Annotated in this window: 93 protein-coding genes, 5 tRNA genes and 1 pseudogene (1 of these 99 running past the window's edge); 15 read left to right on the forward strand and 84 right to left on the reverse strand. The window is 58.8% G+C overall.

Annotated elements, in window-relative coordinates; all coding sequences use genetic code 11:
* The 4 genes from AAAX72_RS05085 to AAAX72_RS05100 all read right to left on the reverse strand — a co-directional run.
* Positions 1-1,172: trypsin-like peptidase domain-containing protein (locus AAAX72_RS05085; RefSeq protein WP_349129352.1), on the reverse strand; the 1,172-nt coding region annotated here is incomplete at its 3' end.
* Between the two features lie 208 nt (positions 1,173-1,380).
* Entirely contained in the window at positions 1,381-2,043 is a 663-nt protein-coding gene (locus AAAX72_RS05090) for a response regulator transcription factor (protein ID WP_006234733.1), read from the reverse strand.
* Between the two features lie 50 nt (positions 2,044-2,093).
* Positions 2,094-3,431, reverse strand: a complete 1,338-nt coding sequence (locus AAAX72_RS05095; protein WP_152067386.1) for a glutamine synthetase family protein — start codon at positions 3,429-3,431, stop codon at positions 2,094-2,096.
* Between the two features lie 134 nt (positions 3,432-3,565).
* Positions 3,566-4,588: a LacI family DNA-binding transcriptional regulator gene (locus AAAX72_RS05100; RefSeq protein WP_349129353.1), complete on the reverse strand. Its 1,023-nt coding sequence runs from the start codon at positions 4,586-4,588 to the stop codon at positions 3,566-3,568.
* Between the two features lie 234 nt (positions 4,589-4,822).
* Between AAAX72_RS05100 and AAAX72_RS05105 the strand changes: the two genes are divergently transcribed.
* Positions 4,823-5,857, forward strand: a complete 1,035-nt coding sequence (locus AAAX72_RS05105) for a sugar kinase (RefSeq protein WP_349129354.1) — start codon at positions 4,823-4,825, stop codon at positions 5,855-5,857.
* Between the two features lie 254 nt (positions 5,858-6,111).
* Entirely contained in the window at positions 6,112-6,753 is a 642-nt protein-coding gene (gene eda / locus AAAX72_RS05110) for a bifunctional 4-hydroxy-2-oxoglutarate aldolase/2-dehydro-3-deoxy-phosphogluconate aldolase (RefSeq protein ID WP_347478106.1), read from the forward strand.
* Between the two features lie 392 nt (positions 6,754-7,145).
* On the opposite strand, the gene AAAX72_RS05115 is transcribed toward eda, so the two are convergent.
* On the reverse strand, positions 7,146-7,838 hold the full coding sequence (locus tag AAAX72_RS05115) for a GntR family transcriptional regulator (RefSeq protein ID WP_349129356.1): 693 nt from the start codon (positions 7,836-7,838) through the stop codon (positions 7,146-7,148).
* Between the two features lie 570 nt (positions 7,839-8,408).
* On the opposite strand from AAAX72_RS05115, the gene AAAX72_RS05120 reads away from it, so the two are divergent.
* The gene (locus tag AAAX72_RS05120) at positions 8,409-9,500 is read left to right on the forward strand and encodes an ATP-binding protein (protein ID WP_349099910.1); all 1,092 of its coding nucleotides are present in this window, start codon (positions 8,409-8,411) and stop codon (positions 9,498-9,500) included.
* 229 nt (positions 9,501-9,729) lie between these two features.
* On the opposite strand, the gene AAAX72_RS05125 is transcribed toward AAAX72_RS05120, so the two are convergent.
* From AAAX72_RS05125 to AAAX72_RS05145, 5 genes are all read right to left on the reverse strand, one after another.
* Entirely contained in the window at positions 9,730-10,659 is a 930-nt protein-coding gene (locus tag AAAX72_RS05125) for a hypothetical protein (RefSeq protein ID WP_271737948.1), read from the reverse strand.
* 5 nt (positions 10,660-10,664) lie between these two features.
* Positions 10,665-11,000: a hypothetical protein gene (locus tag AAAX72_RS05130; RefSeq protein WP_349105515.1), complete on the reverse strand. Its 336-nt coding sequence runs from the start codon at positions 10,998-11,000 to the stop codon at positions 10,665-10,667.
* Positions 11,001-11,504: 504 nt separating this feature from the next.
* The gene (locus AAAX72_RS05135; protein WP_349129357.1) at positions 11,505-11,813 is read right to left on the reverse strand and encodes an MGMT family protein; all 309 of its coding nucleotides are present in this window, start codon (positions 11,811-11,813) and stop codon (positions 11,505-11,507) included.
* Positions 11,814-11,987: 174 nt separating this feature from the next.
* Complete coding sequence (locus AAAX72_RS05140) at positions 11,988-12,494, reverse strand: CBS domain-containing protein (RefSeq protein ID WP_349129359.1); 507 nt, start codon at positions 12,492-12,494, stop codon at positions 11,988-11,990.
* Between the two features lie 3 nt (positions 12,495-12,497).
* Positions 12,498-13,937 (reverse strand): MDR family MFS transporter, encoded by a 1,440-nt coding sequence (locus tag AAAX72_RS05145; RefSeq protein ID WP_035136865.1) that lies wholly within the window; start codon positions 13,935-13,937, stop codon positions 12,498-12,500.
* A 520-nt stretch (positions 13,938-14,457) separates the two neighbouring features.
* On the opposite strand from AAAX72_RS05145, the gene AAAX72_RS05150 reads away from it, so the two are divergent.
* Positions 14,458-14,799, forward strand: coding sequence for an ArsC/Spx/MgsR family protein (locus AAAX72_RS05150; protein ID WP_006234747.1), 342 nt, complete (start codon positions 14,458-14,460; stop codon positions 14,797-14,799).
* 187 nt (positions 14,800-14,986) lie between these two features.
* Here AAAX72_RS05150 and ilvD read toward each other — a convergent pair whose 3' ends face one another.
* Together ilvD and AAAX72_RS05160 are read right to left on the reverse strand one after the other, a co-directional pair.
* A complete protein-coding gene (ilvD, locus tag AAAX72_RS05155; RefSeq protein WP_349129360.1) occupies positions 14,987-16,765 on the reverse strand; it encodes a dihydroxy-acid dehydratase in 1,779 nt (592 codons plus the stop codon).
* Positions 16,766-16,873: 108 nt separating this feature from the next.
* Positions 16,874-18,235, reverse strand: a complete 1,362-nt coding sequence (locus AAAX72_RS05160) for a gluconate:H+ symporter (RefSeq protein WP_349129361.1) — start codon at positions 18,233-18,235, stop codon at positions 16,874-16,876.
* A 234-nt stretch (positions 18,236-18,469) separates the two neighbouring features.
* Between AAAX72_RS05160 and AAAX72_RS05165 the strand changes: the two genes are divergently transcribed.
* Positions 18,470-19,162, forward strand: coding sequence for a FadR/GntR family transcriptional regulator (locus tag AAAX72_RS05165; protein WP_349129363.1), 693 nt, complete (start codon positions 18,470-18,472; stop codon positions 19,160-19,162).
* A 33-nt stretch (positions 19,163-19,195) separates the two neighbouring features.
* On the opposite strand, the gene AAAX72_RS05170 is transcribed toward AAAX72_RS05165, so the two are convergent.
* From AAAX72_RS05170 to AAAX72_RS05240, 15 genes and pseudogenes are all read right to left on the reverse strand, one after another.
* Positions 19,196-20,890, reverse strand: coding sequence for a DUF2264 domain-containing protein (locus tag AAAX72_RS05170; protein WP_349129365.1), 1,695 nt, complete (start codon positions 20,888-20,890; stop codon positions 19,196-19,198).
* Positions 20,891-20,978: 88 nt separating this feature from the next.
* Positions 20,979-22,208 carry a right-handed parallel beta-helix repeat-containing protein gene (locus tag AAAX72_RS05175; RefSeq protein ID WP_349129366.1) on the reverse strand — a complete coding sequence of 410 codons (1,230 nt, stop codon included), beginning with the start codon at positions 22,206-22,208 and terminating at the stop codon, positions 20,979-20,981.
* Positions 22,209-22,233: 25 nt separating this feature from the next.
* A complete protein-coding gene (locus AAAX72_RS05180; protein ID WP_349129368.1) occupies positions 22,234-23,025 on the reverse strand; it encodes a glycoside hydrolase family 43 protein in 792 nt (263 codons plus the stop codon).
* Positions 23,026-23,174: 149 nt separating this feature from the next.
* Entirely contained in the window at positions 23,175-23,990 is an 816-nt protein-coding gene (locus tag AAAX72_RS05185) for a hypothetical protein (protein ID WP_349129370.1), read from the reverse strand.
* Between the two features lie 12 nt (positions 23,991-24,002).
* Positions 24,003-25,634, reverse strand: a complete 1,632-nt coding sequence (locus AAAX72_RS05190; RefSeq protein WP_349129372.1) for a family 43 glycosylhydrolase — start codon at positions 25,632-25,634, stop codon at positions 24,003-24,005.
* A gap of 3 nt (positions 25,635-25,637) precedes the next feature.
* Positions 25,638-26,480 (reverse strand): Cof-type HAD-IIB family hydrolase, encoded by an 843-nt coding sequence (locus AAAX72_RS05195; protein ID WP_349129373.1) that lies wholly within the window; start codon positions 26,478-26,480, stop codon positions 25,638-25,640.
* A complete protein-coding gene (locus AAAX72_RS05200; protein WP_349129375.1) occupies positions 26,474-27,625 on the reverse strand; it encodes a glycoside hydrolase family 88 protein in 1,152 nt (383 codons plus the stop codon). The genes AAAX72_RS05195 and AAAX72_RS05200 overlap by 7 nt, the downstream gene beginning before the upstream one ends.
* Positions 27,606-28,250, reverse strand: coding sequence for a hypothetical protein (locus AAAX72_RS05205; RefSeq protein WP_349129377.1), 645 nt, complete (start codon positions 28,248-28,250; stop codon positions 27,606-27,608). The genes AAAX72_RS05200 and AAAX72_RS05205 overlap by 20 nt, the downstream gene beginning before the upstream one ends.
* 74 nt (positions 28,251-28,324) lie before the next feature.
* The gene (locus tag AAAX72_RS05210; protein WP_349129379.1) at positions 28,325-29,206 is read right to left on the reverse strand and encodes a PTS system mannose/fructose/sorbose family transporter subunit IID; all 882 of its coding nucleotides are present in this window, start codon (positions 29,204-29,206) and stop codon (positions 28,325-28,327) included.
* Positions 29,199-30,068 (reverse strand): PTS sugar transporter subunit IIC, encoded by an 870-nt coding sequence (locus AAAX72_RS05215; RefSeq protein WP_349129381.1) that lies wholly within the window; start codon positions 30,066-30,068, stop codon positions 29,199-29,201. Before AAAX72_RS05215 ends, AAAX72_RS05210 begins: the two co-directional genes overlap by 8 nt.
* A gap of 70 nt (positions 30,069-30,138) precedes the next feature.
* Positions 30,139-30,621, reverse strand: coding sequence for a PTS sugar transporter subunit IIB (locus AAAX72_RS05220; protein WP_349129383.1), 483 nt, complete (start codon positions 30,619-30,621; stop codon positions 30,139-30,141).
* Positions 30,622-30,672: 51 nt separating this feature from the next.
* On the reverse strand, positions 30,673-31,104 hold the full coding sequence (locus AAAX72_RS05225) for a hypothetical protein (RefSeq protein ID WP_349129385.1): 432 nt from the start codon (positions 31,102-31,104) through the stop codon (positions 30,673-30,675).
* A gap of 152 nt (positions 31,105-31,256) precedes the next feature.
* Positions 31,257-32,006, reverse strand: a complete 750-nt coding sequence (locus tag AAAX72_RS05230) for a hypothetical protein (RefSeq protein WP_349129497.1) — start codon at positions 32,004-32,006, stop codon at positions 31,257-31,259.
* Positions 32,007-32,117: 111 nt separating this feature from the next.
* Positions 32,118-32,411, reverse strand: a pseudogene (locus AAAX72_RS05235) (DUF2264 domain-containing protein); the annotation flags it as partial.
* Positions 32,324-33,103: a DUF2264 domain-containing protein gene (locus tag AAAX72_RS05240; RefSeq protein WP_349129387.1), complete on the reverse strand. Its 780-nt coding sequence runs from the start codon at positions 33,101-33,103 to the stop codon at positions 32,324-32,326. The pseudogene AAAX72_RS05235 and the gene AAAX72_RS05240, both read right to left, overlap by 88 nt.
* Before the next feature lie 153 nt (positions 33,104-33,256).
* On the opposite strand from AAAX72_RS05240, the gene AAAX72_RS05245 reads away from it, so the two are divergent.
* The 3 genes from AAAX72_RS05245 (at position 33,257) to AAAX72_RS05255 (ending at position 36,105) form a co-directional block, all read left to right on the forward strand.
* On the forward strand, positions 33,257-34,279 hold the full coding sequence (locus AAAX72_RS05245) for a LacI family DNA-binding transcriptional regulator (protein WP_349129389.1): 1,023 nt from the start codon (positions 33,257-33,259) through the stop codon (positions 34,277-34,279).
* Positions 34,280-34,489: 210 nt separating this feature from the next.
* Positions 34,490-35,323 (forward strand): gluconate 5-dehydrogenase, encoded by an 834-nt coding sequence (locus AAAX72_RS05250; protein WP_349129391.1) that lies wholly within the window; start codon positions 34,490-34,492, stop codon positions 35,321-35,323.
* Positions 35,324-35,463: 140 nt separating this feature from the next.
* Complete coding sequence (locus tag AAAX72_RS05255) at positions 35,464-36,105, forward strand: RpiB/LacA/LacB family sugar-phosphate isomerase (RefSeq protein ID WP_055309683.1); 642 nt, start codon at positions 35,464-35,466, stop codon at positions 36,103-36,105.
* A 118-nt stretch (positions 36,106-36,223) separates the two neighbouring features.
* Here the strand turns inward: AAAX72_RS05255 and AAAX72_RS05260 are convergent, their stop codons facing one another.
* From AAAX72_RS05260 to AAAX72_RS05370, 23 genes are all read right to left on the reverse strand, one after another.
* On the reverse strand, positions 36,224-38,173 hold the full coding sequence (locus AAAX72_RS05260) for an NAD(P)/FAD-dependent oxidoreductase (protein ID WP_195568436.1): 1,950 nt from the start codon (positions 38,171-38,173) through the stop codon (positions 36,224-36,226).
* 201 nt (positions 38,174-38,374) lie between these two features.
* Entirely contained in the window at positions 38,375-39,592 is a 1,218-nt protein-coding gene (locus AAAX72_RS05265; RefSeq protein ID WP_349129392.1) for an FAD-dependent oxidoreductase, read from the reverse strand.
* A gap of 104 nt (positions 39,593-39,696) precedes the next feature.
* Entirely contained in the window at positions 39,697-40,602 is a 906-nt protein-coding gene (locus tag AAAX72_RS05270; protein WP_349129394.1) for a sugar phosphate isomerase/epimerase family protein, read from the reverse strand.
* Position 40,603: 1 nt separating this feature from the next.
* Complete coding sequence (locus AAAX72_RS05275) at positions 40,604-41,842, reverse strand: glycoside hydrolase family 88 protein (protein ID WP_115596161.1); 1,239 nt, start codon at positions 41,840-41,842, stop codon at positions 40,604-40,606.
* A 107-nt stretch (positions 41,843-41,949) separates the two neighbouring features.
* A complete protein-coding gene (locus AAAX72_RS05280) occupies positions 41,950-42,618 on the reverse strand; it encodes an SGNH/GDSL hydrolase family protein (protein ID WP_349129396.1) in 669 nt (222 codons plus the stop codon).
* A 69-nt stretch (positions 42,619-42,687) separates the two neighbouring features.
* Positions 42,688-44,853: a pectinesterase family protein gene (locus AAAX72_RS05285; RefSeq protein WP_349129397.1), complete on the reverse strand. Its 2,166-nt coding sequence runs from the start codon at positions 44,851-44,853 to the stop codon at positions 42,688-42,690.
* Between the two features lie 134 nt (positions 44,854-44,987).
* Positions 44,988-46,583: a glycoside hydrolase family 28 protein gene (locus tag AAAX72_RS05290; RefSeq protein WP_349129398.1), complete on the reverse strand. Its 1,596-nt coding sequence runs from the start codon at positions 46,581-46,583 to the stop codon at positions 44,988-44,990.
* 115 nt (positions 46,584-46,698) lie between these two features.
* Entirely contained in the window at positions 46,699-48,258 is a 1,560-nt protein-coding gene (locus tag AAAX72_RS05295) for an MFS transporter (protein WP_349129400.1), read from the reverse strand.
* A 353-nt stretch (positions 48,259-48,611) separates the two neighbouring features.
* Positions 48,612-50,096, reverse strand: coding sequence for an altronate dehydratase family protein (locus tag AAAX72_RS05300; RefSeq protein WP_349129401.1), 1,485 nt, complete (start codon positions 50,094-50,096; stop codon positions 48,612-48,614).
* An 81-nt stretch (positions 50,097-50,177) separates the two neighbouring features.
* Positions 50,178-51,692, reverse strand: a complete 1,515-nt coding sequence (locus tag AAAX72_RS05305) for a tagaturonate reductase (protein WP_349129402.1) — start codon at positions 51,690-51,692, stop codon at positions 50,178-50,180.
* A gap of 94 nt (positions 51,693-51,786) precedes the next feature.
* Complete coding sequence (gene uxaC / locus AAAX72_RS05310) at positions 51,787-53,214, reverse strand: glucuronate isomerase (protein ID WP_349129403.1); 1,428 nt, start codon at positions 53,212-53,214, stop codon at positions 51,787-51,789.
* Between the two features lie 460 nt (positions 53,215-53,674).
* Entirely contained in the window at positions 53,675-54,754 is a 1,080-nt protein-coding gene (locus tag AAAX72_RS05315) for a substrate-binding domain-containing protein (protein ID WP_349129404.1), read from the reverse strand.
* Between the two features lie 144 nt (positions 54,755-54,898).
* On the reverse strand, positions 54,899-55,099 hold the full coding sequence (locus tag AAAX72_RS05320) for a hypothetical protein (RefSeq protein ID WP_349129405.1): 201 nt from the start codon (positions 55,097-55,099) through the stop codon (positions 54,899-54,901).
* 177 nt (positions 55,100-55,276) lie between these two features.
* Positions 55,277-57,142, reverse strand: coding sequence for a hypothetical protein (locus tag AAAX72_RS05325; RefSeq protein ID WP_349129407.1), 1,866 nt, complete (start codon positions 57,140-57,142; stop codon positions 55,277-55,279).
* Positions 57,136-59,385, reverse strand: coding sequence for a glycosyltransferase (locus tag AAAX72_RS05330; protein WP_349129409.1), 2,250 nt, complete (start codon positions 59,383-59,385; stop codon positions 57,136-57,138). The genes AAAX72_RS05325 and AAAX72_RS05330 overlap by 7 nt, the downstream gene beginning before the upstream one ends.
* A gap of 12 nt (positions 59,386-59,397) precedes the next feature.
* Complete coding sequence (locus AAAX72_RS05335; protein ID WP_349129411.1) at positions 59,398-60,465, reverse strand: bifunctional glycosyltransferase family 2/GtrA family protein; 1,068 nt, start codon at positions 60,463-60,465, stop codon at positions 59,398-59,400.
* Positions 60,466-60,601: 136 nt separating this feature from the next.
* Positions 60,602-62,929 carry a ferrous iron transporter B gene (locus AAAX72_RS05340; RefSeq protein ID WP_349129412.1) on the reverse strand — a complete coding sequence of 776 codons (2,328 nt, stop codon included), beginning with the start codon at positions 62,927-62,929 and terminating at the stop codon, positions 60,602-60,604.
* 123 nt (positions 62,930-63,052) lie between these two features.
* Complete coding sequence (locus AAAX72_RS05345) at positions 63,053-63,274, reverse strand: FeoA family protein (RefSeq protein WP_006234774.1); 222 nt, start codon at positions 63,272-63,274, stop codon at positions 63,053-63,055.
* 39 nt (positions 63,275-63,313) lie between these two features.
* Positions 63,314-63,556 carry a FeoA family protein gene (locus tag AAAX72_RS05350; RefSeq protein ID WP_040358815.1) on the reverse strand — a complete coding sequence of 81 codons (243 nt, stop codon included), beginning with the start codon at positions 63,554-63,556 and terminating at the stop codon, positions 63,314-63,316.
* 188 nt (positions 63,557-63,744) lie between these two features.
* Positions 63,745-63,993 (reverse strand): HPr family phosphocarrier protein, encoded by a 249-nt coding sequence (locus AAAX72_RS05355; protein WP_158559602.1) that lies wholly within the window; start codon positions 63,991-63,993, stop codon positions 63,745-63,747.
* Between the two features lie 419 nt (positions 63,994-64,412).
* On the reverse strand, positions 64,413-65,876 hold the full coding sequence (locus AAAX72_RS05360) for an amino acid permease (protein WP_349129414.1): 1,464 nt from the start codon (positions 65,874-65,876) through the stop codon (positions 64,413-64,415).
* Positions 65,877-66,029: 153 nt separating this feature from the next.
* Positions 66,030-66,485, reverse strand: a complete 456-nt coding sequence (locus tag AAAX72_RS05365) for a hypothetical protein (RefSeq protein ID WP_349129415.1) — start codon at positions 66,483-66,485, stop codon at positions 66,030-66,032.
* 3 nt (positions 66,486-66,488) lie between these two features.
* Positions 66,489-69,497: a glycoside hydrolase family 2 TIM barrel-domain containing protein gene (locus AAAX72_RS05370; protein WP_349129417.1), complete on the reverse strand. Its 3,009-nt coding sequence runs from the start codon at positions 69,495-69,497 to the stop codon at positions 66,489-66,491.
* A 376-nt stretch (positions 69,498-69,873) separates the two neighbouring features.
* On the opposite strand from AAAX72_RS05370, the gene AAAX72_RS05375 reads away from it, so the two are divergent.
* Complete coding sequence (locus AAAX72_RS05375; protein WP_349129418.1) at positions 69,874-70,890, forward strand: LacI family DNA-binding transcriptional regulator; 1,017 nt, start codon at positions 69,874-69,876, stop codon at positions 70,888-70,890.
* 246 nt (positions 70,891-71,136) lie between these two features.
* Here the strand turns inward: AAAX72_RS05375 and aspS are convergent, their stop codons facing one another.
* The gene (gene aspS, locus AAAX72_RS05380; protein ID WP_349129420.1) at positions 71,137-72,924 is read right to left on the reverse strand and encodes an aspartate--tRNA ligase; all 1,788 of its coding nucleotides are present in this window, start codon (positions 72,922-72,924) and stop codon (positions 71,137-71,139) included.
* 256 nt (positions 72,925-73,180) lie between these two features.
* Between aspS and serB the strand changes: the two genes are divergently transcribed.
* The 4 genes from serB to AAAX72_RS05400 all read left to right on the forward strand — a co-directional run bounded on the left by serB (position 73,181) and on the right by AAAX72_RS05400 (position 76,179).
* Positions 73,181-73,816: a phosphoserine phosphatase SerB gene (gene serB / locus AAAX72_RS05385; protein WP_055285969.1), complete on the forward strand. Its 636-nt coding sequence runs from the start codon at positions 73,181-73,183 to the stop codon at positions 73,814-73,816.
* A gap of 116 nt (positions 73,817-73,932) precedes the next feature.
* Positions 73,933-74,715, forward strand: a complete 783-nt coding sequence (larB, locus tag AAAX72_RS05390; RefSeq protein ID WP_349129421.1) for a nickel pincer cofactor biosynthesis protein LarB — start codon at positions 73,933-73,935, stop codon at positions 74,713-74,715.
* Positions 74,716-74,725: 10 nt separating this feature from the next.
* Positions 74,726-75,637, forward strand: a complete 912-nt coding sequence (locus AAAX72_RS05395; RefSeq protein WP_349129422.1) for a LarC family nickel insertion protein — start codon at positions 74,726-74,728, stop codon at positions 75,635-75,637.
* A gap of 2 nt (positions 75,638-75,639) precedes the next feature.
* Complete coding sequence (locus AAAX72_RS05400) at positions 75,640-76,179, forward strand: TetR/AcrR family transcriptional regulator (protein ID WP_349129424.1); 540 nt, start codon at positions 75,640-75,642, stop codon at positions 76,177-76,179.
* A gap of 322 nt (positions 76,180-76,501) precedes the next feature.
* Here AAAX72_RS05400 and larD read toward each other — a convergent pair whose 3' ends face one another.
* The 19 genes from larD to AAAX72_RS05495 all read right to left on the reverse strand — a co-directional run bounded on the left by larD (position 76,502) and on the right by AAAX72_RS05495 (position 102,938).
* Entirely contained in the window at positions 76,502-77,233 is a 732-nt protein-coding gene (gene larD, locus AAAX72_RS05405; RefSeq protein ID WP_117640038.1) for a D/L-lactic acid transporter LarD, read from the reverse strand.
* A 49-nt stretch (positions 77,234-77,282) separates the two neighbouring features.
* On the reverse strand, positions 77,283-78,560 hold the full coding sequence (gene larA, locus AAAX72_RS05410) for a nickel-dependent lactate racemase (protein ID WP_118205180.1): 1,278 nt from the start codon (positions 78,558-78,560) through the stop codon (positions 77,283-77,285).
* 752 nt (positions 78,561-79,312) lie between these two features.
* Complete coding sequence (locus AAAX72_RS05415) at positions 79,313-82,045, reverse strand: phosphoenolpyruvate carboxylase (RefSeq protein ID WP_233524920.1); 2,733 nt, start codon at positions 82,043-82,045, stop codon at positions 79,313-79,315.
* A gap of 338 nt (positions 82,046-82,383) precedes the next feature.
* Positions 82,384-83,697 (reverse strand): histidine--tRNA ligase, encoded by a 1,314-nt coding sequence (gene hisS, locus AAAX72_RS05420; protein WP_195362008.1) that lies wholly within the window; start codon positions 83,695-83,697, stop codon positions 82,384-82,386.
* Positions 83,698-84,001: 304 nt separating this feature from the next.
* Positions 84,002-84,451 carry a hypothetical protein gene (locus AAAX72_RS05425; protein WP_349129425.1) on the reverse strand — a complete coding sequence of 150 codons (450 nt, stop codon included), beginning with the start codon at positions 84,449-84,451 and terminating at the stop codon, positions 84,002-84,004.
* Positions 84,452-84,572: 121 nt separating this feature from the next.
* A complete protein-coding gene (locus tag AAAX72_RS05430) occupies positions 84,573-85,868 on the reverse strand; it encodes a M20 family metallopeptidase (RefSeq protein WP_349074532.1) in 1,296 nt (431 codons plus the stop codon).
* Between the two features lie 115 nt (positions 85,869-85,983).
* Positions 85,984-86,967, reverse strand: a complete 984-nt coding sequence (locus AAAX72_RS05435; RefSeq protein WP_349129427.1) for a DMT family transporter — start codon at positions 86,965-86,967, stop codon at positions 85,984-85,986.
* 333 nt (positions 86,968-87,300) lie between these two features.
* A complete protein-coding gene (locus tag AAAX72_RS05440; RefSeq protein WP_349129429.1) occupies positions 87,301-89,490 on the reverse strand; it encodes a YhgE/Pip domain-containing protein in 2,190 nt (729 codons plus the stop codon).
* On the reverse strand, positions 89,491-92,265 hold the full coding sequence (locus AAAX72_RS05445; protein WP_349129430.1) for a YhgE/Pip domain-containing protein: 2,775 nt from the start codon (positions 92,263-92,265) through the stop codon (positions 89,491-89,493).
* A gap of 490 nt (positions 92,266-92,755) precedes the next feature.
* Entirely contained in the window at positions 92,756-94,780 is a 2,025-nt protein-coding gene (htpG, locus tag AAAX72_RS05450; RefSeq protein WP_349129431.1) for a molecular chaperone HtpG, read from the reverse strand.
* Positions 94,781-94,980: 200 nt separating this feature from the next.
* On the reverse strand, positions 94,981-95,481 hold the full coding sequence (locus tag AAAX72_RS05455; protein ID WP_349129432.1) for a GNAT family N-acetyltransferase: 501 nt from the start codon (positions 95,479-95,481) through the stop codon (positions 94,981-94,983).
* Between the two features lie 39 nt (positions 95,482-95,520).
* Entirely contained in the window at positions 95,521-96,168 is a 648-nt protein-coding gene (locus AAAX72_RS05460; protein ID WP_271759178.1) for a CpsB/CapC family capsule biosynthesis tyrosine phosphatase, read from the reverse strand.
* Positions 96,169-96,185: 17 nt separating this feature from the next.
* Complete coding sequence (locus AAAX72_RS05465) at positions 96,186-96,923, reverse strand: CpsD/CapB family tyrosine-protein kinase (protein WP_349129434.1); 738 nt, start codon at positions 96,921-96,923, stop codon at positions 96,186-96,188.
* 2 nt (positions 96,924-96,925) lie between these two features.
* Positions 96,926-97,582 (reverse strand): Wzz/FepE/Etk N-terminal domain-containing protein, encoded by a 657-nt coding sequence (locus tag AAAX72_RS05470; protein ID WP_349091124.1) that lies wholly within the window; start codon positions 97,580-97,582, stop codon positions 96,926-96,928.
* Between the two features lie 195 nt (positions 97,583-97,777).
* Positions 97,778-99,202 (reverse strand): ATP-binding protein, encoded by a 1,425-nt coding sequence (locus AAAX72_RS05475; protein WP_349129435.1) that lies wholly within the window; start codon positions 99,200-99,202, stop codon positions 97,778-97,780.
* Positions 99,203-99,205: 3 nt separating this feature from the next.
* A complete protein-coding gene (locus AAAX72_RS05480) occupies positions 99,206-99,934 on the reverse strand; it encodes a response regulator transcription factor (RefSeq protein ID WP_089572665.1) in 729 nt (242 codons plus the stop codon).
* A 64-nt stretch (positions 99,935-99,998) separates the two neighbouring features.
* The gene (gene pstB / locus AAAX72_RS05485; RefSeq protein ID WP_192919568.1) at positions 99,999-100,874 is read right to left on the reverse strand and encodes a phosphate ABC transporter ATP-binding protein PstB; all 876 of its coding nucleotides are present in this window, start codon (positions 100,872-100,874) and stop codon (positions 99,999-100,001) included.
* A 103-nt stretch (positions 100,875-100,977) separates the two neighbouring features.
* The gene (locus tag AAAX72_RS05490; RefSeq protein ID WP_349129437.1) at positions 100,978-102,216 is read right to left on the reverse strand and encodes an ATP-binding protein; all 1,239 of its coding nucleotides are present in this window, start codon (positions 102,214-102,216) and stop codon (positions 100,978-100,980) included.
* 26 nt (positions 102,217-102,242) lie between these two features.
* On the reverse strand, positions 102,243-102,938 hold the full coding sequence (locus AAAX72_RS05495) for a response regulator transcription factor (protein WP_349129438.1): 696 nt from the start codon (positions 102,936-102,938) through the stop codon (positions 102,243-102,245).
* A 197-nt stretch (positions 102,939-103,135) separates the two neighbouring features.
* Here AAAX72_RS05495 and AAAX72_RS05500 point away from each other — a divergent pair, with 197 nt between their 5' ends.
* The gene (locus tag AAAX72_RS05500) at positions 103,136-104,476 is read left to right on the forward strand and encodes a D-alanyl-D-alanine carboxypeptidase family protein (RefSeq protein ID WP_349129439.1); all 1,341 of its coding nucleotides are present in this window, start codon (positions 103,136-103,138) and stop codon (positions 104,474-104,476) included.
* 132 nt (positions 104,477-104,608) lie between these two features.
* Here the strand turns inward: AAAX72_RS05500 and AAAX72_RS05505 are convergent.
* The 7 genes from AAAX72_RS05505 to serS form a co-directional block, all read right to left on the reverse strand.
* Positions 104,609-104,699: transfer RNA gene (locus tag AAAX72_RS05505), tRNA-Ser, on the reverse strand.
* A 92-nt stretch (positions 104,700-104,791) separates the two neighbouring features.
* Entirely contained in the window at positions 104,792-107,233 is a 2,442-nt protein-coding gene (locus tag AAAX72_RS05510; RefSeq protein WP_349129441.1) for a hypothetical protein, read from the reverse strand.
* 375 nt (positions 107,234-107,608) lie between these two features.
* Positions 107,609-107,685, reverse strand: a tRNA-Arg gene (locus AAAX72_RS05515).
* A 158-nt stretch (positions 107,686-107,843) separates the two neighbouring features.
* A tRNA-Arg gene (locus tag AAAX72_RS05520) sits at positions 107,844-107,920 on the reverse strand.
* Between the two features lie 354 nt (positions 107,921-108,274).
* Positions 108,275-108,351 (reverse strand) — tRNA-Arg (locus AAAX72_RS05525).
* Positions 108,352-108,428: 77 nt separating this feature from the next.
* A complete protein-coding gene (locus AAAX72_RS05530) occupies positions 108,429-108,806 on the reverse strand; it encodes a hypothetical protein (RefSeq protein ID WP_349129443.1) in 378 nt (125 codons plus the stop codon).
* Between the two features lie 173 nt (positions 108,807-108,979).
* On the reverse strand, positions 108,980-110,263 hold the full coding sequence (serS, locus tag AAAX72_RS05535; RefSeq protein ID WP_040359108.1) for a serine--tRNA ligase: 1,284 nt from the start codon (positions 110,261-110,263) through the stop codon (positions 108,980-108,982).
* Positions 110,264-110,374: 111 nt separating this feature from the next.
* Here serS and AAAX72_RS05540 point away from each other — a divergent pair, with 111 nt between their 5' ends.
* On the forward strand, positions 110,375-110,548 hold the full coding sequence (locus tag AAAX72_RS05540) for a DUF6724 family protein (RefSeq protein WP_006235069.1): 174 nt from the start codon (positions 110,375-110,377) through the stop codon (positions 110,546-110,548).
* Positions 110,549-110,706: 158 nt separating this feature from the next.
* On the opposite strand, the gene proC is transcribed toward AAAX72_RS05540, so the two are convergent.
* The 7 genes from proC to metG all read right to left on the reverse strand — a co-directional run.
* Positions 110,707-111,477 (reverse strand): pyrroline-5-carboxylate reductase, encoded by a 771-nt coding sequence (gene proC, locus AAAX72_RS05545; protein WP_349129444.1) that lies wholly within the window; start codon positions 111,475-111,477, stop codon positions 110,707-110,709.
* A 73-nt stretch (positions 111,478-111,550) separates the two neighbouring features.
* Positions 111,551-112,021 (reverse strand): 23S rRNA (pseudouridine(1915)-N(3))-methyltransferase RlmH, encoded by a 471-nt coding sequence (rlmH, locus tag AAAX72_RS05550; RefSeq protein WP_349129446.1) that lies wholly within the window; start codon positions 112,019-112,021, stop codon positions 111,551-111,553.
* Positions 112,022-112,027: 6 nt separating this feature from the next.
* On the reverse strand, positions 112,028-112,966 hold the full coding sequence (locus AAAX72_RS05555) for an SPFH domain-containing protein (protein WP_349129448.1): 939 nt from the start codon (positions 112,964-112,966) through the stop codon (positions 112,028-112,030).
* Between the two features lie 288 nt (positions 112,967-113,254).
* Positions 113,255-113,341 (reverse strand) — tRNA-Leu (locus tag AAAX72_RS05560).
* A 43-nt stretch (positions 113,342-113,384) separates the two neighbouring features.
* Positions 113,385-114,302, reverse strand: a complete 918-nt coding sequence (locus AAAX72_RS05565) for a TatD family hydrolase (RefSeq protein WP_349129449.1) — start codon at positions 114,300-114,302, stop codon at positions 113,385-113,387.
* The gene (gene rsmA / locus AAAX72_RS05570) at positions 114,292-115,152 is read right to left on the reverse strand and encodes a 16S rRNA (adenine(1518)-N(6)/adenine(1519)-N(6))-dimethyltransferase RsmA (RefSeq protein WP_349129450.1); all 861 of its coding nucleotides are present in this window, start codon (positions 115,150-115,152) and stop codon (positions 114,292-114,294) included. Before rsmA ends, AAAX72_RS05565 begins: the two co-directional genes overlap by 11 nt.
* 110 nt (positions 115,153-115,262) lie before the next feature.
* Positions 115,263-115,343: the 3' portion of a methionine--tRNA ligase gene (metG, locus tag AAAX72_RS05575; protein WP_349129498.1), read on the reverse strand. It continues 1,536 nt past the right edge of the window; the window shows 81 of its 1,617 coding nt (coding positions 1,537-1,617); its start codon lies off the right edge, out of view — the gene reads right to left on this strand; it ends in the stop codon at positions 115,263-115,265.

A 115,343-nucleotide genomic window follows, 5' to 3' on the forward strand; every position in this document is an offset into this window, starting at 1 on the left:
GCCCCCGATATCGCCCGCAGTGTGTCCGACATGTTCGAGCAGGCCGGCGGCACCATCTCCAATCTGACCGAGCGCCTGGGCATGCAGGGCGAGACCGCGGCCCAGCGCGTGCTCGACGAGCTCATCCACATGTACGGATGCACCGGCGTCTTGCCGTCGATAATCTGGTCGGCAATGTTCTTGGCGTAGTTAACGGGAATAGCAAAGCCCACGCCCGAGCTGGAGCCCGAGTAGCTCTCGATGAGCGAGTTGATGCCCACGAGCTCGCCGTTGTCATTGACGAGCGCGCCGCCGGAGTTGCCCGGGTTGATGGCGGCATCGGTCTGGATCATGTTGGCATAGATGGTGTTACCGCTGGTAGAGCTCATGGCCGTGGAGCGATACAGCGCCGACACGATTCCCGTGGAGACAGACTGCTCGTTGCCGAAGGGCGAGCCGATCGCCATAACCCACTCGCCCACGTTGAGCTTGGAGGAATCACCAATCTCGATTGGCGTGAGCTTGGAGGCGTCGGCGTCCTTGAGCTTGATGACGGCCAGATCGCTCGAGGCGTCGTTGCCCACGAACTCGGCCTCATAGGTGGTGCCGTCGTCCATGGTCACCACGTACTGGTCGTAACCATCAACCACGTGGTTGTTGGTGAGGATGTGGCCCTCGGTATCGAGCACCACGCCCGAACCGACGCTGCCCGAGCCATCCGACTCGTCAGCAGACTGCGAAAGCGAGCCATTCTGGCTGCCGCTCGAAGTGGCAGTGATGGAAACGACGGAGGGCAGGGCCTTGGCGGAAACGGCCTCGGCCAGCGTAGTATCCTCGGAGTCAATGGTGATCTTTTGCGTCGACGAACCCGCAGCACCCGCCGTCACGGCATTCTTGCCGCCACCGATATCGAGCGTGCCGCTCATAATGAGCGCGATGACCAACAGGGCGCCGCAGGCGCAGCCGGCGAGCGCCGTAATGAAAATCGGCAGCTTTTTGGTCTTGGTCTTGACCACCGTGTGCTTGTTCACGACCTGTTGGCCGCCCAGCGGCTTGCCGGTCTGCGTGTCGTAAGCTTGCACGTAGGGAATGTTGCTACCGGCAGGCGTCGACTCCACCTGCACACGCGGCTGCTGCTGGGTCTCGCCAGCGTTGCCCGCATCCTGGGGACGCTGGGAATCGTTCTCGCTCATGGCTGCGATCCTTTCGTCAAATAACCAAAGGCCCGCCAAACATGTGGCGGGCCATCATTGTTCACGTTGAGTTGTACCCCAATATGCGGGCGAACGTGTATGAGAACGCAATCTTTTAGGAAGGCTTAAGTTCTGCTGCAGGCCCGAAAGGAACCCGCACCTGCGGCAAAACCACCACAAAGGTGCCTGTCCCCTTTGTGGTGGAAATCTAGTCCTTAAACAGATAGCCCACGCCGCGGACGGTGGTGATGTGCGCCGCGATCTGCGGGCCCACCTTGGAGCGGATGCGTCGGATGTGCACGTCGACGGTGCGCGTGCCGCCGCAGTACTCAAAGCCCCACACGCGGTGCAGCAGTACCTCGCGGCTGTAGGCACGGTTGGGATGCGTCGCCAAAAAGCTCAGCAGCGAGTACTCCATCAGCGTCAGGTCAATAGGCTCGTTATCGAGCGTTACCTGGTAGGTAGCCAGGTTGATCTCGAGGTTATCGATGTTGAGCACATCGTCGGCGGTGACGGTCTCCTCCTCGCCCATCAAGCGTTGCGCGCGAGCCTTGAGCTCGTTGGGCGTCGCCGTGGGGCACACAAAGTCGGCATGCGCGTGATTGGGCAGGCGCAGGGTGCCGAGCGCCTCGTCGTCGACAATCACCAACATGGGGACGCCGCCGCGATCGTCAAGCCACTTGGCAATCTGATCGATGCGGTCGCTGCGGATGCCGTCGGAATCGAGGATCAGCAGGTCAAAGTCGTGCGCCGCAGTCGGCGAATCGGGCGTGGCCAGGCTCACCTCGACACCCAGGGTGGTCGTCAAACTGCGGGCAAACTCGTGGAAGCGCGTCGTGCGCGCCATGAACAGGGCACTCTTTTCGGACATATCGGCCTCCAAGGAAATGAGCTCAATCGTACTGGAACAAGTCAGCGCGATTAGGAGTTCGCCAGATAATGCTTGATCTCCCACTCGGTGATCGTGGATTCAAACTTATGCCACTCGTCGCGCTTCTTTTTAAGGAAGAAGCTGTGGATGTGCTCGCCGAGGGCATCCTTCATAAACTGCGAGTCCTCAAACACGTCGAGCGCCTCTTTGAGCGAACGCGGCAGCGGCGTGTAGCCGGCCTCGACCATCTGACGGTCGGTGAGCTTGAGCGTCTCGGCCGTGGCCTCGGGCGGAAGCTCCAGCTTGCGCTCGATGCCGTCCAGACCAGCCGCCAGCGTGACGGCGTTGACCAGGTACGGGTTGGCCATGGGGTCGGGGCTGCGAAGCTCGATGCGCGTGGACAGCTGCTTGCCGGGCTTGTAGACCGGGATGCGGACCATGCTCGCGCGGTTGCGCAGGCCCCACGTGGCGTACTGTGGCACGGAGTCGCCACCCGTGGTGATACGCTTGTACGAGTTGACCGTGGGGTTGGTGATGGCGCTGATCTCGCGTGCGTGCGCCAGGATGCCGGCCATGTAGTGCTTGGCGATATCGGAGAGGTGGTACTTCTCGTCGTCCTCGCCCCAAAAGACGTTGTTGCCGTCGTGGTCGAACAGCGACTGATGCAAAAACATGGCGCTGCCGTCCTCGCCCGCCAACGGCTTGGGCATAAAGGAGGCGTGGCAACCGCTCTCGTAGGCCTGCTGCTTAATGATGAGTTTGGCCGTGGTGATGGCGTCGGACATGCTCAGGGCCTCGGCGTGGCGCAGGCTCATGCCGTGCTGCGAGCGACCGGCGGCGTGGAAGGTGTACTCCACGGGCACGGACATCTTCTCGAGCGTGAGGACCGTGTTGCGACGTAGGTCGCGAGCGGCATCGCTCACCGAAAGATCGAAGTAGCCCACGTTGTCGAGCGGCTCGGGGGTATGCTCGTCGGGGAAGTAGTAATACTCCAGCTCGGCACCCACGTTGAGCAGATAGCCAGCCTTCTCGGCCTTGCGGAACATGCGGCGCAGGGCATCGCGTGGATCGCCGGCAAACGGTTTGCGATCGGGAGTGCACACGTCGCAGAACACGCGGGCGACGCCGTTGTGGCTCGGGCGCCACGGCAAAATCTGGAAGGTCGAAGCATCGGGAAACGCCAGCATGTCGGCTTCCTCGGGCGTGGCAAAGCCCTCGATGGCGGAGCCGTCAAAGCCAATACCCTCCTCAAAAGCGACCTCGAGGTCCTCGGGGCTAATGGCAAAGTTCTTGAGGCGGCCGAGAATGTCGACAAACCACAGACGCACAAAGCGGATGTCACGCTGCTCTACGGAGCGGAGTACGTAATCGATGTTCTGCTGGTTCATGTCGCTCCCCTTTCTTTCGGGCGGGTTTCGACTGGTCTATATCGCAGATACTATCGCAGAAAAATGTTTCCGCAGGGTTAAAGCGTATCAAGCGCTCAAAAAACGTGTGTGAACAGGCGGTCACGAACGAATGATTAGCGCGAGGTCGAGGCGCGGTGTTCGATGTGGCCGGGGATCTCGATGCGCTTGGGGGCGAGCTTTGCGGCATCGCCCACCGTAGTGGTAACGACGTCGATACGCTCGGACAGGCGCTCGACTACGCGCTCGGCAATAGTGAGGGTGTCCTGCGCGGCCGTGGTCACGCCGCCAAAGAGCACGTGGTTCCAGGGGTAATCGTCAAACGTCGAGATCTTAAGACCGGCCGGCAACGAGGGTCCCAACTGTGCCAGTGCCTCGGTCAGGCGTAGGAAGACCAGGCCGTTGACAGCGATAAGGCCGAGTCTTTTGCCCGCATAGCCGCGGATGGTCTCGTCCAAGCGGCCAACGCCAGTGGCACCGCCATCGGCCAAGGTGACAACCTCGCCGGCAAGGCCGCGTCGCGACAGCTCGTCGGTAAAGGCCTCGGCGCGCTCGCGACGCACGGGGCTGTCGTCGCTCGCCTCGGTGAGCAGGCACAGGCGCTCGCTGCCCGCAGCAGCCAAGGCGTCTACCAAACCAGCGACCAGCTCACGGTTGTTAGATGTCACCAAATCGATGCCGCCGTCGGCAACATCGCGGTCGAGCAGCACAACGGGCAGGCGCCCCGCTGCCGCGGCGATTGCCTCGTCGTTGCCTCCACAGGTGTTGACGACCAGGCCGTCCGCGCCGGCATCGATAAGTCTGGTGAGCGACTCTGCTTCCTTAGCGGGATCGTTGCCGCTAATGGCCGTCATAAGCGAGCAGCCGCGCGAGGCGGCGCTAGCGGAAAGGCCCTCGAGCATGGCGCTGGAGAACGGGTTGGCGATGTCGGCCAAGATCACGCCGATGAGGTTGGTGCGTGAGCTGCGCAGATTGCGCGCGGCGGCACGTGGGCGATAGCCGGTGCGCTCGATAACCGCCGCAATGCGAGCACGGGTTTCCTCGGTCATCTGCCCGGGGCGGTTGTTGAGATAGCGCGAGACCGTGGCCGGACTCACGCCCGCCTCGGCGGCAATGTCCTTAATCCTCATCTGCGCCATAGCGCACCCCGTTTCCCAATTGTCAGCAGTCTGAGCCATTTTGGGCATTTTTTAAAAATGCCGGTTGCAAAACGCTGTAGGTGAGTATACTACAACTCGAAACGAAACCGATTTCGTAAACCGATTTCGGCAAGCGTTGGCACGGTGGTGCAAAGATGTACCCTACCGTCTTGGCACCTCCGTGCCAACGCCATATCAAAGGTGTACGCACGAGCAAGAAGGAGCTGCACGACCATGGGTAAAACGGTTCTTACCTTCGGCGAGATCATGATGAGGCTCTCGCCCAAAGATCACCTGCGTATTGAGCAGGCAACCGAGTTTGACGTTCGCTATGGCGGCGCCGAGGCCAACACCGCGCTTTCCCTGGCCTACCAGGGTGACAAGACCGCTTACGTCTCCGTTGTCCCGGCCAACCGTCTGGGCGAGTGCGCGCTGCGCTCGCTGAAGGCCTACGGCGTCGATACCACGCGCGTCGTGCGTCAGGGCGACCGTCTTGGCTCCTATGTGTTTGAGGTCGGCGCCTCGCAGCGCGGCAACGGCTGCGTCTACGACCGCAAGTTCTCTGCCATCAACATGGCCAAGCGCGACGTCTTTGACTGGGACGAGATCCTCAAGGGCATCGATGTCTTCTATTTCTCCGGCGTGACCCCCGCCGTCTCCGATGAGATGGCCGCCGCCTGCAAGGAGGCGCTCGCCGCCTGCCGCGCCAAGGGTATCACCACCGTGTGCGACGTGAACTATCGCGGCAAGATGTGGTCGCCCGAGAAGTCGCAGGCCACCATGAAGGAGCTTCTGCCGCTCGTCGACATCTGCATCGCCAACGACGAGGACGCTCCCGCCGGCCTCGGTATGACCTGCGTCTCCGGCTCCCTTGCCCACGGCATCGAGGAGCGCGACACCTACGTCGAGATGGCCCGCCAAATCTGCGCCGAGTACGGCTGCAAGAAGGTCGCTTCGGTCGTCCGCAACATCTCCTGCGTCGAGCGTTCCATCTGGATGGGCATGCTCTATGACGCCGAGAGCGACGCGCACTGGTTCTCCCCTGCCCACGACGTGCACGTGCTCGAGGGCGTTGCCGCCGGCGATGCTTTTAACGCCGGCCTGGTCCATGCCCTCATCAACGACTTTGGCCCGCAGGACGCCGTCAACTACGCGATTGCGGCCTCGATCCTCAAGCTCACCATCAAGGGCGATTCCAACCTGGTGACCGCCGACGAGATCGCCGCTGTGGCCAACGCCGCCGACGGTGGCACCCGCGTCGCCCGTTAATTCGTTCCCCATTCCGCGGGCCGCAGCTTTCCAATCCCATACCCCTGCGGCCCGCTCCCCGATTCCTCCGGTCGGGCAAAACCACCAGTCCCATTCCGGTTTTGCCTGGCATTCCCTACATGACTGGTCGAGCAGCCGGTTTTGGAATTGCTTGAACCCCAAGCAGTGCCTCCGATAACCAATCCAAAATCGGCTCCTGACCAGCATATTTGGCAATTACGCGCACCCGCGCGCCTCACATCGAAAGGAACATCATGTTCGATCAGTTCTACACCACGCTTGAGTCCCTGGGCATCGTGCCGGTCGTCGTGCTCGATGAGGTCGAGGACGCCGCACCGCTCGCCCACGCCCTTATGGCAGCCGGCATGAAGTCCGCCGAGGTCACCTTCCGCACCGCCTGCGCCGCCGAGTGCATCGCCGCCATGGCCGAGGCCGAGCCCGAGATGTGCGTTGGCGCCGGCACTGTCCTGACCGTCGAGCAGGTTGAGCAGGCCCGCGCCGCCGGTGCCAAGTTCATCGTCTCCCCGGGTTACAACGAGAACGTCGTGAAGCACTGCATCGACATCGACCTGCCCGTCCTTCCCGGCACCGTGACTCCCTCCGAGGTCACCGCAGCCGAGAACCTGGGCCTCAAGGTCACCAAGTTCTTCCCCGCGTCCCAGTATGGCGGCCTAAACACCATCAAGGCCCTCGCCGCTCCGTTTGTCGGTCACCGCTTTATGCCTACCGGCGGCGTGAGCACCGCCAACGTCGAGGAGTACCTGAGCTCCTCTGCCATCATCGCCTGCGGTGGCACCTGGATGGTCAAGCCGGCCCTGTTTGCCGACGGCGACTTCTCCAAGGTCGAGCAGATTGCCCGCGAGGCCATGGACGTCGTCAAGAAAGTCCGCGGCTAGGTTTAGCTCTCTATCGTGAAAGGGGGCGTGCCCTAGACCTCGCCCCCTTTCTTTTAAAGCGGCTCGGAAGCGCGCCGTTTCCGTCACGAACAAGAACCGAAACCGTCTTGTATGCTGATAGAACGTGACGGAAGCGACACGCCCCCGAACCGCTTTTCCTGCTCGGTTGGCGACCACGCCCAGCTGAGCCACTTCGACAAAAGCCAAGCCACCAAAACAGCTACGGCGCCGTCTGGAGGAATGGACCCTTGCTTCCGGTCTTTTCCTCCAAGCGACGCCGCAGCCTTTTCGTGCCCCAATAGCGCCTCGCACTTGCGGTGAAATAGGGACTATTTACGCCATCAGGGCCGCAAAACAATCCCCATTTCACCGCAACTAATGTAGGGGGCGAGTTAGATGGCCGAGTCTTTGGACAGCTCAAAGTAGTCGGGATGCAAGGCGATAACCGGGCCCTGCTCCTCGGGCATCAGATGCAAGTGCGTCTCGGCCAGATAGCTTGCCGTGTCGGTATCGCCCCTCTTAATGGCCTCGAGAATCCGGCGATGCTGCCGACGAATCGGCTCCCAATCCAGATCCTGCGACACCATGCGCAACCAGTTGTATCGCTCAAAATGCGTGTTGATGCTCTTCATCCAATCCCACAACATGTGACGACCAGCAATCTCAAAACATGTCTCATGGAACAGGTTATCCAGGTCAAAGAAGCGGCGCGTTTCGCCATGGTCGAGCGACTCGGACTCGGTAAGAATCTGCTCAAGCCGCTGCTTTTGCTCGGGCGTGGCGGCCGAACAGCATTTAATAAGCACGCTTCTCTCGAGCTTCTCGCGCAAAAAGCAGGCGTTCTCGGCGCGCTCCATGCTGATTTTCGAGACATAGGTGCCGCTTTTGGGACGCGTTTCCACCAGCTCCTGCTCACGCAGGCGCACAAAGGATTCGCGAATGGGCGTGCGCCCGATTCCCGTCTCCTTTTCCAGACCAATCGCCGAAAGACGCGTGCCGGGCCTGAGCTCGGCATAGATGATCTTGGAGCGCAATGCGGTGTATGCCTGATCTTGCAGGCTCTGATTATGCTGGTGTTGTTCCATAAAGCCCTCGGATGAAGCCTCGGTTAATCGAATACCACCATGCAATACTATCGCATCCCCCGCCCCCCTCATAAGTTGCGGTGGAATAGTTCCTGCTCAAAGCCTTCAGCAGCAAAAACAGGAACTATTCCACCGCAACTTCCAACAGTCTTTTTGGGACGTGGCTTTTTTGGCTACCCTGAGCCGCAGGTCGGCCCCTTGCCACAAAAGGGGCCCATCTACTACGTTAACGCGGAGAGCCCAGACCATGCTGAAAAGTGCAAAAACAAAACCGCAGGTAGACAGCTTGTCGATTTTCGAAAAAGCCGACTATGGTTGACCCCTGCGGCTTAAACGTAGTAGATAGGCCCTTTTCGTGGCGCAGCACTACTGCACCCCAAATTGGCACCCCGAGCCCTCGTGAGTTGCCAACAAGCTGTTCGCCCAGCGCTTTATCCGCGCGGCATTCGGAAAATAGCACCACCGTAAGAACCCGCGAACAGCGCTATACGTTGCTATATCTCACTATACTTTGCTATATCTTGCTATACTTTGCTATATCTTGCTATATTTTGAGCAAAGGTGGCTCACATGCAAACAAACCCTTTTAAGCCCACAGCAGGTAAAACACCTCCCACGATTATCGGCCGCGAAGATGTGCTCGAAGAATTCAATGAGGGCCTCGTCAACGGGCCTGGTGCCCCGGGGCGCCTAATGCGCATAGCCGGCGTCCGTGGAACGGGCAAGACGGTCCTCCTTGACGAGTGCTCACGTTTGGCGCAAAGCCGTGGCTGGACGGTCATAAAAGAGGTCGCAACCGAGGGACTTTGCCAACGCATTCTCGAACAGCTGCAGCCCAAATTCCAGGCCAAACACGCCAGATTTGAGCCCACCGTAGCTGGCATATCCATCGGCAGCATAGATATTGAGCGAATCGGCCCATCGCTACGCGACGCCATGAGACAGACAATATCCAAGAATGGAAATGGCCTGCTCATCACTCTCGACGAGGTTCAAGACGCAGAGCTCGATGAGGTCCGAACGCTCTCCATTGCGATTCAGCAGGTTATCGGCGAAGACCTTGATATCGCCTTTGTTTTTGCTGGGCTGCCTTCGATGATTGAAAGCATCATCAACGGAAAGACACTTGCGTTTTTGCGCCGCGCCCTCCCCTTTGATCTGAAGGCTGTGGCAGTAACCGAAGTGTCGTACTCCCTCGAGGAAACCATTGAAGCGTCTGGCATGGAGTTGCAGCCAGGTATTGCCGGCCAACTTGCCGAGGCAACGCAGGGCTATCCTTTCATGATCCAACTCGTTGGATACTACGCATGGCAGTTGGCAAGACGCGCACATACAACGATTATTGGAGAAGAAGAAGCCGAGCGTGGCATTGCAACGGCACGCGAACGCTTCTGCGCCATGGTGATTGAGCCCGCGCTGCAGCGCATTCCGCCCACGTGCATCGCTTATCTGCTGAGCATGGCGTCTTTGGGGCAGACGAGCTCGACCAGCATGGTTGCCGATGCCCTAAACAAAACGCCTCAACAGGTGAGTTCCGTCCGCAGCCGCCTGTTAAGAGAATCGATTATCGAGGCTCCCTCGTACGGCAAGGTCTCATTTGCCATCCCCTACATGCGCGACTACCTCTACGAGCACAAAGCCGAACTGGAAGTTGAACTGTAGAAACGGCAACTGCCCTGCAAGACGAAAACCGTTTTCGTACGGATTAAAGCAGACGTAAACGATTTTCGTCTTGATTTGCGTACGGAATTAAGACGTAAATTGCGCTTTCGTACGCTTATTACCAGACGCAAATTGTTTTCGTCCGGCCATGCGTCCCCAATCTAGACGAAAAGAGCCCCGAGCTCAAAAATCGGGGCTCGATGTAAGTTCTAGGGTGTCAGAAGTTACATCAGCCGCTTACGACCGCTCTGTCTATCTCTCCGAGCGGGACGGGCGCCGATGCCCTGATCTCTGCCATGTCGAGGTGCGAGATCAAATCCTTGGCGCGCTCGCCGGAGTGGTATGCCTTGTTCGGCGCCACCTTCCTGTAGAGCTTCTTGAGCTTCGTCTTCCCCTTGTTGCCCGGCGGCATCTCCGTCTCAGGTGGCAGCCCTAGGAAGGACAGGACGCCGGGCAGGTCGCACAGCATCACGTCCTCGATGTCGGCCTTGGCCGCCAGGTCGACGACTCTCTGCGCTGTCGGCGAGATGTTCGGGGTGCTGCTACCGCCCGCTGGTTCGGAAGCTGGCGGGCAGTAGCGGGCAGTAGCGGCAGTAGCGGTGTGGCTCGATAGGCCCGAATATCCGTAAGGAAGGTGCTCGCTCTCATATGTGCTGATATGCCTCGCCTCGCGAACCTTGGGATGCTTCCTGAGGTAATCCCTCAATTCGAGCCACTCTTTATGCTCATAACGCTTCGAAATCGTTTCCCCGTCGACAGTTTCCTTCACATAATGGTATGTTCGAACGCCTTCGAACTTGCCGAACCCGTTCTCGACGCTGAAGTTTCTGAACCAGCGCGAAAACCCATTCAGGTCCATGAAGTTGACTTGGGGATGCCTGTCTTTCGTTCGTTCGAATGAGTGGACGAGCGGAGTGCCTTTGACTTGTTCCAGGCCGAAGGCTTCCATTTCGCGGGCCTGCTCCTTTTTCCAGAATTCGAGATACGACGTCAGCGTCTCGCTTATCGAGATCCTCCGCACGCTTTTCTTGCTTTTGGGCGAGCGAACGCTTCGATCGGCCGCGAACTGCTGCTCAATGAGGATGCTTCTGTTCTCGACGGAGACATCGGACCACGTCATCCCGAGGGCTTCCGCCCTTCTCATGTCGGTGTCGAGCATGAGCATCACGCATGTGATGTGCGCGTCCGGTTCTCGATTGAGTAGGATGTCGAGTAGGCGAGCGGCGTGATGGTTCCTTCGCGGTTGTCGTGGAACTTTTTTGCGTACGAGCCGACGGTGCCCCTCGATTTTTGGACGTAGGTGCCGCTGTTGAGTTCTGCCTTGTAGGCTTCGAGTGCGGCGTCGACCTCTCGGCTTTTGGTGGTATGTATGGTCTGCCACGGCGAATAGCGGTATTTGCCCGTGACCGGATCCTTGCCGAGGCTGTGACGGTAGCGCCACGTGTATTTGTCGCGGCGTTGCTTCGTTCCTTTGCCTATGACGAGAGGTCGGTCGTTCATCGTGTTCCTTGCCTGAAGTGCCTGAGAATCGCGCTCGGTTGCGCGGAATGGCGCAAAGGGCTGGGGCAGGTGGGCATTACCCTTGGTGGTGGGCCCTGCGTGGGGTCACACCCCAAGGGTAATGCTCCGCCTGACCGCTTTCAAGCTCGTTGTGGGTCGAATTTGGGTCGAAATGTCTGAATGAAACAACGTCGTAGCGACCTCATAACCCGAAGGTCGGTGGTTCAAATCCGCCCCCGCGACCATGAAACTTCAGGTCGGAAGCATAAAAGCTCCCGACCTTTTTCTTTGTCTAGGGGTTTCGGCATCTCTCGTTCTTTGGGTACCTCGAGGCGGGCAATCAGATAGATGCTTACGAGTATCATAGGGTCTTTTTACGTCGCGGTCGTGTCTCGTACTGGTGCGCCGCTCTTTGTGGGACGTGTCACTTTGCCATAGGTTGTCCGGCGGCGGGGCGCAGGTCGTTCCCCGTGGCGTCGCTCCTTTCGACGCTATGCTGCCTGGCTACTCGTTCCACTGGTGCTTTTTCATGTCGACGCAGCCGTTGTCTCGGAAGGCGATTCCTTCCTCCGTCAGTAGTGCTCGCTGGTCGGGGAAGTTTGGCGCGAGGCGTCCCGCGTGGTTGACGACGCGGTGGCAGGGATAATCGCCGTAGCGATCCGCCTCGCTCAGCACCGCTCCGACCAGGCGAGAGTTTTTCTCCCTGCCGATGAGGCGCGCTATCTGACCGTACGAGGCGACGCATCCCGCCGGAATCTCTGCCACGACGGAGAGAATCTCATAAACCAAATCTTCGTCCAGGACTTTTCCCATCGTATCGCTCCCGTGTTCGCTTTTGCCTTCGGGGGCGCGGCGCCGATCACCCGTGCTGCGATTTTCGCAGCTCCCCTTACCGAAGCATCGAGGGAAAGCGCGTGCGTGTCAAGGTTGTCTGGTCCAGTTGCTGGCTCGATGCCTCGAGATGTTCGCCTCAAGTGCGACCTGCCCCTATTGGAAAAGGATGCCGAAGATGTATTTGGTGATGGCGGAGCGGCGGATGACCCCCACGAGTTTGCCCTCGTCATCAACCACAGGAAGCTTCTTGAACTTCTTCTTCGCCAGCAGCGCGGCGACGCGGGCGATGCTCTGCTCGGGACGGGCACACACTACCTGGCGCGTCGCGAAATCCATGACGCAGCGATCCTTCAGGTCTTCGATGCGCTGCTCAAGGCTCTGATCGTCGAAGTACAGCATGGACGCGTCGCCGCCCGTGAAGATGGTGTGAGCGCGATGCTGCGCGATGGCTCCCATGACATCGCCGTCGGAGATGAACCCGACCACCTGGTTGCGCTCATCGATTACGGGCATGCTGCTCACCTCGTTTTCGGCGAGCATGCGCACCACGTCGGAAATCGCGCAATCCTGCGTGCAGGTGAACGGCTCTTCAATCATGATGCTCGAAACGGGCGTCCCCTCGAGCTCGAGCGGGATGCGCTCGGACAGAATCTCGGACATCGCTTATGCCTCCTTCGTTTTCGGTGCGGTTTTCTTGGTGCGCACGCTGAATATGGCGCAGATAAGGGAAACGAGGCCGATTGCCGCGCACACCTTGTAAGCGACGCCCGCGCCCACGGCGGTGGCTACTTGGATGCTCGCATCGACGCCGGCCGACGCGGTGACGCTTGTCATGACCGTGATGATGAGCGCCGTGCACAAACCGCCGGCGACCTGGCGGCCGGTGTTCGCGATGGCGTTGCCGTGGGCGATCATGTCATTTTTCAAGGCATTGACACCCCATGTGTTCACCGGCATGTTCGCGAGCGACTGGCCGGCGGACTGCAGCATGCAGAACAGCGCAACCACCAAGATGGGCGTGTTTACCGTCGAAAGCGAGAGCAGGAACAGGGCGCCGGTCATGAGGGCCAGGCCGACGATCGAGATGGCACGCGGACCGAACTTGTCGAACACCACGCCGGAGATAGGGCTGATGATGATGCCCACCGCCGCGGCGGGAAGCATGGCCATGCCGGTTTCGAAGGCCGAAGCGCCAAGCGAGGTTTGCAGCAGCAACGGCAACAGCGTGTTGGTGACCAGGCATGCGGCGTTGATGAGCGTGACGATGATGGCGGCCACGCGGAACTCGCGCGTCTTGAGCGTGCCCAGTTGAAGCAGCGGGTCCTCGATTTTGCCCTGGCGTACGACGAACAGCACCAAGCACACGACACCCGCGACGATCGAGCCGAGCACCACGGGGTTGCCCCAACCCATCGACGAGGCGCTCGAGAACCCGTAGAGAAGTCCGCCGAAGGCGATGGTGGAGAGGACGACCGAGGGCAGGTCGAGCTTGGGGTTCTTCAGCTCGCCCACGTTTTTCAGCATGAACACGCCCAGCACCAGCACGAGAATTGCGAGGGGGACGATGGCGCCGATCATGGTGCGCCAGCCGTACGTGTCGATCACCGCACCGCCTACGACGGGGCCGACCGCGGGACCCGCCGACATGACGATGCCCGCCATGCCCATAGCCGTTCCTCGTTTCTCGACGGGGAACACCAGCATGGGAACCACCGAGACAAGCGGCATGAGCACGCCTGAGCCCGCCGCTTGCAACACGCGACCGATGATGAGGAACAGGAAATCAGGGGCTGCGGCGCACAGCAGCGTGCCCAGCGCGAACACCAGCGTCGCCCCGAAGAATAGCGCGCGGGTGCTGAACTTGTCGATAAGGAACGCCGAAACGGGGACCATGATGCCGCTCACCAGCGGGTATATGGACATGATCCACTGGGCAGTCGAGGCATCGATGGCGAAATCGGACATGATGACCGGCAGCGCAGGCGACATCACCGTTTGGTTCAGTAGCGCCAAGAAGGCACCCAGGACGACGACCGCGACGATGCGGATCTGGGTACCGGTAATGCGCCCATTGGCGGGCGCGACCGTACAATTATCAGACATAAGCTTCCTTCGTATCTATTCGATTCTTCGCCGAAGGCGCGCCGGCCCACGGGCGAAATAACATGCACGTGCTATGCGTGCATCAGATACGACAGGAAGAAAGCGGCCGCTCAGAGCGCACTTGGGGAACAACAGGAGAGGCCCCGTATACCAGGGGCCGCCGAATTGCGATGTATGCTTTGGTCAAATCCTTCATAGCGGGGAGGTATTCTAGCAGCCGTCTTCGCCCCTTTCAAGGGATGTAACCCAGACGTTGATTTTCTTCACCGAGGCGCCATCGTTGACGGGTGGCGTGCTTCTCTATCGCCACACCGCGGGGCGAGGGAACGCCGCGGCGAGCTTGTACATCGGCTATGTGTGCAGCTGCGAGCGTGTCGCCGGCGCGCGCTGGGCGCCAGTCCGATCCGGCCGACTCTTGCCGACGGTCGGTCGCCGTCCTCCTCCATCTCCGCCTGCTCTGTTTTTGCTCGGCTCCCTTGTCATATCATGGACGGACGAGAATTGAGCGAAGGCGGTACGTATGAACATCCAGATATTCGGCACGAAGAAAAGCTTCGATACTAAGAAGGCGCAGCGCTATTTCAAGGAACGTCGTGTGAAGTTCCAGTTCATCGACTTGAAGGAAAAGGGGATGAGCAAAGGCGAGCTCGAAAGCGTGGCGCGCGCCGTCGGCGGGATCGACGCTGTGATCGATCCAAAGGCGAAAGATGCCGACACGGTTGCGCTCGTACAGTATCTTGCTGCCGACCAGAAGTTCGAAAAGGTGCTCGATAACCAGCAGATTCTTCGTGAGCCCATCGTTCGCAACGGCCGCCAGGCAACCGTTGGCTACGAGCCTGACGTGTGGAAGGGCTGGGAATAAAGCGGCTGGGAATAAAGTGAAGCGCCCACGCCCGTGGTTTTATCCACGGACGCGGGCGCTTGCGTAAGACGTCTCTTGTCGTTTGAGTGGAGCGCCCCGGCGGCGCTGAACAACGCGCCCCGGTGACGTGGCTCGGGGCTCTTTGTGCCGCACATCTATGAGAGGAGATATTTGATGCGCATGGGCGCTACTCCATGTAGCCACCCTGAATGGCGGAAACTGCATGCTCGGTAAAGAACTTGAGCGTGCCGGAGGTATAGCGATTAGCCTTGGGCTTCCAAGCGGCTCGGCGCTCGGCCAGGACGGCATCGATCTCGGCCGGCTCCATCTCCTTGCCGGCGATGCCCACAATAGACAGCGAGCGCTCGGGGATGTTGATCTGGATAAGGTCGCCCTCCTCGATCAGGGCAATCGGGCCGCCCACGGCAGCCTCGGGCGAAACGTGACCGATAGCCGGGCCCTTGGAGGCGCCGGAGAAGCGGCCATCGGTGATAAGGGCAATGCTCGCACCCAGCTCGGGATCGCTGGCGATAGCCTCGGTGGTGTAGAACATCTCGGGCATACCGGAACCCTTGGGGCCCTCATAGCGAATGATGACGGCGTCGCCGGGCTTGACCTCGTGCGTCAGGACGGCGTGAATGGCGTCCTCCTCGCAGTCGAACGGACGTGCCTTAAGCGTGGCCTGGAACATCTCGCGCGGAACAACCGTGTGCTTGACGACGGCGCCCTCGGGGGCAAGGTTGCCGTGGAGGATGGCGATGGAGCCGTCGGTACCAAAAGCCTGGTCAAATGGGCGAATGATGTCCTCGCGCTTGAGGTTCCACTTCTCCAAGTAGCGGCCGCACTTCTCGTAGTAGCCGTTGTTCTTGAGGTCCTCGAGGTTCTCGCCGAGGGTCTTGCCGGTGACGGTCATGACATCGAGGTGGAGCATCGACTTGATCTCCTCCATGATACGCGGCACGCCGCCCGCATAGTAGAAGAACTGCGCCGGCCACTCACCTGCGGGACGGACGTTGAGCAGGTAGTGGGCGCCACGATGCAGGCGATCGAAGTCGTCGGCGGACATCTCGATTCCGAACTCGCGGGCGATCGCGGGGATGTGCAGCAGCGAGTTGGTGGAGCCCGAAATTGCGCCGTGGACCATGATGAGGTTCTCGAAGGATTCCTTGGTTACGATGTCGCGAGGGCACAGGTTGTGCTCGGAGAGCCACACGGACTGACGGCCGGCCTCGCGCGCAAACTCACGCAGGTCGGAGCTGGTGGCGGGCAGCAGGGCCGTGCCGGGGAGCATAAGGCCCAGGGCCTCGGCGGTAACCTGCATGGTCGAGGCGGTACCCATAAAGGAGCAGGCGCCGCAGCTGGGGCATGCGTTGTGCTTGGCAAACTCAAGCTCCTCGCGGGAGATCTCGCCGCGCTCGTAGCGGGCAGAAATCGCGCCGAGCTGCTCCAAGGTCAGCAGATCGGGACCGGCATCCATGACACCGCCGGTAACGACGATGGAGGGGATGTTGATGCGGCCCATGGCCATGAGGTTCGCAGGCAGACCCTTATCGCAGCTGGCGACAAAGACACCGGCGTCGAACGGGGTGGCCTTGACATGGATCTCGATCATGTTGGCGATCATGTCGCGGCTGGGCAGCGAGTAGTTAATGCCGTCGTGGCCCTGGGCCTCGCCGTCGCAGATATCGGTGCAGAAGTAACGGGCACCGTGACCGCCAGCCTCGGCAACGCCAGCACGGACCTCCTCGACCAGATCAAACAGGCCGGCAGAACCCGGGTGCGAGTCGCCAAACGTCGACTCGATAATGACCTGCGGCTTGTCCAGATCCTCGATGGTCCAGCCAGACCCCAGACGCAGCGGGTCCATCTCGGGGCTGATGGTGCGAAACTTGCCGGAACGCGGCTGCAGCTTGGCAACCAGGTCGGCTGCCTCCTGCTGAATCTGTGCCTTGGTCTTCTCGTCCATGATGTTCTCCTCTTTTGGTTTAAACGGTTGTACCAATCGTTGGTTAATGGAACAGGTGTAAATGGGTACCGAGCGATGCACTCGGCGAAAGATGTTTAGCTACGCGAACTAGGCGAAGAACGAAATCACCAGGGCGCAGGCAAGACCCGAAAGGCCGATGAGCGTCTCCATAACGGTCCAGGACTTGAGGGTGGTCTTCTCGTCAATCTCCAGGAACGAGGAGCACATCCAAAAACCGGCATCGTTGACGTGCGAGAGGGCCGTGGCACCGCCGCAGATGGCAAGACAGATAGCGGCACGCATGAGCACCGAAGCACCAGCAACCGCGGGCATGGCGGCCATAATGCCCGATGCCATAGTCATAGCGACGATGGAGCTGCCGACAGAGGCACGCACCATGACGGCAATCAAAAAGGCAACAACCACCAAAGGCAGCGGTGAAGCCTCGAGCATAGGGCCAATAACCTGGCCCAAGCCGCAGTCCTGCAGCATCCAGCGAATGACGCCGCCGCAAGCGATAACCAGCAAGATCATGCCGACGGGCTTAAGAGAGCGGTCGAGCAAGGCCTTGAGCTCGGCGCCGGAGTAGCCGCGGCGCGCGCCCAGCAGATACATCGCGACGAGCGTGGCGAGCGTCAAAGCGACGAACGGCTTGCCCAGGAAGGCGAGAATCGAGGCGCGCTCGGCGGGCATGGGGATATAAGAAGACAGCGTGCCCAGCAAAATCAGACAAAGCGGCGTGAGCACGATGGCAAGCACCATGCCAAAGGAGGGAAGCTCCTTTTCGTCGCTCGCGCCCTCGGCAGAGGTAAAGTGCTCCGGAACATCGGTAAAGATGCGACCGCCCACGTTGCGGCCCCAGATGACGCCGGCGATCGCCATGGCGATGAAGGCGGTAGGGATACCGACGAGAATCATGGTGCCCAGGTCGACACCGAGCGTGCCGGCGACCAAAACCGAACCGGCCGAAGGCGGCACAAACGCATAGCCAGCGGCCAGTCCCGCGAGCAGCGCGATGCCGTAGTAGAGCGTCGACTTTTTGGTCTGCGATGCCACGCTAAACGCAAGTGGGATCAAAACGACCACGCCGGCCTCAAAGAACACCGTAGTGCCGATAACCAGACCGGTAATGCCCAGCGCCCAGCTGGAATGACCCTGCCCAAAGGTATCGATGAAGGTCTGGGCGATCTTCTTGGCGCCGCCGCTCTCCTCAAGAATCTGGCCAAACATCGAGCCGAGGCCAATGAGCAGGGCGATGTTTTGCAGCGTGGTTCCCACGCCCTTGGTGACAGTGTCCGCCACCAGGTCGAGCGGCATACCGGCGCCGATGCCGATCGCGAGCGCCGAGACCATCATCGAAAGCACAGGATGCAGCTTGAACTTAATGATGAGCGCAAGCAGCAGCGCGATGCCCACGATAGCGGCGATGACCAGCCTGGTGGGGTCGGCCATAAACGTTGGGTCTGACATCTTTCCTCCAATTCATCAGACCTTTTGAATTCGCCTTAGACTATAGCGTGTTTTCAATAGGTCTGATGTTTAAAAGGGAAACTTTTTTCAAAATACATCTGATGTATTTCCTGAACGATCTGTTTTTGACGGTAAACGGCTACTTACAGCTCTCCATTGTCGGAGCGAACCACCGCGGCTTCTGTTAAATGAGCTAGAATAGCTCTGATGAATTCTTTTGATATGAGGTGAAGCGTGGCACGAGCCGATTCGGGACTCCCCGAGCAGATTTCGGAGAAAATTATTCAACTGATCCTGGATGAGCATCTTGAGCAAGGCGACCGCCTGCCCAAGGAGGCTGTGCTCGTCGAGCGCCTGGGTGCTGGCAGGAGCACCGTACGCGAGGCTATGAAGCTGCTGCAGTCGCGCAACATCGTGCGCATTAAGCAGGGCTCGGGCACCTATGTGGCATCAAACCCCGGCGTTGCCGACGATCCGCTGGGCTTTACCTTTATCGATGACAAGAGGCGCCTGGCACGCGACCTGCTCGAAGTGCGCTTTATGATCGAGCCGCAGATGGCCAGCATGGCCGCAGAGCACGCGACCGACGATCAAATCATCTGCATTAAAGAGCTTTGCGATGAGTCCGAGCACTTGGCCGCGCGGGACGAAGACTATTCTGCCGCCGACACCGCGTTTCACATCGCAATTGCCGAAAGCTGCGGCAACCTCGTCGTTCCCCGCCTAATGGGCGTGCTCAAGGCGTCTGTCCCCCTGTTTATTGACGTGACCGGCAAAAAGCTGGTTGAGGAAACCATCCGCACGCACCGTGGCGTGGCCGACGCCATCGCCGCGCGCAATCCCACCGCAGCGCACGATGCGATGTATTTGCATCTGGTGTACAACCGCAACATGATCGCAGAGGGCACGCAGGAACAGAGCGAATAGACATCCGCGCGGCAAGAGCGACATGTCAACCAACTAAACGACGACAACGCACGTAGCGAGCTTGCTGACGCCCGCGCCTATAACGTATTTCACGGCCGGAATCACCGTCTTGCCGCAATCGATATTTGTATTTGCCTCGGGTCGAAGCAAGACGCGCTCGCCTTCCGTTTGGCCCACGGCATCGACGCGACAGGCTGCATCGATATCCTCCAACGTCACCCAATGGTAATCACCCGGTACCGCAAAGCCCGCGTCAAAGGCGACGCACTCCACAGCGCTTTTTACAACATGATTACGAAGTTGCCCGTTCGCAAGAGAAATCACCTCGGTCACCACATCGATACCGGGGCACGGACTCCAACTTGTCCGCACGGCGCGACGGCCGTCATCGAGTGTTACGACCTCGCTTTTATCCACACCGTCACGAACAAATACGCGCCCGCCAACCACAAATGCCAGCATGCTGTCGGGCGCCGCTTCCCCGAGCGAACGCTGCGAGCGCGCAACGCTAAAGCCAAACCGCGTCGAATAGGCAAACTTGCTGTACTTGTTATCGGACTGGGCAAATGGGTGTCCCGGGACGCAGCCGCTCGGATACAGCACGACCTCCCCCGCATCATCGCGCGCAACCAGGGCCGTCTTTCCCAGCGCATCGTCGGCAGCACGCGGAGGAAGCGCAAGTTCAGTTTCGGATACGCTCCAAAACCGGTCATCCTCGGGAAGCGCCAGGCACGCAAACGCCATCAGGCACCAGTACGGCGAACCGGCGGCGTTATATCCTTCGCACATGTGCTGGTTGGGATACTTGTAACCCAGCGAAAGCACGTGACCATTGTCACAGATGCTGCTTGGGTCCCAGGCCTTTATATTTCTAACAATGAGGCCCTTGAGCGTTCCGATGTCAAAATTTCGCCCCAAACAGACGCCCGCCGCCGCGACAATCGACCAAAAGCCCGACTGCGCAAAGCGATAGACCATCGAGCGCCCATACGGCACCGCCTCGCCACGCGCCGAGAATAGCTTGACGTAATCGGCCGCAAACAGCTTGAGCCTATTAAGGTAAGCGGCAGCCCTCACGGCATCGTGGCTTCCGAACTTCCAGATGTACAGGATTGAGAAAAACTGAAACGTCATGGCATTGTAGTAATCGGGCAAGCCCGTCGGCCCATCCTTGTACCAGCCGTCGCCGTCATAAAAATCGTCGAGTGCCCGAAGGTCCTCGTCTAGAATTTGTTGGCTATAAGACATACCGAGCTCGCGCAGAGCAAGGTTAACGAGCGCCTGAAACCATAGCCAGTTACCGGCAGGGCAGCTGTGATCATTAATTTTTCCGAGCCATGCCGCAGCGCGCTCACGCTGCCCATCGCTCAACGGCTCCCAAAGCACATTGGGGGCTAGCAAGAGCGCGTATGCGATGGCAGCCATCTCAACGAACTTCTGGTCGTGGTCGCGACAATCGCCCCAATAGGCACCCGACTGAGGATCGGTACCCGCAATGAGCCCATCGCAATAAATGCGCTCGAAAGTCCCGCCGGCACTTTGGGAGCCGCCTGCCCAATACGGGGCCAAGCCCCACAACGGCCGCGCCCATGCCTCCATGGGAATGACCTCGTCCTCGTACTGCGCTCCACCACCAGCAAGATAGAGCAACGCCTCGCTGTCGCCATAGTTCGGCAGCAGCGGATTCAAATAGTCGAAAAGTATCTGCGAAAGCGCTTTTCTATCCATCCTTCAATCCTCCTAGAGCAAGCTCGGCCGTAAAGAGCGACTCCTATCTACGCACACGAGCGAAGAGCCTCAGTTTGCCATACATATGCTATTTCTGCTTTTTGTACAGCACCTCGGCAACGACCTCGGACCGCTCTGCGCATCGAGCGCCGCGGAACAACTCACTGGTAGCACACTCATATACGACATCTTTTTCCAAAAGAGAGCTGTTGTTGCTCATTTGGACAAACGGCTTCCCGGCGTTCATCACATCGGGCTCGTACGAAATCTGGCAATCGTTAAACTCGAGCAGACCGGGCACCGCTTCGTTTCCGTTAAAGAACGAGCTCATGGTCACGCCCTGCGCTTTGCAGCCCTCAAAGTGCATATCTACCAGCGGACGCTCGGTTTGATAGCCCTTCTCGGATCCAAAGTCGTAGTTGATCAAACGCCCCGGATTGACAAACGAACAGTTGTGCAAGCGCCAACTGCACGAATCGCCACGATACACATCACCGGCGGGCGAATAGTATTTGACCGCCGCATGCATATGGTGAGTACCTTCGAGGATATGCTCATACTCGCCCGGACCGACAAAGCGGCAAGAATCGACCAGCAGGTTTATGCAACCCAGGCGAATGGCATTGCATGCGGTATTGAGCAGGCAGTCCTCGACGACGACATTGCGCGCGTCGAAACCGGCGACACAATCGTCTCCCGTCTTGAGCGTGCACGAACGGATCGTGACGTTGTTGCAGTGGTGGATGTTCAGCCCGTCGTGACCGCCCAGAATGCTCACGCGCTCAATAAACACGTTGTCGCACGAGTCGATCTGATGGCTCCAATTTGCACTGCGCACAAAGGTGTAGCCCTTAAGCGTCACATTGCGGCACCGGCAGATGCGGATACCCATGGCGCCGCGAAAGCCCTCCTCCCCTGCCGGGTCGGTGCAATCGACGCCGTCAAAGAAGCTGCCGGGCTCGCCCACGATCGTAACGTTTTGGGCATCGGCCACCGTCAGCAGCGCACGCGTATAGTGCGGGGGAAGACGCTGAATACGCACGATCTCGGGGTCGGTCGCATAACGCAGCGTAGTTGGGATATCCCAATCGGTATAGTCGGCAATCTCGTCAGAGCCCCGGATGGTCGCCCCGGCCTCAAGATACAGCTCGGTATCGCCGTACATGCGAATCGATCCGACACGATACGTACCGGCCGGAACAACGACGCGAGCACCCTGCGCGTCACGCGCACGGTCTAAAATCTCCTGAAACTCAGCCGTCACGCAACGGCTGCGGTCTGCGAGCTCGGCAGGAACACGAAGGATAGTGAGAGACATATCAGTCCTTTCGTATCTCAATGGCTCAATGGCCATCGATCGACAAATCGGGGCCAAAATCGCTCCATGCGATTTCAATCGGGTCATGCTTGATAGGTAAAAACGTAACGGGAAGTATCGAATAGCCCGATGCCCCCAGATCGTCAGGATCCCAATGATCGAGGAGCACATAATGACGCCCACCAGCCTTAAACAGACAAGTTGCCTGGCCATCGTAGGTGCTTCTGGCGCGATCGCCCACGCAGGGGTTATCGATGAGCTTCCACGGCCCAATCATCTGCGGCGCCGTGCCAAATAGAGCCGGATTCGCCCGCCAGCCGGTGCATCCGCTTGTAAGCAGATAGAGCTGGCCACATGCACTCAACACGCAGGGAGACTCTCGTTCTTGCTCGGAAAAAACGCGAACGAAACCGCCCAGGACGCCTTCGTAGTCGTCGGTAAGCGGTGCGACGTGCAGCGTTTTATTACCCTCGGAGCTACAGATAAGGTATGCAGAACCTCCGTGCTGCTCATACAGCGTGAAATCCCTGCTGTCCTGGCCGCAGGGTCTAAACACATTCACAAGCTCAAAGGGGCCCGTCGGAGCATCGGACGTGGCAACACCCACGCCGGCGAAACGATAGCGCGCATCGTCCGCATGAAACCAAAGGACACAGCGACCCGTCTTGGCATTAAACAGCACGCGTGGTCGCTCCATCACGCCCGAGGGCCTTAAGACATCGTATTCACTCGCGCGCTGCGAGCAAAACACTAGACCGCAGTCGTCCCAGTCGACAAGGTTGGTCGAGCGATAGCAGCGAATACCAATCGCATCCATACGGCGGTTGACGGTTTTACCCGATTTATCCTCCCCATACCAATAAAAAACGGTTTTTCCCGCTGCTTCGATAGGAAGAATCCATCCGCCATGAGCCTGTATGGGTCTACCGGTCGAATCTTGCCAAAGCGTCCCGTTCTTTTGGGCACTCATCGAAGGACCTCACCGTTGGCGGAAGTAAGCACTCGACCCCAAATCTCAATCTGGCTTAACCCGGGAAACCCGTCCTCATCGATTTTGACAAGATTTTGCAGCTTGACCCACGAAACGATACGCCCTCCCAGATCAAACGTTTGCCGCGCTCCCGTCTTCTTGAGCGCCAGATCGGTAACAGAACCGTCCGAGAGCTCCAGTTGCACCTGGCGCCAGCATGTATCGTGCGGAAAATCGGCGCGAAGGTACAGCCGCAGTTCATCTGCGTTAACCGGCTCTCCAAAATCAATCTTGAGCCATGCATCCGCACGTCCGGCGACACTCCACGACTCGTGCGGCCAACTTCCGTGATTTGACGTCTCCATCACGCCGTCAATCACGTTGCGGGCAACAAACTGGGGGTTATCCATGGGAACATTTGAGGTCACGTGTGGATAAACGCCTGTCATGTCCTCGCAGTCGCACGCGTTGAGCGAAAGGTTGCGCCAAGCAGCGGCTTCGCGAGGGTCTTCCCGTCGAACGTATGCAAAATGCCGATCGCCCTCAAACGCCCATCCCTTGCCGTAGGCTTTCTGACGGCATCCAAGTGGAATCGGAAATTCAAACGAATCCTCGGTCATGAGGACATGGCTTTCTGCAAGCGAGGCATCGAGCCTCAACACAAGGCGAACCGGATGGGTATCGCAGCGAACGACGAGTTTGTCGCCGGGTAGATACTCCCCTCGCCATGCCAATGTCACCTCGTCCTCTTGCTCAGCGGCATACACGACTTCGCCCGTAGCCCGAACGACACTCAAGCTGAGCACAGACATATATCCTCTTCTCTATCGATCGCGATATGAAAACGAACCGAATGTCGCCGTTGAGCTCTTGTCCCACATATCGATGCATGAAAGACCGACGACCATGCCGGTATAGGCAGGAAAGCCGACGTGCTCGTCGGACAGCACCGAAGCATCGAGCACTAGCGGAGCCCCCGCCCCGTCGGCCACAAAGCTGCGACTGTCCCCGTCAAGCGAATAGAAGAAGCGCATGTCATAGCCATCGACTTCGACGCCAAGCTCAAGCGCCTCGACATCGTCGGGAACCACAATACCAGCATCGCCCAGAGGCATGCCGTAGGTCCCCCTGTCACACGTCATAACCTGGAGCACGCGACAGGACCGCTTATCATCCCACGTAAGATGCAGATAATAGAATGCACGCGAGTCGTATTCGCAGATCAAACCCGCCATTTGGTTGTAATGACGCGGGGCAAACCTCACCGTGCATCGCGCGGTCCATGCATGGCTGCAAACGCGACGGACGAGTTTTGACTGCTGATGTGCCGAGCTCGGCGACTCGCCGCCCTTGAGCGTAAGACCTTCGGGACCGACGCTCCACCAACCACCATCGCGATAACGGCAGCAAAGCCACTCTTCCTGCCAGAGTCTATCCGCATCATCGAAAGTTGTGTCGTAGGACATAGATTCGCTTGGTGCGGAAACCTCTCCCTGCACATCAAACATGACCGGGGCCGTGCAGGCACCCTCTGCCAGACGCGGCCACCCATCTTGCCATACAATCCGCGCCATACCGGTCTCGCGGCCAAGCACAGAGTAGCCCGATTCATGTTCATCGAATGCATGCTTGGAGCCATCGCGCTGAGGCAGATAGCGACTGCATAAAAACGAGACGTACCACGAACCGTCGGGCGCCTGTGCAAAGTTGCCATGTCCCGTACGGCGCAAGGGGCTGTCGCTCAACCAAGCGCACACAAGCGGTTCGGGACACATCTCATACGGGCCCCAAAGTTCGTGCGAGCGAGCCATACGGATTCTATGGCGACGACCCGTACCGCCTTCGGCACAGGCAATGTAATACCATTGGTCATGCTTGAGCACATGCGGACCCTCGCGCAGCCAGTTGACCGCATCACCGTTATCCAAAACAACCTGAGCTTCACCGATTAGGCCGTCCTCAAGCGAAAACTCCTGCATTACCAGGCCGTTGAATTTGTGATGGCCATCAATGGGACGAGGATCCCATTGGGGGTTGATAACGTAATGCCGACCGTTCTCGTGGAAGAACCCGGGGTCGAAACCAGATGCATTGACAAAGACCGGCTTAGACCAAGGGCCGTGTGGATCGCGCGCAGTTACCACATAGTTGCATACGTCCTTGAATACGCCATCAATCTGATAGGCAATGGTATATGTGAGCCAAAAAAGATTGTTTGTCTCATCATAGGAAAGATCGGGGGCCCAGACGCCAGCCGAATCGCGAACACCGCGAAGGTCCAAATCGGGCAGCGCGCCGCCGATAGAGTGCCAGGTAATCAAATCGTCAGATTCGTAGAGCGAAACCGCCGGCACCCATTGAAACGTCGACGTGGCGAGATAGTACTTTCCGTGCGCTTGACACAGGCACGGATCTGGATGAAAACCTCGAAGCACGGGATTGGCGATCGTTGTCATCGGCTACACCCTTTCCCTCAAAATCCTATCTATCGCATACGCGACGCCATCGTGGTCATTGTCGAGCGTTTGCGCGTTTGCCACGGCTTTTACCTGTGGCAGCGCATTACCCATGGCAATACCGAGGCCCGCTATCGATATCAATTTGACATCGTTCTCGTCGTCTCCGAGCGCGGCAACCTCATCGATTCCCATGCCCATTTCCTTTGCCAGGGCGGCAACGCCCTCGGCCTTGGAGCAGCCCTTGGCGATCGCATCGCACCAACAGACATCGGACTGAACCGCCTCGATGTCATCAATGGACAACAGCTCGCGCTTAACCAATCCATAGACCTTAGGGTCGACATGATGAACGGCACCCTTGAGGACTCGCCCGGTATGCTCTTGAGCAGCTTGGCGCAGCTCGTCATAAGAACCCAATCGGGTATACCGCCGCGTTGCAGGAGACTCTCCACCCCTGCGCTCGATATATCCCGCACACAGGTTAAAATCGCCGCCCGCAAGCGATATATAGCAATTATGCTCAGCTGCGATATCGATGGTCTTCTGCACATCCACATCGCTCAATCCATGACGGAACACCTCATGGTCGTCAAGCATGACATAGGCACCCGAAAGGCAGACGGCGGTATGAGGCAACCCCAGTCCATCGGCGGTCTCGGCAATATTGAACGGATGGCGACCGCTCGCGATGGCGACGTCTATGCCGGCATCGCGAGCACGGTCGATTGCGCGCCGGTTAGCCGCTGTTATCTGCTTCGACGAGTTGAGTACCGTACCGTCCAAATCGATACAGATCAGCTTAATCGCGGGGATGGCCACCTTGTCAATGGTCGTGTCTACCACAGCAGCGTATCCTTTCCAGCAAGCCGTAAAACCGCCTCGAGGAAATAGTAGTCTCCGTACACCATGGGAACATGGCGATCCTTTTCGGAGAAATAGGCACCAGAGCACATGGTGACCACGCCGTCATGCTCGACATTCCAATCACAGAAACGCGCATCGGTCGCGCGCAGGATTCTAAGCGCCCACGTCACCCACTCATCGCGCTCCGCACCCTCGCAGGAACGTGCGATTTCGAGCATTCCGCATGCGGCGATGCAGCCGGCAAGCGCATCCCACCAGTCGACATCGACGGGCTGACGAAAGTCGAGCTTGGCAACGTTGCCCGTCAGCGAAACCTGGCTGGTAAAGTAGTTCGCCACGCGCTTTGCCGTTTCGAGGTAACGGGCTTCACCCGTATGACGGTACGAAAGCGCAAAACCGTACACCGCCCACGCCTGACCACGGCTCCAACTCGAACCCGAAGCATACCCCTGTCCCGCGGGCGTATCGAGCAGCTCGCCATTGTGCGGGTCGAGCACAATAATATGGTTGCACGACCCATCGCCGCGGACCGTATTACTCATCACGGTGTCGGCGTGGTCTTCGGCGACATAGGTAAACCGCGGGTCGCCGATAACATCGCTCGCCCAGTAGAGCAGCGGGATGTTCATCATCGAATCGACGATGACCCAACCGGCGCGATCACGATTCCACGAACGAATGAACTTGCCACGCGGATTATAGCGACCGGCCAAAAGATGGGCGGCATGAAGACCGCGCGCCTGGCTGCGCTCGTTACCCGTCAGGCGATAATCGGCAACGGCCGAAAGCAGCCACATAAAGCCGACATCGTGATGAAGGCCGGTATAGCGCTCGAAGGCGCCGTCGAGCTTGTCCTCCACCTCGCGTGCGGCCGTCAAGTATTTATCGTCCCCGGTCGCGCCGTAGCACTGCCACAAGATGCCCGGCCAAAAACCGTTCGTCCACCAAATAAGATCTTCGGGCGTAGCCGACATATCCTTTTTGTAGATACCGTCCTCGGCGATATAGGGGATCTTACCGCCAATTCGATCGCACTCGGCGCTAAAGCGCTCGACGAGCTTTGTATAGGTCGAGTCCAGCCATGCGGCGTCATCGGAACACAAGTTAAACGGTTGTGTTGACATGGATCCTCCTTGTGAGTTGGTCTGCGGGAATCCCCAGAAGTCGCGAAGCCTCTTCGCGATAATCCCGCGAGCGTTTACGATTTGTTTCGCTATAAATCTGCGAGAGCAAATATGCGGCGTATCCGCGTCGACGCCCCGATAGCGTCGCGTATTTGTTCTCCAGCTCGGTTCTATACATCTGCCCGTTATGGCACACGGCGATATCAAAATGACGTCGATACGCCTTGACCTGCTGCTCGGTCATGCCGGCCTGCGGCATTTCGATCAAGATGCGGTGACAATGCTTGCGGTCCCCGTTGGCGGCAAAGCCGTCAAAACCGTCGGCAAGCACCATCGATCGCTGCGCATCGTTTAGCTTGAGGCCCATAAGGCCATTGAAAGCCTCGACCATTTGGTCTTTATCGCCCCGACGTGTCAGCGCTATAAAACGCAAGCGCTCGCGGGCAAACACCGACAAGGCAAACCTTGCCCCAAAGCCATCGATCTTAGCGAAAAACCGGTCCAGATCGCCCTCGCGTGCAGCGACATTCAAGTCGCGATAGATGCGGTAGCGAAGGTAAAAGCCACCCGCCGTAAAGACAATTGTGAGCACGGCAATAAGCGCGATTGCATATCCCAGACCCATAGTGGCCTACCTCCCGATGAAAAGGGCGAAAGCGGATGGGACCACCGCTTTCGCCCAAACACAAACTTTGATCGTTAGGCGACCGTACCGCCGGTGACACCAAGCAGGGTGAAAACGACACACAGTACCAAGATGATCGCAAGCAGAACCATGGCGCTGTTCTTGGACTTGGACTTACGCAGGTAAGCAAAGGAGCCAAGCGTGATTGACAGCGGGACAATGCCCGGAAGAATCGAATCGAGCATGGCCTGCAGGTTGAAGGTGGCACCGCCCGTGGGGATAACGAGCGTAGTGGTGACCGTAACGAACTGTGCGGTCATGGCGCCGACCATGATCATGCCCAGGACCGTAAAGCCCTTGGTGAAGGCCTGCATCTTACCCGATGCCATAGCCTCGGTAATAAAGCCAGTGCCCAGCTTCATGCCCAGGCTGCCACAGAACCAGTGGATAATCTGGTTGGGCACGTTGTAGACAAGGGCGAACAGGATGGGGCCGAGCCAAGAACCCTGCTGCGAGAAACCAATGGCAACGCCGGTTGCGATAACACGCAGGCAGGAAAGCTGGATGGAGTCGCCGATACCGGCGATCGGGCCCATGAGGGCAACCTTGATGGCCTCAATGGAGTTGTCATCAAACTCCTCGCCGGCATCGAGGGCGGCCTTGCGCTCGTACTCCATCGAAATGACGATGGCGTAGATGAATGAGGCGAACATAGGGGTGGTGTTAAAGAAGTTCTGGTGGCGCTGAAGTGCGTCATAGTACTCGTCGGTGTCCTTGCCGTAGATATCGGCAATGAACGGCTCGAGCTGCCAGACGGTGGAAGTGCCCTGCTGCTTGGTGTAAGACGTGCAGAACATCAGCCACCAGACACGGGTGAAGAGTCGACGGACGATACTCTTCTTCTTTTGCTCGGTCAGCCCGTTTTTGGGCTCCGTGGCGACGGCGGTGTTAGTCATTGAAGAAATCCTCCTCATCATCGGCAGAAGATGCGGAAATCTGCTTTGCGGCAGCCTTGTCGTCAATGCGACGCAGCTCGTTGAAGATCGTCACCGCGGCGATAACGCCACCGATAACTGCAATTTCGACCAGGGACAGCAACGGGGTATTGGCGCTCGCAACCGTAATGGCTTTATCGGCGAGCGTGGCACCCGTCACCTTGCTGTAACCAAAGAAGGCAACCAGGCCAAAGCCCAGGAAGAAGTACGGGAAGGCCTCCTTGGTGTAGAGCTGCTTGAGCAGCAGGGCAAGGCCGAGGGCGGGAAGCGCCGCGGCGGCAACCTTGAGGGAGGCATTGAGCCAAGCGGGGATGGCGTCGACAAAGGCGGACACGACGGGCTGGCCAGCAAGCGTACACACAAAGCCGAGGATGAAGTAGCAGAGCTCGAAGCAGACAAACTGGGTGATCCACAGACGGTTGTAGCCAGCGTAGTTATGGTTGGCAAGCAGCTGCTCAAACTTAGGAACAAGCGAGGTCACGACAACCTTCATGCAGGAGTAGAGCAGCGTACCCAGGGCGGACAGAGGAATAGCGAGCGTCATGGCGACCTCGATATCCTGACCCAGCAGGATGGCGAACGCACCGCCAAAGATCGAGCCCATGGTAATGTCGGACGGCATAACGCCGCCAAGGCTCACGTTGCCGATAAAGACAAGCTCGAGCTGGGCTGCGAGGATAATGCCCTCGGTGGGGTGGCCGAGCAACGCACCCAGAATTGCCACACAGAAGATCGGGCGTGCAAGCTGGGTAGATGCCCACCAATCAAAGAACTTTGCCCCCATCAGCGTAAGGCCGACGATAAGGGCGGCAGTAACGTCCATTACGTTCTCCCTTCACATTCATACGTATTGCAATCGTTCGCGGCAAGGCCTCTACCGCAAACGCAGTTGCCTAAATAAGACTCATGAGATCCTTGCGGTCGTTCTCGGGGACCGGCTGATGGATAATCTCGACGTCCATGTCCGAAATCTCGTGCAGAACAGCCCTGTCGCCATCGGTCAGATAAACCGAGTCGGAGACTTTCTGCTTGCCGGCGATGGGTCCGTTGATACGACCATAGTTGGCGACGTTAAGCACCGGACGCTCCTCGATGCCTTTAAACACGGCGAGGATGTCGCGCGGGTCATTGGAGACGAGCAGGATCTTCATATCCTTGGAGCGCGGGTCGTTAAGAATGCCCTGCGCCTTCTCGATCGGCAGGATGGCTGCCTTGACGCCAGCGGGCGCAGCGCCCTTAAGGGCGGCGACCTGGACAGCGTTCTTAGCGATGCTGTCGGAAGCCACGATGATTCGGCTGATACCGAGCTCCTTGCTCCACTTGACGGCGACCTGTCCGTGAATCAGGCGGTCATCGATGCGTGCCATACTAATCATGTTTGATACTCCTTAACCTCAACCGTTCGGTCTTGCGCTGTGCGTTATCGCTTAGAAAAAATCGTCCTCGCCGTTATCGACCGGAGCGTCTGCTTTGATAAGCTCGACGACCTTGGTGCCTGCCTGCGCGTCGGCGACCGCCTGATCAATCTGAGCCTGCGAAAGCTCGCCGGGCATTGCTAAGATCGACAGCACGAGACCCATTGACAGACCCGAAAGAAGCACGACGTTGTCGAACTCAGAGAGCTGCTGCAGGCTCTGGTTGCAAACGCTTCCGCCAAAGATATCGGCAATCACGATGAACTGATCGTTCGGGCTTGCCGCCACACGATCGCGCAAGCCCCCGATAAGCTCGACGACATTTCCGTCGGGCGCGAGTCCCAAATACGAGAGCTCCTCGTTTTTGCCAAACACCATGGCGACGGCATCGGCAACACCGGCGGACAACTTTCCGTGTGAAATCAATACGACCTGTTTGCTCATCTGGCTCCCCTTGGTTTCTTGTTTAGCAAACTGGTTTACTAACCGGTTTGCATTGTTCAGAAGATGTTGAAGAAAATGCAGCCATTTTCAAAAACTATTTGGCGTTTGACCGTTGGCGGTCATTTTCCTACCGTTTACCGGATGCGTGTGCGTCAATTTTGACTTCCAGGATCTCCGTAAACCATGCATCCCAGATGAAATGCGGTCGCAGGCATTCTGGTCTTCAATGCCGGAACGGCATTCTGCTCACAGCTGTAGATGTTCGTTGCAGGGTTTTGGCGCACGGCAACCGCCTCACGCCCATCCCACTCGCCGGCAAACGATTCGACCAGCGCTCCAAGACCGACCTGCCTAAGCTTGCGCCCTATCTCGTCGCGACATGCCAAAATATCCTCGATGCCCGCCACTTGCCCGTAATTATCGTCATCGCCGCCCGGCGCCGACATGTTACGTGCAAGCCTGATAGACCCCTGATTTCGCTCGGCGCAGTCAAACTTTGAACTCCAGCCAAATACTGGAAAACCACCTTCGTAGGTCTCCAAGGGAACCGAAGACTCGACATGGTGGATGCGTATATGCCTAAACTCGTCGACCAGAACTAACCAGGTCTCGACACGTGCAACCGCTCCATAGCCCCACAGGCTATAGGCATAACCGTCATGGATTTCGTAGCCCTCGATACGGCCGCGACTTGCAAACTGATCGGTCCCGGCGACCGAAAGTGTCAGGGAGCTATCGACCGCAAAATTGCCGATTCCAGTTCCATCGACCGACGCGTTCCATCCAAACGCCGTCGAATAGCACAACTTGCCGTACTTTGAGTAGCGCCCCATGAGGCCCGAGGCGCAGTACTGTTTTGCCGAAAGCATATAGGTATGGCGCTCGCCGGACTCAATCAACACGCCAGGCTCGTTTTCGACATGCAGCTGCTTGAGTTTGAAAGCATGCGGCTCAATGCCCCAAAACGGATCGTCCTGAGGCAGCGCCAAAACGACAAACGCCCTAAATGCCCAAAAGGAGGCTCCGGGGCTGGAGTAATCCTCGCGTATGGGCGCACCAGGGTAGCCATATCCAATGGATGAAAGGCAGTCACGCCCAGTAGAGTCGTACCACCACGAAAGATGACGACATAGCAGGTCTTTTATCTCGGCAGCAGGGGCGATCCTTTCACCCATGAGTGCCGCAGCGCTCCAAAATGCCGCCTGGGCAAAGCGGTAGGTCAAGCTGCGCCCAAACGGCAACGCCCTGCCACACGAATCAAACCAGTAGCGGTAGTCTGCCGCAAAAGCCTTTGCGCGCTCGATGCAGTCAACAAGCGGATTTGAACGGGCATAGCGCTCAAGCAGCAACGCAATGAGGTGAAATGCCGAGCGATATATGTATCAAGCTGAAAAGGGGTACCATCCTCATACCATCCATTGCCGACATACATGTTCTCGACGGCTGCGACATCCGCCGCCAGGCGATCGGCATCATAGGCAAGGCCGCATTGGCGCAAGCCGCAGTTGATAAGCACGCGCGCGAGATACCAGCTTCCCCACGGAAGTTCAATCTTATTTGCAACGTTGAGCCACGAGACAAGACGCTCTTGTTGCACGGAACTTAAACGGTCAAGCAGCTCGTCACCAAGACACAGCAGGCCATATCCATACACGACCTGCTCAAAGACGATTTGTCGTGTTTCGAGCGTAGGATCGGTAAACGCGTTTGGGTCACCCGGCGTTAAACCTTTTGCAATGTAGTCAAAATAAGGTTTAATACGGGGTTCCTCCGGTGACACGCCACCTTTTACCAATGAAAAAACTGCCCAGAGAGGGCGAGAACCCCATTCAAAGCGACGAATGGGCACTCGAAACGAAGCGCCAATATTATCGGGGCACATAAACGGATCAGGAAGCAGATCGAGCACCCAGGACAAAAGATCGTCCCTCGTCGAAAGCGAATAGCGCTGGCGTGCTGTCTCCATAATCCTCCCCCTTTTTACGGTTTTTCCCATCATATCTTTTGCATAGGCAAACGGTTACGTAAACCGATTATTCCCCCGTTGTTGATTAGCGCATTGCGAAGGCCTTACCCCTATCTGCTATCGGCACGCGATGGTAAACTGATTTACAATTTATCAAAGTAATCCCCCGTAGAAAGAAGCCCTCCCATGGCTAGCCAAACCAATGCGAAAAAGCGTGTGACGATCAAAGAAATCGCTGCCATGGCTGGCACATCTAAGACCACGGTTTCCTTTTACCTAAATGGCAAGACCGACCGCATGAGCGACGACACGCAGGCGCGCATCCGCAAGGCCATCCACGATACCGGGTATGAGCCAAGTCCCCTCGCCCGCGGCATGAATGCCAAGAATAGCCAGATGATCGGCGTGATCATCGGCGACATCACCAACACGTTTGCAAACCAGCTGGTCAAAGGCATCGATACTGTCGCCAGTAAGGAGGGCTACCGCATGCTAGTCTGCGCCTCCAACTTTGACAAGCAAGATGAGCTCGCCTACATCGATCGCCTTATCGCGTTAGGCGTCGACGGCTTTATCGTACAGCCGACCGCCCGCTTTAAAGAAATTAGCAAATCTATCAGTGACAGCGGCAAACCCCTCGTTTTTATTGATTCCAAGCTGTACGACTTTAGCTCCAACTGGGTCAAGACGGATAATTACGAAGCTTCATACCGCGCCGTTGAGGCATGCATCGAAAAAGGCTACCGAAGGTTTTTGGTCGTTACCGCCACGCCGGGGTTGATTTCCAGTCGTATTGAACGCTTCAGCGGCTTTGTCGACGCACTCGAAGCGCACGATCTTGGTTTTACGCAATTCTTGATTGAAAACGACCAGGTAGACAGCGAGAAGCTCGAAAACTTTTTGGCATCGAGCATTGACGGGACAACGCCAACGCTCATCTTTGCCCCCAACTGCTGGGCTTTGCCCGAGGTCTACAAATGCTGCAAGGCCTATTACCACCTTATACCCGAAACCGTGGGCTTGCTGGGCTTCGACAACACCGAATGGGTCGGCGTCGCCTCCCCCTCAGTTTCGGTCGTCGAACAACCAGCTCGCGAAGAAGGACAGACCGCGGCACGCATCCTGCTTGACCTAATTGCCGAAAAAGAGCAGGTCGAAACGCATCAGGTGCTCGATTGCCATATTCGCTGGAACGAGAGCACCCTCTAGCCCCATGCAAGCAATAGCGGCTCGTTTCTTGCCGCAATGAGTTGCCTTCTCATGCTGGCGCGGAAAGCTGAAAAACCAATTTACCTATATTGCACACCGAGCAATATATCAGTTTGGCACGTAAAGTGATGAATTCAAGACCATCATTGACAAAACCGGTTTACTAGCTGACACTTGCACTGTCAGTCATTCCACAAAGATTGGAGCAAGATGGCCGATAAGAATTCTGACAACTTTACGTTTAGCATGGACAGCTTCCGTCTAGACGGCAAGGTCGCACTGGTAACCGGCGCCACCTATGGCATTGGCATGGCTATCGCCGAGGCGCTCGGAGAGGCTGGCGCCAAGATCGCCTTTAACGCACGTCACGCCGACAAGGTAGCCGAGGCCGAGAAGCACTACCGCGAGCTGGGCTTTGAGGCTCATGGTTACGTGGCAGACGTCACCGACGAAACTGTCGTCGCCGAGCTCATCGCCAAGATCGAGGCCGACTTTGGCACCACACCCGACATCCTGGTCAACAACGCCGGCGTCATCCAGCGTACCCCGATGCTCGACATGAGCGCCGAGGACTTCCGCCGCGTCGTCGATATTGACCTCAACGCACCGTTTATCGTGTCCAAGGCCTGCCTGCCCGGCATGATCGCCAAGGGCCACGGCAAGATCATCAACATCTGCTCGATGATGAGCGAGCTGGGCCGCGAGACCATCGCCGGCTATGCCGCCGCCAAGGGCGGACTCAAGATGCTCACCAAGAACATCTGCTCCGAATTTGGCGAGGCCAACATCCAGTGCAACGGCATTGGGCCCGGCTACATCGCCACGCCGCAGACCGCGCCGCTGCGCGAGACGCAGCCCGACGGCAGCCGTCACCCGTTTGACCAGTTCATCATTGCCAAGACGCCGGCCGCCCGCTGGGGCACGCCCGAGGATCTGAAGGGCCCCGCCGTGTTCTTGGCTTCCGACGCGTCGAACTTCGTCAACGGCCACATCCTCTATGTCGACGGCGGAATCCTCGCATACATTGGAAAGCAGCCTCAATAAGCGTCGCCGCAACTGGCCACATCAGGTTTCATCCACTCGTTTTTCATTTGAGTTGCGGTGAGATAAGGATTGGTTTTGGCTTCTATCAGGCAAAACAGTCCGTATTTCACCGCAAGTTAGAAATAGAAAGGTAATTCGCAATGAAAATCGCTCTGATCAATGAGAACTCTCAGAACTCCAAGAACCCCATGATCGAGGCTGCCCTTAAGAAAGTTGTCGAGCCCATGGGGCACACCGTCTTTAACTATGGTATGTATGCCGACGCCGACTCCAAGCCCCTCACCTACGTGCAGAACGGTATCCTTGCCGCCGTGCTGCTGAACTCCGGCGCTGCCGACTACGTCGTGACCGGCTGCGGCACCGGCGAGGGCGCCATGCTCGCCTGCAACTCCTTCCCCGGCGTGCTGTGCGGCCACGTTGCCGACCCGCTCGATGCCTACACCTTTGCCCAGGTCAACGACGGTAACGCTGTCGCCATGCCCTTCGCCCTCAAGAACGGCTGGGGCCAGGAGCTCAACCTTGAGTACACCTTCGAGAAGCTCTTTGGCTTTGGTTCGGGCAACGGCTATCCTGCCGAGCGTGTTGAGCCCGAGCAGCGCAACAAGAAGATCCTCGACGGCGTCCGCGCTGTGACTATGCGTCCGCTCGTCGACGTTCTGGGCGAGATCGATCAGGACCTGGTGAAGGGCGCACTTGCCGGCGAACACTTCCAGGAGTACTTCTTTGCCAACGCAACCGACGAGGCCATCATCGCCAAGGTCAAGGAGATCCTGGGCCTCTAATCGCACGACTCATTGCAGCTAACGCAAGCGGCGGTCGTCCCACGTACGGGACGACCGCCGCTTTTTGCTATCTACCGACTGACGCCGCGGGGACAGGCCCCATGCACCAAGGGATTAACTAGAGCTCGCAGGCAATCTTGTAGCCGTCGCCGATGGCGTCGCGGATGTTGCCGCACTTGTTGGCATCGCCCAACACGTGGGTGGTAACGCCGGCTGCAGCAAGGTCGTCGGCCAACTTGGTATTGGGACGATAGCCCATGGCAAGTACCAGCGTATCGGCATCGGCGATGGTGTGGATCTCGCCGTCCTTTTCGTAGCTGATGGCATCCTCGGTAATCTCGGTCACCTTGGCCTCGGTCAGCACGTGAACGCCCTTGGAGAGCATGCGCGTGATGAGCACCGCGCGACCGGCGCCGCCCTCGTTGGCGGCGAGCGTCTTGGTCATCTCGATGACGGTGACGTCGCGATTGGCCGGCGACAGATCGTTGACCAACGGGGCCAGGTAGTCGGCCGTCTCGCAACCGACGGTGCCGCCGCCCACGATGACAATCTTCTTGCCCGGGAAAGCCTTGCCGCCCAACAGGTCGTCAGCCGTCATGACCTGCTTAAATCCCTGCATGAAGGCCGGGGCGATGGGCTCGGCGCCATAGGCCAGGACGACCTCGTAGCCGGCGTAGTCACGCTGAATGTCCTCGGCAGTAAGCTCGGTGCCAAATACGCACTTCACGCCGACCTCGGCCAGGCGACGGTACTGATACTTGATCACGCGGGTGAGTTCCTGCTTTGCCGGCGGAACGGCCGCGATGCGCATCTCGCCACCCGGCTCGTCCTGCTTATCCACGAGCACTACGTTGTGGCCGCGCTTGGCAGCAATGTAGGCTGCCTCCATGCCCGCAGGACCAGCGCCCACAACCAGCACGTTCTTAGCCTCGGCGGCAGGCTCGTAGCCGGCCTCGTCGCGCTCAACATCGGGATTGACGGTGCAGGAGATGCGCTTGCCAAACATAATGCCGTTCAGGCAGCGCAGGCAGCCGATGCAGGGGCGGATGTCGTCGGCGTTGCCGGCAGCGGCCTTATTGCAGAACTCGGCATCGCACAGATTGGCGCGGCCCATCATGCAGATGTCGGCAGCGCCGTCCTCGATCAGCTCCTCGGCGATCCAGGCCTCGTTGATACGTCCGACGGTGGCGACGGGAATGTTGACGTGCTTCTTGATCTCGCGCGAACAGGCGGCGTGCGAGGCCTGCTGGGTACCGGCGGCAGGAATCGCGGAACCGCGCTTGATGGTGGTACCGCCCGACACGTGAATCATGTCGACGCCGGCCTTCTCCAAGCGACGCGAGACATAGATCATGTCGTTGAGGGTCAGGCCGCCATCGGTGTACTCATCGCCCGAGATGCGGACGTCGATGATAAAGTCCTTGCCGCAGCGCTCGCGAATCTCGGCGATGACCTCGAGCAAAAAGCGCATGCGGGCGTCGAGCGAGCCGCCGTACTCATCGGTACGCTTGTTATAGAGCGGGGTCAAGAAACCGCCGAGCATGCCGTGGGCGTGCGCCGCATGGACCTCGACGCCATCGACACCGGCCTTCTGCATACGCACGGCAGCGTCGCCAAACTGATGCGTGAGCTCGTGAATCTCATCGACCGTAATGGGGCGCGGCGCCTCGCGGGCATAGGACGGGCCCACAAAGGACGGAGCGATCAGGCGCGGCGTACCCGGAATGTTAAAGGCCATATAGGCGGGGTGGAAGAGCTGCGGCATGATCTTGCAGCCATACTCGTGGACGGCCGCGGCGAGCTTTTCCCAGCCAGGGATAAACGTGTCGTCGTAGCAGCACATGTCACCCGGCAGATAGGTATAGGTAGGCTCGACCGTCACGACCTCGGTGATGATGAGGCCCACGCCGCCCTTGGCGCGGGCACGGTAATGATCGACCAAGTCGTCGGTCACATAGCCATGATCGGCCAGGTTGGTGGACACCGGCGGCATAAAGACGCGGTTCTTGACCTCGGTCGTACCGACCTTGATCGGACTAAAGAGCATCGGGTAGGCGGAGGACTCCATCCAGGGTTCCTTTCATTTGAGCCGCTCGGCGGCAGTTGCTGACGTACCTATCGTATCAGTATCCGCCGCATTCGTACTCGCTCGCACTCCCCACTTTCAATCCCAACCCTCACAAAAAAGTTGCGGCGGAATACGGAGTAGGTGAGGCTTTTGACAGGCAAAACAGTCCGTATTTCACCGCAACTGATGGGCGGGATGGAGTTAGAGGCCCAGGTAGCTGGTCATGCCTTCGACGGCGAGCTTGGCGCCGGCTACGGCGTGAACAACCGTCAGCGGGCCGTTAACCACGTCGCCGGCGGCAAAGACGCCAGGCACGGTGGTCATACCGTTCTCATCGACCGAAAGCAGGCCACGATGGTCGGTCTCTAGGCCGCCCGTTGTAAGCACAAGCTTGTCTTTGGGCACCTGCGAAGCTGCAATCACAACTGTGTCGGCAGACGCATGGTCGAGCTCCTCCTCGTAGCCCACCACGTTGTTGTCCTCGTCAAAGATAGCCGTCTCGAACACCGGACCGTTATCGTCGATGGCGCAGATCGCCTTGCCGCACACAATCTCGGCACCGTCAAGCTCGGTCAGCTCGACCTCGTCGTCGATGGCCGAGATATGGCGCGAGCGTGCATACACAGTGACCTTGCGAGCACCCGAACGCAGCGCCGTGCGGGCCACATCCATGGCCACATTACCGGCACCGATGACCGCCACGTTCTGCCCGATCGCCACGCTCGAGGGATCGACCAGGTAATCGATACCAAACAGCACGTTGCCGCGCGACTCGCCGGGAATGCCCAGTTTGCGGGCACGCCAGGTACCGGTACCAACAAAGACCGCATCGTAGCCGTCGCGCAGCAGGTCGTCGATATGCAGCGCGCCACCGATGGTGGTCGAGGGGCGCACGCGCACGCCAAGCGAGCACATCACATGACGGTACTTTTGCACGAGCGCACGGGGCAGGCGGAACTCGGGGATACCGTATTCCAGCACACCGCCGATCTCGGGGCGCTGTTCAAATACCGTGACGGCACAGCCTAGCTGGGCCATCTTAATGGCCACGGTAATACCGGCGGGACCGGAACCGACCACAGCAACCTGTTTGCCGCACGACGGCGCAGACGTCCACTCCTTACGATCCAAATACGCTGTCGAGATATAGTTCTCGATGCTCGAGAAATGTACGGGTGTGCCCTTGCGGCCCTGGATGCACGCGCCCTCGCACTGGCCCGAATGGTTGCAAACCATGGAGCAGACCGCGCTCATGGGATTGTTCTGGAACAGCAGCTCGCCCGCCTCTTCTAGACGACGCTGTTTGAACAGGTCGATGACCTGCGGAATAGGCGTCTGAACCGGGCAGCCCTTAATCTGACAGAACGCCCTTTTACAACCTAGGCAACGATTCGCCTCTTCGACAATGTGGATAGCCACGCAACTCCCCTTTTTAATGCAATCCAATGGGGGCGACGATAAAGACCCTTCACCGCCGCCCCCATACAGGTAATCTCAATCTGCCGACACAGCAAAAGCCAATGCTATAACTCGCGATGCGAAGCCCCGCAGCGAGCGGACATGTGCTCGAGTGTCGCCAGGCAGTCAGCCGCCGTCGCCGGCACACTGTTCTCGACCACGCAGGGAATCCCAGGGCAGGCGGCAGCCGCCCAGGCCACTACGGGCTCAAAGTCATAGCGGCCCGTCTCGCCCACGCCATGACACACCAGACGTGAACCCGTACCGTCGCACCAACCGGCTTCGTCCTCGTTATCAACGACCTCAAAATCCTTGGCGTGCAGCACGCGAATCTTGCTGCCGCATAAATAGAGCATGCGCGCGGTGATTTCCTGCGCTTCGTCAACGACGCTGGGGTGCAGCAGCGACACTGGGTCATAGATCACGCCGAGCGACGGGCTCGAGACGCGCTCCAGCACCTCACGGCAGCGATCTGGCGTGTTGACTGTCTCGTTCCAACCGGGCTCAATTAGAACCTGACCGCCCACGGCCTCGGCCCGATCGCAGACGTGTGCGAGTCCGTCCATAAAAGCCTCGAGTGCCCCATCGGTCATGCGGTCGTCAGCAACGCGGTTCTGCGCATTGGGGCGACCGGTCTCGGTACCCACCGGGCATCCGCCGAGCATCTGGGCAAAGTTCAGGCATGCCTCGTACTCGGCAATGTTATCCATGAGCTGTTGGCGATCGGGCGTCGCCAAATTCTTATAGCAGCCGAGCACGGCGACCGAAACGCCCGCCTCGTCGAGCACCGCACGCAAATGGTCGGCAAGCTCGCGGGTCAGGCCGCCTCGATCGATCCCCATCGATGCGTAGAGCACCTTGCTCGGCAGCTGAATGCACGAAAAGCCCAGCTCTCCCGCCATGCGGATGCGTTCCTCGACGGTCCCCTGCGGAAGGTCGTGCAAACGCACACCCGGAGTAATAGCCCCCACGTTATTCACATCCCTTATGAGCGTTGATGCCCGGGGTGTATCCGCCAAACGGGTCCTCGATAGAGCACACACCCGAGGGAGCAAGCGGGTCATGCCTGCCAGCCAGTTTGTCGTGATGCATGGTCTCGATATAGGCAAGCACCAGCGGCGCCACGCCCTTCGCATCGTTTTTGACGATAGGCTCGCTCATGTAGTAACCAAACGTGCCCTCGCGGTGCGCGGTGTTTCCCAAGCCCGCGACCAGGCAGATGTTGTCGAGCGCCAGCTGGCCATCATGCTCGGACAGGCAGGTCTCGCAGATGCCGTCGAAGGCGCGACGGCCGTACTGGTAGTAACGCTCGCCCAGCACGCCTAGACGCACGCCCTTCATGATGGCATTGGCAAAAATCGCGCTACCAGACTCCTCCAGGTAGTTGGGGGCGATATTGGGCAGGTTGATGACCTGATGCCACATGCCGGTCTTCTCGTCCTGATACGGCAGCATGGCATCGATCAGGTCGTGGAACATCTTGCGAATCTCGTCCTTCTCGGCTGACATCGAAGGCGGCATGAGCTCCCAGGTATCGATGAGTGCCATGGCAAACCAGCCCTCGGCGCGCAGCCAGAAGTTAGCCGAAAGGCCGGTGACCGGGTCGCACCAGAACTGTTTGCGGCTCGCGTCGTAAGCGTGATAGTACAGACCGTTGAGGGGGTTGCGCATCAGGTCATGCACGACCTGGAACATATGGAAGCTGTCCGAGCAGGCACGACGGTTGTGGAAGCTCAGCTCGTACTGCATGTAGAACGGCTGGGCCATATACATGCCATCGAGCCAGATCTGGTTGGGATAGACGGCCTTGTGCCAAAACACGCCTTCTTTGGTGCGCGGCTGGGTCTCGAGCTGGCGGTAGATGGTGTCCATGGCGGCACGGTACTTGGGCTTGCCCACCAGGTCATAGAGCTTGTAGAGGGTCTTGCCCGCATTGACGTTATCGAGGTTGTACTCCTGCGGGTTGTAATGCTTGATGGTACCGTCGTCCTGGACAAAGAAATCGATGTAGTCATCGGCAAAGGTCAGGTAGCGCTGCTCACCCGTGATCTCGTACAGCTCGATGAGCGCCTTGATCATGCAGCCGTCGATATAGTTCCAGGTGTTCTCCTTGCCGGCGCGAATCTTTTCGATATTCCAAGCCGGCGCCTGCGGCGTAGAGGTTTCGATCAACTGCTCGATATAACGGTCCAGGATTTGATTGCAACCCATTGCTGTCCCCTCTGACATAAACGATAGGTGAACGTTACCCCTAGTGTAACGCGAACGGGGAATATAGGGTGAACGTTAACCCTATATTCCCCGCAAACGGCAGACTTTTAGCGGCAAACGGTGGTGAGACCCGCGGCGATGCGATGCGCCAGGCGCTCATAGCCGGCAGGACTGTAATGCAGACCGTCCGGCATATAGAGCTCGCGGTGCTCTGGCAAAAACGGGCTGATGCCACTTTGCGCATACAGGTCAATCACCGGAACGGAGTAGCGGTCACAGACCTCGAGCATCGCCTTTACGTAGGCGACCTGCGTCAACCCCAGGTGATTGAGCTCATCGCTTGCCGGGATATCCTTCTCGTGCTTACCGCTCGTCTTGCACGGCGTCATAAACACAAGCTTTGCCTGGGGCGAACGCGCCGTGATGGTGCGGATCAGGTAATCGAGTGCACCATAGAACTCGTGCACATCGGTACTGCCCAACTCGCCAAGCGGCACGTTGCGGCTAAAGTCGTTGACGCCGCCAAAGACGATGTAGATATCAGCCGCATTGCCGATGCCGTCCAGGCGCTCGACAAACGAATCGGTACGGTCGGCCTTGATGGCGATACGCGAACCCTTGATGCCAAAGTTCTCGACGACCGCGCCCCCCAGCAACGCGCCCAGATGCGAAGTCCAAGAGATGTCATTGCCGCCTGCGCCGCATCCGTTATCGCCCCATGTGGTCGAATCGCCAAAGCAGCAAATGGTCGATTCACTCAAACTCTTCGTTTCCATAATCTTCTCCTCATCCGCCCATCGGCGGTCATACAGGAACGTACCGTTTATTCGCAGCATGCCGAGGGGCTATGCACGGGCGCATTCCGCAACGTGCGAATCGAGCCATTCGATATCCTCGGCAAGATGTGTCACGCCCAGATGGTGTTCACCCGGACATACCTCGTGCCGCAGGCCATCTCTGCGACCCAGCAACTTGTAGGCATCGCGCACGATCTTGAGCTGCTCGTCAACATTTTTCAGCCCGCGCGAACCGTTCAGATGATCCTCTTCGCAGCTCTGCACTAACAACGGGCGCGGTGCAATAAGCGAGGCAATATCGCCCATGTCGAGTAAGCGCCAAAGTCCGGGTGTGTAGTTGCAGCTGCAATTGCCATTGAGATGCAGCAGCGAATCGTCGACACCGTACAGATAGCCCGAGACAAACGCCTTGCGCACACGCGGGTCGAGTGCGGCCAGGTACAACGTCATGTAGCCGCCACCCGAAAAACCAAAGCAACCCAGGTCATCCATGGCAATGTCGCCGCGCGCCTCTAGGTAATCGATCAGACGCATGTTATCCCAGGCGTTGAGGCCCGCAACCGTAAGACCCAGCGGCTCGGCCATACGTGCTTGATTCAGACACGTACCGCGCAGGTAGCTGTTCTCGTCATCGCCCTGACCCTTCCAGTCACGACGGTATCCCCAACCGCGCGCATCAGGGCAGACGGTCACGTAACCCATGCGTGCCAAACGCAGACCGTAGTCGTAATTGAACTTACGCACGGCATCATCGACAGCCGGCACGCCCGCAACACCGGCTACGCTTGCAGCACCCGCTCCCTGATGACCATGCGGGCAGATATAACAGCGTTTGAGTCCCCGCTCATCAAGCTTAGGATGAGACGGCTCCAACAGGTAGAACGGCATCCAAACATCACGCTCGACCTGCAACATCGCATGGGTGCGCACGATGCCGCCGGCAACCCGCACGCGGCTGAGCTCACGAATCTCAATCGGGACGCGGTCCATAAGCGAAAGGCCCAAAACATCGTACAGACGAGTCCTGGTCGCAATCTTCCATGCCTCAAAATCTGCAGGAGTCTTGCCCGTAAAAGCAGCCGAACGCCCCTCGCGCTTCAGCCGGGCACGCAGCGCAGGTTCGTCTTCGCAGTACGTCTCGATGTGCACGGTGCGGCCGTTGGCAGACAGTTCAGCCGTCTCAACCGCATCACCGTCGCCGCCCTCGGGATCCCAGCCATCCCCACCGGCAAGCACCTGCTCGCGAGCGTACCCGGCGGCAGCCATCACATCGAGTTCATTCGCCCACGGCACCCAGCCGGTAGTATCACCCGCCGGCCCATGCAGAATCGCGCCAGCATACTGCACGCAGTTGTGTGCCGCCGGCTTATCCCAATCCCACCAGCCTTCGCGCTTGATATGTCGCCCCAGCCAGCAATCGATCAGCACAGTTTGCGCCCATTCGCGCCAAGGACGGCCCAGGTAGACCGAATCCGGCGCCACGCCATCCGGAGCTGTAAACGAACAACCGTGGAACACAAATCCGTACGGCTCGCCTTTAGGCGTGGAGGCTGCCGTTACATACCCGTTGACACCAATATCGCGGTTGAGCGAGCGGATCTCGCACCCCTCAAAGTAGGCACGCGCGCCGCCAAAGATAAAGTCGACATCGCCCTCGATCCGGCAACGTCGAAAATACTGGCGCCCCACCCGGCGCGGCGCATACTGTTTGGGCCCTATGAACCCACCCGGTTTAGCCTCATGCGGCGGCAGCGGGCCCAAAAACAGTGTGTCCTGGTGCCCCTTAATGCAGCAGGCATCGACAACCAGACGGTCGCCATCGGCATACAGGGCAATCGCCTGACCGACCTCGCGCCCATCGCCCGCATCGTTTTCGATCGTGAGGTTCTCGAGCCATACGTCGTCGGCATCGACCAAAACGGTATAGGTCCTAAACGTGCCGAGCGTGCCGTCCACGCCCGAGCCGTCCTCTGAAGGCATCTTGGCACCCAGGCCGCCCATGATACGCACGCTATCGGCCGTCTCTCCCTCAATCGTCACATGCGGGCGACGAATCTCGACCCGCTCGCGATACTCGCCCGGATCGATATGGATTGTCACCGGCCGTCCGTCATTCGGACAGGATTCGTCAATTGCCTCCAAGGCCTTAGAGATACTGTGATATGCCCCCGCACGCTCGGGCGAAACCTCAAAAAATCGTCTCTCACTCATCATCAGTCACCGCGTCCTTTCGTCGTAGACCGTCTACGTTGCAGTTTCGGCATATAAAAAGTTCGCGCAATGGGTCGGGAAGGCCCTGCCCATCGCGCGCCGCGACATACCGAATTTAATTGTTTAGGAGCAAACGCCTACGCACGGACAACCTTGTCGACGTTCTGGAGCTGCAGCTCCTCGCCGTCCTGGCCCTCGATCACCACATTTTGCAGGTCGAGTACCTTGACGTTTTGCGCGATGATGCCCTGGCGCACCATGGGCTCAACGCCGCAGGCCATGGCCGGGACAAAGGGCTCGGCATCCGGCGCGAAGGTCACGTGGACATCCTGGAACGTCAGGCGCGTCACTTTGCTCTCGGGCAGGCCCGTGATGTAAGCAGCAGCCGCGTGGCAGTTAGTAGCCTCGATATCACAAAACGTCGTGGCACCAAAGCCGGGTGTGCGGTCGTCGACGGGCAGCGCCTCGCGAGACTGCACGTAATCGGTCTTGCCGTCCTTGTCGCAGAAGTAGAACGAGTTGACCACGAAGGGCGTGAGCACCTCGTCCATGCGAATGTGCTCAAAGGTAATGCCCTCGTTGACGGCGTCCTTGCCGCGCCCGCGGCGGGTCTTGACGCGCAGGCCGCGGTCGGTGCGTTCAAAGAGGCACTTGCTCACGGTAAGGTCCTTGATGCCGCCGGCAGCCTCGGATCCCAGCACCACGGCACCATGGCCGTCGTGCATGTAGCAGTGAGAAATCAGCACGTCGTGCGTGGCGGGACGAAGCTCAGGCTCAATGCCCAGCTTGCCGCTCTTGATGGCGATGCAGTCGTCGCCCACCGAGAACTGACAACCAAGGATGCGAACAAAACCGCAGCTCTCGGGATCGAAGCCATCGGTGTTGTGGGAGTTCTTGGGGCCCTCGATGGACAGGCAGAGCGCATCGATGTGCTCGCACAGGATGGGGTGGATGTTCCACGCCGGGCTGTTGCGGACGGTGAAGCCAGCCAAGCTCACGTTTTGGCTCTCGGACAGGAAAATCATGCGCGGGCGGGCGACCTCGCGGCCCTCCTCAGGGCGGAAGATGTTCTTAAAGTCCTTGTTCCACCAGTTGTCCTCGGCAAAATCAGTCTGACCGTCGATCGCGCCGCGACCATAGATGCACACGTCGTGCACGCCCAGACCCGTAAAGGTAGAACAGTAGGTCGAGAAGCTCTCCCCCTCCCAGCGGCCCAGGGGCAGCATATCGGTACCGGCATAACCGGCGCCCTCGTTGCCCGTGATCGTTCCCGGAATGTAGGCAAGCGCCGCGCGATCGTGACGGGCCAGCAGCACCGCTCCCTCGGCGAGCTCGATGTTGATATTGCTCTTAAGGAAGAGAGACTTGATGCGATAACTACCGGCGGGGATCAGCACGCGGCCACCCTTGGGGCAGGCCATGATGGCAGCCTGGATGTTGGTGGTGTCATCATGCTCGGCATCGCCCTTGGCGCCACAGTCGCGAACGTTGATGGTAAAGGGCTCAGCCGGCGTGGTGACACCTACGCTCAGCTCACGCTCGCCACAAACAAAACGAACCAGGTTGCGCTTGCCGGGGGTCAGGCCGTCGACATAGGTCTCGACCGTATTCGTGGTACCGGCGGGCTCGTCGTTGACAAAGATCTCCCACGTATCGGCGCAGGTAAAGTAACCGCCGTCGTCAAGCTCGATAACCGCCGCGCGCGCGTTGCGCCAGATAACGTTCGTCTCCATGGGTTTCTCCCTCAAAAAGATGCTCTAAAGGCAAATTGTACGCTGTTGAAAAAGGGCCGTGCCTGCCGGCGGAATTCCGGTGGCACGGCCCTGTGATTTGGACGATATGTCGGCCTTACTCGGCGGGAGTTACGCTACCGTCCTGGAAGCCAACGTTGTTGTGGGCAAAGCAGTCCTCGTACTTAAAGCCGGAGAGCTCCTCGCAAAGCGCCTTGACCTCGGGCTTGACGTCGGCCATCTTGCCACCCTCCTTGACTCGGTGAATCTCGTCGCAAAGGACGTCGCACTGCTCCTTGTCGATCTTGATGCCGCGGGCAAGGACGGCCGCAAGCAGGAAGAAGCCGGCGCAGCCGATGATCATGTAGCCGCAGATATACAGAGGCACAGTAGCGGGCTGGGTCACGGCGTCGCTATTGCCGGCGGTCTGAATGAAGCCGGAGGCAGCAAGGACGATAGCCCACACGTTGACGGCGATAGCCTGGGCGATCTGCTGGCAGAGCTGCTGCGCGGAGCTGTAGATGCCCTCGCGACGGCGCAGAGTGATGAGCTCATCGACATCGGGGATGTAGTTGAGCAGAACATCGGGCAGGTACTGGAAGCCGACGTAGAAGAACTTCCAGATGGCGAAGATGATGGGGTAGGCGATCATGGCGATGGCGACCGTGGAGGTGCCGTTGATCTGACCAAAGGCGAAGTAGTTGTAGGCAATGATGCACGCAGCGCAACCGACATTTGCGAGGTACCAAGACTTGTGGAAGCCCTTCTTGGCCATGAGGGCGACCCAGATGGCGGTGCAGACGATAGCGACGACCTTGCCAGGCATCTCCATCACGGACTCGTAGGACTTAGGAATCTGCAGGCAGTAGACGATGAAGAAGGACAGGCAGGCAGACCAGCAGGCAGCAGCGAGCTTCGTGGAGACCTGTGCGTACAGGACCTTGCGGAAGGACTTGTTGCGGAAGGTGGAGATAACGTCGATGAAGAACTTCTTGATACCCTCGCCGACGCTCTCGATCTTCTCCTGAGCGACCTCCTCGGGGGTGTGCTCCCACGTGGACAGGTACACACAAAGCAGCGAGATTGCCATGACCGAAGCGTTGACCGTAGCGATGATGAAGTAGCTGAACGGGTTGGTCTCGCCGAAGGTGCCAAAGCCGAAGCCCACAAGTGCAGCCATCAGGAAGCCGGCGGCGTTACCAAAGAGATGCTTGTAGCCGGTGAGGTACGTACGCTCCTTAAAGTCGTCGGTCATCTCGATGGTAAGCGGCGACAGGTTGGCGGTGCAGAACGTGTACGCGACGTTGTAGATCAGGTACAGCACAAAGTAGTACGGGAAGCCAAACGGCGTAGCCACGAAGATGAGCGGCTCGGCGATCATCATCGGGATGGCCAGCAAGATCCAGAAACGACGACGACCAAAGATGCGGCCAATCTTGGTGGCATAGAAGTTATCGGCCACAAAGCCCATCAGCGGGCAAAGAATGGCGTTGACATAGATGGCAAACGAGCTGATCAGTGCAGCCTCGCCTGCGGACAGGCCACACTCCGTGGACAGGAACAGCACCATGTAGCTGTGCGTAAAGGTCAGGGCACCGGAATTGAGCATACCGCCCATACCAAAGCCCAAGCGCGTCCAGAATGTGATCTTACGCTTTTTTCCGATCTTATTAGTCATCGAGCTCCCTCTCTTTTCTCGATTGTCTTGCAGCAAGACATTGGAGTCCACACTGACATCTGTCTGCCCAGCGTTCAGGGTGAACGTTTAGTTAGATTATGCGCGATTGCTTACGACAGGTGAACGTTCACTTGAATAATATCCTTGAACGGTCGATTTTTACCGCTGAACGGACACAATTGAGATCCTCACACCTATTTTCTGCTGGTAAGGGTGCCATGCTGGACAGCCATGAGATAGGTGAACGTTTATCAGATTTTCCAACATATTCACTTAACCACAAAACGAAAACCCCGCCGGGAACACTCCCGACGGGGCCGACGACATAGCGCTACGCTTGGGTGCATTTGCCACTACAGGCAGACGCCGTCCTTCCAGATGCTGATCTCGTGACAGCCACGGCGCTCGGCACTCGTGAGTTTACCGCTCGCCGTCTCCAGCACCAGCTGGTATAGATCGTGAGCAGCCTCGTCGAGCGTGCGCTCACCCGTGGCAATCACGCCGGCGTTAAAGTCCATCCAGTTGGCCTTGTGGTCGCACAGACGCTGATTGGTGAACACCTTGAGGGTAGGCGCCGGCGCGCCAAACGGTGTGCCGCGGCCGGTCGAGAACAGGATCACGTGGCAGCCGGCAGCCGTCAACGCCGTGGTGGATACCATGTCGTTGCCCGGACCGCACAGCATGTTCAGGCCGTGTTTATTTGCCTGGCCGGCATACGGCAGCACGTCGACGATGGGGGCAGATCCGCCCTTTTGCACGCAGCCGCAGCTCTTGTCCTCGAGCGTGGTAATACCGCCGTCCTTGTTGCCGGGGCTCGGGTTCTCGTAGACGACCTCGCCGTGGCTAATAAAGTAGTCCTTAAAGCCATTGAGCATGTCGGAAGCGGCGTTAAAGACCTGCTCGTTCTCACAGCGATCGAGCAGGATACTCTCGGCGCCAAACATCTCGGGCACCTCGGTAAGCACCGACGTGCCGCCGCGGGCGACAACCATATCACTCACGCGACCGATCGTGGGATTGGCGGTAATGCCCGAAAGACCGTCGGAGCCGCCGCACTTAAGTCCAATAACCAGCTCGGAGGCCGGAATGGGCTCGCGCTTGGCTTGCTTGGCGAGGTCTGCCAGCTCGGCCAGAATCTTGTGGCCCTCGATCTGCTCGTCGGCTACATCCTGGCAGGTGAGGAAGCGGACGCGCTCGTGATCGAAGTCACCGAGCTCGTCGAGCACCTGCTGGTGTGTGCAGTTCTCGCAACCAAGCGACAGGAACAGCACGCCCGCCGCATTAGGGTGACGCGACAGTGCCACCAGCAGACGACGGGTCTGGGCATGGTCGGCGCCGGTCTGCGAGCAACCGAACGGATGCGGGAAGTAGTAGACGCCCTCCAGCGAGCCATCGACCAGATCCTGGGCCTGCTCGCACATGGCACGGGCGACTTCGTTGACACAGCCGACCGTGGGGATGATCCACAGCTCGTTGCGCGTCGCGGCACGACCGTCGGCGCGGCGGAACCCCATAAAGGTCTCGGGCTCAACCGACTCAACGACCGGATGCGTGGGGTTGTAGGCGTACTCGACCTCGCCCGAAAGGTTGGTCTTCACATTGTGCGTGTGGAGCCACTGACCGGGCTGGACATCGCCCGTCACATGGCCGATAGGAAGGCCGTACTTGATGACGTCCTCCCCTGCGGCAATCGCGCGCACCGCCATCTTATGGCCCTGCGGAATATCCTCCACGGCCACGACCTCGCCCACCCCGGGAACCGCGACGGCAGTGCCCTTGGCAAGCGGCGACAGCGCAACGATCACGTTATCGGCCGGATTGATCTGGATAGTATTCATTACAAATGGTCCTAACCCTACAGGTTGAGCAGAAGTCGAGACGCGGGCACGCCGTCCCGCGCCCGCGTCTGCGCCGGAAATTTACGCCTGAGCGTTGGCGAAGGCCTGCTTGGCGCCCTCGGCACGCACGACGGCGAGCGCGCTGACGACAAACTCCTCAAGACCTGCGATCTGCGTAAGGTCCTCGCCCCACATCTGCTCGTTGGTGAGCACGTCGTGCACCAGCTGGGCATCGTCGGCGCCGGCATGGGCGGCGTAGAAGTCGAGCACGAAGGCGTCGTCCTGAGCGGTGTACTCGGTGCCGTCGGAGCGACGCAGGTGCAGGCCGTCGCCCTCGCGGGACACGAGCTCCTGCGTGTAGAAGGAGATGAGCGTAGCGAGGCTCGTCGCCAGGCACTTGGGCAGGTTACCGGTCTCGGCAACGTAGTCCTTGAGCGTGGGCAGGTCGCGAGCGCGCCACTTAGCCGTGGAGTTGAGGCAGATGGAGAGCAGCGCATGATCAATAAACGGGTTGTCGAAGCGGTTTTCGACGGCGGCGGCAAAGGCCTTGCAGTCCTCGACATCCAAGTCGGCGGCAAGCGTCGGAATGACCTCGTCGTAGAGCATGGTGTTCATGAAGCCGCGAATGGTCTCGTCATGCATGCAGTCGCGCACGATATCAAAGCCGGCAACCCAGGAACCCGGAACGAAGGCGGTATGGGCACCGTTGAGGATGCGGACCTTGCGCTTTTTGTACGGGGTGACGTCGGGAGTCACAAAGACACCCGGAAGACCAGCCTTCACAAAGGGAAGCTTCTCGACAAGCGACTCGTCGCCCTGGATGCCCCACATCTGGAAGGGCTCGCGCACGGCCAGGAAGGGATCCTCGTAGCCCAGACGCTCAGCCACCGCGGCGGCCTCGGATGCGTCGCGGATACGACCCGGTACGATGGTGTCGACGAGCGTGGTGCAGACGGTGCAGTCGTTAGCCATCCACTGCGCAAACTCGTCCTCCCAGCCCCAGTCGCTCACGTACTGGTTCATGATGCGCAGCAGCTCCTCGCCGTTGTGATCGATGAGCTCGCAGGCGAGCACGATAACGCCCGACTTACCGGCAGCCCAGCGGGTGTGGAGCACCTGGGCAAGCTTGGCGGGGAAGCTCGCGGGTGGCATGTCGTCGGCCTTGCAGGACGGGTCATAGGCGATACCGGCCTCGGTGGTGTTGGAGACGATAATCTCCAGGTCGTCAGAGACGGCGACCTCCATCATGGCGCGGTAGTCGTCCTCACGATACGGGTTCAGGCAGCGGCTGCAGGCGCTAATCACGCGGGACTCGTCAACCGTGTTCCCGTTCTCCTTGCCGCGCACCAGCACGGTGTACAGGTCGTCCTGGGCATTGATACCGTCGGCAAAGCCAAAGGCGCCACTGATGGGCTGCACCATGACGACCTTGCCGTTCCAGCCGGTGGCCTCGTTGCCCATGTCAAAGAAGCGGTCGACGAAGGCGCGCAGGAAATTGCCCTCGCCAAACTGCAGGACCTTCTCGGGAGCATCCTTGGGCAGCAGATAGCCCTTGTAGCCGATCTTCTCGAGCGCATCGTAGCTGATGTTCTCCATCTATGTGTCTCCTTAGATGTTTGTTAGCGTGCAAGCAAAACGGGGCTCCGCGTGTGGCAACGGCGCCCAGGGTTCGATGTGATTCGATGCGGGCTTAGGCCTCGTCGGTGTCCAGGTCAAAGCCAAAGTAGCGGACCGCATTGTTGTAGCTGATGTCACGCACAACCTCGCCCAGCAGCTCCATGTCGGCCGGGTACTTGCCCTGCTCGACCCACTCGCCGATCACGCTGCACAGCACGCGACGGAAGTACTCGTGGCGCGGATAGGACAGGAAAGAGCGGGAGTCGGTAAGCATGCCCACAAAGTTGCCCAGCACGCCCTCGTTAGCCAGAGCCGTGAGTTGCTCGCGCATGCCGACCTCGTTGTCGTTGAACCACCAGGCGGAGCCGTTCTGGATCTTACCGGCGGTCGGAGCCTCCTGGAAGCAGCCCATGACGGTATCGATCATGGTGTTATCGATGGGGTTCAGGCTGTACAGGATGGTCTTGGGCAGGCCGCAGGTCTCCTGGATGGAGTTGAGGAAATCGGCGAGCTGGTCGGACGGCGTGTAGTTGGAGATGCAGTCGTAGCCGGTGTCGGGACCGAGCTTGGCGAACATGGCACGGTTGTTGTCGCGCTTGCAGCCAAAGTGCAGCTGCATGGCCCAGCCCAGGCGGACATACTCGCCGGCGACAAACTGCATAAAGGCAGTCTTGTACTTGAGGATCTCTTCCTCGGTAAGCGGCTCGGCAGCCAGACCCTTGGCAAAGATGGCCTCGATCTCGTCGGCGGTAGCCGGGGCGTACATAACGTAGTCGAGTGCATGGTCGGATGCGCGACATCCCAGCTCGTGAGCAACGTCGTAGCGCTTGGAGATGGCAGACTTCATGCCCTCAAAGTCGCTTACCTCAACGCCGGCAACCTCGGAGAGGTGCTTGCAGTAGTCGGCAAACTCCTGGCCGCGCTCGATGCGCAGAGCGGCATCGGGGCGCATGGCGGGAACGACCTGAACGTCAAAGCTGTCATCGGCGGCAATCTTCTTGTGCCACTCAAAGCTGTCGGCGGGGTCGTCGGTAGTGCAGATCATGCGGACGTTGGACTGCTTGATCAGGTTGCGGCAGGTAAAGCTAGCCTCAGCGAGCTTGGCGTTGGCAAGGTCCCAGACCTCCTGGGCAGTCTTGCCGTTGAGGACGCCCTCGTAGCCAAAGTAGCGCTTAAGCTCCAGGTGGCTCCACTCAAAGACGGGGTTGCCAACGCAGCGACCCAGGGTCTCGGCCCACTTTTGGAACTTCTCGCGAGCAGGGGCGTCGCCAGTGATAAAACGCTCGTCGACGCCGTTGGCACGCATCAGGCGCCACTTGTAGTGGTCGCCGCCCAGCCAAACCTCGGTGATGTTCTCGAAACGCTTGTCCTCCCAAATCTCCTTAGGAGAAATGTGGCAGTGATAGTCGACGATGGGCATGCCCTCGGCAAAGTTGTGGAACAGCTCCTCGCCGGTCTTGGTGCTCAGCAGGAAATCCTGATCGTCCATAAAGTTTTTCATCAAACAGCCCCTTTGCTGGCAAGGCGGGCGCACGGCGCGCTCGTTATCCTTTAGGTGAACGTTCACTATACTAATCCATTGCACCTCAAAAGGTGAACGTTCACCTAACCACCACGGGGTGAACGGTAGATTTTGCCCGTTCAACGGTTGCCGGGGATGTGACTTGCATGTATTGCGGACTGGTTGGCGTCCCCGAACACCGAACTTGAGCGCTTTTGCTCAGGTGGGTCATGTCCCGACGTACATTTTTGGGAGTATTCAGCATTGGAGCGCGCCGTGCGCCATCCTCAGCGTCCTATTTGGAACGCAGATAGCGCCCGATCGGCATAAAAAGTGCCCCCGATGGCAAATTACGCCATCGGGGGCACTTAAAACAGTCGTTCTGCACCTCATTCAGGGCATGCCAATGCTGAATACTCCCAAAAATGCACGTCGCAAGAGGGGGTACCTGCTCAATCGGCTAAATACCCGCAAGTTCGCAGTAGCGGTCGGCATTGCTGGCAAATACCATCTCGACGGCACCCTTCTGGACGGGCACCGTCGGGGTCCTTCCCCACAGCAGATAATCGCCCAGCGTCTTAGCGCCGCGATACGCCAGACTCGTCGGGTCCTTATAGACAATATTGGTAAAGATACCGCGGCGCAAGGCCAGAACACTTTCGGGAAACAGGTCGTTGCCGATCACCATGACCTGACCGGCCTTGCCGGTCGAGACGAGCGCGTCGGCAACCACTTCGGAACCAACGGCAAAAACGCTACAGATAAGTTCAGGGGCGTCCGGCGCACTCAAGCGCTTTTCGAGCTCATGCTCGAGTTGTTTGACTTGCGCATGGGCACCTGCAAGATCCTCAACCTGCCATGGAATATCACGTTCGCGCAGGTAATTGTGGAAGGCGCGGGCGGTTAGATAGTGCGAATCGGTATATGGGTCGCCTGTCAAAAGGAGCACGCGGGCGTCGGCCCCAGAAGCATGGACCAGGTTTGCCGCCTGCTCGGCCATAAGGCTGCCTGCCGTCGAATAATCGGCCAAGCTCGCACCCAAACGATTCAAATGCGGACGGTCGCCGTCGACAAGCTCAATCGTCACGCCCGCCTCGGCGATCTGCCCCAAAAGCTCAGTCGCACGATCGTCGCCCGGCGCATAGGCGAGCAAGCCATCAATCTTCTCGCCCACCTGCAGACGCTCGTCGATTTGCTCGAGTGCATCAGCGTAGCCGCCCACGCCAAATTCAACGCGCTCAACCGTAATGCCCCGGTCGATGACCTCCTGTTCAAAGCGATTGCAGCCTTCCCACAGGTAACGGAAAAAGTACGCTCCCTCGCGCGATGCGCGGGGCAGGCAAAACACCAGATTGATATCCTTGCGGCGCAGGCTTGAGGCACTTGTGTTGCGGTGATAGCCCATGGCCTCGGCCTTAGCGTTCACCTTGGCGCGCACGGATTCGCTCACGCCGGCCTTTCCCGTCAGAGCCTTGTGCACGGTATTGATGGAAACGCCAAGCTCGGCGGCTATGTCCTTCATGGTTACGCGAGCGCTCATGCGGTTACTCCGTTATAGATAAGTTGCCAATTAATAGTCCAGTTAACGATACCCCAAAAATACTCTTCGACTCGCCGTGCTCTCCCTCAAATGCACAAAGCGCCCCGCGAACGGATGCCCGCGGAGCGCTTGGATGTCCGGACCTTATTTGATACCGCGACCCAAGTCTTCGGCGATTTTGTCTACGCCCTTAAGCGCGGCACAAGTCTTTTTGTTAGAACAATGCCCCGTGCAAGCGCCACCCTGAGCGCAGTCGGCGCAGGTGCCCTTGCGGTAGATGCGCACGCACACGGCGACAAACGCAATACCGATAATAGCCAGTACAACAATATCGATAGGTGCCATAGCAAGCCTCCTCTAGTTAACCACCACTTACTTTACCCTATTCTCCACCTACCAAAAGGGGAAAGGTTTATTTTGGTCGGTTTTATCTGCGGAAACGCCACATCTCCCCACCACATTGGTACAAGGCAACCTATCCGGAATGGGTGAAATCATGATCATAGAGCTCATCTCGCTGCCTCACTCAGCAATAAGGTTTACCCTGGTGCTATTTTTCTCGATACGATAGACGCCGACCTTGCCTGTAACGCCATAATGCTTTTTAAGTAGACCCATCTCCGCAGAATTGGACTCGATTACGATGAGCTTGTCATAACCCGACAGAAGGTTATCCATATTGGGCTCATAGAACGCGCATATGGCATCGGAATGCGGGGCAAACAAATAATATCGAGCCACATACGTGAAGTAGTACGAAGTCATAAGCCCATCGCGATCGGAACCGAACAGCAAATAACGAGTACCGTCTTCTTTACCCGATGCCGGCCAGCGATCACCGACGACATCTCGGACCGTCGCCGGAAGCGAAGTGTCGTATGTCTTTGCATTGAATAGCATGCCGTTGTATTCACTCGTCAAAAGGCCAAGCGACAAGGCGATGCAGCCCATTACAACCTGTTGGTATCGCCGCTTATGTAACGGCGTTGCATGGCAGGGGGAACCATCGGACCGGAATTTCATCTGCCCCTCAAGCTCAACGGTAACTGCCATCGCCAGGCCACCGACAAACAATGCAATGATGCTGCAAGCATAACGATCGAATCCAGCAAGCCTCAAGGCCTCGTCCATTGGCATCGAGAATATGTACATGGCGAGAATACCCACATAGTAAACAATTGTCATGAAATCAAGCGCAACCAGTGCGCGGCGCACATGTGTCAACTGATGCCCAAAGCACCACCGAGCAGCCGCTAGCAATGCGACAACAGCCAAGTTGCCGAGCAGGAAACCGAGCGCAGGCCTGGTAGTTAAATCGATGGAGGTCGCAAAAAACGTCGAGACGACCTGCGCGATCTGGGCAGTATTCTTACCGCCGACCACCGCCGCGTGAGCAGCATCGCCCACATCGAACTTATTCTTGACGCCCGCGAGCGCCGTGGCCATGTGCCAACTCCACATCAGATAAGTGGAAAAACCCAAAACACCTGCGACGGCAGTTGCACCAAACCAGCGCAGGCGAGCGTTCCAGCCGCGATTCCTGAGAGCAACGTGTCCGCGCGCTAAATGGTAAGCGAGCACAAATGCAACGAATACGACGCCCGTCGACTTCACCACTATGAGCTCCGCCATCAACGGCACGAGCAACTTGAGCTCGCGGCGAACATCACCGTTATAACGATCCACGACTGCCCAGCACGCCATCGTGAGGACCGGGAGCACGAAATCAACCAAAAGGTTATTAATGCGAATCGTTACATTGAAAAACGTAAGGAGCGAGCAGCCAGCCCCTAACACCGCATATGGCAGAAACGAACGGCGATTGCGCACAATACCAAGAACAGCATAAAAACATGAGAAGATAAAGGCTGCCTGAACAACGAGCATTGTTCCCTCGGCATGGCCTAAAAACGTGCATGCGCAGTACAGCAGTGAAGTTGTGCCGAGCGGATAGTTGAAAAACTCAACGAGACCACTTGACGCCGTGGGGAAAGCCCCCGTCTCCAGCATGACCTTGAGCGCTATAGCCCAATGCGTAAAGTTATCGTAATGCTCGAGACGCGCCGACAGCAGGGGCCACAGAAAGATCAACATACCTAGGAGAAAACACGCGTCAGGGAGACCAAAGGGCAATCTAGCAAGACCACGACCATGGAGACAGGGCATTGCCGCTGCACCGGCGATGGCGCCCACCACAACCACCCCCCAGGTGGCAGGGGCAAGCGCGCCCACGATTCCACCGGCATACGTGACGACCCCCATGACACACAAGGCACACACGGGAGCGAAATGCACATCCGTCTCGGTCAAACGATGGATCCAATAGCACAGACCGAAGAGCGCTAGCAGGAACAGCGCCGCACGGCCGAAGGCAGCAATAATCAGCATGCAGCGTCTCCTTCGACATGAGCAGAATCGTGACTGGTCCGCTCCGCATCCCGTGAATCGCCGCATCGATCGCTATCACGCCTGGAGCGGCGGCGGGATCTCCATACGCGGTAACGCGAAAGAAGCGCCCTTATCCTCATGCGGACAATACGCACGATATCGTCATAGGTGGTGTTCCAGCTATCAAGCTCCTCGGCGATGCCCGTTTCGCGATCGTACAGCAGCTGATCATAGATGCGACGCTCCTCGAGCGAGCGGTGCTCGATTCGAAGCGCCGCGTACCACGACTCATCATCGCCACATTTGGATTGAAAGAGGCGCACAAGCCTACCAGAAACGCATGTGCAATAGCGACCATCTCCCAAGCGCACCGCAAAGCTGCGCAGCTCCTCGGGAAAGGGATCATCGATGCGCACGAGTACACTACCGTCTGACATGTTGATGGCACGCCCCGCGAAAACGCCCACAGGGCCTTCGTCATCCGTCTCGTCCGAACTGCAATCGGGGAAAACGCCACCTTCGGCCACGGCTTCGCCGGTGCCCTCGGTTAGCTTCGACCACTCATCCTCAACCGGCAGCGCCGTCAGCACCGCAGGTTCGTCTACGGAGATGCGAGTACTCTTGCGCGGCATGGACCGACCACCCGAAAAGGCAATAGCATACAAAAGGGCAATCAAGTTGTAGCACAACCAATAGATGATCACGGAACTGTACACGAGCGCCATGCCATACTTTCCCCATGTAAATCTGATAATAGCTGCAACCGAGAGCACCACGAGCAACAGGTGTGGGAGCATGTTCCACAGGCTACCGCTGCGATTGGTCGTCTTGTCTTTACGCGTAACTTTGAACTTTGTCTCGCGGATACCGAGCGTCTCAAGAAATACGGGAATAATAAGTGATGGCGCCAGCGTGGTGTCGATGATTTGACTCCATTTCTGACTGCGAACATTGCTCGAAAGCAATTTCATAGACCTGCTATAAAAGAAATAGCTCGGCAGCCAAAAAATTAGTAACTGCCAGAGTGTGCAGTTAACCACTTGGAAGTCAAACAAGGCAAACATAATGGGCGCAAGAATGAAGATGATGCGGTTGAAGAATGACCACCAGTACAGAAAACTGCACAGATAGGTAATGCGCGCGGGAAAAGAAATCTTGCGGGAAAAGATGACACCCGTGTTTTGGATGCTCTGAATCACACCGCGCGCCCAGCGGATGCGTTGGTGCACCATCGAGCGCACATCCGTCGTCGAGAGGCCGTGAGCTTCGACCTTATCAGTGGCATAGGTAATATAACCCGCCATCTGCAGACGACAGCTCGTCTCAAAATCTTCGGTGATCGTATGATACGGAAACCCGCCAATCTCCTCCATACCGGCGCGCGAAATCACGGCATTGCTACCGGTGTATGCGCAGGCGTTGGACGAGTTGCGCATCTGGTTTACCTCGCGTGAGAAGAAATCTTGCTCATTAGGAATCTTGTCCTCGGCGTACAGATTGAACTGAAAAAGATCAAGATTATAGAAGCTTTGCGGCGTCTGAATCAGACCGACTTTAAGGTCCTCATTGAGTTCGTCCTCGGAACGATAACGCCATGCGCCGGTCGCGCCATCCTGAATATAGCGAGGCAGCAAGAAATAGGGCACGGTATCTACGAGAAAGCTGCTGCGCGGAATCATGTCGGCATCGAACGTCGCAATCAGCGGTGAAGTCGTGTGCCTTAGCGCGTTGTTGAGGTTACCCGATTTGGCATACTTGTTATCCTCACAGGGGATATAACCAATCCCAAGTTCAGCCGCAAGGGAAGCGACCTCTTTGCGGCAGCCATCGTCAGCAAAATAGACGTGCACCCGAGAACGATCGGGATAGTCCATGTAGGTACAGGCGTTCGCCGTCTTGAACAACACGTCAGTCGGCTCGTTGTGCGTAGCGATTACCACGTCAACGTCGGGATAGTCTTCGGGCAAGATTTTCGGCATAACGAGATGTCCGCTGTCGGCCTTGACCTTGCGGTAGTAAAGTTCGAAGGTCGTAAACGCGGTTACTGCCTCAGCGATGAGCAGCAAGATCGCAAAAATCATCTGGGGAATCCCCTGATCAAACGGCAGGGTGAACAGAAGACGCCATAGCAGATAGATGACCATAAGGACTGCAGTGACGATAAAGGTCGTCACATCGCGCTTCCGTGCCCCCTGTTTTTCCACCACGCTTTTCTTGGCTTTCTTAAGCTCATGAACGCTCACGGAATCATCCCCCTATTCAAAGACCCATGACTGCTGGATACGGTAGTTAGCAAAGAACAATGCCGTATCAACAAACGGTTTGATGATAAAGACCGGTATGGGCAGTGCAACGGAAATCAAGAGGACGAGAGCTGCGCTCGCCAACATACAAGCTGCGCACAGGGCGATATAGCGGCAAAGGCTCCGAGAACAGCTGGAATTATCCGCTTTGAAGACGATATTTCGATTCAGCATATAGTTGACAAATGCCGAGACGACCCGCGCAACGACGGTTGCCCACACGATGGCTGCGCTGGTCGCGACACCATGCGACCATAGGAGTACGAGCGCAGAGAACAGTGCCCAATCCAACAACGATGTGCAGAGCGAAGAGAGCGTGTAGCGCGCAAACGCAGAGAATAAGACACCGAGCACGCGAAGCGAATCAACAACGGGACGGAAATGTGATGCCCCGTTGTCACCCTCGTAGACCGTGGTAATGGGAACCTCGAAGATGCCACCCGCACGCCGCGCCAGCACAAGCATCTCTGTCTCGAACTCATATCCGTCTCGCACCACAGCGAGCATACGGCGCATAAGCGACGCCGGAAGGCCACGTAAGCCCGTCTGCGTATCACTCACATCGACACCGCAGAGCACGCGCATGGCCCCAAGCATAAAATTGTTACCGAGCTTACTGCGCGCAGGAACGCCATTACCGTCGAATCGGCGACAGCCAAGCACCAACGAGTCCTGGTGCAGACCGAGTTCGCGCGCAACGGCGCGGATATCGGCAGGCAAATGCTGACCATCGGCATCTGCCGTGACGGCCCCCGCAACAGTCGGGACCTGTTCCAAGAGATAAGAAAAGGCAGTCTTGAGAGCCGCACCTTTGCCGCGGTTGAGCCCGTGGACAAGAACCGTAGCACCAAGCGCGCGGGCGCGGTCAAACACCATAGAACAGGACGCGCTGCTCCCGTCATCCACCACAACGATCGGTCCCGGCCATCCGAGCACGAGCTCCTCAAGTAGTGCGGCCAGCCGACCACTCGGCTCATACGCGGGAATCACCAAAGCTATCCTATTGTCGATATCTGCCATGATCAAATGGATTCTCCAACATAATGAATCGATTTGCGGACGTCGATTATAACGAAATTGCCTAGCGGTTAAAACAAAAGCCCGAGTGTCGCTGGGACACCCGGGCTCGTGGAAAGGGGTTAATCCTTATTCGGACTTAAGCGGAAACCGCGGCGGAAGCAGTGTTGGTCTCGTCCTCGTCGGTCCATGCATGCTTGGGCATGGGACGGAAGATCTGGAAGAGCATCGCGACCAGCAGCACGATGGCCACAACCGTCCAGATACCAAACTGTCCCAACACAAGCAGGTTATAGAACTGGTTGATGAACAGGCCGATCACCCAAGCAAAGGCGCACTCGTAACCGATGGCAATCGCGAACCACTTGCCGGAATCCATCTGGTTGCGGATGGCACCCATGGCAGCAAAGCACGGAGCGCACAGCAGGTTGAACGCGCCAAAGGCGACGCAAGCGCCCATGGTGGGGAACATGCCGGCAAACGCGGTCCACAGGCTCGGGTCGGTCTCGGCGGCATCAGCCACGGACAGCAGCGAGCCGGCGGTGGCGACGACGTTCTCCTTGGCGACAAGGCCCGAGACGGACAGCGCTGTTGCCTGCCAGGTGCTAAAGCCAAGCGGGGCGAAGATCCAGGAGACCAGGTTGCCGAGCATGGCAAGCACGGAGTAGTCCATGAACTCCTCGGAGATGCCGTCCATCGCGGGCAGGTAGCCAAAGGAACCGTTGTAGCTACCAAAGTTGGACAGGAACCAAACCACGACAGTGGACGCGAAGATGACCGTGCTGGCCTTCTTGATAAAGGCCCAGCAGCGCTCCCACACGTGCAGCGCCCAAGAACGGATCGCCGGGAAGTGGTAGGCAGGAAGCTCCATAACAAACGGCGTCGGGCGACCGGCGAAGAGCTTGGTCTTTTTGAGCATGAGGCCCGAGGCGATGACGGCAAAGACGCCCAGGAAGTAGAAGAGCGGACTGATCCACGCGGCGGTGGTGGAAGAATCGCCGATGATGGAACCCATGAGCAGGGCGATGATCGGCAGCTTGGCGCCACAGGGGATGAACGTGGTGGTCATGACCGTCATGCGACGGTCCTTCTCGTTCTCGATGGTCTTGGTAGCCATGACGCCGGGGACGCCGCAGCCTGAGGACACGAGCATGGGGATGAAAGACTTACCGGACAGGCCAAAGCGGCGGAACACGCGGTCCATAATGAAGGCGACACGGGCCATGTAGCCGCAGTCCTCCAAGAAGGACAGCATCACAAAGAGCAGGAACATCTGCGGCACAAAGCCGAAGATGGCACCCAGGCCGGCGACGATGCCGTCGCAGACCAGCGAATCGACCAGGCCACCGTCCTCGGTGCCGCCCGCCACAAGGGCGTCGTGCACCACGGTGGTGATACCCGGGACATAGGGGCCGTACTGCGCCGGGTCGACCGAGTCGGCATCGTCGCCCGCAGCCTCGACGGCTGCATCGTAGGCGTCGCGGCCCTGACCGAGCACGTACCAACCGTCGGTACCGAAGAGCTGGTCGTTGGTGAAGTCGGTCACCGTGCCGCCCAGAGTAGAAACGGCGATGTAGTACACACAGAACATGATGACCACAAAGATCGGCAGGCCCAGAATACGGTTGGTAACCACGCGGTCGATCTTCTCGGAGGTGCTCATCTTGGCCGGGGCCTTGGTGAGGCACTCATCGATAATGTGCGCGATGACGCCATAGCGTTCACCGGTGATGATAGACTCGGCGTCATCGTCGCAGTCCTGCTCGCACTGAGCGACCAGCTGCTCCACGCGAGCGGCCTTCTCCTTAGTGAGGTTGATGAGCTTGCAGGCGTCCGCGTCGCGCTCAAACAGCTTAACGGCGTAGTAGCGACGCTTGTTGGCGGGAACGCTCGCCGGCAGGTTGTTCTCGATGTGGTCCAGAACGTCCTCGATGGAGGAATCGAACTTGTGCTCCGGCACCTGGCCCTTGGAAGCAGCGGACTTCTTGACCTGCTCGAAGAGCTCCTTGATGCCCTTGTTCTTAAGAGCCGAGATCATCATGACCGGGCAACCGAGCTTCTTGGAAAGCTTGTCCGTGTCGATCTTATCGCCGTTCTTCTCGACCAGGTCGGCCATGTTGAGGGCAACGACCACGGGCAGGCCGGTCTCGATAACCTGAAGCGTCAGGTACAGGTTACGCTCGAGGTTGGTTGCATCGACAACCTGGACGACAACATCGGGCTCGCCGCTCATGAGGTAATCGCGCGAGCACTGCTCCTCGGGGCTGTAGGGGGAAAGCGAGTAGATGCCAGGGAGGTCCGTGATGGTAACGTTCTTGTCGCTTAGGAGCTTGGCCTCCTTTTTCTCAACCGTGACGCCGGGCCAGTTGCCAACGTAGCCGTTGGCGCCGGTGATCAGGTTGAAAAGCGTGGTCTTGCCGCAGTTGGGGTTACCCGCCAGCGCGACATGGATCTGAGAATCCGCCATTCAATCCTTCTTCCTTGTTTGCCCGCGCTGCTTTCTCCGCGCAGGCTGGATAATGTGCTTCAAAGATGCTGCATTAAGTTAGAAAAACCTAACTTTATCTGCAGAAATATGCGCCACGAGTCCTTACTGGACCTCGACGACGGCGGCCTCCTCCTTGCGGATGGAAAGCTCGTAGCCGCGCACGTTGATCTCGACCGGATCACCGAGCGGTGCAACCTTCACGACCTTGAACGAAGTGCCCTTGATGAGCCCCAGGTCCATAAGGTGGCGGCGAAGCGCACCCTCACCGTGAAGCTTGACGATGGTGGAGCTCTCGCCCACCTTAACGTCACCCAACGTCTTCATCCTCTTGTCCCCCTTTCGGTTTTTATGAAATGCTGCAGACTAGCCGACGGTCATGATGTGCATGGCAACCTTGGAATCGATACCAAAGCGTGCGCCCAGCACAGTGACGATGATATTGGCGCCACTCGAGCTCACCACGTGGATTTCGCTGCCCTCGACAAAGCCGAGGTCCTTGAGGTGGTGTTTCATGTCCTCATTGCCCTTTACACGGGACACGCGTACGGTTTCGCCCGCTTTTACCATCGAAAGCGGCATTGCCGGCATCTGCGGTCCGCAAGACATGAGTGGCTCCTAACGTCAGTTCGTCCTCAACATCGACGCGGCAAAAGTTAACCACGTCTATGTTCGCTTTAGTAAACTAACACGTGGTTAACTTTTTGGAAAGGGTCCCCATTCAGATTTCGAAAAAGTTTCCTATACGAAACAAAAGGGCGCGGCAAAGGACCATCCTTTACCACGCCCTGTCATGCTTAAAGCGAGAGATTTCTGATCGACGTGACGCAGGAAGCCTCGTCTACGCCCGAAACGCGGAAGATGATGTCCTCGCCGCACTCGCCGTAGAGAGCCATGAGTCCCATGACATCGCGGCCATCCGTGTGGCGATCGCCGATGCTGACTGACACGTTGCTACGATGCTTGGCAATGATGTCATAGAGCAATGCAACCGGGCGGGCATGTAGTCCCAACGGATCTTTAATCGTCTTTGTAAACTCGACCATGTCCCCTCCCGCGACATCGCACATCGGCCGGCAAAACCCAGCCACGTGGTAGTTATTGTAGCGTTAGATGCTTCTCGAGAGCTCCTCTGAACACCTCGTGGTCAAAAAGTGGCAAATATGAGTACTGTCACCAATTTAGTAGCAGCAAAATCGAAAGCAAATTGCCAACTTTGAGCGATTTGAAGAGGTTGAAAGCCGTCAAACGCCCTTTAAAGGGGGCTAGATAAATTGATTATGAGCCCATTTTCGCTCAGAGCAGGCCGAAAAATATGACACCTCTTTTGCAACAGTACTCATATTTGGCATTTTTTGACCACAGGGTCCAAAACATGTCTCAAAACACAAAAGGAGGGGCCCGAAGGGCCCCTCCTTAGGAAAGGGAATCAAGTTGTTCCTCAGCTGTGAATAAATCCCAGCTTCTACTCCATCATGTCGAGAACAGACGGACGCAGCTCGCTCTCGGCGGCCTCGGGATCGGTCTCGCGCAGGCGGTTGATGTAGCGGTTGTACCACATCACGGCAAGGCCCAGGAAGACAACCACGCCGCCGACGTTGTAGACCAGCGTCAGCCACAGAGGCTGATCGAGCGGAATGGTGCCGCAGATAAGCACGAAGCAGAAGACCACAAGCAGGAATGCAGCAATGACCAGGCCAAAGGTGCGCGAACCCATGCGAAAGCCACGGGGAGCAGCGTCGAAGTTCTTGCGCAACATAAAGTAGGCAAGCAGGATCAGCAGCGGCGGGAGCAGAGCGGTGGCAGCCGTCATGTTGGTGACGATCATGAGCAGGTCGTCGAGGTTACCGGAGCCCAGGGCCGGAATGATCAGGATGGGGACGACGATGGCGAACTGCAGCCAAGCAGCGCGGGCAGGAATGCCATGCTCGTTGAGCTCGACGATCTTGCTACCAAAGACGCCCTTGGGGATCTCGGTGAAGAACACCTTGATGGGAGCGGAGGTCCACATCATGAGGGAGCCCAGCGTAGCGGCGAGTAGGATCAGGCCGATGACGCGCGTAGACACTTCCATGGGAATGCCAAAGTGGGCAAAGACAGCGCCGAACACGTCGAAGATGCCGGTGGAGATGGCAACGCCGCCCTCGGGGATGAACAGGTTGACCAGCAGCGAAGCGCCTGCATACAGAAGGCCGATGGTCAGGCCGGCGATAACGACGGTGCGCACGAAGGCCTTGACGCCGCCCTTGAGATCGTTAAGGAACACGCCGACGGACTCAGCGCCGCCAACGCCCTGGATGATCCAGGCAAGCGTACCGAAGAAGCCCCACGCAGTTGCGAAGTTGCTCATGTCGGGAGCCATGTTAGCGGGAGTAGGAGCCGTAGCGAACTCAACGCCGCCAAAGGCAGCAGCCAGGGACAGCAGGATGAACACGGCGGTCAGGCCGAGAGCCGCGGTCGAACCGAAGGAGGAAATGGAGCCGATCCACTTAGCGCCCTTGGTCGAAACCCACGTGGCGATAGCAAAGACGACGATCTCGATAATGGTGATCCACAGCTGCGAAAGCTCGGCGTTGGCACCAAAGAACACGTAGCTCGCGTAGATGATGACGTTGGGCAGGACGGACGCAAAGAAGAACAGGTTAACGAACCAGTAGCTAAATGCCGTCAGGAACGCCCAGCGACCACCCATCGAGGTCTTAACCCATGCGTACACGCCAGACTCGGAGTCCTTGTTGAGGCCGACGAACTCGGCGGTAACCAGGGTATAGGGGACAAAGTACAAAAGCGTGGCGAAGAAGAACGACGGCGCAGCTGCCAAGCCGATGGCCGCGTTGTTGTTGATGATGTTCTTGATACCGAACACGGCGGCGACCGTCATGCCCAGCAGAGCGAACGAACCAATCGTTCCTCGTTTTTCAGAGCTCATAAGCCCTCCCAATCATCTGTTAAATGTCATCTAAAACCGTCCGAGCTGCAAGTGCAAACACGGACGGCGCACCTGCTAAGGGGAATGGGGAAAAGGGAGTCAACAAAGCCATCCCCCTTAACGGCGCGAAGCAAACGTCCAGGCGGACGAATACTACTTGTTGGGGAAGGAATAACCTTCGACCGTCACGCGCAGTACCACGACGCGGGGATCCGCGGCATCGGCCACGACACGGTAGGCCTCGTCAATTTCGACGACGGCAACGCCGCCGGCGGGAATCGTCACGGTCTCCCCCGCCCCCTCAAAGCGCTCGCGATCATCGATATCGCTGTAAGCGCGGGTGCAGGTGAGGCCTGCCTTGGGGGCAACCTCGACGGTCAGGTCGCCGTCGAGCGGAGCGAGCACGGCATGGTAGCGACGGTGACCGACCAGATCGGCGGTAGCCGCCTCGTGAGCGTTCACCCACCAATACACCAGCGAGTCGCCGATGGAGTACGCCACATCGTGCTGCAGTTCAGAAACGCCGTCGAGCGCCTGTCCGGTACGCATCCACTTCTTGACGGACTTCATCTGAGCGTCGAAATCGGCGCGCGAGTTAAAGACATGCATGACTTATGCCTCCTTAATGGGTGCCAGTGCCTGAGCCAGATCGGCAGACGTCAGCGGTCGCAGGGACACCTCAAAGCTGAAGCTCTCAAAACGGGTGCGATAGGAATCGAGCACCTCGGAACCCCAAGAGTTCGAACCAAGGCCGAGCAGCTGGTCGTTGATGTTGACCGTAACCGTGTCGCCCTTGACAAGGTCGTAGACGTGCTTGGCGTTATCGATGGCCTCGCAGCTATAGGGCCATGCCGAGAACGAGAACGGATTGGAGGCAGCGTCAGCCGGACGCGTCACCAGCACGCCGTCACCGTGGCTAGAGCGCAGGGCAACCCAGCGGGTACCCTCGCGGTTGGCACAATCCTGGGGCATGACATACGGCGTGAACATGTCGTCGACCGTAGTGCGGTAATGACCGACCGGGTTGGCGCGCAGCGAGTCCGGATAGTTCTCGCCCGGGCCGTGGCCATACCACTCGACGGCACGATCGCAACCGGGGACCTCAAAGGAGATGCCGATGCGCGGGATGATATCCGAGTAATCGCCGTAGGGCTCGCCGGAAACCTTGAGGTCGACGCGACCGCTCGGAAGCACGGTGTAGACAAGCTCGACGCGCATGCCGAACGCACGGACGGGAGGAGCAATGCGTTGGCTCACGGTAACGGCGACCGCATTGCCGTCCTGCTTCCAAGAAACCTTGCGGGTGGACGTCTGCATTACATCGATGAAGTTGTCCTTCCACAGGGAGTCGTACTCCTGGGCGTGGTTGTCGACGAGCGGATGCCAAAAACCAACCTGGGGGCCAGAGGCCATGACGTCGCGGCCGGATGCCTTCCACTCGCTCACGGTGCCGTTTACCTTGCTGAAGGTCAGCTCGCCGTTGAGGGAGTGAATGCGAATCTCCTGCTCAGTCTCCTCGACCGTAAGCTCAGGACGAGTGGGAGCCGCGATGGCCGGCGCCGGATGGTTTGCGATGGCAAACTGGCTTGCGCCCAGTTGGAACATCGGCTCGCACCAGACGTGAGCGGCCATGGTGTAGGCGCGCACGGTCAGCAGGGTCTCGCCTACCGCGGCCTCGCGAATCACCAGCGGAAGCTTGACGGACGCGCCGGGGGCAACCGCGCCGGGCATGAGCGTCTTGCGGCAGACCACGTCGCCGTCCACCAGGGTCTCGGCCGACAGGCAGACATCCTCGAGAGTGGTGAACCAACGCTTGTTGGTGACGGTCAGCTCGCCCGCCTCGGCATCGTAGGCCATGCGAACCGGGCAGATGACCTGACCATACTCAGTGAGGCCCGGGCTCGGCTGCTGCCAGGGGAACACCATGCCGTCGATGCAGAAGTTGCTGTTGTTGGGGTAGTCGCCGTTGTCGCCGCCATACATGTCGTAGGCAACGCCGTCCTCGGTCACAGCAGCCAAGCCGTGGTCGCACCATTCCCAAATGAACTGGCCCTGGATGCAATCCCAGCGATCGAAGACCTCCTGGTACTCGGACAGGCCTCCGGGGCCATTGCCCATGGAGTGACCGTACTCGCAGTTGATGCGCGGCTTGGGGAACGGATGTTCACCAAAGTCGTTCATCTGCGACACACGGGAGTACATGGTGGAGATAACGTCGACGGTATCAGCGTTGCGGTCCTCCTCGTAGTGGACCGGACGACCATCGAGCTCGTGAGCCTTGGCATACATTGCACGGATGTTGCAGCCATAGCCGCTCTCGTTGCCCATCGACCACATAATGATGCAGGCGTGGTTGCGCTCCTGCATCACCAGGCGCTCAATGCGGTCGACGTAGGCCGGCTCCCATGCCGGGTCGTCGGTGACCAGGGCGATATTGCCGATATTCTCGAAGCCGTGGCTCTCCATATCGGTCTCGGCGACCAGCATGATGCCGTACTCGTCGCACAGCTCGTAGAAGCGCGGGTCGTTGGCGTAGTGGGACGTGCGCACCGCGTTGATGTTGTGCTGCTTCATGAGCTCCAGGTCGCGGCGCATGCGATCGAGGCCCACGGCGCGGCCCTTGTGATCGTCGTGATCGTGGCGGTTGACGCCATGCATCTTAAAGTAAGTGCCGTTGAGGTAGATATGATTGCCCTCGACCGTCACCTCGGCAAGACCCTGGCGATGCGGGACGTACTCGCTCACCTTGTCGCCGTCGTAGACCTCAAACGTAAGGTCGTAGAGGAAGGGGTCCTCGGGATTCCAGAAGTGGGCATCGGTCACGCTGCACTCGGCATGGCCGTCGACGCACTCGCCCGCAGCCACCACGTTCTCGCCATCGCTGAGCGTATACACAACGCGGGTAGCGCCCTCGGCCACCGTATCGAGCGTAATCAGAGCGGTATCGCCCTCGCGGTGCGTGCGGAACCTAAAGTCGACCAGGTGCGCGGCGGGACGCTGCACAAGGTACACATCGCGGAAAATGCCCGAGGCCCACCACATATCCTGGTCCTCGATATAGCTGCCATCGCTGTACTGCAGGACCTTGACCGCAAACAGGTTGTCGCCCTCGACGAGCGCGTCGGTCACGTCGAACTCGGCAGACAGGCGCGAGCCCTTGGTCATGCCGATAAACTGGCCGTTGACGTACAGCTCGCCATAGCTCTCGATGCCGTCGAAGCGAATGATCTCGCGAGCGCCGGCGGGAACAGCGGGAAGATTGACGATGCGCTGGTAGACGCCCGTGGGGTCGTCGGAGGGAACGAACGGCTGGTCCACCGGGAACGGGAAACCCTCGTCGGTATAGGCAAGATTGCCATAGCCGTCCACCTGCCACAGGTGCGGAACCTCCACGTGATCCCACTCGGGCTTGTACGTGGAGAGTTCCTCGTTGGAGACGGCAGCGGGGCCCTCAAAGAGGCGGAACTGCCACGAGCCGGACAGCTGGACAAACCCGCGCGACAGCTCGCGGCTGTACGTTGCAGCGAGATCGGCGGTCTCGTAACCCATAAAGTACGCATGGGGTGCCAGGCGGTTCCTGTGGGTGAGCGCTTGGTTTTCCCAATCGTTAATGGCGTCCATGGTGATGCTCCTTCGTCATCGTAGTGATTCTTGTGCAACCGGTTGTCCTTATCTTACGGGCGATGTAAAAAACTGTGCAACCGGTTGTCCGCTGAACGGTCGATTTGGCCGGGTTAACGGTGCAACCGGTTGTACAATCGCAACACTTATGTCACCCTGAGTATCGAAACTCAGCGCAAGACATCGTTCTTAAGCTCGTAGGCAACCTCCACGCCCGCTGATATCTCACCCACACGAGACGTATTCGATTCCGGCTTGGTTGCAAAACGACACCGGTCACCGGATATCATGAACGCTGTTCAGGCGCACTATAGTAAGCTGTATTCGCACTAGCCCGTATCAGTGACAACATCGACCGCATTTTCCAGGAGACGCCATGACCCAACCAGTTCGCACCGCACCTACGCTTGCCGAGGTTGCCGCAGCTGCCGGCGTGTCGCGCTCCACGGCATCGCGCGCCCTCAACGATTCGCCCCGCATTAGCGAGGAAACCAAAAAGCGCGTCCGCGCGGCGGCCAAGGAAGTCAATTTTGTCCCCAACGCTCGTGGCCGAGCGCTCGCTGTCGGGCGCACGGAAATCATCGCCGTGCTCGTGACCGAGCCTCTGAGTGAACTCTTCAGCGACCCCACCTATAGCGAGTTTTTGAGCGGCATTACCGAGGAACTGTCGGAGTCGTCCTATCTGCCCGTTATCTTGCAGGCGTCTTCTACGCATGAGCGCAACCGCGCACGCGAGCACTTTGAGCGCCGCTCGTTCGACGCCGTGATCGACGTCTCTCCCTACAAAGGCAGCGAGCTGCTCGAGGTGCTGCGCGAGCTGGGCGTACCCACCGTGTTGTGCGGCCAGCTCGAGGGCCACCCCTATCGCGATGTGTTCTCGACGGTCTACTCTGACGACGAAGAGGGCGGACATTTTGCGGCACTCGCCATGAAGGATCGCGGGCGCAAAGATATCGTCGCCGTGTTGGGACCGCAAGACAACCCCGCTGTTGCCGACCGCCTGCGCGGCTACCGCGCCGTCTTGGGCGAAGACCTCCCAGACGCAAACGTTATCTATACCGGCTGGAACAGCGGAGACGGCTATCAGGCCATGCACCAGATCCTCGCGCGCGAGATTGCTTTCGATGGCGTGCTCTGCGGATCGGACCGTATCGCGGCTGGCGTCATCACCGCACTCAACGAGGCAGGCCTATCCGTTCCTGCGGACGTTTCTGTCGTCGGCTTCGACGATCACGAGATTGCGGCGCGCTGCGTCCCCGCGCTCACGACCGTCCGCCAGCCCCTGCGCGAAGAAGGACACATGGCCGCCAACATTGCGCTCGACATGATCAAGGGTGCCGAGCCCACCACCTCCGTGATGCACATGCAGCTGATCCAGAGAGACTCGCTATAAGAAACTGGGGGCAGGCTTTCCGCCAGACAGTTGTTGCGGAAAGCCTGCCCCATTATTTTGCCGAATTCTGGGTCGCGCTTTCCCAGAGGACCCCCTTTGGGAAAGCGCGACCCCTTCTGGACGCAAATTCCGGGTCGTAGTTTCCGCGACGCACGACGGCAAGCCTCCAAACCATGACGTTACGACATAAAAAACGAGGGAAGGCACGTGTCCTTCCCTCGTTGCGGGCAATATGTAGCCGCTCGCCTACATCAGGCGCAGGCTGACGTCCTTGAGCTGGGCGCCACTAACGGCACTCGGGGCGCCCGACATGAGGTCGGAGCCGCTGGCCGTCTTGGGGAACGCCATGACGTCGCGGATGGAGTCGGAGCCGGTGAGCAGCATGCACACGCGGTCCAGGCCCAGAGCGAAACCGCCCATCGGGGGCGCACCAAACTTGAGAGCCTCCATGAGGAAGCCGAACTGCGACTCGGCGCGCTCCTCGGTAAAGCCCAGGAGCTTGAGCATGGACATCTGCATCTCGGCGTTGTGGATACGCATACCACCGCCGCCGGCCTCAAAGCCGTCCATGACAAAGTCGTAGGTGCAGGAACCGGCTGCCAGCGGATCGGCCTCAATCTTGGCGATGTCGGTCTCGGTCGGCAGGGTAAAGGGCTGATGCTCGGCAGCGTAAGCCTTGCGGTCCTCATCCCAGTGGAACAGCGGGAAGTTGACGACCCACAGGAAGTCGTGGCCCTCGCGCTTGATCTCGAGCGCGTTGGCCATGTGGGAGCGCATGCCGCCCAGGATCTCGTCAGAGAGCAGGCGCGGGCCGGCGGCGAACATCACAAGGTCGCCGGGCTCGACGTCCATGCGCTCGCGCAGAGCCGCCATCTCCTCGTCCGAGAAGAACTTGACGATGGGGCTGTTGATGGAGCCGTCCTCGCGGAAGGCGATCCAAGCCAGGCCCTTGGCGCCAAACGTGGAGGCCACGCCGGCGAGCTTATCGATCTTGGCACGTGCCCAGGCACCGGCGCCCTTGGCGTTGATGGCCTTGACGACAGAGCCCTCCTCGTTTGCGGCGGTCGCAAAGACCTTGAACTTGGAGTTGGCGAAGATGTCGGTCAGGTCGACCAGATGCATGCCATAGCGGGTATCGGGCTTGTCGGAGCCATAGGTGTCCATGGCCTCCCAGTAGTCCATGCGACGCAACGGCGTGGGCATCTCGACGCCCATGCGGCCGAAGGCATCGGCCAAGACCTCTTCGAGCGCGCTCATAACGTCGTTCTGGTCCACGAAGGACATCTCGATATCGACCTGGGTGAACTCGGGCTGACGGTCGGCACGCAGGTCCTCGTCGCGGAAGCACTTGGCGACCTGGTAGTAGCGCTCAACGCCACCGACCATAAGCAGCTGCTTCAGGAGCTGCGGGGACTGCGGCAGGGCGTAGAAGTTACCCGGCTGAATACGGCTGGGAACGATGAAGTCGCGGGCGCCCTCGGGCGTGGACTTAAACAGGGAGGGCGTCTCGACCTCCATGAACTCACGGTTGTGCAGCGCCTCGCGAATGGCAAAGGTAAAGTCGGAGCGCAGCTTGAGGTTGGCCATCATCTTGGGACGGCGGAGGTCCAGATAGCGATAACGCAGACGGGTGTCCTCGCTGGTCTCGATGCCGTCCTCGATCTGGAACGGCGGGGTGACAGACGTGTTGAGCACCTCGGCGTGGTCGGTCAGGACCTCGATCTCGCCGGTCGCGAGCTTGGCGTTGGTGGTCTCCTCGCCACGGGAGCGCACGACGCCGTGGATCTTGATGGGCCACTCGGGACGCATGGTCTCGGCGATCTTAAAGGCATCGCCGTCGGAGTGCTCGGGGTCGAAGGTGAGCTGCGTGATGCCCTCGCGGTCGCGAAGGTCGCAGAAAATAAGGCCACCGTGGTCGCGGCGACGGCTCACCCAACCGGTGAGGGTGACCTCTTCGCCCACGTTCTCGAAGCGAAGCTCGCCGCAGGTACGGGTGTGCATGGAATGCTCGTCAATGGGACGGGTCTGGCTCATACCAGTGATCCTCCTTTATGGATCTGTGCCGCCCCGTGTCGTTCCGGGCGGCGTCGTACAGATTTGCCCAGCCTGCGTAAACCGCGCAGCCGGACATGGCGTTCTATCTTATCGCACCCGCGTCGATGTGCCGCGAAAAAGTGGCTCCTGCCCAAAGACTTGACGGAGACGAAACAATTGACGCGGCCTGGCCGTCGCCAAGGCGCGCCGCGTGCGACAATGTGCCCCAATACAACTGCACTCGGAAAGGCCCGCCATGACTGCACGCCTCATCGTTATGGATATCGACTCCACGCTCATCAACCAGGAGGTCATCGACCTGTTGGGCGAGGAGGCCGGCGTAGGCGAGCAAGTGGCGAAGATCACTGAGCGCGCCATGCGCGGCGAACTGGACTTTAAGCAGGCACTCGAGGAGCGCGTGGGGCTGCTTGCCGGCTTGGATGAGAGCGTGTTCGAGCGCACCTTTGAGCGCGTGACGTTTACCCCCGGCGCGCTGGAGCTTGTGCGCTCGGCGCACAGCAAGGGCTGGAAGGTCGGCGTGGTAAGCGGCGGCTTCCACGAGGTCGCCGATAAGATCGTGGCCGCCGCGGGTATCGACTTTTGCCTGGCTAACCGCCTGGAGGTCGTGGACGGCAAGCTCACCGGTAAGCTGGCGGCAGACATTGTGACCAAGGAGTCCAAGCTCATCCAGCTGCTGGACTGGGCGGTTGAGTGCGGTGTCGATATGGCCCACACGGTCGCTATTGGCGACGGGGCAAACGACATCCCCATGATTCAGGCCGCGGGCACGGGCATCGCGTTTTGCGCCAAGCCCAAGACGCGCGAAGCCGCCCCATTTGCCATCGACGAGCGCAACCTGATGCTCGCCATGGACATCATCCTGCGTGACTAGCAAGTTCGCCCAACAATCAAATCAACTCCGCTATATCTAGTTTCCGAACGATTTTGTTCTAATGTTCGGAAACTATCTTTCTCGTGCTAGACTTTGCACCGTCGAAAGGAACATATATGGATAAGCGAGATCTTGAGCAATTGCTGAGCGATGTTGCCGGCGGAGCAGTCACCCCGGCTGTCGCCCTTACGCGCATCCAGACGGCGCCGACCGCCGATCTGGGTTTTGCGCAGCTCGATCTTTCGCGCGGGGTGCGCCAGGGAGCCGGCGAGGTTGTCTACGGTGCGGGTAAAACCGCCGAGCAGATTGCCGCCATTATCGAAGCGCTGCGCGATGCTGGCCAGGAGCGCATCCTGGTCACGCGCCTGGACAGCGAAAAAGCAGCCCGCACCTCGGAGCTCCTCGACAACGGCATCGACCTGGGATATGTCCCGGACGCACAGCTCGCCCTCGTGGGCGGCAAGCCCTCCCCCACCGGTAACGGACGCATCGTCGTCGCCTGCGCCGGCACGAGCGACTTGCCCGTCGCCGAGGAAGCCGCGTTGACGGCCGAGTTCTATGGCAACGAGGTCGACCGCCTCTACGACGTAGGCGTCGCCGGCCTGCACCGCTTGCTCGCGCATGCCGAGGAACTTGCCCAGGCGCAGGTGGTCATCGCCATCGCCGGCATGGAAGGCGCGCTGGCGAGCGTTATCGGCGGCCTGGTGAGCTGTCCGGTCATTGCCGTTCCCACCAGCGTGGGCTACGGCGTGAGCTTTGGTGGCGTAGCCGCACTGCTCGCCATGCTCAACTCCTGCGCCAGCGGCGTTTCGGTCGTCAATATCGACAACGGCTTTGGTGCCGCATACCAGGCAAGTCTTATCAATCATCTGAGCGCCGGCACACCCCGCGCCCGCTAAGGAGCATTCCATGTCCAACCATCAGCATACGCTTATCATCGACGGCACCTCGGGCATCAGCGGCGATATGACCGTCGCGGCCCTGCTCGACCTGGGCGCCAGCGAGGAGCATCTGCACGAGCAGCTCGCCACGCTGCCGGTCGACGGCTTTTCGATTGCCGTGACGCGCGTAAACAAGCACGGCATCGACGCCTGCGATTTCGATGTCCAGCTTGCAGAGGAGCTCGAGAACCACGATCACGATATGGCCTGGCTCTACGGCAACGAAGCAGCTGTCGAGCATATGCACGAACACGAACACCACCATCATGACCATGGCGAGCACGAGCACTGCCACGACCATGACCATGAGGCCCACGGTCATGGCCACGAGGGCCATCATCACGCCCACCACCATCACCACCGTTCTTTGGCGGACGTCACCGCCATCATCGAAGGCTCGCAGCTAAGCGATGGCGCCAAGCGTCGTGCGCTCGCCATCTTTACCGCGCTCGCCGCCGCCGAGGCCAAGGCCCACGGCAAAACGCCCGAGACCGTCATGTTCCACGAGGTAGGCGCCGTCGATTCCATCGTCGACGTCTGCTCTGTCGCCATCTGCCTCGATGACCTGGGTATTGAGGACATCGTGGTCGAATCGCTCTCTGAGGGCCACGGCACCATTCGCTGCGCCCACGGCCTCATGCCCATTCCCGTCCCCGCTGTCGTCAACCTGTGCCAGGCGGGCAATATCGCCCTCACGCCTGCACCGGTCGCCGGCGAGCTCGTGACGCCCACGGGCGCCGCCATCGTCACCGCGCTGCGCACGTCCGACCAACTGCCCTCACGCTACCGCATCGAAGCCGTCGGCTACGGCGCCGGCAAGCGCCCCTACGAGGGTTGTTCCGGTACGCTCCGCTGCCTGCTCGTTCACGCGGACGCCTAGCCATGGATGCCCGCAAGGCAAAAAGCCGCGCCGCCATCGTTACGACGTTCTCCGAGCTGCTGCGCGAAGAGGACTACGGCAAGATCACCGTCGGTGACATCATCGCTCGCGCCCATGTGGGTCGGGCCACGTTCTACGGCCTCTTCAAGAGCAAAGATGACCTACTCGCTGAGCTCGTGTGCGATATCTGCACCCATGCCCTCGACGATGACGGTACGCCCCTCGACGACCCACTCGTGCAGGTCGAGCATATCCTCAACAACCTCTGGGAGCGCCGCCAGGGCGTACGCGCCCTCGTAGCCGGCGCCGGCTCACGCGTCTTTGCCGACTGCTTACGCAAGACCATCATGTCACGAGCAGCCGAAACCGTCCCCGTCGACCCCACAGGCCCCGCCGGCACCATGGACCGCAGCTTCCTACTACACCACATAGCCTCAAGCTTCGTAGCCACCGTCCAATGGTGGGCCTGGCACAACTTTCAAGCAGACAAAGCCGACGTAGCCAAAGACTACCTCTCAGCCATAAAACCCCTCTTCAACTAAGTAAACTCCTCATCCCAAAGTTCCGCCCTCATCTCAAAGCCCCGCCCCAACCCAAAGCACAATCCATCCCAAAGTGTCAACAGCAGCCCAACGCCCCTACCAGCAACAAGCCCCTCCCATCCAAATTCAGATATATATGTTGGGTTGCTTGCACGAACGCAACGAAGACCCCGCAGCCGTCCGCATGGGGTAACTTCCCAGCGCACTCCGCAGGACGCAAAAAGGCTCGCCGCACAAAGTGCGCAGCGAGCCTTTTTGCATGTCCGAGGACGCGCTGGGAAGTTACCCCATGCGGACGGCGAACAACCTATGTAGCCTTGGACTAGAACATGCCCAAGAAACCGTGCACAAACAGTGCGGCCAGAGCGGCACCGATAAACGGAGCGATGCCAGGAACAAGCAGGCCGTACTTCCAGTTGTTGTCGGCCTTGTTCTTAATCGGCAGAACCTGATAGGCCATGCGAGGACCAAGGTCACGAGCCTGGTTCATGGCGAAGCCGGTGATGCCGCCCATGCCCATGCCAACGGCCCAAACGATCAGGCCGACGCAGATGGCGAGCATCAGAACGTTCTCGCCGGCGCGGCTAGCGGCAGCAAGGATGGCGCTGATGAACACGAAGGTGCAGATAGCCTCGCAGAAGAAGTTGCGGGCATAGTTGGTGCCCTCGGTGGTGGGGTTGGTCGAGAAGATGTTGCGCTGGGCAATGGGGTCGACGACGCCCTCGGAAGCCTTGAACTCATCGGCATACATAAGCCAAGCGATTACGGCGCCCACAAAGCCGCCGAGCATATCGGCAATCATGAAGGGGATGCAGCTGCTCCACGGCACCAGGCCTACGATGCACTGGGCAAGCACCATAGCCGGGTTCATGCACACGGCGCCGCCAAAGACAAACAGGCAGACCGAGATGCCAAAAGACCAGGTGGTGATGGCAAACATATGGCCGGAGCCCTGATACTTAGTGCCCTTGAGCACGGTATCGCAGTGCACGCCCACGCCAAAGATGATCATGAGGGCCGTTGCGCCGAATTCGCAGAGGAGTTTGGTAAGCATAAAACCTTATCTTTCTTGTCGGTTATAAACGATTCGTTTAGGCCGCGTACTAGTGCTGCGCGACGACAACGCCCAGGCCATCGGGAATGACGGCAACCTTGGCATCGGCACCCTTCATCTCAAAGGCGAGCTTGAGCGCCTCCTCGAGGGTGTTGACCGGCGTCATGTGCATATCCTTGATCATCTGGTGATCGCACAGGTCGGTGACCATGATCACGGGGTGATGCGCCAGGATGCGGGCAAAGATCTGACTCGTCCACTGGTCGGGCAGGGTCTCGTCCTTAGGACGGTCGATGCAGGCGCGCTCAAACTCTGCCGGATCGTTGTCGGCGATGTTGTGATAGAAGCCCTCGCCACCGTGACCGTCGGCGCAACCGGCGACATCGATGATCACGCCGCCCTCGGGAAGCGTGGCCTCGGCAGCGCACATGCCCTTCACGGCCTGATAGATGTTCTGGTCGAGCGGGTAGCCGCCGTTGGTGGTGATGGCAATCTCGCACTCGACGGGCTCAACGCCGGCAAGGCTCTTCACGAACTCGCAGCCGGCCTCGTGCGCCTTGTGGATGTCGCCGGCAAAGGAGCCGATGACCTCGTGCTTGCCGTTGAGCACCACGTTAAGCACAAAGGCAAGGTGAGCCATCTCGGCAGCGGCAAACATATCCTCGTTCACGTGGTTGTGGCACAGGTTGCCGGCACGCGAATGGGAATCGTTCACAAACTGACCGTTGTGGTTGTACATGATGGTCTTGTAGCTGGCAATGCCGGGCAGCACGGACTTGCGGCTGCCAGAGAAACCGGCAAAGAAGTGCGGCTCAATAAAGCCCTCGGCAAGCAGCAGATCGCAATCGGCGGCAATCTTGTTGATGATGCACTCGCCGCCAGAAGGCAGGGTGCCGATCTTTTTCATCATGCTGTCGTCAGTCGCGACGTGCATAACGATTTCCTCGTTGGCAACGATCTCCTCGCCGTACTTGTTGACGAGCTCCTCGTGCGTCGACGGACGATGCATACCCGTAGCAACCAGAATGCGAACGCGTGCCTCAGGCGCAGCGGAGTGGATGTGATGCAGCAGAATAGGCATCGTCACACGCGAGGGAACGGGGCGCGTATGGTCGGAGCTAATGATGACGATATCCTTCTTGCCAGCACAAAGCTCCTCGAGCGAAGGTGAGCCATAAGGGTTGGCAAGCGACTCCTCTACCAGCTCTTCCTGCGATTTTGTAGTCTTAAACTCGTTTTGATGACCTTCCATCACACCCGCGAAGTTCTTATCCTCGAGCTCTAGATGCAACGTCTTATGGTCAAACGGTAGTTCACATTCAAACAATGACGAGCGCCCTCTTCCTTTCAACTGACACACTAGATAAACCGTTGGAAGGATACGCCGCTCACCGAAAAACACCACCGTCCACCGAGTCGTTAACACAACGTTCATATTTGACCCACAACAAAACGGCCGCGATCCCAAACGGGACCGCAACCGCCTGTAAAAGACACAATAGACAGGATGACTTACGCAGCGCCGAGGCAAACATCTACCCCGAGATGTACGCACGTAAGCCATTTTGCATAAATGCGTTAATTAATTGCATAAAATGGTGCATGGATTTCAAACCGTACCAGGGTAGTACCCTCCGGAGCGTGCATTTTTGCGAGTATTCAGTATCGCGGGATAAGATTTTGGTGTCAAAAGTCTTTCAAAAGGTAGATAGTCCTCATGACTCGTCCCATCTGGATAGCATGCGGCGAGAAACCAGCCATATACGGGCATCGCCAAGGCCCAATTGTCGTGCAAAAGCATCAACAAAGGTAGCGAAAGCCGGCTATGGCCTTATGCATCAATCTTTGGCTGCTGAAAACTCCGTTTTTTGCACGTCGCCCCAAGCACCACCCTCAGCCAACGGCCAATCCGCCGAAAACCGGACATCGTAGGGCCCGCCATTAGTTTACTTTTAGGCACACTCCACAGGACGCAAGAAGCCCTCGCCGCACGAAGTGCGCAGCGAGGGCTTCTTGCATGTCCGAGGACGTGCCTAAAAGTAAACTAATGGCGGACCCGGACGACTACAGGGCTATCGATTACCCCGTGTTCTGCAGTCCTGCCGAGACGCCGGTCACAGTCGAAAGAATCAGGCTCATGTACTCGGCCTTCTTCTCCTCGGCCATCTCGTCCTGGTTCATACGCACCTCACGAAGGGCGCGGACCTGGGCGATGGACAGGGCGTCGACGTAGGGGTTGCGCACGCGAACAGCGCAGCCGAGCACGCGACGACGCTGCAGCGGCCATTCATCACCGACGATGGCAAGGACCCACTTACGCGTGAGCTGCATCTCGGTAAAGACCTTCTCGGACAGATCCTGGCGATCGCCCAGGTGCAGATACATCTTGGCGATGCGCTGATCGGTCTTGGCGATCGACATCTCGATGTTGTCGATGAACGTGCGGAAGAACGGCCACTCCTGGTAGGCAGCCTTGAGCTGGTCAAGGTCACCAAGCTGCTCGCAGGCGGTGCCCAGGCCGTACCAAGCGGCCAGGTTAATGCGTGCCTGGCTCCAGCTGAAGATCCACGGAATGGTACGCAGGTCGTCGAGCGACTTGGCGCCCAGGCCGCGCTTAGCGGGACGCGAGCCGATCGGCAGCAGACCGACTTCGGTCAGCGGCGTCACGGTCGAGAACCACGGTGTAAAGTCCTCGGTGTTCAGCAGGTCCAGATAGCGCTCGTGGCTTGCAGCGTTAAGCTTCTCGGCCATATCCCAGAACTTCTGCGTGGTCTCTGTGTTGGTCTTCTCGACACTCGGGGCCGACTGCAAAAGCGTTGCGGCGGCAACGGACTCAACATGGCGCTGAGCCAGCGTGCGGTTGCCGTAACGGGCAAAGATGACCTCGCCCTGCTCGGTGAGCTTAAAGAAGCAGTTGACCGAACCCTTGGGCTGCGCCAGCACGGCCTTGTTGGCCGGGCCGCCGCCACGGCCAACGGCACCGCCGCGACCGTGCATGAGCACCAGGTCGATATCGTTCTTCTCGGCCCACTTGGCAATGCGCTCCTGCGCGGAATGCAGCGCGAGCATGGCCGTGGTAGGACCGGCGTCCTTGGAGGAGTCGGAATAGCCCAGCATAACCTCCATGCGGCGGTTGGTCTGGGCAAGACGCTTCTGCACCACGGGCAGCGTAAGCATCTGGTCGAGCACGTCGACGCAGCCCTCGAGGTCCTCGAGCTGCTCGAATAGCGGGATCACGTCGAGCTCGGGGACATCTTCCTCGTGTGCGAAGGACAGGTGGGCCAGCTCGAAGACGTCAGCCACATGCTGGGCGCTCTTGGTAAACGAGATGATGTAGCGGTGCGCCATCTTCTTGCCGTAGCGCTTTTGGATGGAGCCGATGGCACGGAAGGTATCGATGACTTCGCGCGTCATGGGCTGCAGGTCGCCATGGATACCGTTCTCGTGGATATCCTTGAGGGCGCGGGCATGCACCACGGAGTGCTGACGGAACTCCATCTCGACCATATGGAAGCCGAAGGACTCGACTTGCCAGATGATGGTCTGGACCGGGCCGTAGGCGGCACGGACGGCACCGCAGGCGGCCAGCGAACGCTGGACGACGCGCAGGTCATCCAGGAACTCGTCGGCGCTGTGGTACATGGTGTCGGTGATACGGCGCACGGTGGCGTTCAGACGGTCGGCCATGACGAGCATGACGGCGCGATGCGGCTCGTGCTCGGAGATCAGCTCGGCGCGGGCCGTGTACCGAGGGCTCATCTCGACCTGATGGTTCCACAGGTTAATGAGCTCGGCCGACGGCTTGCTGTAGGTAGCCTCGAGCGTGAGGTTGCGGCCGATGTGGCGGCACTTGTCCTCGAGCTTGAGCACCATGTGCGTAAAGTACTTGGCGGCGACCTCACGGCTCACCTTGGCGGTGACGTTGGGGTTACCGTCGCGGTCGGAACCGATCCAGCTGCCGGGATGGAAGAACGCCGGGCACAGCGGCGGCACAGTACCGGCCTTGTCGCCCAGCACCCAATCGTCAAAACGACGATAGATAACGGGGATAACGTCGAACAGCGTGTTATCGAAGATGTCGATGATGGTATCGGCTTCCTCGACCGGCGTGGGCTTCTTGAGCGCGATGGGGCTCGTACGCACCAGGGCGTCGATCTCCTGCAGCATATGGCGCTCGTTCTCCACCAGGTCGGAGCCGCCCAGACGCGGACGCTCCTCCAGCAGGTTGGAGATACGGCGGATCTTGCCCTCGACGGCCTTACGACGGGCCTCGGTGGGATGTGCGGTAAAGACAGGGTGGAACTCGAGCTTGTCGAGCAGCTCGTTGGCACCCTCGACACCCAGCTCATTCACCAGCTGGTGATAGGCAACGGTAAGCTCGTTGGCAGGATCGACCTCGGTATCGGTCGACGCACCGGCCTCGCGCTCGCGCAGCTGCGCCACACGGTAGTTCTCCTCCGACAGGTTTGCCAGATGGAAAAAGCTCGTAAAGGCGCGGACAATGACCTGCTGCTTATCGAGCGGCAGGCTGTCGATCAAATCGACGACCTCACGAAATGCCACGGCAGTGGGCTCGTCGGCGGTGGGCACGCCCTGCTCGTCGACGGCTTCGTCGGCAGCGCAGGTACCGGGGTTGCCGGCATTGACCACAATCTCGGCTGTCAAAATCTTGTCGAACAGGTCCGCGATCTCGGGATCATACTCGCTAAGCACACGGCGCTCCAGGCGCAAGAACAGCGCCAGATTGTCGCGCAGCTCCTCGGGGATCTCGATCTCGGCGAGACGCTCCCTGGACTCGGCATTCGAGCCGATTCGGTTAACGAGGCGGTTGACCACGGCAGCGACGCGCGCCGCGGCTTCGGGTACAGACTGGTTGCTTAGGTTCTCAGCCACGTTTCCTCCCATTCCTCCTTCTATGCACGTAACATGCGGTATTCATTATAGGCGCTTGAGAAATACTTTCGACACTGATTGCGCTTTACCACACAAAAGTATTTTCTGCATTGCAAAGGTTTTTGCCCTAAATGGTCGTATTTCTCGGTGGGCGGCATACGTAAACGGGGGCATTCCGCATAAATGCGAAACACCCCCGTAACAATCGCTCGCCGCAAGCGGGACGTGTCAGCGGACCCGCAGCTCAAAAAGATGCGCTACAGGCGCTCGCGAACCGCCTCGACGACGTTGGCCAGATCGGCAAGGACCTCTTCGTGGCTCTCCATGTCGCGCACCTTGACCTTGCCGGCGGCAAGCTCGTCGCCACCCAGGACCAAGATGAGCTTGGCGCCTACCTTATCGGCCTGCTTAAACTGGGCCTTAAGCGAACGGCCCTGATAGTCGGCCTCGGTCACGATGCCTGCGGCGCGAAGCTCCTGCGTAATGGCAAAGACGTTCTGGCGCAGTTCCTTGCCGGCGTTGGCGACATAGACGCACGGGGCCTCCTCGGCACCCAGATCGCTGCCAAAGGCCTGCAGGGCCAGCAGGGCGCGCTCAAAACCGACGGCAAAGCCGACGCCCGCCGTGGGCTTGCCACCCTCGAGCTCGACCAGACCGTCGTAGCGGCCGCCGCCGCCGATGGAGCCGACGCCGGCGCCGGGGGCCTCGACCTCAAAGACAGTACGGGTGTAGTAGTCCAGGCCGCGCACCAAGGTGGGATCCTCGACATACTCGATACCGGCGGCATCCAGATAGCGCTTGACCTGCTCGTAGTGCTCGCGGCACTCATCGCACAGGTTGTCACCCATCAGCGGAGCCTCGGCCATGATCTCGCGGCAGTGGTCGTTCTTGCAGTCGAAGGCACGCAGCGGGTTGAGCTCGGCGCGCTCGCGGCACTCATCGCACATCTCGTCGGCGTGATCGAGGATGAACTGCTTAACCTGCTCGCGATAGGCCGGACGGCACTGGGCGTCACCCATCGAGTTGATGAGCAGACGAAGCTTGGAAAGATCGAAGCCCAGGCGCTTGTAGAACTCCATGAGCATGATGATGCACTCGGCGTCTGCCGCCGGATCGGGAGCGCCGAGCCACTCGATGCCTACCTGGTGGAACTGGCGCAGGCGGCCCTTCTGGGGACGCTCGCCGCGGAACATGGCCTCGGCGTAGTACGCCTTAAACGGCGTGGAGCCCTGGGGCACCAGATTGTTCTCGACGACGGCGCGCACCACGCCGGCCGTGCCCTCGGGGCGAAGTGCCAGGCGCTGCTTGGGCTTGAGTTTGGTGTCGGTGCCCTCGGTAAAGACGCGCTCCAGGTTGGCACCGCTGAACACGCGGAACATCTCCTTGCGCACGACGTCGGTCGACTGGCCGATACCGTGGACAAACACGTCCACCTGCTCGATCGCGGGCGTCTCGATAGGCTTAAAGCCAAACGGCTCGAACACGCCGGCCGCAATCTGTTGCATCTTTTGCCAGGCGCGCATCTCGGCGCCGATAAGGTCGCGGGTTCCCTCCGCCTTCTGTGCCTGCATGGGCAAACACCTTTCTTTTGTATCGCGTCATAGGTAACGGTCATTATACGGCACAAACACAAACCGCGGCGGCGCGTCTGACCGAACGAGGGTATGGGGACTCGTTCGGCCAGACGCGCCGCCGCGGCAGCCGATCCCTTTTCCTCCGTCCCCTTCGGATCACGTGATCTGTTGGGGACGGAGGAAAAGGGATCATTTCGTAGGCCCGTGGCCGCCTTGGAAACCGAATGATGGTACGAGCATCCATTCGGCTTCCAAGGCGGCCACGGACAGAACGGGGCGAACAGAAAAGAGCAACGGACGTCTACTCCCCCACCACGCTTGCGCGCAGCTTGGCGGCGATGGGCTCCGATGCCAGCAGGAACACGAGCATGACAACAGAACACACCAGGCACACGATCCAGGCGCTCGCAAAGGAGCCCGAGACGGCAAAGAGCACATAGACCTGCCAAAGCTCACCCACAAAGCTCATGCCCGCGAGCACCGCCGAGGTGGCGATAACGGTGAGCGAGCCCAATACGCGGCCACTCACCTTATCGGCAACATGGCCGATAACGAGCGAACCCACGACGCTCACCACGGTGGAGATAGCGTTGGAGATGTTGTACTGCGCAAGGGAAATGCCCAGGTCGCTGACGATCAGCGGCTGGAACAGGCTCATGCAGTTGACGAAAATCGTGTAGCACGTGGCCATGATCACAAAGCCGGAGGTCACCACGAGCCAGCCGGGGAAGAATTTGCGTTGCTGGGACATACCGCTCCTTTTAAAAAACGAATAGCCTGCGCCGGGCGCCGGTAGTGCCCAAGATTGCCTTGAAAGACAAGGGCATAGGCCTTACGGCCATGCCCGCAGGCTTGAAAGGCAAGGTTGGATGCTACCGGTGGTCGGCGATATAGCCCAAAGAGACGGCGGTATAAGCCGCAGCACCGAGCGGCAGCTCGGCATCGTTAAAACGTGCCTTGGGATGGTGCTGGGCAAAGTGTTCGTCCGTGTCGGTTACGGCCGCGCCCACGGTAAAGTACGCACTCGGAATCTCGCTCGAGATAAGCGCGAAGTCCTCACTCGCCATGGCATGGAAAAGCGGCAAGAAAGCCGACTTGGGCAGCACTGCGCCCACGTAGCCAAGCGACGCCTGAGTCATATCGCTGTCGAGTACAAGCGGCGGAACATCCGAAAGCGTCTCGATGGTCGCCGGCGTACGATATGTTGTGGCAACGCCGTTAACGACCTCCGCGATGCGGGTCTTGAGGTGCTCCATGAGCTCAACATCGAAGCCGCGCAGCGTTCCCTCGAGCACGCAGGTGTCGGGGATGACGTTGGCCGCCAAGCCGCCAGCAAACTTACCAACGGTAAGTGCGACTTCCTTGGCCGCCGGCACCTCGCGGGCGATAAGCTCCTGGAGCGCCAGGTGCACATGGACGCCGGCCGCGATGGGGTCGATGCAGATTTCGGGGCTCGAGCCATGGCCGCCCTTGCCCTGAAGCGTGATGCGAAAACCGTACACGCCCGAAAGCGCCGGGCTGCCGTAGAGCACCAGACCAAGCGGCGACTGGCTGTTGACATGCATGGCAAAGGCCGCCTGAGGGCGCGGGTTCTCGAGCAAACCGTCGGCGATGGCAGCGCGTGCTCCCTCAAAGGTCTCCTCGCCCGGCTGGAACAGCAACTTAACCGTAGCGTTGGCATCAACAAGCTCTGCCTCGCGCGCTTTGAGCATACGAGCCGCACCAAGCAGCGCCGTCGCGTGCATATCGTGACCGCAAGCGTGCATGCAGCCGTTGGTGGATGCAAAGGGCTCGCCGGATTCCTCGGCAACGGGCAGGGCGTCCATGTCGCCACGAAGCATAACGACCGTACCGGCCTGTTCGTCCGTGCAGACGCCATTGCCCTGGGCCGCGGTGGCACCGGCACCGACAAGGCCCACAACACAGGAACCATCGACGAGCGTGGCAAACGGGATGTCCATCTCGGCCAGGCGCGCTTGGATATACGCAGAGGTCTGCGGGAGGTCGTTACCAAGTTCGGGCGTCCGATGCAGATCGTGACGCCATGCGGCAAGCTCATCGGCAAAAGTTTGAGCCTCTTTGACCAGACTGTCGCCAATGGCGGCTTGCGCCGCCGCGGTGGCCTTGGGCGCTGGTTGCGGTTGAAGATCGGACAGTGCTGGTGCCATAGATGCCCTCCAGTAACGTTTTTGCAGCAAGCACTTTGATAGCGTAAAGTGCAAGGTACTACTTTAAGGGCGACGCATAAAAAATGCCGCCCCGGGAGGCGGCGCAACAAATTGTTTACAATTGCGGGCGCGGTTTTCGACGCAAAAAATCGAAATGCGTCTCGCTCAAGATAATCGAAAGAAAGATGAGCGCGAAGCCGGCGAGCAGGCGCGAGGTGAGCGCCTCCCCCATCAGCAGCACCGAGAACAGCACACCCGAAGGCGACTCCATCGAAAGGAGCAGCGAGCCCGTCGAGGCCGGGACATGCGCCAGGCCGACGTTTTGGATGAGCAGAGCCACACATGTGCAGCCCACCGAGAGAAACGCCATCACACTGATAAAGCTCGGCGTCCAAACGGACAGCGGCGCTTGGGTCTCGAATAGCAGCGACGAGATAAGGCTCAAGACACCATTGCCCACAAACATCCAAAACGTGATGACGTTGATGTCCATTTTGCGACCGTACTTGGCGGTCACCGCCATCTGGATGGCGAAAAAGACCGCACCCGCCAGCGTAATGACGTCACCGATGTTGAATTCAACGCTATCGAGCGCCACCAAACCAATGCCCGCCAAGCACAGCAGTGCCGCGCCCAGGTTATAGCGGGTGAGTTTTTCGCCGCTCAGAAAATAGCTCGCGAACGGCACAAGGATGCAGTACGTGCCCGTCAAAAAAGCATTTTTGCCCGCCGTAGTATGTGCCAGACCGACCGTCTGCAACGCATAGGCCGCCCACATGAGCACGCCCATACTCAGGCCGACGATCAGGTTACGAGCATTGAAATGTGCAATGATGCGTTTGTGGAAGACGGCAAACATGACCAACGCCGCAGGCAGAAAGCGCACGTAGAGCAGTTCAAACACCGGGATGGTGTCGAGCGCGTCCTTCATAGTGGTAAAGGAGTAGCCCCAGATAATCGCTACCGAAAGCAGTAGAACTTTCCAGAACAGCGGCGAACGAGCACCGGCACCGCGGGAGGTGCCGCCCGCACCCAGGTCCTCGCGAGCAACAGGGCTATCGGGCAAGTTTTCGATTTCGTTGGCAGCGTATTGGGCCATGGAACATCCTCGCACTCAATCTGGGCGTGGTGTCCGCACGCGTATGGCTGCGTGCCGCCTCATGGTCAAATAAAAACGGGGCGCGCCGGACCCCCGGCACGCCCCGCTACTGTAACAACAACCAGCGTTGCACCGCAATCCAGCCCACTAAAGTACCGACTTGAATAACCTCGATGTTCCGTCAACGTCAGCGAAAACGGCCCCAAGCGAGCAAGGTGACGTGAAATGAAAGGGCGCTGACCTTCTGGTCGCGCCCTTGAAATTGAACGTCAGATTGCCGCTTGGGGCCGTTTGCAGCGTCGAGCCGTTACGCGGTTTGGTAAAACCGCGTAACTAGATAAGTTTCGTGCTTTCCAGCTTTTCGATAATCCAGTCGTTGGCTTTGATGACCGGACGGCGGAAGACCACGCCCAGCGCCAGCGACGGAATCAGATAGCTCGCCAGAATGCCCAGCTCAATCCAGTACTCCATATGGTAGGCACCGGCCATGGCGGCATGCATGGCGTTGATGCCGTGGGTAAACGGCAGGAACGGATATATCGCCTGGAACACGGGACCGGTCATCTCGATGGGGAACGTACCGCCCGAACCGCCGACCTGCATAACCAACAGCACGACAGCGAGTGCCTTACCGATATCGCCAAACGACACCGTAAGCGTGTAGACGATATTGGAGAACACGAGGCTCGCGATCCAGCCCGCCAGCACAAATTGCAGCGGGTTGTCGCACTGGATGCCAAAGAACAGGATGTCGCCCGCGCACACGAGCGTTGCCTGCAGCAGCGCCAGACCGCCAAAGAACAGGTAACGGCCCAGGTAGATCTCGTGCAGGCGCACGGGGATGAGCTCGTTGATGAGCTCATCGTCAACCGACACCTTCATCATGGCCGCCAGCACGATCGAACCGACCCAGAGCGACAGAATCGTGTAGAACGGTGCCATGGCAGAGCCGTAATTGCGAATCGGATAGACCGGCTTGCGGTCGAGCGCGACGGGGCCGGAAAGCGACGCGGCCAAACCCTCGGGGTCGTTGCCGATCATTGTCTTGATCGTGGCCAGATCGTCCGACATAAGGGCGCCGTCAAGCTCGTCCTTAAACGCGCTGATCTTGTCCGATGCCTCACCCAACTGATCGGAAGCCTTGTTGACCAGCTTTGCGGCTTTGGACAGACCCTTTGCCAGCGAGCCGGACGCATCGGTCAGTCCTGCAACGGCGCTATCCAGATCGCTTGAAATACCATTCAGTGAATCCAGAACCCCCGAGACGGTCTTCTTGAGCTCCTTGGCCTTAACCGAGAACGTGGAATCGTAATCGGATTTGGCACCCGCGATGCCGGCCTTGGCATCGGCGATGGCCTGATCGACCTCGGCACGCGAGCTGTTGACCTCGGCCATGCTGTCGGAGAGAGACTTCGCGGTCGCCTTCAGGTCCTTCTCATTATTGCGGTACTCAACGGCGATTCTGCCCAGCGACGTCGCAGCGGACTTGAGGCCGTCCTTCAAATTCTCATCCCTCACCTGGTCGGCAAAGCTGCGGAGCTGATCGGCCATCGCATCGATATCCTTGGCGCGCGCATTGAGGGCCGCAGCGGCATCCTTGAGTTGGGACACCGTAAGGTCGACATGCTGGTTCGCGGCATCGAACGCCTTCGCGAGCTCGGCAGACACATTGTCGAACGAACCCGCACTTCCATCGATCGCGGCATCGATGGCATCGTTTGCCGCCTTAAGCGCTTCTTTGGAATCATCGATACCGCTCTTGGCATGCTCCATCAGCTGCTTAGTCGACTCATCGACCGTGCCCGTCTGCTTGAGCATACCGCCCGCCGACGTCAGCGAATCGGACGTGAAACTCAAAATGCCCGCCAGCGACGTTGCGCTGGCCTGAACGTCTTGCAGGTCCTGGACCGAATCGCCCAGCGTCGAGGACAGGTTGGCGATAAAGTTGCTCACTTGGTCGGTGCTCATGTAATCGAGCAGGCTGGACACGGTTTTAAGACCGATGGTCGTGATGGTCTCGGTAAAGGTTTCGTTAACCTGGCTCTGGACGGCGCTCGACCCTTTCTCGGTCACGATCTGTGCGATAGCGTTGGCCTTCTGGTTCTCGTAGAACTCGATATCGGCATGCTTCACATCGGTCGAGAAGAGCGTCATCATATCGGCACTAAACGTCTTGGGGATAACGACAGCCGCATAGTATGCGCCCGATTTGACGCCCTCGATGGCCTTTTCTCGATTGTTGAGCACAACCCAATCGAAGCTCTCGTTGCCGCGCAGGGTGGCGGTCACGTTTTCGCCCACGTTGACCTCGACAGGGATCAGATCGCTCTCGTAACCCTCATCGGTGTTGACCACGGCGATCTTAAGATTGCCGGTGTTGCCGTACGGATCCCAGCTGCCGGCGATATTAAACCACGCGTACAGGCACGGTACGATAACGAGGCCCATCACGACAACCAAGCCGATTACGGAGCGAGACACGTTTTGGACATCGCGCTTAAACAGATGCAGGATGTTCTTCATTTATGCCTCACCTCCTTTGGAGTGCTTGCCGAGCGGGGCGGTTTCCCCGTCGTTTCCGTTTACGTTGTCAACGCCGTCGGCATCTTGAGCCTTACGATGCGCACCGATATGCGGCAAGCGGCCCGTGGACTGATCGCCGCCCTTGGCACCACGCTCGCTGGCGTTGAGGCCAAACATGTGGCGGGCGGCAGGAATGGCGGCCGTGTGTTCGCGCATCTCGCGACGCAGGTCCTCATCCGAAAGCGCCGAGATGCGCATCTGGGTATTGAGGCTCGCTCGGATATATTCGATATTGATCAGCCAGCCGCAGATGGCAATAACCGAGATGATCCAAATGACAAGCAGGATGATCTTGCCGTTATTGTCGATATCGAGAACCGTCGACAGGACAAAGAGCAGGACCTGAACGCCCACCACGGCGGCAAAACCGCCCTTGATGTAGTACGGGTAGCGATGTTCAAAGGCGACCGCATGATCGAGCAGTTCGCGACGGTACGAATCGGAATCGAGCATGACGCGCATGGCCGTGCGCAGCGAGTAGCGCTGGCGCGGCAGGTCGTTGGACTCGCAAATCATCATACCGGTCGTGGAGAGCTGTTTATCAAAGAGCAGGTTAAGGTTGAGCAGCAGCGGACGCAGCTGCAGGCCGATAAAGAGCGCCACGATCAAGAACACGCCCAGAATGCACAGGTTAAACAGGTAGTTAAACGAGTACATGCCGCCGACCGTCTCGCGCAGCAGATTGATGCCGTAGGTAAAGGGCAGCAGCGGGTGCAGCCACTGGAAGAAGCCAGGCATCATCTCGATGGGGTACATGCCCGACGAACCCGGGATCTGCACGATAACCAGAATGACGCCGATTGCCTTGCCGATGTGCTTAAACGTAGTGGACAGCGCGTAAATGATGTTGACGTACGTAAACGAGATGGCGATGCCGCCCAGCACGAACAGCAGCGGGTTGACGCACTGTACGCCAATGACCAGATCACCCACCGTAACGATGATGGCCTGCAACGCGCCCAGGATCACCATGAGCAACCAGCGGCCAAAGTAGCCTTGGCGCGCCGTAAAGCTGCCAACACCTTCACGGTCGACCTCGAGCTTGTAGATGGCGATGAGCACATAGCCGCCCACCCAAAGCGCCAGATTGGTGTAGAAGGGAGCGATGCCCGAGCCAAAGCTCTTGACCGGATAGATCGACTTGGACGTCAGCTCGACCGGAGAGGCCATGAAATCTGCCACGTCATTGACATCGACGCCCATCAGGTCGGCCAGCTCGCCCATGGACTCGGAGGTCTGTAGCGCCGCGATGTCGTTGGCGGCGGTTGCGAGCTTGTCCTGGACCTTGGCAAGCGAGGAATCGGTCTGGGACAGCGCGGTCTTGGCCTGGCCGAGCGTAGCGTTAAGCTGCGAAAGCGTACCGCGCGCACTTGCAATCGTGGGCGTGAGGCCAGATACGATTCCCGTCAGATCACCCGAGACGGCGGCAAAGGAATCAAGCGCGCTCGAGGCCTTCGGCAGCGCGTTTTGACCCAGGTCCGTCTGGGCCTGGCCAAGGTTGGTCGCACCGGCCTGAATTGCGTTATTGATAGCGTCGCTGGCACCCGAAACAGCCGCGGCGTCATTCGCCATGGCGCTCGACTGCGCAGACAGACCGTCCTTGATGCTCTGAAGCTTTTCATTCTGCTCGCGGAGCAAATCGATGGTCGATACAATGCGCGCGTCAATTTCCTTGGAACCCGTCGACGTGTCATTGACGAGAATTTCCAAGTGCCCGATAACGGCCTTATTGTGGTCGATCGTCGCTTGGAGAGACTCGAGCGAGTTGTCGATGCGGGTGGTCGTAGATGTGACCGTGCCCGTCAGCTTGCCGATGGCAGCGTTCGCGGAGGCCGACGTCTTGGTGAGCGCAAGGCTGCCTTCCGAGAGCGCCTTGGAGAGCGAGGCGATAGAGTTGCCCGCCGTGGTGCGAGCTTCACCCAGCAGGTCGTTGCCCTGGGAGATCGCCTGCGTCAGCGACGGCGCCTGACCCTGCAGACCGGTAAGCGCTGCATCTGCCGAGGCAATGGAACCACTCGTCTTATCGATGGCGGCATTCATGTCGCCAATCGAATCGCGCACCTCGCCCAAGGTATCGGATGCCTCGGAGACAGAACTTGCCAACGAATCCCGAGTCTGGGTTGCCTTGTCCTTTAAATCGACTCCGGCATCCTTGGCAATGCTGGCAACGGTCTCGCCCACCGTGGAGACAAATTCCGAGTTGATCTGCTCCTCGATGGTGCTTGCGCCGGTGTCGGTAACCTTGGGCGCAATAGCGCTCTTCTTCTCATTGACGTAGTACGTAAGCTTGGGCTGATGGTAGTTGCCGTCGAGCATCGAAACCAGGTTATCCGAGAAGTTCTTGGGAATTACGATGGCCGCATAGTACTCACCGCTCTCGACGCCCTCCTTGGCATCAGCCGCCGAATCGACGAAGGTCCAGCCCAGCTGATCGTTCTCCTTGAGCTGATCGACGACCTTATCGCCCGCGTTGAGCTCGCCCACCAAGTCGTTTTGGGTGCCCCGATCGTTGTTGGCGATGGCAATCTTGATACCCTGGGTATTTCCGTACGGATCCCAGTTGGCCACGATGTTGTACCAGGCATACAGCGAGGGAATAACGCACACGCCAAGGGTAACCACCAAGGCGACGGGGTTCACAAGCAGTCGCTTAATGTCGCGCTTAAATATCGCAAAGGACACCTTTGCATTGGATAGTTTGCTGCCGAGACTCACGCTTGGACCATCCATCCTGTCGTTAAATCGAATCGTACTATCGACAACCATTGTAGTAGGCGCTTTAACGTCGCAAAGCACAATGGTGTTGAGTTTTGCGGGTAGCAATATACTACGAAGACGAATTAACGTACAGTTGTACAGTATCTTTAATTTCAGCAGGTCACAAAACCACAACCCGCACAAATTAGCAATTCAAATAGCATCGGGGACGTTCTTAAACGACTAGTCAAACAAAAACGCCCCCAATGACTACTTAGGACCACGGTAACATCGATGTTTTAGCAATGCCAGCGAGCGGGCGCCAGAGCGAACAAATTGGCATGAAAAGAGGACGGCATAGACCTTCTGGTCATGCCGTCCTCTTTGAATGACAAGTTGTCGCTCTGGCGCACGCGCAGCGTCGACTGGTCCGCCGTTCGTTAGAACGGCGGAACTGAGGGCAGCGTCGAGCCGTTACGCGGTTTGGTAAAACCGCGTAACTACCTAACTACATCAAGTTACAAACAGCCGCCGCGAAGGCAACGGGGTCCTCGGGCAAAATGCCCTCGACCAGCAAGGCCTGATCATAGAGCAGACCAGAGTACTGCTTGATCTTGTCGGCGTCGCCCGCCTTCTGAGCAGCGACGAGCTTGGCAAAGACCGGGTGCTTGGCGTTGAGCTCGAGCACGCGCTGACTCTTGGGCATGCCGTCGGGCGTGCCCTCGGGACCCTTCTGAAGCACCTTCTCCATCTCGAGCGAAAGCGGACCCTCGGTGGTGATGCACGCGGGAGCATCGGTCAGGCGCGCAGAGACGGCAACCTTCTCGACCTTGTCGCCGAGCGCCTCCTTCATGGCATTAAAGAGGTCCTCGTTCTCCTTGGTGGCGTCCTCGGCCTCTTTCTTCTCGTCATCGGTCGCCAAGTCAAGATCGCCGGTCGCGACGTTCTTAAGCTCCAGGTGACGATCCTCGACCTCAGGCTCGGCACCATCGGCAACTGCCTTCTCGGCAGCCTCGCGAGCAGCGTCATCCTCGTAGACCTTGGGCATATCGGCAGCCACGTACTCACGCATGGCCTGGAAGGTGAACTCATCCACGTCCTGCGTCAGCAGCAGTACATCGTAGCCGCGGTCGAGCACGCCCTTCACGACGGGCATCTTGGCCAGACGCTCGCGCGAATCGCCGGCGGCATAGTAGATTGCCTTCTGGCCCTCGGGCATGCCCTTGGCATACTCGGCAAGGGTAATCATCTTCTGCTCCTTGGCAGACCAGAACAGTAGCAGGTCGGCGAGCTCGTCGGCCTTCATGCCGTAGCTCGAATAGATGCCGTACTTAAGACCGCGACCAAAGTTCTCAAAGAACTTCTCGTAGGCCTCGCGGTCGTTGTCGCGCATGTCCTCGAGATCGGCGGTGATCTTCTTCTCCACGCGCTTGGCAATGGCCTTGAGCTGACGGTTCTGCTGCAGCGTCTCACGCGAAATATTGAGCGTCACGTCGGCAGAGTCCACAACACCGCGCACAAAGTTGTAGTAGTCGGGCAGCAGGTCGTCGCACTTCTCCATAATCAGCACGTTGGAGCTGTAGAGCGCCAGGCCCTTCTCGTAGTCCTTGCTGTACAGATCAAACGGGGCGCGACCCGGCACAAACAGCAGCGCATCGTACTCAAGCGTACCCTCGGCATGGAAGCTGATAGTGCGCGCAGGATCGTCAAAGTCGTGGAACGTGGACTTGTAGAACTCGTTGTAATCCTTCTGCTCAACGTCGGAGCTGCGCTTTTTCCAGATCGGCGTCATGGAGTTGATGGTCTCGAGCTCCTGGTAGTCCTCGTACTCGGGCCTGTAATCATCCGGCGCGTCCTCGGGCTTGGGTTTCTGGCGACTCTTGGACACCATCATCTGAATCGGGTAGCGCACATAGTTGCTGTACTGCTGAATCAGGCTCTTGAGGCCCCACTCGGTCAGGAAGCGATCGTAGGTCTCGGCCTCGCCGTCGGCGTCGAGTTTCTCGTTCTCACGCAGCGTCAGGATGACATCGGTACCGTGCTCAGCACGCTCGCCATCCTCGATGGTGTAGCCCTCAAGACCGTCGGACTCCCAAACATGGGCGGTATCCTCGCCATAAGCGCGGCTGACGACCTTCACGTGGCTGGCGACCATAAAGGCGGAGTAGAAACCCACGCCAAACTGACCGATGATGTCGACATCGGAACCCTGCTGCTCGGCGTTCTCGGTCTTAAACTCCTCGGAGCCGGAATGGGCAATGGTGCCCAGGTTGCGCTCGAGCTCCTCGGCGGTCATGCCGATACCGTTATCCGAAATCGTGATGGTACGGGCGTCCTTATCAAAGGAAACACGGATGGCCAAGTCGCCCTGGTCGAGCTTGACACTCGGATCCTGAAGGCTCTTAAAGTTGAGCTTGTCGACGGCATCGCTCGCGTTGGAGATAAGCTCGCGCAGGAAGATTTCCTTATTGGTGTAGATGGAGTTGATCATGAGGTCGAGCAGTTTTTTGCTCTCGGTCTTAAATTGACGCATGTGCAGTCCTTTCGCGCTACCCCTGCCCGCAAAAACGGCCCGGTTGCCCGAGCCGCATCGCAGACCTGCTATGTTCAGACTTAGATTTTATAACCTATTAGCGCGCATATATACATACGGAATCGAAAAACTGTATGTTGGAACACCCATGCGTCGATTGCCGAGGAGTGTCCCCAACTGCCGGCAGAAAAGGAACGTCCCTATCTGTCGCCCATGCGCTTGGCCATCCAGGCGTGGGGCTGACCTTCGTCTTCGTAGTCCACCGGCGCGATCTGCGTGTAGCCGGCCTTGGCATAGAGCGGCAGCACGTACTCCTGCGCATGCAGCTTTATGAGCTTGGCGCCAGCATCGCGTGCAGCAGCATTGCTGGCCTCGACAATCTTGCTCGCCAGACCGCGGCGACGCATTGAGGATAGCACCGCAACGCGGCCCATAATGTATGTCTCCCCCGCCGCGACACCTTCGTCCATATCGCACGCCGGCGACACCGGGGCCTCCGCGTCGGCCACACGCTCGAGTTCCTCGGGAAACACGCGCGAACAGCCCGCGAGCTCGCCGTCAACATAAAGCGTCACGTGGATGCAACTTGGGGCCTCGTCGATAGCGTCAAACTCGTTTTCGTAGCCCTGTTCGTCCATAAAAACGACGCGGCGCACCAGCGCCGCGTCCTCAAAGCAACCCGTCTTAAGTTGGATATCCATAGCAGCCCCTTCATTCGATGCGAACGTTGGGGAAAAATTTTAGCGGAAATGAGCTCCCACGCTAAACTTCGCGCGTGCTTTTGCTAGGCAATCGTAGTGGCCCACGTTGTGGGCATCGCTCGCGATATAGCTGTACAGGCCTTGCTTAAACAGGCGCTGCGCCGGCTTCTTTTCGTGACCGAATCGTCCACCTGCGATAAAGTCCGCCGAAGCCTGCAGCTTGCAACCCAGGTCGACCAGACGTTCAGCCACGCTCACATCCTTTTGAATCGCACGATAGCGCTCAGGATGAGCGATGATCACCTGGTAGCCACGGCACTGCAAATCGTAAATCGTGTTCTCGTACTCTCTAAACGCATACGCATCGGCATGTGTCGAAAGCTCGAGCAGAAACTCGTTGGTTCCATCGAAATGCAAGTGCTCCGCGGCATCGATACCAAGTTCAACGAGCTTTCGATGGTTGACCTCGAAGCCCATCTGGAGCGGAAAACCGTCAGCGTTATCACGCAGCAGCTCAAAGGCATCCCACATCTTGTCGTAATCAAAATAGGGATCACGGCAGTGAGGAGTGCAAACGATTCTGGTTACACCGGCCCGCTTGGCAGCCTCAAGCATCGCCAAGCTCTCATCGAGATCGGCGGCGCCGTCGTCTACACCCGGCAAGATATGGCAATGAATGTCACGCATAGGTCAGCCTTAATCAACTAAACGTTTGCTCGGTTGGTGAAGATGCCCTTTTTGGAAGTCCCCTGATCGTCGGAGCCCTTCTTAACCTTCTTACCGTCCTTGGTGTAGTAGGAGTAGTAGTACTCGCTGGTCTCGGTCTCGCAGTAGTTCATGACGGTACCGATGAGCTTGACCTTCTCGGACTTCTTAAGCTGGCCGATAGCGTTGAGTGCCTCCTCGCGCTTGGTGAAGTCCTCGCGCACCACGAACAGCGTACCGTCGGTCAGGCTGGCAATCTCGGCAGCATCGATGAAGGTGCCGACCGGGGGAGCATCAAAGATGACGTACTGGAACTTGGCGGACAGTGCCTTTACCAACTTGGCAAAGCGGTGAGAGACGATGATATCGGCAGGATTGGGAATATGTGGCTCGGCATCGAGGAAGTAGAAGTTCTTCTGACCCGTCTCGACAATTGCCTGGTCAATGGAGATCTGCTCGGAAAGGACCGCATAGAGTCCGCCGCGCGAACGAACGCCGAGCATATCGGAAAGGGACCTGCGGCGCATATCGGCCTCGACCAGGAGCACGGACTTGCCGCTCGTGGCGATTGCCTGAGCAAGGTTAATGGAAACCGTAGACTTGCCCTCGTTGGGAATCGAGGAGGTAACGGTGATGGTGCGAATGGGGTCGTCCACGCTCGCAAAGCGGATGTTGGCCAGAAGGGTCTTGGCGGCATTCTGTACAACGAGCTTATCGGTGTTCTTTGCCTTAGTCATGCCTATTTACCACCTTTCATAGCCGGAATTCGGCCAACAACGGGAATGCCCAGGAGCTCTTCTGCCTCTTCGGCACCGCGGATGCGGGTATTGAGCATGTCTGCCAAAACGACATAGGCAACTGCGATAAAGATACCGGCGAGGAACGCGACAGCAACGTACAGCGTGCGCTTGGGGCCGCTGGGGACTTCGGGAGTCTTAGCCTCGTCGATAACGTTGATGCTCTGGGCAGCGCCGACGTTCTGAGCGACCGTACTCACCGAGCTGGCCATGGCCTTTGCGACCTTAGCCGTCTCCTTGGCATCGGTGCCGGTAACCGAAAGCGTAATGACACGCGTGGTGGTCTCGGAGGAAACAGACACCTTGTAGTCATCCAGGTCAGCAAGGCCCAGCTCATTGGCAGCACCGCTCTTAACGCTATCGCTATCCAGCAGCGTGGCGATATCGTTGGAAAGCATCTGGCTCGCCGAGAGATCGTTGTAGCTCATCTGACCGCTATCGTCGGTTTTGGCGAGAATGTACATGCTCGTCGTCGCGGTGTAGGTGTTGTCCATCGCAACGAAGGACACGATGCCCATGGCGATCGCACAGACCACCGGAAGGGTGATGACCAGCTTGAGGTGCTTTTTGAGCAGCTGGAACAGTTCGAGAAGGGTCATGCAGCTTGCCTTTCATTTCCCCAGTTCGGATTGACAAAACTGTCCGTATGTTATCGCATCTTTTTACCGAGACCAAACTCTATACATAAGAAACAGGCTCTCCTGTAAAAATGTCGGAAGCAATCGTAAAATTGCACAACAACGCCGCACCCGAAAGTCAAATGCGGCGTCTACATCAATACCTATGTTGTATCGCTATGCGAATGGCTCGTCCTGCTGTATGGGAAACGTCACCGTAATGGTGGTTCCCACGCCCAACTCGCTCGACAGATCGAGCGTGGCGTGATGATACAGGGCCGCATGCTTGACAATGGCAAGCCCCAGACCGGTTCCGCCGCGCGCCTTGGACCTACTCTTGTCCACGCGATAGAACCGCTCAAATACCTTGCCCTGTTCTTCAGGCGCGATACCGATTCCCGTGTCGGCGACCGCAAGGAACGGATGGCCTTCGTCGTTGGTGCCGCACTGCAGCGTAACCGTACCGCCGGGTCGATTGTAGCGGATGGCGTTGCTTGCCAGATTATAGATGAGCTCGTCAATCAAGCGCGACACGCCCTCGATGACCACAGGCTTGGTCTCATGACTTATCGTCACATTCGCCTGACGGGCGACCTGTTCAAGACGCTGCTCAACCGCGCAGATGGCACGCGAGAGCTCAATAGGCTCCGTGGACCCAATGGGCACCGCCTCGCCCTCAGTTGCACGCTCGGCCTCGTCCAAGTTAGACAGCGTAAGGATGTCGTTGACAAGCGCTGCCAAGCGGCCCGCCTCACGATAGATGCGACCGCCAAAGTTGCGCAGGTCGTCCTCGCCCTCGACCATGCCGTTTGCGATGAGCTCGGCATAGCCCGAAATCGCCGTAAGCGGCGTCTTGAGCTCATGGGTGATATTCGCCGTGAACTCGCGGCGCATACGATCGTTGTCCGCCAGCACCGCCATTTGGCGCTTGAGTTCCTGGCGCTGCGACTCGATACGCTCAAGCATGGGGACCATCTCGGCATAGGCGTGCTCATAGCTACGGCGTGGGTGGTCCAAATCCACCTCTTGCAACGGCGCGATGATGGCACGGGACTCGCGGCGCGCCATAAAAAACGAGAGTACCGCGCCCGCTGCTGCGATAAGCAGCATCGGCGCCACCATCGACAGCAAAATCGCCGCAACGCCAGGCTGGGCCTGCGCCAAGCGGACAACCTGGCCGTTATCAAGGGCGACGGCGCGATACAGCATAATCTCGTCGAGCGTAGAGCTTGCGCGCTCCGCGGAACCCGAACCATTCTCAAAGGCCTCGATGACCTCGGGGCGATCGCCATGGTTGGGTAGTGTGGAAGGCGACGCCTCGTTGTCGTAGGCAACCGATCCATCCTTGTTAATCAGCGTGATGCGCAAGTCCTCGCGATCGAGGCTACGCAAGAACGGGATGAGCTCCTGCTGCTCGTCGAGGGCGGCAGCAATGAGCTCGGTTTCCTGTGCCAGATTGGCACTCGTGGCATCCGCCAAGGTGTTTTGCACAAAGAACGCACCCAGCACCGTAAACGCCACGATAACCGCCATGGCGCAGACAAAGATCGTCACAAAAACGCGGTGCGACAGCGTATGTTTTCCCTGGGGGGCGAAGACCACGGGTTACTCCTCCGATGCAGTGGCCGCGGTGTCGTCACCTTCGGCACCATCACCGGCAGAAGGCTCGGCCAAGCGGTAGCCCACGCCGCGCACGGTCTCGATGGCGCTGGCATGCTCGCCCAGTTTTTGGCGAAGCGTCTGCACGTGCACGTCAACGGTGCGCGAACCGCCGTCGAAGTCCCAGCCCCACACGCTCTGCAGCAACGACTCGCGGGTAAAGACCACGCCGGGCTTGCGCATGAGGTACTCGAGCAGGTCGAACTCGCGCAGGGTGAGCTTAAGCGGCTCGCCGGCAACGGTCACCTCGCGATGGCTGGGCGAGAGCACAATGTCGCCCACGCTGAGCACATCGCTTGCCTGCTTGACCATGCCGCCGCGACGCAGCAGTGCGCGGCAGCGGCTGGCGAGCTCCATGAGCGAGAAGGGTTTAGTCAGGTAATCGTCGGCACCGCCATCGAGCGCCATCACCTTGTCGAGCTCGGTATCCTTGGCGGTAAGCATCATGATGGGCACCGTCGCCGTCAGGCGATCGGCACGCAGGCGACGCATAATCGCCAAGCCATCGGTATCGGGCAGCATGATGTCGAGCAGGACAGCATCGGGTACCCGTCGCGCCACGGCGGCCTTAAACTCGCCGTCGCACGAAAAGCCCTCGGCCTCGATTCCCTGCTTGCGCAGCGCATAGACCGTCAAATCCCTGATGTTGTCATCGTCCTCGACGTAATAGATCATGTTGAACCCCTTTGCGGCCGACATGACCGCATCTTAACCCTAAAGGTGCCTATACTAGATGGTATCAGCCAAAACGGCCCGTCAAATAATCCGCCGTGCGCGGATCAGTCGGATTCTTGAAGAGTTGCGCGGTAGGCGCGTGCTCCACCAGCTCACCCAGCAAAAAGAACGCGACCGAATCGGAAATACGCGCGGCCTGCTGCATGTTGTGCGTAACGACCACCAGCGTGCAGGTCTCCCTGAGCTCGCAGGCCAGCTGCTCCACCACCAGCGTCGATACGGGGTCGAGCGCCGAGGTCGGCTCGTCCATCAGCAGAATATCGGGCTGCACGGCAAGTGCGCGGGCGATGCACAGGCGCTGCTGCTGTCCACCCGAAAGACCCAGGCCCGACTCCTTGAGCTTGTCCTTGACCTCGTCCCACAGGGCAGCGCGACGCAGGGCGTCTTCGACCAGCTCGTCGAGCACGGCGCGATCGCGCACACCCATACCGCGCGGCCCATAGGCGACGTTGTCGTAGATGCTCATGGGAAACGGGTTGGGGCGCTGGAACACCATGCCCACGCGCTGGCGCAAACGGCAGATGTCGTAATCGCCCAGGATATCTTGACCATCGAGCGCAATCTTGCCCTCGATGCGGCAATCCTTGATGCCGTCGTTCATGCGGTTAAAGCAGCGCAGGAGCGTCGACTTGCCGCAGCCCGAAGGCCCGATAAACGAGGTGATCTGCTTGTCGCGGATCTTGATATTCACGTCCTTGAGCGCATGATGGTCGCCATAGAACAGGTCGAGGCCCTCGACGTCGATGCGCGTCGGCGAGGCGGCAAGATCCTCTGCCGTGGGGCGAGTCGCATCCCCAACCTCGCGCTCGTGCGCGGCCTCGGCCTGCGCTTTCATGAGTTCTTCAAGCTCCGTGGGCTCCACAGCCGCAGCAGCCGTCATACCGCATACCTCCACATCGATATCAATTCAGCAGTATCGATAGTAGAAATCGCGGCTCATATGCACGTGAGCGCATTGTCAAGTGTTTGTAAGGGCACGCTGGCTATGCGGCGGGCAGCTCGATGGTGAATATCGTGTGTTCGGGCGTCGATTCACATGCAACGGTACCGCCGTGTGCCGCGATGATCTCCTTGGCGATGGCAAGCCCCAGTCCAGCGCCGCCGCGATTGGTCGCACGCGCCGCATCCAGGCGATAGAACTTCTCAAAGATCACCTTGAGCTTAGCCGCAGGGATAGGATCGCCCTGATTGATAAAGCGCACGCGCACGCTGCCATCGTCTTGGCGCCCGGCCTCGATCGTGATAGTCGAGCCCTCATAGCTATAGGCGACGGCGTTTTTCATGATGTTGTTGAACACGCGAGCCATCTTGTCGCCATCCACGAGCACCGTCAGGTCCTCGCGAATATCAACTTGGGCTTCCTTATGCTGCTCGTTGAGGATGGGATAGAACTCGTCAGCCACCTGAGCCAGCAGCAACCCCAGATCAACATAGCCGCGCGTGAGCACGATATCGTGGAAGTCAAAGCGCGTGATATCGAAGAACTCTTCGATGAGTGCATCGAGCCGGTGCGCCTTGTCGAGAGCCACGCCCGTAAAGTGCGCACGTTGCTCAACCGGCAGCTCAGGAGCCTCTTGCAGCAGCGAAAGATAGCCCACCACACTGGCAAGCGGGGTGCGTAGGTCATGTGCCAAGTACGTGACCAGATCGTCCTTGCGATGCGACTCGTCACGCAGAGCTTGCTGCACCTTGCGCTCACGATCACGCACGCGGTTAAGGGCGCCCTCGACCTCCAAGAAGTCGCCGTCAATGTTGTCCCAGGTGTCGGGGTGATCGATCAGGCGATCTTGAATACGAGCGGCCAGCACACAATCGGCATGCTGCTCGCCCTGTTCGTAGCCCTGGTAGTACAGGGCGCGGCCGCACAAGAACAGCACGCACACGGCAAGCGCCAGCACAAAGCCAAGCATGCTGAATACAAAGCCGGCATCGAACAGCACCGGCCCTTCAATGCCGCCGAGCGCCATGGCGCCAATCGCCAACGTCATGGCCCACGCGGCGCCGCCAATCACCATGCAGCGGCGCACGATCTCAAATCGATCGATCAGCAAAAAGCCGACAAGCAGCACCGCCAAGATTCCAGCGATGTTATCGATGCCAATCAGCAGCAGGCTCAGCAAAAAGAGCAGCACCGTTGCAAGCGCGCGGTTGTCGACGACTGACCTCACGTATTCAAAGAGTCGATCGGGCACCTCGAACGCTTGCCTATCGTCTTTTGTCATATCAAGATCCTCACAAGCGAAAAGCGTTATTCGATGATGTAGCCGACGCCCCAGACGTTTTTGATAAAGCGCGGCTTTTGTGCGTCGTCGCCGATCTTTTCGCGCAAATGGCGAATGTGCACCATCACCGTATTGTTGGAGCCGGGCATAAAGTCCTCGTTCCACACCGCGCGGAACAGGTCCTCCACGGCCACCACGCTGCCGCGATGCTCGACCAGATACAGCAAGATTGAATACTCGGTGGGTGTGAGGCGTACCGGTGAACCGTCCACCGTTACGGAACGAGCATCGCGGTTGATCTCCAGGCCGTCGAGCTGAATGGTCGGCGACTCGGCCGTCTGTGCACGGCTACCGTAGCTGGTGTAGCGGCGAAGCTGAGCGTGCACGCGCGCGATGAGCTCCAGCGGACGGAACGGCTTAACCACGTAATCGTCCGCGCCAAGCGAAAGGCCCTCGATCTTGTCTTGCTGGGCATCGCGCGCCGTCAGCATGATCACGGGATAGGTATGGCTGGAACGGATTGTACGCAGCAGCTCAAACCCATCGATATCGGGCAGCATGACATCTAGCAGCGCCAGATCGAACTCCTGCTCCAAGATTGCCTTGGCGGCATCGGCCCCGCTATAGGCAATCTGGACATCAAAGCCCTCTTTTGTAAGGTAGATACCAACCAAGTCGGCGATGGCCTTCTCGTCATCAACTACCAAAATGCGCTCGTTCATGCGTGCTCCTCTCGCGCTCCATTATGCCCGAGGGGGCGCCCGTCACACACAACAAGCGTGGGTGATTAAGTCGGCCTTAAGCACCCTTGCGCCCGTTCGGGCGCGGATGTGGGCCACGCACGCACGCGATGATCGCCGACGCCGGCAAACGATATACTCTAGTTCCAGAAGAGACCATCCCGTCGAAAGCGAAATCCGTGAAGTCCCTCACCTCTTTTGCAAAGCGCTCAGCCCAGCTTGCCGCCGGCTTTGTCTGCGCTATCGCCCTTGCCGCTGGCGCGCCCACCGTCGCCGGCGCCCAAGTGCTCACGACCGACAATGTTTGCGGCAAAACCGCCGATGCGCGCGGCATCACGGCCGAAAACCTGCCCGATATCGATGCGACCAATGCCCTCGTCATGGGCAAAGACGGCACCGTCTACTATGCCCGCGACGCCGATGAGCAGGTCAAAATTGCCTCGATCACCAAGGTCATGACCGCAATCCTAACCGTCGAGAATTGCAAGATGGACGAGAAGGTCACGGTGAGCAACGCCGCAGCCACCGTGGGTAATTCGACCGCCGGCTTGCTCGAAGGCGACGAGCTTACCGTGGAGCAGGCGCTGCGCGGCCTGATGATTCCCTCGGGCAACGACGCCGCCATCGTGCTCGCCGAATATGTGGGCAAGAAGATCGACCCTAAGACCAAAGACGCCGAGGCCACCTTTGTGAAGGCCATGAACGAGCGCGCTAAGAAGCTCGGCTGTACCGGTACGCTTTTTGAAAACCCGCATGGTCTGGACTTTGATGAGTGGGCTGGCAATATGCACTCAACCGCACACGACGTAGCGCTGATGATGCAGGAGGCCATGAAAAACGACACGATCCGCGAGGTCGTAGCGAGCGAGAATTCCTGGATCGAGGTCACGGGCGCCGACGGCGCCGACCATTCGCATTCCATGGACACGCATAACTATTTGCTGGGCCAAGATGGCAACATCGGTGGCAAGACTGGCACCACCGACGATGCAGGCTATTGCTTTACGGGTGCCTACAACCGCGATGGCGACGAGATCTACACCGTCGTTTTGAACTCCACCACCACCGACCAGCGCTTTACCGATACCGCAACCCTTGCCAATTGGTACTACGGTCACAAGGCGGCGGTCGCGATCGCCAACACGCAGGAAAAGACCGCCAACGGCAATCCGCTCATCGCGCGCATTAGCCAGACCGACTGGACGGATAAGACGATCGACGCCACGCTCGCCGATCCTACGGCGCAAGCGACCGTGTTTTCCCTTGCCGGCGAGGTGACCGAAAAGGTTAGCTACGACGATCTTTCGGGCACGGTGCATGTGGGCGACAAGGTGGGCAGCGTTACGCTCAAGCAGGACGGCACCAAGATCGCCGTCATGGACCTGGTTGCCGACGAGGAAGGCGCAGGGCCGAATCCCATTGAGTGGCTGCTTGTGAAGCTCGACCGCCTGGGCCGCCGCATCGACAACCGCCCACTCACGGCAGAAAGCGAGACCGTCGCCAAGGCACCCGAGATGTAAGATCGAAGAACAATACACTCGCTGAAATGAGGCGTCCAACGGGGCGCCTCATTTTTTGAGGGTTCGAATCCCCAGCGCCCTTTCTCAATAATAAAAAAGGGCCCCCGATGGGACCCTTCTTTAAAGTTAAACTGGCGGAGAGCTGGGGATTCGAACCCCAGATGCCCTTTTGGGGCATACTCGCTTAGCAGGCGAGCACCTTCGGCCTCTCGGTCAGCTCTCCGTAACAGCCGTTCTATAGTAACCAAACAGCCAAGGATGGGCAAGAGGAAATTTTCTAATTGCCTAGCATCCTTTCCTCCTTGGAGGCTTCGCCTACCCCAGCGAGCGGTTGAGGGAGCCGAGCTCGTCGTTGCCCATGGTGCGCCACATTTGGAAGATGCAACCGCGTGCCAGGAAAAAGAAGCCGTTGTCGACCAGTTGCACAGCGGCATCTGCCAGCTGATTCGTCACGGCGGACACTGGCGGCAGCTCGAGTCCAGCCTTACGGATGGTCTCGACCGCCTCCTCGAACGTCGGAGGCTCGCTGACGCCCATCTCATTCATAAGGCCCTGCATTTCTTCCAGCGCGCTACTGCCCGACTCCTCGCCGCGCGGCACCAGACGGTAACAAGCCAGCGCCAGGTCGAGCTGATCGCAATTCCAATAGGCAAACGCCAAGCGATAGAACAGGTAGCCGATTGCAGAACGATCGCTGGCAATACGTAGGCCGTGGCGCGCCACCTCGATAATCTCGTCAAAGCGCTCCAGACGCGCAAGCACGTTGATGAGCGCAAAGTGCGATTGCATGGACGAGCGTGCCAGATCGTAAAGATGGCGCACCTCGGGCAGTGCTCGTTCAAAGTCCTCTTGCTCGGCGTAAAAGCTGCAGATCTCGTGCTGGGCAAAGTACAGCGCATCGGGCGCACGAAGGATTCGCACAGAGCGGTCTTCTTCCAACACCGGTAGCACCATGCGTACCAGCTGGTTATCGCAAAACTGCGTTTGAACCGGACCTGTCGCCAAAAGCTCGGCGACGGCGCACTTAGCCTCCAACTCCTCGACAAGACGGGAAAAGCCTTCAAAGGCACCTGTACGGTCGACTTTTGCCTGCTCGCGCAATTCAACAACGCGGGCCACGTATGGGTCGTCGTCCTCTTCCATGACCTCCAACTCGTCAGCCGTATCGGCAAGCAGCAGATCGCGCAGCGCCGGCGGCAGTGTGCGATGGTCATCACGCGGACGAGCATGAACCTCCGCAGGCTCAATCGTCTCCGGAGCGGTTGACTCATACGCCTCAAGCACACGCTTGCACGGCATATCGTCCATGTCCATGCTCTCAAGATCCTTGGCGACAGGCACGCAATCGGCCAGATAGGCCGCGCGCCCAAAGAAATACGTTGCGACAACGCGCTCGCCCTGCTCACTGTCGGGAGCAGCAATCTGCACATAGCAGCGCGTGATGCAGGTGCCCGCGGCAAAACACGCTGCCGCAAGCGTAAGTGCCACGCGCGCATCGTGCTCCGCGGCCCAGATCGCGCGCATGTCCTCGTCCAGCTCGCGCCAGGCGTCATCCTGAGCGTCGTATTCACGTTGCGGCATGGCATCAACGACAGACCGCCCAAACCGAACGAGCATAATCCCCTCGGCAACGTTTGCCCGATAGGTATAGTCGAGCCGTGTGACCACGTTAAGCGCCTCGACAATACGCGCGAAGCGGGTACGCACATCCCACTCACCGCCCGGCTGGCAAGCCACCGTACCCGGTTTGCCCCACGGGTTATCGCTCGAGGCCGTATCGAGCAGTCGGGGAACATCGTTGGTCGTCTTGGCGATATGCCACGAATCAAAGAGCGCGCAGCCCTCAAGGCTCGGCGAGGATGCCGAAGGGACCAATCCGGCCCCGATGCGCTCAAGGATGCCGGAGAGGCGGTTGAGACGGCACTCGATGGCAAGCAGCATGTCAATCTCGTCCTGGTCCAGCAGGCTACGATCAAAATTGAGATAGAAAAGCTTTGAGCGATCGATGCGAGCCAGGCTCATCTCGGACTTGGCGGCGATGGTGCGCAGTCGGGGCAAGTCGACCTCGCTCATAAGGGCGGCCGCATAACGCTCGATACCGCTCGGATTCTCGGCATGGTCGACACGGTAGAGCAGCGTCTCGATAGCGTCAGGTAGCGGTGCCGTGTTAAAGCCCAAAAACACCTCGACCGGCTCGGGCAACTTTACGAGCTTAATCTTGTCGACAACGTTTTGCATGTCCGCATCGAGACCGTCGGCGTCCGCCGTGTTCGCAACAGCGCTTTCGGAGTTGGCAAATATCACGTAGCGCAGGAACATCGATGCCATGAACTCGCCGTAAGGAAGGGAGCGGGTCGAATTCCATGTATCGTGATCGGACTGCTCGCGCATGGGGCCTTCGGGAGAGCCGACGGTTCGCGCGCACGTGCGCATTGCACCGCTGGCTTCCCTTACCATAATCTCACCAATACTGGAATCCGACTCGTCAAGGACCAGTTCCATGTCGGGATCGTTGGGCAGCGGAGCCTCGCTAACGGGGCGGTCCACCTTGTACACCTCACCCGAAACGCTTACGTAGCCCAAAAGCGACACATGACTTTTGCCAACGAATTCGACGACATAACAAGATTCGTGCTGATCCTCGCCAAAGAGTTTCCAGACCACGCCATATGAGCGTCCCGTAGGCTGCTCGGGCATCGCCGGAAAGCGCTTCTTGGGATCGAGAAACCTGAGCTTGTATGTCGGACGCTCTGCCACGAAATATCACCCTGATCGGTCGCTTGAAGAAGGAGTGGTCGCGGATGGGCCGCGACACCTACTCGGAATCTTACACGAGTCGATTAGAAATAGTCCGCTTCACGCCCGCGCCTCGACCGAGGTTCGAATCCATGCAGTGCTTACGTAAAAGAAAAGCCCCCGTTGCCGGGAGCTTTAATCTCAAATGGTGCGGCGTATAGGATTCCGCGCATCCGCTGCGCGGATCCGCACCGGCTTCGCCCGCCTGCCGGCGCGCTCGCCCGCGGGCTAAAAACGCTCCGCGTTTTCTTTACGCCCGCGCCTCGACCGAGGTTCGAATCCATGCAGTGCTTACGTAAAAGAAAAGCCCCCGTTGCCGGGAGCTTTAATCTCAAATGGTGCGGCGTATAGGATTCGAACCTATGACGTTCTGATTCGTAGTCAGACCCTCTATCCAGCTGAGGTAACGCCGCGACTTGTTGATTATTATGCACATCGACTGAATAAAGGTCAAGCAATTTTCGAAAAAAGTTATCAAATTTGATTTTTACTCATTTTGACCACTTGATGCTATCTTCGACGCATCGCGATATAAGAAAAGCCTCCGTTACCGGAGGCTTTAAAGTTCAGTTGGTGCGGCGTATAGGATTCGAACCTATGACGTTCTGATTCGTAGTCAGACCCTCTATCCAGCTGAGGTAACGCCGCAACGCACGGATTATTATGCACGTGACCCCTCGATGGGTCAAGCGACAATTTGGAAAAATTTTACGAAGCGATGATTAAGACGCTCGCGCCTCGACCGAGGTTCGAATCAATGCATGGTTTCCGAAAAAGAAAAGCCCCCGTTGCCGGAGGCTTCAAGTTCAATTGGTGCGGCGTATAGGATTCCGCGCATCCGCTGCGCGGATCCGCACCGGCTTCGCCCGCCTGCCGGCGCGCTCGCCCGCGGGCTAAAAACGCTCCGCGTTTTCTTGACGCCCGCGCCTCGACCGAGGTTCGAATCCATGCGGTGCCGGCGTAAAAGAAAAGCCCCCGTTGCCGGAGGCTTTCGATTTTAATTGGTGCGGCGTATAGGATTCGAACCTATGACGTTCTGATTCGTAGTCAGACCCTCTATCCAGCTGAGGTAACGCCGCAGCGCAAGACATATAAAACCACTTTAGCTTATTGGAGTCAAGCACAATCTCAAACTTTTTTGTAGAACGCAGTTTTGTCATGCTGCTCCGCATATACCGCTGTTCCCCGTACGATCGATTGGCTTTTCGATCACGTCGAACTTGGCATCAAGTTCCCTCAGGAGTGATCTCACCCGCTGGGCACAGTCATAATCGGCAAACGAGATGCTCAGCATGCGCGCGACCTGGTTGGAAGTCCCAACTCCATAGAAGTGCTCCAGCGCCACAAGCCCCTCGTGCGTCACAAAGGTCTCGACCACATGCGGCGACTCCTCAAAGCACCATTGGGTCAACGGACCCTCACTCGTCTGCCGAACCACCAGGCCACCCATGCCAGACAGCTCACACGTTACAAGCAGGTACTCCCCGCCCTCGTCGCTCTCAAACAAAACCACCCGATCATCAAACAGCTCCATCGCGTCCCCTTTCTCTCGCTCTTATTTAGCAAAAGCATAGCAGGTAGATGGCTGTATACAGAACATTTGTTCGTGTGTTTTCTATTGAGCTGTCCGCACGGCATGGTATGGACCTGCGCACGAAATAGGGCGCCCCCGAAGGAGCGCCCTTGCATATCCCCTATGCAGCCAAGTTACGCGACCGGCTCAATCTTCTCGAGGCCGCCCATGTAGGGACGCAGGACCTCGGGAATCGTGATGGTACCGTCGGCGTTCTGGTAGTTCTCCAGAATGGCAGCCATGGTACGACCAGCCGGCAGGCCGGAACCGTTAAGGGTGTGCAGGTAACGCGAGCCCTTGAAGTTCTCGGGGTCGCGGTACTTGATGTTGGCGCGGCGGGCCTGGAAGTCGCCGCAGTTGGAGCAGGAGCTGATCTCCTTGTAGGCGTTGTAGCTCGGCAGCCAGACCTCGACGTCGTAGGTCTGACGGGCAGAGAAGCCCAAGTCGCCGGTGCACAGGCTAATCACGCGATACGGAAGGCCCAGCTGCTGCAGCAGGTACTCGGCCTCGGCGGTCATGCTCTCGAGCTCCTCGTCGGACTCCTCCGGCTTAGCGAACTTGACCATCTCGACCTTGTCGAACTCGTGCTGACGGATGATGCCGCGGGTGTCGCGACCGGCGGAACCTGCCTCCTCGCGGAAGCAGGGGGTGAAGGCGGTGTAGCGGCGCGGCAGGGTGTCGGCGTCGAGGACCTCGCCGGCGTGTAGGTTGGTGAGCACGACCTCGGCGGTGGGGATCAGGAAGTTGTCACCCGAGACGTGATAGGCGTCGTCCTCGAACTTGGGCAGCTGACCCGTGCCAAACATGGTCTGACGCTTGACGACGATGGGCGGCCACCACTCCTTAAAACCACGGCTGGTGTGCGTATCGAGGAAGAAGTTGATAAGGGCGCGCTCCAGACGGGCGCCGGCGCCACCGAGAACGGTGAAGCGGCTGCCGGAGAGCTTGTTGCCACGCTCGAAGTCGAGGATGTCCAGATCGGTGCCCAGATCCCAGTGCGGCTTAAAGTCGAAGTCGAACTCGCGCGGGGTGCCCCAGCGGCGACGCTCGATATTCTCGTCCTCGTCCTTGCCGTACGGCGTGGCCTCGCAAGGAATGTTGGGCAGGTGAGCCATGAAGTCGTACTGCTCCTGCTCGAGGGCGGTACGACGCTCGGCCAGACCGTCAATCTTCTCGTTGACGGCGCGCACGGCCTCCTTGGCGGCCTCGGCCTCGTCCTTCTTGCCCTCCTTCATCAGGGCGCCGATTTTCTTGGACTCGGCATTGCGCGTAGCCTGGAGCTCCTCGACCTCGGTGATGACGGCACGACGCTCGTCGTCGAGCTCAAAGAACTTCTCGCGATCCCAAGACGTCTGGCGGTTAGCCATGGCGACATCGATGGCATCGGGGTTCTCGCGAACAAACTTGATATCAAGCATTAGATCCTCCGGCGATATACATTCCATTTAGGTTGCAACCTTGTACATGTATGGGCAAGTATATACTTATGAGCGTTTACGACCCAACTCAACTACGCAAGAAGGCACCCAATGGACGCAGTTTTTTCCTTTTTGTTTGGCACCCGCACCGGTTTTGCCATCCTTTTCGCCGGCGGCATCCTGTTATTTGCGATTCTTGCCTTTGTAATGGAGAAGCGTACCCATAAGATGTACGTCGACCGCGGACCCAAGTCCGAGGATGAGGAAGACAGCTTCTGGGACTAACCTGCCAAAAAGGGACAGGTTTATTTTGGTCGGTTTTATCTGGGCAAACGCAAGCGCCCCGCAACTGGAATTGAGCCAGTTGCGGGGCGCTTTTCGCTAAAAGGACAAAACCGCAGAAAATACCTGCCAAAAATAAACCTGTCTTTTTTTGGTCGGTTTTACTGGAGAGTTGCGTCGATTGCCTTGACCAGGGCGCTGCGCATGCCGGCGTCCTCGAGCGCAACGACGCCCTTGATGGTAGCACCACCGGGCGAGCATACGGCATCCTTCATCGCCGCAGGATGCTGGCCAGTTGCAAGCTGCAGCTTTGCCGTACCCAGCACCATCTGGCTCACAATGCGATAGGCATCGGCACGCGGGATACCGTGCTTGACCGCTGCATCGCCCAGGGCCTCGATTGCCATAGCGACAAATGCCGGAGCGCAACCACCCACCGTGCCGCCCACGAACAGCAGGCTCGTATCGAGCTCGACCACCGCACCGAGCTTGCCAAGCAGATCAAGCACCACTGCGCTCTGCTCATCACTAAGCGTGGAAGCCTTCTCGCAGGCGATGACGCCCTCGCCCACCGAAACCGGTGTGTTGGGCACCGTCGAGATGTGCGCGACGCCCGGCAGGACCTGCTCCCACTTGGCACTGTCCCAAGTCCAGGCAACCGACAGAACGACCTTGTCGGCAAGAATGTCCTTGAGCGGGGCGAATACCTTCTCGATCATGTACGGTTTGACCGCAGCGACCACGATATCGGATGCGGCGACAACCTCGGCGGCATCGTGACAGGCGACCATGCCGCGCGCCTCGCAGCGCTCAACCAGTGCGTCGTAGCGACCCGCGCAGGCGCACATGTCGCTCACAGCTACACCGGCAGCGATCCAGCCATCGGCCATAGCGCTCGCCATATTGCCAAAACCGACAAATCCAATCTTCATATCTCATAGTCCTTCCAGACACATTCCTCAAAACGAAAGGTGTTGTCCCACGCCATTGTTTCGTATTGCCGACCTATTTGTGATACGGCTCGCCACGACTGATCTTGCAGGCGCGGTAGATTTGCTCCAGCAGCACCACGCGCGCCAGGTTATGCGGCAAGGTAATGCGTCCAAAGCTGAGCATCTCGTCGGCGCGGGCGCGCACGTCATCGCTCACGCCGTCCGATCCGCCAATCACAAAGGCGATGTCGCTGTTACCACGCAGCATAAGATCATCGAGCCGCACCGAAAACTCCTCGCTCGAGCGCTCTTTGCCCTCAATGGCCAGCAGGATCACATGCGCTCGAGACGGCAAGGCAGCAAGAATCGCCGCCCCCTCCTTGTCGCGCGCGGCATCCACGCCGCCCGCCTTAGCCGGGTCGATATCGGCCACCTCGCGGATATCAACCTTGGCATAGGCACCTAGGCGCTTGGCGTACTCAGCGCACGCGTCCTTCCAAAAGCGCTCCTTGAGCTTACCGACGCAAACGACGGTGTATTTCACGCGCGTCTACTCCTTCGAATCGTTTTGAACTTTGCCGGCGGCCAGCATCTGCTCGAACATCGAGGCCGACTGCGAAAAGTCGCTCGGCAGCACGACCGTCGAGGTTTTACCCGTGCGAGCGAACTCCGTCATCATCTCGGACCACTGCGTAAACATGAACAGTTGGTTGGCCTCGTCATTGCCGACACCCGTCTCCTGGATGATCTCGAGCGAATCTTTGATACCCAGCGCGATGGCCTTGCGCTGGTTGGCGATGCCCTCGCCCGCCTTTTCCATAGCCTCAGCCTCGGCGGTCGCCTCGGTGACGCGCTTGATGCGGTCTGCCTCAGCGAGCTCCTGTGCCGCAGCGCGCTTGCGCTGGGCGGCGTTGATGTCGTTCATGGAGTTCTCAACCTCGGTCGGCAGTGCGATTTTGGTGATGAGCGTCGACACGAGGGTGAAGCCGTAGGCGGCCATCTGCTCGGAAACGGTAGCGTTGACATCCTTGGCGATGTCGTCCTTCTTGGCAAAGACCTCATCGAGTGTGTAGACGGGAATCGAAGAGCGCAGGGCGTCGGTGATGAAGTCACGCATCTGGTCGACGGGCTCCTGCAGCATATAGTAGCTCTTGTAGATGCCCGAATCTGCCGGGCCGGCGCCCATGTCATAGCTCACGTGGTACTGAGCAGAGACCTCAAGGCCGATGGTCACGTTGTCCTGGGTCTTAACGTCGATGCCAAAACCGTTTTTCATGGTTCGCAGACTCACCGTGGCAGCCTTGCGGTCGATCACGGGCACCTTCATGTGGAAGCCCGCGTTGACGATGCGGTTAAACTTGCCCAGACGCTCGATGATCACGGCATGCTGCTGTTCAACGACATAGCAGGCGCTGGGAAGCAGCAGCAACAGAATGATGATGGGAATCAAAAGGCTGGTAAGGACGGCGATGATACCGGAAAACAGCATGGTCTCTCCTCTGATAGGCACACGTTGGCATTAGGATACCCGTCCAAGGAGATCGTGCATAACAAAAAGCTCCCATTGCTGGGAGCTCTTTCATTTAATGGTGCGGGCGAAAGGACGTCCGCGTATCCGCTTCGCGGATCCGCACCGGCTTCGGCCGCCTGCCGGCGTCCTCGCCAGCTCGCTAAAAACGCTCCGCGTTTTCTTTACGCTCGCTCCTTCGCAGGTTCAAGTCCCTGTGATGGGCCCATAACAAAAAAAGCTCCCATTGCTGGGAGCTCTTTCATTTAATGGTGCGGGCGAAAGGACTTGAACCTTCATGGGGTTGCCCCCATACGGACCTGAACCGTACGCGTCTGCCAATTCCGCCACGCCCGCGTGCAGGAATTAGAATAACGGAGCGCCACCACGAACGCAAGAACTATTTTTGAAAAAGTTTGCAGGCATTTTCCCAAGCGGCTTGCGCGATTGTTTCGGCATCCTCACCAGTGCGATCGACACGGTCGTTAACCAGCGCGTTTGCCGTAATGGAGATCATTGCGGGCTCGCATTCAAGACCGCGGATGGGCTCCGGAGCCATATACGGGCAATCCGTCTCGAACAAAATTCGATCGAGTGGGGTTGCCGCAAATGCCTCGCGCACGTCGTCGTTGCGCTTAAAGGTGGCCGCGCCACCATAGGCGATATAGCAGCCCAGCTCCACAAAGCGCTCCATCGTGGCGCGGTCCTCGCCAAAGCAGTGCAGCACACAACCGGCCTGGGGCACGCCCACCTCTCGAAGCACGTTGTAGGCGTCCACGTGCGAGGTGCGCTCCTGGTCCGTGTCCTCGTGACGCAGGTGCAGCTCCACCGGCACATTGCGGCGCACGGCAAGCTCGAGCTGGCGCGCCATGCAGTCAATCTGCACGTTATGGGGTGCCGGCGCGATATCGTCGTCATAGTCCATGTGATAGTCCAGGCCGATTTCGCCAATACCGGCGCATAAGGGGTCATCGAGTGCGGCAACGACCTGTGCGTGAACGTCGTCGGTATAGTCCGGCGCGCCATACGGATGCACGCCGGCAAGATACTTGATCTGCGGGATATCCTGCATCGGCAGAATTTCGCGCACCAGCCAGTCGCTATAGTCCGTCACACTGCGTTTGTCAGCGATGGGGTCGAACATCGTCACCAACAGGTCGACACCCGCGGCTTTGGCGCGCATGAGCGTCTCGGGCACTTCTTTGCCCCAAAACGAAAGCAGATGCGCATGCGTGTCGGCAAGCGGTGCCAAGGGCACGGGGCAGGCGACCGTCTTCTTTTTCTTGGTAAACGTCACGCGTGCGGCATTAGGCATCATGGATTAGCTCCTGGGCCAGGCGGACAAAGTCGGCAACATCAAGCGTCTCGGCGCGCGTAGTGGGCGCGATACCGCAAGCCTCAAAGGCGGCATCGAGTACGTCCTTGGCAAAGCCGTTGGCGCTCATGGAGTTGCGAATGGTTTTGCGGCGCTGGGCAAACGCAGCGTCGATCACACGAGCCACGAACTCGCGATCGAGCCCCTCGGGCACCACGCCGTCAACACGGTCGATACGCACGACGGCCGAGTCCACGTGCGGCGCCGGCATAAAGCAACGCGGCGGCACCTCAAAGCGACCCGTCACCTGCGCATACAGGCCGAGCTTTGCCGTATAGCCGCCATAGGTCTTGTTGCCCGGCACTGCGGCAATGCGATCGGCAACCTCCTTTTGCACCATGACGACGGCGCGCTTGAGCGCGGGCATCGTCTGGAAGAACTGCAGGATGATCGTCGCAGCCACGTTATAGGGCAAGTTCGCGACAAACACCGTCGGCTCACCGCCCGCAGCCTGCTCAATCTGCTCCGAGCCCACCTTGAGCGCGTCGCCCATGATAAAGCGGAAGTTGGCATAGTCGGCGGCATGGGCGTCGAGCACCGGCTCGAGCTCAGGATCGGCCTCAATGGACGTAACGCACGCCGCCTCCTGCAGCAGCGCAAGCGTGAGCGTACCAACGCCCGGACCCACCTCGAGTACGCGCTCGTCACCTGCAAGCTCGGCAAGCTCGCAGATACGCTCGATCACATGATTGTCGATTAGAAAGTTCTGGCCCAGGCGATGCTTGGTCGCAAGGCCAAACTCCTCCAGCAGCTCCCTGGTGGCCGTGGGGTTTGCCAAAGGCGAAGTTGTCATGGTTGCCTCCTTAGCATGATGGCGGCGTCTTGAAACAAAAGGGCATGGACCGTGGCGGCCATGCCCTTACAGCTAAACAGCAAATTGCCGATATGGCGCTCGCGCGGTCTCTACGCCAGACGCGGGAACAGCGGCTCACCCTTCTCGACGGGCTGACCGCCGGCAAGCAGGCCCCAAGTGCAAATGCCCTT

This window comes from Collinsella sp. CLA-ER-H8, assembly GCF_040092335.1.
Lineage (GTDB): Bacteria > Actinomycetota > Coriobacteriia > Coriobacteriales > Coriobacteriaceae > Collinsella.

What these genes read in the sequence shown, in the direction of transcription:
- AAAX72_RS05295 (WP_349129400.1), bottom strand. Translation starts at nt 48,258, where the DNA reads ATGACTAATAAGATCGGAAAAAAGCGTAAGATCACATTCTGGACGCGC.
- AAAX72_RS05365 (WP_349129415.1), bottom strand. Translation starts at nt 66,485, where the DNA reads ATGCATGTCTTTAACTCGCGCGCCGATTTCGACGCTCAGATGAAGTCC.
- AAAX72_RS05370 (WP_349129417.1), bottom strand. Translation starts at nt 69,497, where the DNA reads ATGGACGCCATTAACGATTGGGAAAACCAAGCGCTCACCCACAGGAAC.
- AAAX72_RS05305 (WP_349129402.1), bottom strand. Translation starts at nt 51,692, where the DNA reads ATGGAGAACATCAGCTACGATGCGCTCGAGAAGATCGGCTACAAGGGC.
- hisS (WP_195362008.1), bottom strand. Translation starts at nt 83,697, where the DNA reads ATGCAGGCACAGAAGGCGGAGGGAACCCGCGACCTTATCGGCGCCGAG.
- AAAX72_RS05190 (WP_349129372.1), bottom strand. Translation starts at nt 25,634, where the DNA reads ATGACAACGATCGCCAATCCCGTGCTTCGAGGTTTTCATCCAGATCCG.
- AAAX72_RS05455 (WP_349129432.1), bottom strand. Translation starts at nt 95,481, where the DNA reads ATGGATATCCAACTTAAGACGGGTTGCTTTGAGGACGCGGCGCTGGTG.
- AAAX72_RS05115 (WP_349129356.1), bottom strand. Translation starts at nt 7,838, where the DNA reads ATGGAACAACACCAGCATAATCAGAGCCTGCAAGATCAGGCATACACC.
- AAAX72_RS05290 (WP_349129398.1), bottom strand. Translation starts at nt 46,583, where the DNA reads ATGGAGACGAACGTTATCTGGCGCAACGCGCGCGCGGCGGTTATCGAG.
- AAAX72_RS05220 (WP_349129383.1), bottom strand. Translation starts at nt 30,621, where the DNA reads ATGATTAGTATGGCACGCATCGATGACCGCCTGATTCACGGACAGGTC.
- AAAX72_RS05350 (WP_040358815.1), bottom strand. Translation starts at nt 63,556, where the DNA reads ATGTCTTGCGGACCGCAGATGCCGGCAATGCCGCTTTCGATGGTAAAA.
- serB (WP_055285969.1), top strand. Translation starts at nt 73,181, where the DNA reads ATGACTGCACGCCTCATCGTTATGGATATCGACTCCACGCTCATCAAC.
- AAAX72_RS05170 (WP_349129365.1), bottom strand. Translation starts at nt 20,890, where the DNA reads ATGGATAGAAAAGCGCTTTCGCAGATACTTTTCGACTATTTGAATCCG.
- AAAX72_RS05255 (WP_055309683.1), top strand. Translation starts at nt 35,464, where the DNA reads ATGAAAATCGCTCTGATCAATGAGAACTCTCAGAACTCCAAGAACCCC.
- larB (WP_349129421.1), top strand. Translation starts at nt 73,933, where the DNA reads ATGGATAAGCGAGATCTTGAGCAATTGCTGAGCGATGTTGCCGGCGGA.
- serS (WP_040359108.1), bottom strand. Translation starts at nt 110,263, where the DNA reads ATGCTTGATATCAAGTTTGTTCGCGAGAACCCCGATGCCATCGATGTC.
- AAAX72_RS05565 (WP_349129449.1), bottom strand. Translation starts at nt 114,302, where the DNA reads ATGATGCCTAATGCCGCACGCGTGACGTTTACCAAGAAAAAGAAGACG.
- AAAX72_RS05400 (WP_349129424.1), top strand. Translation starts at nt 75,640, where the DNA reads ATGGATGCCCGCAAGGCAAAAAGCCGCGCCGCCATCGTTACGACGTTC.
- uxaC (WP_349129403.1), bottom strand. Translation starts at nt 53,214, where the DNA reads ATGAAAAACTTTATGGACGATCAGGATTTCCTGCTGAGCACCAAGACC.
- AAAX72_RS05125 (WP_271737948.1), bottom strand. Translation starts at nt 10,659, where the DNA reads ATGCTCGACACCGACATGAGAAGGGCGGAAGCCCTCGGGATGACGTGG.
- AAAX72_RS05120 (WP_349099910.1), top strand. Translation starts at nt 8,409, where the DNA reads ATGCAAACAAACCCTTTTAAGCCCACAGCAGGTAAAACACCTCCCACG.
- AAAX72_RS05205 (WP_349129377.1), bottom strand. Translation starts at nt 28,250, where the DNA reads ATGGGTCTGGGATATGCAATCGCGCTTATTGCCGTGCTCACAATTGTC.
- AAAX72_RS05210 (WP_349129379.1), bottom strand. Translation starts at nt 29,206, where the DNA reads ATGACTAACACCGCCGTCGCCACGGAGCCCAAAAACGGGCTGACCGAG.
- AAAX72_RS05435 (WP_349129427.1), bottom strand. Translation starts at nt 86,967, where the DNA reads ATGGCCCAATACGCTGCCAACGAAATCGAAAACTTGCCCGATAGCCCT.
- larD (WP_117640038.1), bottom strand. Translation starts at nt 77,233, where the DNA reads ATGCTTACCAAACTCCTCTGCGAATTCGGCGCAACGGCCCTCATGATC.
- AAAX72_RS05250 (WP_349129391.1), top strand. Translation starts at nt 34,490, where the DNA reads ATGGCCGATAAGAATTCTGACAACTTTACGTTTAGCATGGACAGCTTC.
- AAAX72_RS05465 (WP_349129434.1), bottom strand. Translation starts at nt 96,923, where the DNA reads ATGACTAAGGCAAAGAACACCGATAAGCTCGTTGTACAGAATGCCGCC.
- AAAX72_RS05360 (WP_349129414.1), bottom strand. Translation starts at nt 65,876, where the DNA reads ATGAGCTCTGAAAAACGAGGAACGATTGGTTCGTTCGCTCTGCTGGGC.
- AAAX72_RS05100 (WP_349129353.1), bottom strand. Translation starts at nt 4,588, where the DNA reads ATGGCGCAGATGAGGATTAAGGACATTGCCGCCGAGGCGGGCGTGAGT.
- AAAX72_RS05470 (WP_349091124.1), bottom strand. Translation starts at nt 97,582, where the DNA reads ATGACCCTTCTCGAACTGTTCCAGCTGCTCAAAAAGCACCTCAAGCTG.
- AAAX72_RS05135 (WP_349129357.1), bottom strand. Translation starts at nt 11,813, where the DNA reads ATGGGAAAAGTCCTGGACGAAGATTTGGTTTATGAGATTCTCTCCGTC.
- htpG (WP_349129431.1), bottom strand. Translation starts at nt 94,780, where the DNA reads ATGCGTCAATTTAAGACCGAGAGCAAAAAACTGCTCGACCTCATGATC.
- AAAX72_RS05335 (WP_349129411.1), bottom strand. Translation starts at nt 60,465, where the DNA reads ATGGCAGATATCGACAATAGGATAGCTTTGGTGATTCCCGCGTATGAG.
- ilvD (WP_349129360.1), bottom strand. Translation starts at nt 16,765, where the DNA reads ATGGACGAGAAGACCAAGGCACAGATTCAGCAGGAGGCAGCCGACCTG.
- AAAX72_RS05555 (WP_349129448.1), bottom strand. Translation starts at nt 112,966, where the DNA reads ATGCTGTTTTCCGGTATCATCGCCGTCCTTACCAGCCTTTTGATTCCC.
- AAAX72_RS05325 (WP_349129407.1), bottom strand. Translation starts at nt 57,142, where the DNA reads ATGCTGATTATTGCTGCCTTCGGCCGTGCGGCGCTGTTCCTGCTAGCG.
- AAAX72_RS05245 (WP_349129389.1), top strand. Translation starts at nt 33,257, where the DNA reads ATGGCTAGCCAAACCAATGCGAAAAAGCGTGTGACGATCAAAGAAATC.
- AAAX72_RS05150 (WP_006234747.1), top strand. Translation starts at nt 14,458, where the DNA reads ATGAACATCCAGATATTCGGCACGAAGAAAAGCTTCGATACTAAGAAG.
- AAAX72_RS05480 (WP_089572665.1), bottom strand. Translation starts at nt 99,934, where the DNA reads ATGATCTATTACGTCGAGGACGATGACAACATCAGGGATTTGACGGTC.
- AAAX72_RS05105 (WP_349129354.1), top strand. Translation starts at nt 4,823, where the DNA reads ATGGGTAAAACGGTTCTTACCTTCGGCGAGATCATGATGAGGCTCTCG.
- eda (WP_347478106.1), top strand. Translation starts at nt 6,112, where the DNA reads ATGTTCGATCAGTTCTACACCACGCTTGAGTCCCTGGGCATCGTGCCG.
- AAAX72_RS05340 (WP_349129412.1), bottom strand. Translation starts at nt 62,929, where the DNA reads ATGGCGGATTCTCAGATCCATGTCGCGCTGGCGGGTAACCCCAACTGC.
- AAAX72_RS05260 (WP_195568436.1), bottom strand. Translation starts at nt 38,173, where the DNA reads ATGGAGTCCTCCGCCTACCCGATGCTCTTTAGTCCGATCAAGGTCGGT.
- AAAX72_RS05395 (WP_349129422.1), top strand. Translation starts at nt 74,726, where the DNA reads ATGTCCAACCATCAGCATACGCTTATCATCGACGGCACCTCGGGCATC.
- AAAX72_RS05185 (WP_349129370.1), bottom strand. Translation starts at nt 23,990, where the DNA reads ATGTCTGTGCTCAGCTTGAGTGTCGTTCGGGCTACGGGCGAAGTCGTG.
- AAAX72_RS05095 (WP_152067386.1), bottom strand. Translation starts at nt 3,431, where the DNA reads ATGAACCAGCAGAACATCGATTACGTACTCCGCTCCGTAGAGCAGCGT.
- AAAX72_RS05320 (WP_349129405.1), bottom strand. Translation starts at nt 55,099, where the DNA reads ATGGCACCTATCGATATTGTTGTACTGGCTATTATCGGTATTGCGTTT.
- AAAX72_RS05300 (WP_349129401.1), bottom strand. Translation starts at nt 50,096, where the DNA reads ATGAATACTATCCAGATCAATCCGGCCGATAACGTGATCGTTGCGCTG.
- AAAX72_RS05345 (WP_006234774.1), bottom strand. Translation starts at nt 63,274, where the DNA reads ATGAAGACGTTGGGTGACGTTAAGGTGGGCGAGAGCTCCACCATCGTC.
- proC (WP_349129444.1), bottom strand. Translation starts at nt 111,477, where the DNA reads ATGAAGATTGGATTTGTCGGTTTTGGCAATATGGCGAGCGCTATGGCC.
- AAAX72_RS05530 (WP_349129443.1), bottom strand. Translation starts at nt 108,806, where the DNA reads ATGGAGCTGTTTGATGATCGGGTGGTTTTGTTTGAGAGCGACGAGGGC.
- AAAX72_RS05285 (WP_349129397.1), bottom strand. Translation starts at nt 44,853, where the DNA reads ATGATGAGTGAGAGACGATTTTTTGAGGTTTCGCCCGAGCGTGCGGGG.
- AAAX72_RS05495 (WP_349129438.1), bottom strand. Translation starts at nt 102,938, where the DNA reads ATGAACGAGCGCATTTTGGTAGTTGATGACGAGAAGGCCATCGCCGAC.
- AAAX72_RS05375 (WP_349129418.1), top strand. Translation starts at nt 69,874, where the DNA reads ATGACCCAACCAGTTCGCACCGCACCTACGCTTGCCGAGGTTGCCGCA.
- AAAX72_RS05225 (WP_349129385.1), bottom strand. Translation starts at nt 31,104, where the DNA reads ATGAGCAAACAGGTCGTATTGATTTCACACGGAAAGTTGTCCGCCGGT.
- AAAX72_RS05430 (WP_349074532.1), bottom strand. Translation starts at nt 85,868, where the DNA reads ATGGCACCAGCACTGTCCGATCTTCAACCGCAACCAGCGCCCAAGGCC.
- aspS (WP_349129420.1), bottom strand. Translation starts at nt 72,924, where the DNA reads ATGAGCCAGACCCGTCCCATTGACGAGCATTCCATGCACACCCGTACC.
- AAAX72_RS05280 (WP_349129396.1), bottom strand. Translation starts at nt 42,618, where the DNA reads ATGGAAACGAAGAGTTTGAGTGAATCGACCATTTGCTGCTTTGGCGAT.
- AAAX72_RS05090 (WP_006234733.1), bottom strand. Translation starts at nt 2,043, where the DNA reads ATGTCCGAAAAGAGTGCCCTGTTCATGGCGCGCACGACGCGCTTCCAC.
- rsmA (WP_349129450.1), bottom strand. Translation starts at nt 115,152, where the DNA reads ATGACAACTTCGCCTTTGGCAAACCCCACGGCCACCAGGGAGCTGCTG.
- AAAX72_RS05460 (WP_271759178.1), bottom strand. Translation starts at nt 96,168, where the DNA reads ATGCGTGACATTCATTGCCATATCTTGCCGGGTGTAGACGACGGCGCC.
- AAAX72_RS05440 (WP_349129429.1), bottom strand. Translation starts at nt 89,490, where the DNA reads ATGAAGAACATCCTGCATCTGTTTAAGCGCGATGTCCAAAACGTGTCT.
- AAAX72_RS05200 (WP_349129375.1), bottom strand. Translation starts at nt 27,625, where the DNA reads ATGTCAACACAACCGTTTAACTTGTGTTCCGATGACGCCGCATGGCTG.
- AAAX72_RS05215 (WP_349129381.1), bottom strand. Translation starts at nt 30,068, where the DNA reads ATGGACGTTACTGCCGCCCTTATCGTCGGCCTTACGCTGATGGGGGCA.
- AAAX72_RS05160 (WP_349129361.1), bottom strand. Translation starts at nt 18,235, where the DNA reads ATGTCAGACCCAACGTTTATGGCCGACCCCACCAGGCTGGTCATCGCC.
- AAAX72_RS05140 (WP_349129359.1), bottom strand. Translation starts at nt 12,494, where the DNA reads ATGTCCGAGATTCTGTCCGAGCGCATCCCGCTCGAGCTCGAGGGGACG.
- AAAX72_RS05275 (WP_115596161.1), bottom strand. Translation starts at nt 41,842, where the DNA reads ATGGGTTGCAATCAAATCCTGGACCGTTATATCGAGCAGTTGATCGAA.
- AAAX72_RS05425 (WP_349129425.1), bottom strand. Translation starts at nt 84,451, where the DNA reads ATGTCCCAGCAACGCAAATTCTTCCCCGGCTGGCTCGTGGTGACCTCC.
- AAAX72_RS05180 (WP_349129368.1), bottom strand. Translation starts at nt 23,025, where the DNA reads ATGGATGCGATTGGTATTCGCTGCTATCGCTCGACCAACCTTGTCGAC.
- AAAX72_RS05130 (WP_349105515.1), bottom strand. Translation starts at nt 11,000, where the DNA reads ATGAACGACCGACCTCTCGTCATAGGCAAAGGAACGAAGCAACGCCGC.
- AAAX72_RS05540 (WP_006235069.1), top strand. Translation starts at nt 110,375, where the DNA reads ATGGACGCAGTTTTTTCCTTTTTGTTTGGCACCCGCACCGGTTTTGCC.
- AAAX72_RS05315 (WP_349129404.1), bottom strand. Translation starts at nt 54,754, where the DNA reads ATGAGCGCTCGCGTAACCATGAAGGACATAGCCGCCGAGCTTGGCGTT.
- AAAX72_RS05145 (WP_035136865.1), bottom strand. Translation starts at nt 13,937, where the DNA reads ATGTCTGATAATTGTACGGTCGCGCCCGCCAATGGGCGCATTACCGGT.
- AAAX72_RS05175 (WP_349129366.1), bottom strand. Translation starts at nt 22,208, where the DNA reads ATGTCTCTCACTATCCTTCGTGTTCCTGCCGAGCTCGCAGACCGCAGC.
- pstB (WP_192919568.1), bottom strand. Translation starts at nt 100,874, where the DNA reads ATGACGGCTGCTGCGGCTGTGGAGCCCACGGAGCTTGAAGAACTCATG.
- AAAX72_RS05355 (WP_158559602.1), bottom strand. Translation starts at nt 63,993, where the DNA reads ATGGTCGAGTTTACAAAGACGATTAAAGATCCGTTGGGACTACATGCC.
- AAAX72_RS05240 (WP_349129387.1), bottom strand. Translation starts at nt 33,103, where the DNA reads ATGATGGGAAAAACCGTAAAAAGGGGGAGGATTATGGAGACAGCACGC.
- AAAX72_RS05490 (WP_349129437.1), bottom strand. Translation starts at nt 102,216, where the DNA reads ATGACAAAAGACGATAGGCAAGCGTTCGAGGTGCCCGATCGACTCTTT.